Source organism: Streptomyces sp. NPDC049837, from assembly GCF_040674455.1.
Taxonomy (GTDB): domain Bacteria; phylum Actinomycetota; class Actinomycetes; order Streptomycetales; family Streptomycetaceae; genus Streptomyces.
Genome location: NZ_JBFAMP010000006.1, coordinates 1 through 113,779, shown reverse-complemented (window position 1 = coordinate 113,779; position 113,779 = coordinate 1). Strand labels below are relative to the sequence as shown.

Annotated in this window: 102 protein-coding genes, 2 pseudogenes and 2 riboswitches (1 of these 106 cut by a window edge); of the genes and pseudogenes, 58 read left to right on the top strand and 46 right to left on the bottom strand. The window is 71.7% G+C overall.

The features are described 5' to 3' along the window. The 5 genes from aceE to AB0J57_RS18190 all read right to left on the bottom strand — a co-directional run. Positions 1–2,567: the 5' portion of a pyruvate dehydrogenase (acetyl-transferring), homodimeric type gene (gene aceE, locus AB0J57_RS18210; RefSeq protein WP_366129211.1), read on the bottom strand. It extends 124 nt beyond the left edge of the window; only the first 2,567 of its 2,691 coding nucleotides appear in the window; its start codon is at positions 2,565–2,567; its stop codon lies beyond the left edge, outside the window. 277 nt (positions 2,568–2,844) lie between these two features. Next, positions 2,845–3,468 carry a GntR family transcriptional regulator gene (locus AB0J57_RS18205; protein WP_073752070.1) on the bottom strand — a complete coding sequence of 208 codons (624 nt, stop codon included), beginning with the start codon at positions 3,466–3,468 and terminating at the stop codon, positions 2,845–2,847. 169 nt (positions 3,469–3,637) lie between these two features. After that, complete coding sequence (gene sucB / locus AB0J57_RS18200) at positions 3,638–5,482, bottom strand: 2-oxoglutarate dehydrogenase, E2 component, dihydrolipoamide succinyltransferase (protein WP_366129210.1); 1,845 nt, start codon at positions 5,480–5,482, stop codon at positions 3,638–3,640. 59 nt (positions 5,483–5,541) lie between these two features. Continuing rightward, positions 5,542–6,930: a dihydrolipoyl dehydrogenase gene (gene lpdA / locus AB0J57_RS18195; protein WP_366129209.1), complete on the bottom strand. Its 1,389-nt coding sequence runs from the start codon at positions 6,928–6,930 to the stop codon at positions 5,542–5,544. 309 nt (positions 6,931–7,239) lie between these two features. After that, entirely contained in the window at positions 7,240–8,760 is a 1,521-nt protein-coding gene (locus AB0J57_RS18190; RefSeq protein ID WP_366129208.1) for a leucyl aminopeptidase, read from the bottom strand. Between the two features lie 305 nt (positions 8,761–9,065). Between AB0J57_RS18190 and AB0J57_RS18185 the strand changes: the two genes are divergently transcribed. From AB0J57_RS18185 to AB0J57_RS18165, 5 genes are read left to right on the top strand one after another with little or no spacing between them, the layout of a single operon-like run. Continuing rightward, on the top strand, positions 9,066–11,120 hold the full coding sequence (locus tag AB0J57_RS18185; protein WP_366129207.1) for a hypothetical protein: 2,055 nt from the start codon (positions 9,066–9,068) through the stop codon (positions 11,118–11,120). Between the two features lie 32 nt (positions 11,121–11,152). Next, entirely contained in the window at positions 11,153–12,691 is a 1,539-nt protein-coding gene (gene pelF, locus AB0J57_RS18180; RefSeq protein WP_366129206.1) for a GT4 family glycosyltransferase PelF, read from the top strand. After that, complete coding sequence (locus tag AB0J57_RS18175) at positions 12,691–14,166, top strand: hypothetical protein (protein ID WP_366129205.1); 1,476 nt, start codon at positions 12,691–12,693, stop codon at positions 14,164–14,166. The genes pelF (AB0J57_RS18180) and AB0J57_RS18175 overlap by 1 nt, the downstream gene beginning before the upstream one ends. Positions 14,167–14,200: 34 nt before the next feature. After that, a complete protein-coding gene (locus AB0J57_RS18170) occupies positions 14,201–14,809 on the top strand; it encodes a spherulation-specific family 4 protein (protein ID WP_366129203.1) in 609 nt (202 codons plus the stop codon). Then, entirely contained in the window at positions 14,806–15,600 is a 795-nt protein-coding gene (locus AB0J57_RS18165; protein WP_366129201.1) for an endo alpha-1,4 polygalactosaminidase, read from the top strand. The genes AB0J57_RS18170 and AB0J57_RS18165 overlap by 4 nt, the downstream gene beginning before the upstream one ends. A gap of 13 nt (positions 15,601–15,613) precedes the next feature. Here AB0J57_RS18165 and AB0J57_RS18160 read toward each other — a convergent pair whose 3' ends face one another. Beyond that, the gene (locus AB0J57_RS18160) at positions 15,614–15,817 is read right to left on the bottom strand and encodes a cold-shock protein (RefSeq protein WP_366129200.1); all 204 of its coding nucleotides are present in this window, start codon (positions 15,815–15,817) and stop codon (positions 15,614–15,616) included. 87 nt (positions 15,818–15,904) lie between these two features. Next, positions 15,905–16,714: an adenosylcobinamide-GDP ribazoletransferase gene (locus tag AB0J57_RS18155; protein ID WP_366129198.1), complete on the bottom strand. Its 810-nt coding sequence runs from the start codon at positions 16,712–16,714 to the stop codon at positions 15,905–15,907. A 46-nt stretch (positions 16,715–16,760) separates the two neighbouring features. Between AB0J57_RS18155 and AB0J57_RS18150 the strand changes: the two genes are divergently transcribed. Further along, on the top strand, positions 16,761–17,573 hold the full coding sequence (locus tag AB0J57_RS18150; RefSeq protein ID WP_366129197.1) for a hypothetical protein: 813 nt from the start codon (positions 16,761–16,763) through the stop codon (positions 17,571–17,573). Here the strand turns inward: AB0J57_RS18150 and AB0J57_RS18145 are convergent. The 4 genes from AB0J57_RS18145 to AB0J57_RS18130 all read right to left on the bottom strand — a co-directional run bounded on the left by AB0J57_RS18145 (position 17,465) and on the right by AB0J57_RS18130 (position 22,396). Continuing rightward, entirely contained in the window at positions 17,465–18,208 is a 744-nt protein-coding gene (locus AB0J57_RS18145) for a hypothetical protein (protein WP_366129196.1), read from the bottom strand. The two genes, AB0J57_RS18150 and AB0J57_RS18145, sit on opposite strands and share 109 nt — an antisense overlap. Continuing rightward, a complete protein-coding gene (locus AB0J57_RS18140; protein ID WP_366129194.1) occupies positions 18,205–19,980 on the bottom strand; it encodes a phosphatidylglycerol lysyltransferase domain-containing protein in 1,776 nt (591 codons plus the stop codon). The genes AB0J57_RS18145 and AB0J57_RS18140 overlap by 4 nt, the downstream gene beginning before the upstream one ends. Before the next feature lie 91 nt (positions 19,981–20,071). Continuing rightward, positions 20,072–21,145: a nicotinate-nucleotide--dimethylbenzimidazole phosphoribosyltransferase gene (cobT, locus tag AB0J57_RS18135; protein WP_366129193.1), complete on the bottom strand. Its 1,074-nt coding sequence runs from the start codon at positions 21,143–21,145 to the stop codon at positions 20,072–20,074. A 51-nt stretch (positions 21,146–21,196) separates the two neighbouring features. Next, positions 21,197–22,396 carry a bifunctional adenosylcobinamide kinase/adenosylcobinamide-phosphate guanylyltransferase gene (locus AB0J57_RS18130; protein ID WP_366129192.1) on the bottom strand — a complete coding sequence of 400 codons (1,200 nt, stop codon included), beginning with the start codon at positions 22,394–22,396 and terminating at the stop codon, positions 21,197–21,199. Between the two features lie 80 nt (positions 22,397–22,476). Between AB0J57_RS18130 and AB0J57_RS18125 the strand changes: the two genes are divergently transcribed. Beyond that, the gene (locus AB0J57_RS18125) at positions 22,477–22,686 is read left to right on the top strand and encodes a hypothetical protein (protein WP_366129191.1); all 210 of its coding nucleotides are present in this window, start codon (positions 22,477–22,479) and stop codon (positions 22,684–22,686) included. Between the two features lie 172 nt (positions 22,687–22,858). Here AB0J57_RS18125 and AB0J57_RS18120 read toward each other — a convergent pair whose 3' ends face one another. The 4 genes from AB0J57_RS18120 to AB0J57_RS18105 are packed head-to-tail and all read right to left on the bottom strand — an operon-like array spanning position 22,859 to position 27,219. Continuing rightward, complete coding sequence (locus AB0J57_RS18120; RefSeq protein WP_366129190.1) at positions 22,859–23,914, bottom strand: trypsin-like peptidase domain-containing protein; 1,056 nt, start codon at positions 23,912–23,914, stop codon at positions 22,859–22,861. 59 nt (positions 23,915–23,973) lie between these two features. Then, positions 23,974–25,740, bottom strand: a complete 1,767-nt coding sequence (locus tag AB0J57_RS18115; protein WP_366129189.1) for an ABC transporter ATP-binding protein — start codon at positions 25,738–25,740, stop codon at positions 23,974–23,976. 55 nt (positions 25,741–25,795) lie between these two features. Further along, positions 25,796–26,563: a methyltransferase domain-containing protein gene (locus tag AB0J57_RS18110; RefSeq protein WP_366129583.1), complete on the bottom strand. Its 768-nt coding sequence runs from the start codon at positions 26,561–26,563 to the stop codon at positions 25,796–25,798. Between the two features lie 59 nt (positions 26,564–26,622). Beyond that, positions 26,623–27,219, bottom strand: a complete 597-nt coding sequence (locus tag AB0J57_RS18105; RefSeq protein WP_366129188.1) for a DUF3043 domain-containing protein — start codon at positions 27,217–27,219, stop codon at positions 26,623–26,625. Between the two features lie 262 nt (positions 27,220–27,481). On the opposite strand from AB0J57_RS18105, the gene AB0J57_RS18100 reads away from it, so the two are divergent. The 5 genes from AB0J57_RS18100 to AB0J57_RS18080 all read left to right on the top strand — a co-directional run bounded on the left by AB0J57_RS18100 (position 27,482) and on the right by AB0J57_RS18080 (position 33,823). Further along, positions 27,482–28,276: a PspA/IM30 family protein gene (locus tag AB0J57_RS18100; protein WP_366129187.1), complete on the top strand. Its 795-nt coding sequence runs from the start codon at positions 27,482–27,484 to the stop codon at positions 28,274–28,276. A gap of 12 nt (positions 28,277–28,288) precedes the next feature. After that, on the top strand, positions 28,289–28,567 hold the full coding sequence (locus AB0J57_RS18095) for a hypothetical protein (protein WP_366129186.1): 279 nt from the start codon (positions 28,289–28,291) through the stop codon (positions 28,565–28,567). Positions 28,568–28,664: 97 nt separating this feature from the next. Next, the gene (locus tag AB0J57_RS18090) at positions 28,665–29,894 is read left to right on the top strand and encodes a histidine kinase (RefSeq protein WP_366129185.1); all 1,230 of its coding nucleotides are present in this window, start codon (positions 28,665–28,667) and stop codon (positions 29,892–29,894) included. After that, positions 29,891–30,580: a response regulator transcription factor gene (locus AB0J57_RS18085; protein ID WP_366129184.1), complete on the top strand. Its 690-nt coding sequence runs from the start codon at positions 29,891–29,893 to the stop codon at positions 30,578–30,580. Before AB0J57_RS18090 ends, AB0J57_RS18085 begins: the two co-directional genes overlap by 4 nt. Positions 30,581–30,709: 129 nt before the next feature. After that, the gene (locus AB0J57_RS18080) at positions 30,710–33,823 is read left to right on the top strand and encodes an efflux RND transporter permease subunit (protein ID WP_366129183.1); all 3,114 of its coding nucleotides are present in this window, start codon (positions 30,710–30,712) and stop codon (positions 33,821–33,823) included. Positions 33,824–33,950: 127 nt separating this feature from the next. Here AB0J57_RS18080 and nadA read toward each other — a convergent pair whose 3' ends face one another. Beyond that, a complete protein-coding gene (gene nadA / locus AB0J57_RS18075) occupies positions 33,951–35,138 on the bottom strand; it encodes a quinolinate synthase NadA (RefSeq protein ID WP_366129182.1) in 1,188 nt (395 codons plus the stop codon). A 257-nt stretch (positions 35,139–35,395) separates the two neighbouring features. On the opposite strand from nadA, the gene erpA reads away from it, so the two are divergent. Beyond that, positions 35,396–35,752, top strand: coding sequence for an iron-sulfur cluster insertion protein ErpA (gene erpA / locus AB0J57_RS18070; protein WP_064071056.1), 357 nt, complete (start codon positions 35,396–35,398; stop codon positions 35,750–35,752). 111 nt (positions 35,753–35,863) lie between these two features. Here erpA and AB0J57_RS18065 read toward each other — a convergent pair whose 3' ends face one another. Continuing rightward, on the bottom strand, positions 35,864–37,324 hold the full coding sequence (locus tag AB0J57_RS18065; RefSeq protein WP_366129181.1) for a hypothetical protein: 1,461 nt from the start codon (positions 37,322–37,324) through the stop codon (positions 35,864–35,866). Between the two features lie 76 nt (positions 37,325–37,400). Then, the gene (locus tag AB0J57_RS18060) at positions 37,401–37,610 is read right to left on the bottom strand and encodes a hypothetical protein (RefSeq protein ID WP_366129180.1); all 210 of its coding nucleotides are present in this window, start codon (positions 37,608–37,610) and stop codon (positions 37,401–37,403) included. A gap of 127 nt (positions 37,611–37,737) precedes the next feature. Between AB0J57_RS18060 and AB0J57_RS18055 the strand changes: the two genes are divergently transcribed. Then, the gene (locus AB0J57_RS18055) at positions 37,738–38,712 is read left to right on the top strand and encodes a carbohydrate kinase family protein (protein WP_366129179.1); all 975 of its coding nucleotides are present in this window, start codon (positions 37,738–37,740) and stop codon (positions 38,710–38,712) included. A 69-nt stretch (positions 38,713–38,781) separates the two neighbouring features. On the opposite strand, the gene AB0J57_RS18050 is transcribed toward AB0J57_RS18055, so the two are convergent. Continuing rightward, positions 38,782–40,161 (bottom strand): aminotransferase class V-fold PLP-dependent enzyme, encoded by a 1,380-nt coding sequence (locus tag AB0J57_RS18050; RefSeq protein WP_366129178.1) that lies wholly within the window; start codon positions 40,159–40,161, stop codon positions 38,782–38,784. A 225-nt stretch (positions 40,162–40,386) separates the two neighbouring features. Between AB0J57_RS18050 and coxB the strand changes: the two genes are divergently transcribed. The 4 genes from coxB to AB0J57_RS18030 all read left to right on the top strand — a co-directional run bounded on the left by coxB (position 40,387) and on the right by AB0J57_RS18030 (position 44,841). After that, positions 40,387–41,349: a cytochrome c oxidase subunit II gene (gene coxB, locus AB0J57_RS18045; RefSeq protein WP_366129177.1), complete on the top strand. Its 963-nt coding sequence runs from the start codon at positions 40,387–40,389 to the stop codon at positions 41,347–41,349. Further along, a complete protein-coding gene (ctaD, locus tag AB0J57_RS18040) occupies positions 41,346–43,094 on the top strand; it encodes a cytochrome c oxidase subunit I (RefSeq protein ID WP_366129176.1) in 1,749 nt (582 codons plus the stop codon). Before coxB ends, ctaD begins: the two co-directional genes overlap by 4 nt. After that, positions 43,091–43,489 (top strand): cytochrome c oxidase subunit 4, encoded by a 399-nt coding sequence (locus AB0J57_RS18035; protein WP_366129175.1) that lies wholly within the window; start codon positions 43,091–43,093, stop codon positions 43,487–43,489. Before ctaD ends, AB0J57_RS18035 begins: the two co-directional genes overlap by 4 nt. A 110-nt stretch (positions 43,490–43,599) precedes the next feature. Further along, a complete protein-coding gene (locus AB0J57_RS18030; RefSeq protein ID WP_366129174.1) occupies positions 43,600–44,841 on the top strand; it encodes an Ig-like domain-containing protein in 1,242 nt (413 codons plus the stop codon). Between the two features lie 19 nt (positions 44,842–44,860). On the opposite strand, the gene AB0J57_RS18025 is transcribed toward AB0J57_RS18030, so the two are convergent. Further along, entirely contained in the window at positions 44,861–45,262 is a 402-nt protein-coding gene (locus AB0J57_RS18025) for a hypothetical protein (protein WP_366129173.1), read from the bottom strand. Between the two features lie 198 nt (positions 45,263–45,460). Here AB0J57_RS18025 and AB0J57_RS18020 point away from each other — a divergent pair, with 198 nt between their 5' ends. From AB0J57_RS18020 to trpD, 5 genes are all read left to right on the top strand, one after another. Further along, positions 45,461–46,081: a heme-copper oxidase subunit III gene (locus tag AB0J57_RS18020; RefSeq protein WP_290112606.1), complete on the top strand. Its 621-nt coding sequence runs from the start codon at positions 45,461–45,463 to the stop codon at positions 46,079–46,081. Between the two features lie 77 nt (positions 46,082–46,158). Continuing rightward, the gene (locus AB0J57_RS18015; protein WP_366129172.1) at positions 46,159–46,968 is read left to right on the top strand and encodes a c-type cytochrome; all 810 of its coding nucleotides are present in this window, start codon (positions 46,159–46,161) and stop codon (positions 46,966–46,968) included. After that, entirely contained in the window at positions 46,965–48,017 is a 1,053-nt protein-coding gene (locus AB0J57_RS18010; protein WP_366129171.1) for a Rieske 2Fe-2S domain-containing protein, read from the top strand. Before AB0J57_RS18015 ends, AB0J57_RS18010 begins: the two co-directional genes overlap by 4 nt. Next, on the top strand, positions 48,014–49,645 hold the full coding sequence (locus AB0J57_RS18005; RefSeq protein ID WP_366129170.1) for a cytochrome bc complex cytochrome b subunit: 1,632 nt from the start codon (positions 48,014–48,016) through the stop codon (positions 49,643–49,645). The genes AB0J57_RS18010 and AB0J57_RS18005 overlap by 4 nt, the downstream gene beginning before the upstream one ends. A gap of 151 nt (positions 49,646–49,796) precedes the next feature. After that, positions 49,797–50,861 carry an anthranilate phosphoribosyltransferase gene (trpD, locus tag AB0J57_RS18000; protein WP_366129169.1) on the top strand — a complete coding sequence of 355 codons (1,065 nt, stop codon included), beginning with the start codon at positions 49,797–49,799 and terminating at the stop codon, positions 50,859–50,861. 75 nt (positions 50,862–50,936) lie between these two features. Here trpD and AB0J57_RS17995 read toward each other — a convergent pair whose 3' ends face one another. Then, positions 50,937–51,182 (bottom strand): hypothetical protein, encoded by a 246-nt coding sequence (locus AB0J57_RS17995; RefSeq protein WP_366129168.1) that lies wholly within the window; start codon positions 51,180–51,182, stop codon positions 50,937–50,939. A 1,137-nt stretch (positions 51,183–52,319) separates the two neighbouring features. Here AB0J57_RS17995 and AB0J57_RS17990 point away from each other — a divergent pair. From AB0J57_RS17990 to AB0J57_RS17970, 5 genes are all read left to right on the top strand, one after another. Further along, positions 52,320–54,194 (top strand): hypothetical protein, encoded by a 1,875-nt coding sequence (locus tag AB0J57_RS17990; RefSeq protein ID WP_366129167.1) that lies wholly within the window; start codon positions 52,320–52,322, stop codon positions 54,192–54,194. A 70-nt stretch (positions 54,195–54,264) separates the two neighbouring features. Beyond that, entirely contained in the window at positions 54,265–55,755 is a 1,491-nt protein-coding gene (pelF, locus tag AB0J57_RS17985) for a GT4 family glycosyltransferase PelF (protein WP_366129166.1), read from the top strand. Next, positions 55,752–57,317, top strand: coding sequence for a hypothetical protein (locus AB0J57_RS17980; protein ID WP_366129165.1), 1,566 nt, complete (start codon positions 55,752–55,754; stop codon positions 57,315–57,317). Before pelF (AB0J57_RS17985) ends, AB0J57_RS17980 begins: the two co-directional genes overlap by 4 nt. Continuing rightward, positions 57,314–58,030 (top strand): spherulation-specific family 4 protein, encoded by a 717-nt coding sequence (locus tag AB0J57_RS17975; protein ID WP_366129164.1) that lies wholly within the window; start codon positions 57,314–57,316, stop codon positions 58,028–58,030. The genes AB0J57_RS17980 and AB0J57_RS17975 overlap by 4 nt, the downstream gene beginning before the upstream one ends. Before the next feature lie 41 nt (positions 58,031–58,071). Further along, the gene (locus tag AB0J57_RS17970) at positions 58,072–58,908 is read left to right on the top strand and encodes an endo alpha-1,4 polygalactosaminidase (RefSeq protein ID WP_366129163.1); all 837 of its coding nucleotides are present in this window, start codon (positions 58,072–58,074) and stop codon (positions 58,906–58,908) included. Positions 58,909–59,141: 233 nt separating this feature from the next. Here the strand turns inward: AB0J57_RS17970 and AB0J57_RS17965 are convergent. Further along, positions 59,142–59,318: pseudogene (locus tag AB0J57_RS17965) on the bottom strand (transposase); the annotation flags it as partial. Between the two features lie 104 nt (positions 59,319–59,422). Next, positions 59,423–59,540, top strand: a riboswitch (SAM riboswitch). A 173-nt stretch (positions 59,541–59,713) separates the two neighbouring features. Here AB0J57_RS17965 and AB0J57_RS17960 point away from each other — a divergent pair. Beyond that, on the top strand, positions 59,714–61,078 hold the full coding sequence (locus AB0J57_RS17960; protein ID WP_366129162.1) for an aminotransferase class V-fold PLP-dependent enzyme: 1,365 nt from the start codon (positions 59,714–59,716) through the stop codon (positions 61,076–61,078). 76 nt (positions 61,079–61,154) lie between these two features. Here the strand turns inward: AB0J57_RS17960 and AB0J57_RS17955 are convergent. The 7 genes and pseudogenes from AB0J57_RS17955 to AB0J57_RS17925 all read right to left on the bottom strand — a co-directional run. Beyond that, a pseudogene (locus tag AB0J57_RS17955) lies at positions 61,155–62,219 on the bottom strand (glycerate kinase); the annotation flags it as partial. After that, the gene (locus AB0J57_RS17950; protein WP_366129161.1) at positions 62,216–63,646 is read right to left on the bottom strand and encodes an SLC13 family permease; all 1,431 of its coding nucleotides are present in this window, start codon (positions 63,644–63,646) and stop codon (positions 62,216–62,218) included. The pseudogene AB0J57_RS17955 and the gene AB0J57_RS17950, both read right to left, overlap by 4 nt. A 61-nt stretch (positions 63,647–63,707) precedes the next feature. Beyond that, entirely contained in the window at positions 63,708–64,367 is a 660-nt protein-coding gene (locus tag AB0J57_RS17945; protein WP_366129160.1) for a response regulator transcription factor, read from the bottom strand. After that, positions 64,364–65,812, bottom strand: coding sequence for an ATP-binding protein (locus tag AB0J57_RS17940; protein WP_366129159.1), 1,449 nt, complete (start codon positions 65,810–65,812; stop codon positions 64,364–64,366). Before AB0J57_RS17940 ends, AB0J57_RS17945 begins: the two co-directional genes overlap by 4 nt. Next, complete coding sequence (locus AB0J57_RS17935) at positions 65,775–66,140, bottom strand: small hydrophilic protein (protein ID WP_366129158.1); 366 nt, start codon at positions 66,138–66,140, stop codon at positions 65,775–65,777. The genes AB0J57_RS17940 and AB0J57_RS17935 overlap by 38 nt, the downstream gene beginning before the upstream one ends. A 293-nt stretch (positions 66,141–66,433) precedes the next feature. After that, the gene (locus tag AB0J57_RS17930) at positions 66,434–66,715 is read right to left on the bottom strand and encodes an Lrp/AsnC ligand binding domain-containing protein (RefSeq protein ID WP_073752170.1); all 282 of its coding nucleotides are present in this window, start codon (positions 66,713–66,715) and stop codon (positions 66,434–66,436) included. Beyond that, positions 66,712–67,410, bottom strand: coding sequence for a rhomboid family intramembrane serine protease (locus tag AB0J57_RS17925; RefSeq protein ID WP_366129157.1), 699 nt, complete (start codon positions 67,408–67,410; stop codon positions 66,712–66,714). Before AB0J57_RS17925 ends, AB0J57_RS17930 begins: the two co-directional genes overlap by 4 nt. Before the next feature lie 151 nt (positions 67,411–67,561). Here AB0J57_RS17925 and AB0J57_RS17920 point away from each other — a divergent pair, with 151 nt between their 5' ends. The 5 genes from AB0J57_RS17920 to AB0J57_RS17900 all read left to right on the top strand — a co-directional run bounded on the left by AB0J57_RS17920 (position 67,562) and on the right by AB0J57_RS17900 (position 72,982). Next, a complete protein-coding gene (locus AB0J57_RS17920; protein ID WP_126882978.1) occupies positions 67,562–67,804 on the top strand; it encodes a hypothetical protein in 243 nt (80 codons plus the stop codon). Between the two features lie 52 nt (positions 67,805–67,856). Beyond that, positions 67,857–69,221 carry an NYN domain-containing protein gene (locus AB0J57_RS17915; protein WP_366129156.1) on the top strand — a complete coding sequence of 455 codons (1,365 nt, stop codon included), beginning with the start codon at positions 67,857–67,859 and terminating at the stop codon, positions 69,219–69,221. 321 nt (positions 69,222–69,542) lie between these two features. Next, positions 69,543–70,568 (top strand): NlpC/P60 family protein, encoded by a 1,026-nt coding sequence (locus tag AB0J57_RS17910; RefSeq protein ID WP_366129582.1) that lies wholly within the window; start codon positions 69,543–69,545, stop codon positions 70,566–70,568. Between the two features lie 226 nt (positions 70,569–70,794). After that, positions 70,795–71,826, top strand: coding sequence for an NlpC/P60 family protein (locus AB0J57_RS17905; protein ID WP_366129155.1), 1,032 nt, complete (start codon positions 70,795–70,797; stop codon positions 71,824–71,826). A 34-nt stretch (positions 71,827–71,860) separates the two neighbouring features. Then, a complete protein-coding gene (locus AB0J57_RS17900; RefSeq protein ID WP_366129154.1) occupies positions 71,861–72,982 on the top strand; it encodes a hypothetical protein in 1,122 nt (373 codons plus the stop codon). Here AB0J57_RS17900 and AB0J57_RS17895 read toward each other — a convergent pair. Beyond that, the gene (locus tag AB0J57_RS17895; protein WP_366129153.1) at positions 72,939–74,234 is read right to left on the bottom strand and encodes a glycosyltransferase family 87 protein; all 1,296 of its coding nucleotides are present in this window, start codon (positions 74,232–74,234) and stop codon (positions 72,939–72,941) included. The two genes, AB0J57_RS17900 and AB0J57_RS17895, sit on opposite strands and share 44 nt — an antisense overlap. Before the next feature lie 89 nt (positions 74,235–74,323). Here AB0J57_RS17895 and AB0J57_RS17890 point away from each other — a divergent pair, with 89 nt between their 5' ends. Together AB0J57_RS17890 and AB0J57_RS17885 are read left to right on the top strand one after the other, a co-directional pair. Further along, the gene (locus tag AB0J57_RS17890) at positions 74,324–75,466 is read left to right on the top strand and encodes a glycosyltransferase family 4 protein (RefSeq protein WP_366129152.1); all 1,143 of its coding nucleotides are present in this window, start codon (positions 74,324–74,326) and stop codon (positions 75,464–75,466) included. Positions 75,467–75,942: 476 nt separating this feature from the next. Continuing rightward, positions 75,943–77,538: a GMC oxidoreductase gene (locus tag AB0J57_RS17885; RefSeq protein WP_366129151.1), complete on the top strand. Its 1,596-nt coding sequence runs from the start codon at positions 75,943–75,945 to the stop codon at positions 77,536–77,538. Here AB0J57_RS17885 and AB0J57_RS17880 read toward each other — a convergent pair. Continuing rightward, positions 77,526–79,322 carry an AMP-dependent synthetase/ligase gene (locus AB0J57_RS17880; protein WP_366129150.1) on the bottom strand — a complete coding sequence of 599 codons (1,797 nt, stop codon included), beginning with the start codon at positions 79,320–79,322 and terminating at the stop codon, positions 77,526–77,528. The two genes, AB0J57_RS17885 and AB0J57_RS17880, sit on opposite strands and share 13 nt — an antisense overlap. A 257-nt stretch (positions 79,323–79,579) precedes the next feature. Here AB0J57_RS17880 and AB0J57_RS17875 point away from each other — a divergent pair, with 257 nt between their 5' ends. The 6 genes from AB0J57_RS17875 to AB0J57_RS17850 all read left to right on the top strand — a co-directional run bounded on the left by AB0J57_RS17875 (position 79,580) and on the right by AB0J57_RS17850 (position 84,367). Then, entirely contained in the window at positions 79,580–80,347 is a 768-nt protein-coding gene (locus AB0J57_RS17875; RefSeq protein WP_366129149.1) for a metallophosphoesterase, read from the top strand. Between the two features lie 64 nt (positions 80,348–80,411). After that, positions 80,412–80,864: an SRPBCC family protein gene (locus AB0J57_RS17870; protein WP_366129147.1), complete on the top strand. Its 453-nt coding sequence runs from the start codon at positions 80,412–80,414 to the stop codon at positions 80,862–80,864. 29 nt (positions 80,865–80,893) lie between these two features. Further along, on the top strand, positions 80,894–82,042 hold the full coding sequence (locus AB0J57_RS17865; protein WP_366129146.1) for an ArsA-related P-loop ATPase: 1,149 nt from the start codon (positions 80,894–80,896) through the stop codon (positions 82,040–82,042). A gap of 49 nt (positions 82,043–82,091) precedes the next feature. Further along, positions 82,092–82,541, top strand: coding sequence for a DUF5304 domain-containing protein (locus tag AB0J57_RS17860; RefSeq protein WP_366129145.1), 450 nt, complete (start codon positions 82,092–82,094; stop codon positions 82,539–82,541). 50 nt (positions 82,542–82,591) lie between these two features. Continuing rightward, the gene (locus AB0J57_RS17855) at positions 82,592–83,533 is read left to right on the top strand and encodes an ROK family glucokinase (protein WP_366129144.1); all 942 of its coding nucleotides are present in this window, start codon (positions 82,592–82,594) and stop codon (positions 83,531–83,533) included. 75 nt (positions 83,534–83,608) lie between these two features. Beyond that, positions 83,609–84,367, top strand: coding sequence for an endonuclease/exonuclease/phosphatase family protein (locus AB0J57_RS17850; RefSeq protein WP_366129143.1), 759 nt, complete (start codon positions 83,609–83,611; stop codon positions 84,365–84,367). Positions 84,368–84,395: 28 nt separating this feature from the next. On the opposite strand, the gene AB0J57_RS17845 is transcribed toward AB0J57_RS17850, so the two are convergent. Then, positions 84,396–84,959, bottom strand: coding sequence for a hypothetical protein (locus AB0J57_RS17845; RefSeq protein WP_366129142.1), 564 nt, complete (start codon positions 84,957–84,959; stop codon positions 84,396–84,398). After that, the gene (locus tag AB0J57_RS17840) at positions 84,952–85,758 is read right to left on the bottom strand and encodes an alpha/beta fold hydrolase (RefSeq protein ID WP_366129141.1); all 807 of its coding nucleotides are present in this window, start codon (positions 85,756–85,758) and stop codon (positions 84,952–84,954) included. The genes AB0J57_RS17845 and AB0J57_RS17840 overlap by 8 nt, the downstream gene beginning before the upstream one ends. Positions 85,759–85,962: 204 nt before the next feature. Here AB0J57_RS17840 and AB0J57_RS17835 point away from each other — a divergent pair, with 204 nt between their 5' ends. The 4 genes from AB0J57_RS17835 (at position 85,963) to AB0J57_RS17820 (ending at position 89,797) form a co-directional block, all read left to right on the top strand. Beyond that, positions 85,963–86,709: a lysophospholipid acyltransferase family protein gene (locus AB0J57_RS17835; RefSeq protein WP_366129581.1), complete on the top strand. Its 747-nt coding sequence runs from the start codon at positions 85,963–85,965 to the stop codon at positions 86,707–86,709. A gap of 46 nt (positions 86,710–86,755) precedes the next feature. Then, positions 86,756–87,976, top strand: coding sequence for a DUF5931 domain-containing protein (locus AB0J57_RS17830; RefSeq protein WP_366129140.1), 1,221 nt, complete (start codon positions 86,756–86,758; stop codon positions 87,974–87,976). Then, positions 87,973–88,647 carry a response regulator transcription factor gene (locus tag AB0J57_RS17825; RefSeq protein ID WP_366129139.1) on the top strand — a complete coding sequence of 225 codons (675 nt, stop codon included), beginning with the start codon at positions 87,973–87,975 and terminating at the stop codon, positions 88,645–88,647. The genes AB0J57_RS17830 and AB0J57_RS17825 overlap by 4 nt, the downstream gene beginning before the upstream one ends. A gap of 121 nt (positions 88,648–88,768) precedes the next feature. Continuing rightward, the gene (locus AB0J57_RS17820; protein WP_366129138.1) at positions 88,769–89,797 is read left to right on the top strand and encodes a 6-phosphofructokinase; all 1,029 of its coding nucleotides are present in this window, start codon (positions 88,769–88,771) and stop codon (positions 89,795–89,797) included. Between the two features lie 55 nt (positions 89,798–89,852). On the opposite strand, the gene AB0J57_RS17815 is transcribed toward AB0J57_RS17820, so the two are convergent. Both AB0J57_RS17815 and AB0J57_RS17810 read right to left on the bottom strand, forming a co-directional pair. Further along, positions 89,853–91,724: an anthranilate synthase family protein gene (locus AB0J57_RS17815; RefSeq protein ID WP_366129137.1), complete on the bottom strand. Its 1,872-nt coding sequence runs from the start codon at positions 91,722–91,724 to the stop codon at positions 89,853–89,855. A gap of 94 nt (positions 91,725–91,818) precedes the next feature. Then, positions 91,819–91,875, bottom strand: coding sequence for a trp operon leader peptide (locus tag AB0J57_RS17810; protein WP_078912442.1), 57 nt, complete (start codon positions 91,873–91,875; stop codon positions 91,819–91,821). A gap of 110 nt (positions 91,876–91,985) precedes the next feature. Between AB0J57_RS17810 and AB0J57_RS17805 the strand changes: the two genes are divergently transcribed. Then, entirely contained in the window at positions 91,986–93,332 is a 1,347-nt protein-coding gene (locus AB0J57_RS17805; protein ID WP_366129580.1) for a class II 3-deoxy-7-phosphoheptulonate synthase, read from the top strand. Positions 93,333–93,503: 171 nt separating this feature from the next. Continuing rightward, a complete protein-coding gene (locus tag AB0J57_RS17800) occupies positions 93,504–93,764 on the top strand; it encodes a (2Fe-2S)-binding protein (RefSeq protein ID WP_366129136.1) in 261 nt (86 codons plus the stop codon). Positions 93,765–93,795: 31 nt separating this feature from the next. Here the strand turns inward: AB0J57_RS17800 and bfr are convergent, their stop codons facing one another. Continuing rightward, positions 93,796–94,275: a bacterioferritin gene (bfr, locus tag AB0J57_RS17795; RefSeq protein WP_366129135.1), complete on the bottom strand. Its 480-nt coding sequence runs from the start codon at positions 94,273–94,275 to the stop codon at positions 93,796–93,798. Between the two features lie 157 nt (positions 94,276–94,432). Here bfr and AB0J57_RS17790 point away from each other — a divergent pair, with 157 nt between their 5' ends. Beyond that, a complete protein-coding gene (locus AB0J57_RS17790; RefSeq protein ID WP_366129134.1) occupies positions 94,433–95,065 on the top strand; it encodes a sulfite oxidase-like oxidoreductase in 633 nt (210 codons plus the stop codon). A 25-nt stretch (positions 95,066–95,090) separates the two neighbouring features. On the opposite strand, the gene AB0J57_RS17785 is transcribed toward AB0J57_RS17790, so the two are convergent. From AB0J57_RS17785 to thiO, 6 genes are all read right to left on the bottom strand, one after another. Further along, a complete protein-coding gene (locus AB0J57_RS17785) occupies positions 95,091–95,672 on the bottom strand; it encodes a DUF4396 domain-containing protein (protein WP_366129133.1) in 582 nt (193 codons plus the stop codon). 74 nt (positions 95,673–95,746) lie between these two features. Continuing rightward, positions 95,747–96,601 (bottom strand): deoxyribonuclease IV, encoded by an 855-nt coding sequence (locus tag AB0J57_RS17780; RefSeq protein ID WP_366129132.1) that lies wholly within the window; start codon positions 96,599–96,601, stop codon positions 95,747–95,749. Positions 96,602–96,607: 6 nt separating this feature from the next. Next, positions 96,608–98,548, bottom strand: coding sequence for a Stk1 family PASTA domain-containing Ser/Thr kinase (gene pknB / locus AB0J57_RS17775; RefSeq protein WP_366129131.1), 1,941 nt, complete (start codon positions 98,546–98,548; stop codon positions 96,608–96,610). A 143-nt stretch (positions 98,549–98,691) separates the two neighbouring features. After that, the gene (locus AB0J57_RS17770; RefSeq protein ID WP_366129130.1) at positions 98,692–99,486 is read right to left on the bottom strand and encodes a thiazole synthase; all 795 of its coding nucleotides are present in this window, start codon (positions 99,484–99,486) and stop codon (positions 98,692–98,694) included. Between the two features lie 3 nt (positions 99,487–99,489). Then, positions 99,490–99,690: a sulfur carrier protein ThiS gene (gene thiS, locus AB0J57_RS17765; protein WP_366129129.1), complete on the bottom strand. Its 201-nt coding sequence runs from the start codon at positions 99,688–99,690 to the stop codon at positions 99,490–99,492. Then, complete coding sequence (thiO, locus tag AB0J57_RS17760) at positions 99,687–100,895, bottom strand: glycine oxidase ThiO (RefSeq protein ID WP_366129128.1); 1,209 nt, start codon at positions 100,893–100,895, stop codon at positions 99,687–99,689. The genes thiS and thiO overlap by 4 nt, the downstream gene beginning before the upstream one ends. Then, a riboswitch (TPP riboswitch) is annotated at positions 100,893–101,006 on the bottom strand. It overlaps the preceding gene by 3 nt. Positions 101,007–101,056: 50 nt before the next feature. Between thiO and AB0J57_RS17755 the strand changes: the two genes are divergently transcribed. The 6 genes from AB0J57_RS17755 to AB0J57_RS17730 all read left to right on the top strand — a co-directional run bounded on the left by AB0J57_RS17755 (position 101,057) and on the right by AB0J57_RS17730 (position 105,835). After that, positions 101,057–101,443, top strand: a complete 387-nt coding sequence (locus AB0J57_RS17755) for a hypothetical protein (protein WP_366129127.1) — start codon at positions 101,057–101,059, stop codon at positions 101,441–101,443. A 21-nt stretch (positions 101,444–101,464) separates the two neighbouring features. Beyond that, positions 101,465–102,670, top strand: a complete 1,206-nt coding sequence (locus AB0J57_RS17750) for an FAD-dependent oxidoreductase (RefSeq protein WP_366129579.1) — start codon at positions 101,465–101,467, stop codon at positions 102,668–102,670. 61 nt (positions 102,671–102,731) lie between these two features. After that, on the top strand, positions 102,732–103,097 hold the full coding sequence (locus tag AB0J57_RS17745) for an Rv2175c family DNA-binding protein (RefSeq protein WP_366129126.1): 366 nt from the start codon (positions 102,732–102,734) through the stop codon (positions 103,095–103,097). A 155-nt stretch (positions 103,098–103,252) separates the two neighbouring features. After that, positions 103,253–103,906 carry a thiamine phosphate synthase gene (gene thiE, locus AB0J57_RS17740; protein WP_366129125.1) on the top strand — a complete coding sequence of 218 codons (654 nt, stop codon included), beginning with the start codon at positions 103,253–103,255 and terminating at the stop codon, positions 103,904–103,906. Positions 103,907–104,040: 134 nt separating this feature from the next. Continuing rightward, positions 104,041–104,958, top strand: a complete 918-nt coding sequence (metF, locus tag AB0J57_RS17735; protein WP_366129124.1) for a methylenetetrahydrofolate reductase [NAD(P)H] — start codon at positions 104,041–104,043, stop codon at positions 104,956–104,958. Between the two features lie 52 nt (positions 104,959–105,010). Further along, the gene (locus AB0J57_RS17730; RefSeq protein WP_366129123.1) at positions 105,011–105,835 is read left to right on the top strand and encodes a hypothetical protein; all 825 of its coding nucleotides are present in this window, start codon (positions 105,011–105,013) and stop codon (positions 105,833–105,835) included. Positions 105,836–105,862: 27 nt separating this feature from the next. Here AB0J57_RS17730 and AB0J57_RS17725 read toward each other — a convergent pair whose 3' ends face one another. From AB0J57_RS17725 to AB0J57_RS17710, 4 genes are all read right to left on the bottom strand, one after another. Continuing rightward, positions 105,863–107,389, bottom strand: a complete 1,527-nt coding sequence (locus AB0J57_RS17725) for an NAD(P)/FAD-dependent oxidoreductase (RefSeq protein ID WP_366129122.1) — start codon at positions 107,387–107,389, stop codon at positions 105,863–105,865. Positions 107,390–107,771: 382 nt separating this feature from the next. After that, the gene (locus AB0J57_RS17720) at positions 107,772–108,380 is read right to left on the bottom strand and encodes a TetR/AcrR family transcriptional regulator (RefSeq protein ID WP_366129121.1); all 609 of its coding nucleotides are present in this window, start codon (positions 108,378–108,380) and stop codon (positions 107,772–107,774) included. A 26-nt stretch (positions 108,381–108,406) separates the two neighbouring features. Beyond that, positions 108,407–110,500 carry a YhgE/Pip domain-containing protein gene (locus tag AB0J57_RS17715; protein WP_366129120.1) on the bottom strand — a complete coding sequence of 698 codons (2,094 nt, stop codon included), beginning with the start codon at positions 110,498–110,500 and terminating at the stop codon, positions 108,407–108,409. After that, positions 110,472–111,188 carry an ATP-binding cassette domain-containing protein gene (locus tag AB0J57_RS17710; RefSeq protein WP_366129578.1) on the bottom strand — a complete coding sequence of 239 codons (717 nt, stop codon included), beginning with the start codon at positions 111,186–111,188 and terminating at the stop codon, positions 110,472–110,474. The genes AB0J57_RS17715 and AB0J57_RS17710 overlap by 29 nt, the downstream gene beginning before the upstream one ends. Positions 111,189–111,567: 379 nt before the next feature. Here AB0J57_RS17710 and AB0J57_RS17705 point away from each other — a divergent pair, with 379 nt between their 5' ends. The 3 genes from AB0J57_RS17705 (at position 111,568) to AB0J57_RS17695 (ending at position 113,545) form a co-directional block, all read left to right on the top strand. Then, positions 111,568–112,053 (top strand): SAV_6107 family HEPN domain-containing protein, encoded by a 486-nt coding sequence (locus tag AB0J57_RS17705; protein WP_366129119.1) that lies wholly within the window; start codon positions 111,568–111,570, stop codon positions 112,051–112,053. Positions 112,054–112,124: 71 nt separating this feature from the next. Beyond that, the gene (locus tag AB0J57_RS17700) at positions 112,125–112,883 is read left to right on the top strand and encodes a methyltransferase (protein WP_366129118.1); all 759 of its coding nucleotides are present in this window, start codon (positions 112,125–112,127) and stop codon (positions 112,881–112,883) included. A gap of 266 nt (positions 112,884–113,149) precedes the next feature. Continuing rightward, complete coding sequence (locus tag AB0J57_RS17695; RefSeq protein WP_366129116.1) at positions 113,150–113,545, top strand: DUF3040 domain-containing protein; 396 nt, start codon at positions 113,150–113,152, stop codon at positions 113,543–113,545. Positions 113,546–113,779 lie beyond the last annotated feature (234 nt).

Here is a 113,779-nt window from a genome sequence, read left to right as displayed (position 1 = left end):
GCCTCCCGCGTGTCCGACAGGCCGAAGCCGTCCGCGCCGAGCGAGCTGTAGTCCTGCTCGACCCACTGCGCGATCTGGTCCGGAACCTGGCGCATGTAGTCGGTGACCGCCAGCACCGGGCCGGGAGCGTCCGCGAGCACCTGGCGCACGTACGGCACCCGCTCCTCGCCGCGCAGCAGCGCCGCGTCGGCCTCCAGGGCGTCGCGCCGCAGCTCCGACCACGAGGTCGCGGACCACACGTCGGCGGTCACGCCCCACTCGGCGGCCAGCATCTCCTGGGCCTTCAGGGCCCAGTGGATCGCCGTACCGGAGGACAGGAGCTGGAGGCGCGGGGCGTCGGCCGTGACCGGCGTGCCCTCCTTGAACCGGTACAGGCCCTTGATGATGCCCTCGTCCACGCCCTCGGGCTTGGCCGGCTGCGGCATCGGCTCGTTGTAGACGGTCAGGTAGTAGAAGACGTTCGGGTCCTCGCCCGGGGCCGTCTCGCCGTACATCCGGCGCAGACCGTCCTTGACGATCGCCGCGACCTCGTAGGCGAACGCCGGGTCGTACGTCAGCGCCGCCGGGTTGGTCGCCGCGATGACGGGGGAGTGGCCGTCGGCGTGCTGGAGGCCCTCACCGGTGAGCGTGGTGCGCCCGGCGGTGGCGCCGACGAGGAAGCCACGGCCGAGCTGGTCGCCGAGCTGCCACATCTGGTCGGCCGTCCGCTGCCAGCCGAACATCGAGTAGAAGATGTAGAAGGGGATCATCTGCTCGCCGTGCGTCGAGTACGCGGTCGACGCGGCGATGAAGTCGGCCATCGAGCCGGCCTCGGTGATGCCCTCGTTGAGGATCTGGCCGTCCTTGGCCTCGCGGTAGTACATGAGCTGGTCGCGGTCGACCGGCTCGTACGTCTGGCCCTTCGGCGAGTAGATGCCGAGCGACGGGAACAGCGACTCCATACCGAAGGTACGGGCCTCGTCCGGGACGATCGGCACCCAGCGCTTGCCGGTCTGCTTGTCGCGGATCAGGTCCTTCATCAGGCGGACGAACGCCATGGTCGTCGCGACCGACTGCTGGCCGGAGCCCTTGTCGAACGCGGCGAACGTCTTGTCGGCGGGCGCCGGCAGCGGCTCCAGGGCGTGCATGCGGCGCGCCGGGGCGGGGCCGCCGAGGGCCGCGCGGCGCTCCTGGAGGTAGCGGACCTCGGGGGAGTCGGCGCCGGGGTGGCCGTAGGGCACCTGGCCGTCGACGAACTGACTGTCGGAGATCGGCAGGCCCAGCAGGTCCCGCATGTCCTTGAACTCCTCCACCGACAGCTTCTTCATCTGGTGGTTGGCGTTCTTGGACTCGAAGCCCTTGCCGAGCGTGAAGCCCTTGACCGTCTGGGCGAGGATCACGGTCGGCGCGCCCTTGTGCTGGAGGGCGGCCTTGTACGCGGCGAAGACCTTGCGCGGCTCGTGGCCGCCGCGCGAGTACTGGAAGCACTCGATGATCTTGTCGTCGGAGAGGAGCTTGCCCATCTCGACGAGCGCCGGGTCCTTGCCGAAGAAGTCCTCGCGGATGTAGGCCGCGTCGCGGGTCTGGTACGTCTGGATCTGCGCGTCCGGTACCTCGCGCAGCCGGCGTACCAGCGCGCCGGTGGTGTCGAGCTGGAACAGCTCGTCCCAGGCGGTGCCCCACAGCGACTTCACGACGTTCCAGCCGGCGCCCCGGAACTGGGCCTCCAGCTCCTGAACGATCTTGAAGTTGGCGCGGACCGGGCCGTCGAGGCGCTGGAGGTTGCAGTTGATGACGAAGGTGAGGTTGTCGAGCTCCTCACGGGCGGCGAGCGCGAGGGCCGCCGTCGACTCGGGCTCGTCCATCTCGCCGTCGCCGAGGAACGCCCACACGTGGGAGTTCGAGACGTCCTTGATGCCCCGGTTGGTCAGGTAGCGGTTGAACCGCGCCTGGTAGATCGCGGAGAGCGGGCCGAGGCCCATCGACACGGTCGGGAACTCCCACAGCCAGGGCAGGCGGCGCGGGTGCGGGTAGGACGGCAGACCGTTGCCACCCGCCTCCTGGCGGAAGTTGTCCAGGTGCTGTTCGCTGAGCCGCCCGTCGAGGAAGGCGCGGGCGTAGATGCCGGGGGAGGCGTGGCCCTGGATGTAGAGCTGGTCGCCGGAGCCGTCCTGCTCCTTGCCCCGGAAGAAGTGGTTGAAGCCCGTCTCGTACAGCCACGCGGCGGAGGCGAAGGTGGCGATGTGGCCGCCGACGCCGTACTTGGAGCCACGGGAGACCATGGCGGCCGCGTTCCAGCGGTTCCAGGCGGTGATCTTCGCTTCCATCTCCTCGTCGCCGTCGAAGCCGTAGCCGGCCTCGGCGGCGGTGGGGATGGTGTTGACGTAGTCGGTTTCGAGCAGCTTGGGCAGCGCGAGACCGGCGCCCTCGGCGCGCTCCAGGGTGCGACGCATCAGGTACGCGGCGCGGTGCGGCCCGGCGGCCTTGGCGACGGCGTCGAGGGACGCCTGCCACTCGGCGGTCTCCTCGGGGTCGCGGTCCGGCAACTGGTCGAGCTCGCTCGGCTGGATGCGGGTGGGGTCGGTCATAGTCGCCGCCTTCCGGAGTCGAAGGGGTGTGGAGCCCTTGGTCTTGGCAGGACAGGGCGAGGGAACCTCTGTTGAAGTCCGCCGACGACTGTACGACCGTGATCGATGATCGATCAAAGTGTTGAGCCAAAAATCTTCGCCTCAGAGCCAAAGTCGGCATTCGGTGCCACAAAAAAGGGCACCCGGTGCCTTGTTTTCGCAGGTGAGGGCAGCGAATGAGCGCCCGCGCCACCCGATGAGCGTGAGGCGTACGCCACCGGCGCGCGAGGGGCGCGTACTAGGCGCGCGGGGCGCACCCGAGGACGTGTTCCTTCACCAGGACGCCGATCCGGGGGTCGCGGCGGCGGAAGGCCTGGACGAGCTCCTCGTGCTCCTCCGCGTACGACTTCTGTACGGTGCCGAGCCAGCGGATCGACAGTGCCGTGAAGACCTCGATGCCGAGCCCCTCCCAGGTGTGCAGCAGCACGCTGTTGTGCGCGGCCCGCACCAGCTCGCGGTGGAAGCCCACCGTGTGCCGCACCTGGGCGGTGCCGTCGGCCCGCGCGTCCGCCTCGTACAGGGCCGCCACGTGCGGCTCCAGGGCCGAGCAGTCCTCGCCCAGCCGGTCGGCCGCCAGCTCGGCGGCGATCTGCTCCAGGCCGGCCCGGACGGGGTAGCTCTCCTCCAGGTCCGCCGCGGTGAGGTTGCGCACCCGTACGCCCTTGTTGGGCGCCGACTCGATGAGCCGCAGGCTCTCCAGCTCCCGCAGCGCCTCGCGCACGGGCGTCTGGCTGACCGCCAGCTCGGTGGCGATGCGCCGCTCGACGATCCGCTCACCCGGCTTCCAGCGGCCGCTGACGATGCCCTCCACGATGTGCTCGCGGATCTGCTCGCGCAGCGAGTGGACGACGGGCGGGGTCATGGGGGCTCCTTCGCTGCTGCGGCGGTTGCTGGCCATTATTCCGCTCGGTAACCCCGTACGGCTGCCCCCTGTGCGAGACACCTGTCACTCTTCGTCACGAGTGGCGGCGTGACATGCGACGGCGCCCCGCCCCCGGGACCGGGGACGGGGCGCCGTACGCGAGAGGGGACTACAGGCCGAGGTCGACCTCGAACTCGCCCGCCTCCAGGATCGCCTTGACGGCCGTCAGGTAGCGGGCCGCGTCGGCACCGTCCACCAGGCGGTGGTCGTAGGAGAGCGACAGGTAGGTCATGTCGCGCACCGCGATGGTCTCGCCCAGGTCCGGGTGGTTGATGACCACCGGGCGCTTGACGGTGGCGCCGATGCCCAGGATGGCGACCTGGTTCGGCGGCACGATGACCGTGTCGAACAGCGCACCGCGCGAGCCGGTGTTGCTGATCGTGAAGGTGGCGCCGGACAGCTCGTCCGGGGTGATCTTGTTGCCGCGGACCTTGCCCGCGAGCTCCGCGGTGGCCTTGGAGATGCCCGCGATGTTGAGGTCACCCGCGTTCTTGATGACCGGGGTCATCAGGCCCTTCTCGGAGTCCACGGCGATGCCGATGTTCTCCGAGTCGAAGTACGTGATCGTGCCCTCGTCCTCGTTGATCCGGGCGTTGATGACCGGGTGGGCCTTCAGCGCCTGGGCCGCCGCCTTCACGAAGAACGGCATCGGGGAGAGCTTGACGCCCTCACGGGCGGCGAACGCGTCCTTCGCACGGGCGCGCAGCTTCATCAGCTTGGTGATGTCGACCTCGACGACCGAGGTGAGCTGGGCCTGCGAGTGCAGGGCCTTCATCATGTTGTCGCCGATGACCTTGCGCATCCGGGTCATCTTGACCGTCTGGCCGCGCAGCGGGGACACCTCCAGCGCCGGGGCCTTGGCGGCGGCGGCCGGGGCGGCCGCGGCGGGAGCCGGGGCAGCGGCGGCGGCCTTCGCGGCCTCGGCGGCGGCGATGACGTCCTGCTTGCGGATACGGCCACCGACGCCGGTGCCCTTGACGGTCGCCAGGTCGACACCGTTCTCGGCGGCGAGCTTGCGGACCAGCGGGGTCACGTACGCGCCGTCCTCCGCCGGCTGTGCGGCGGCGGGGGCGGGCGTGACGGGAGCGGCGGCCGGTGCAGCCGGGGCGGCGGCCGGAGCCGGGGTGACCGGAGCCGGAGCGGGCGCCGGAGCGGCGGGCGCGGCCGGGGCCGGAGCGGGCGCCGGAGCGGCGGGCGCGGCCGGGGCCGGAGCGGGCGCCGGGGCGGCCGGAGCAGCCGGGGCCGGGGCGGCGGGAGCCGGGGCCTCGGCGGCGGGAGCCGGGGCCGGGGCGGCGGGGGCCGGGGCGGCGGCGGGGGCCGCGCCCGGGGCGCCGATGACGGCCAGCTTGGCGCCGACCTCGGCGGTCTCGTCCTCGCCGACCACGATCTCCAGCAGCACACCGGAAGCCGGGGCCGGGATCTCGGTGTCGACCTTGTCCGTGGAGACCTCGAGCAGCGGCTCGTCCTCCGCGACCTCCTCGCCGACCTCCTTCAGCCAGCGGGTGACGGTGCCCTCGGTGACCGACTCGCCCAGCGCGGGCAGGACGACGTCGGTGCCCTGGGCGCCACCGGCCGGGGCGGCGGCCGGAGCCGGGGCCTCGGCGGCGGGCGCCGGAGCGGGGGCCGGGGCCTCCTGCGCCGGGGCCTCAGCGGCGGCGGGGGCCGGGGCGGCGGCCTCGGCGGCGGCCGGAGCCGGGGCGGCGGCGGGCGCGCCCGTGCCGTCGTCGATGACGGCCAGCTCGGCGCCGACCTCGACGGTCTCGTCCTCGGCGACCTTGATGGAGGCGAGAACACCGGAAGCGGGAGCCGGGATCTCGGTGTCGACCTTGTCCGTCGACACCTCCAGCAGCGGCTCGTCGGCCTCGACGCGCTCGCCCTCGGCCTTGAGCCAGCGGGTGACAGTGCCCTCGGTAACGCTCTCGCCGAGCGCCGGCAGGGTTACGGAAACCGACATGGTTTCAGTTGCTCCTAACGAATTGCGGTAAGTGGTCGTCGCGCCCGGGACTGAGGGCGTCAGTCGTGGGAGTGGAGGGGCTTGCCGGCCAGCGCCAGGTGGGCCTCGCCGAGCGCCTCGTTCTGCGTCGGGTGGGCGTGGATGAGCTGCGCGACCTCGGCCGGCAGCGCCTCCCAGTTGTAGATGAGCTGCGCTTCGCCGACCTGCTCGCCCATGCGGTCACCGACCATGTGGACGCCGACCACGGCACCGTCCTTGACCTGGACGAGCTTGATCTCGCCCGCGGTCTTGAGGATCTTGCTCTTGCCGTTGCCCGCGAGGTTGTACTTCAGGGCGACGACCTTGTCCGCGCCGTAGATCTCCTTGGCCTTGGCCTCGGTGATGCCGACGGAGGCGACCTCGGGGTGGCAGTACGTCACCCGGGGCACGCCGTCGTAGTCGATCGGAACGGTCTTCAGACCGGCCAGACGCTCTGCCACCAGGATGCCCTCGGCGAAGCCGACGTGCGCGAGCTGGAGCGTCGGGACCAGGTCACCGACGGCCGAGATGGTCGGCACGTTCGTGCGCATGTACTCGTCGACGAGGACGTAGCCGCGGTCCATCGCGACGCCCTGCTCCTCGTACCCGAGACCGGCGGAGACCGGGCCGCGGCCGATGGCGACGAGCAGCACCTCGGCCTCGAAGGTCTTGCCGTCCGCGAGGGTGACCTTGACGCCGTTGTCGGTGTACTCGGCGCTCTGGAAGAACGTACCGAGGTTGAACTTGATGCCGCGCTTGCGGAAGGCGCGCTCAAGAAGCTTCGAGCTGTTCTCGTCCTCGACCGGGACGAGGTGCTTCAGGCCCTCGATGATCGTGACGTCCGTGCCGAAGGACTTCCACGCGGAGGCGAACTCGACGCCGATGACGCCGCCGCCCAGGATGATCGCGGACTCGGGGACCCGGTCCAGGGTCAGCGCGTGGTCCGAGGAGATGATGCGGTTGCCGTCGATCTCCAGGCCCGGGAGGGACTTCGGTACGGAACCGGTGGCGAGGAGGACGTGGCGGCCCTCGACCCGCTGGCCGTTCACGTCGACGGAGGTGGGGGAGGACAGCCGGCCCTCACCCTCGATGTAGGTCACCTTGCGGGAGGCGACCAGACCCTGGAGGCCCTTGTACAGGCCCGCGATCACGTCGTCCTTGTACTTGTGGACGGCCTTGATGTCGATGCCCTCGAAGGAGGCGAGCACACCGAACTGGTCCGCCTCACGGGCCTGGTCCGCGATCTCACCGGCGTGGAGCAGGGCCTTGGTGGGAATGCAGCCGTTGTGCAGGCAGGTGCCGCCGAGCTTGTTCTTCTCGATCAGTGCGACGTCCAGGCCAAGCTGAGCACCCCGCAGGGCCGCGGCGTACCCGCCACTGCCACCGCCGAGGATCACTAGGTCGAAAACGGTGCTGGCGTCGTTCGCCACGTCACGTCCTCCATGCATGTGCGCCGGTCGCCGGTCCTCGATGACCGGGCGGCGGCTGGTGTTCGGCCGCTGTTTCTTCGGCCCTGTGGTGGGGGCCCTGTCCTGCCGAGAACCCATCTTCGCACTTGTTGCCGGGAGGCGGGACGCGGGGCCGGGGTGTGAGACGGCCGATCGTCCGTCCCGGCGGCCCCCCGAGGCGTACGAAGGTACGGATTCCGTTGCGGTTCCCGTGCGGTTTCGGGGAAAGGACACGGCCCCGGACCGTCCGTCCGGGGCCGTGCAGATCACACCGATGTCACACGGGAGGCGTCAGCCGAGGTCGCCCGCCGCCGTGCGCTCCGCGAGCTTCACCAGGGTGCGGACCGCCGAGCCGGTGCCGCCCTTCGGGGTGTAGCCGAAGGGGCCGCCCTCGTTGTAGGCCGGGCCCGCGATGTCCAGGTGGGCCCAGGTGATGCCCTCGCCGACGAACTCCTTCAGGAACAGGCCGGCCACCAGGCCGCCGCCCATCCGCTCGCCCATGTTGGCGATGTCGGCGGTCGGCGAGTCCATGCCCTTGCGCAGGTCGGCCGGGAGCGGCATCGGCCAGGACTGCTCGCCGACCTCCTCCGCGATCTCGTGGATCGAGGTACGGAAGGCGTCGTCGTTCGCCATGATGCCGAAGGTGCGGTTGCCCAGCGCCAGCACCATCGCGCCGGTCAGCGTCGCCACGTCGACGATCGCGTCCGGGTTCTCCTCCGAGGCGCGGGTCAGGGCGTCGGCCAGGACCAGGCGGCCCTCGGCGTCGGTGTTCAGCACCTCGACGGTCTTGCCGCTGTACATGCGCAGCACGTCACCGGGGCGGACGGCGGAACCGGACGGCATGTTCTCGGCGAGCGCCAGCCACCCGGTGACGTTCACCTCCAGGCCGAGGCGGGCGGCGGTGACGACGGCGGCGAACACCGCGGCCGCGCCGCTCATGTCGCACTTCATCGTCTCGTTGTGACCGGCCGGCTTCAGGGAGATGCCGCCCGAGTCGTAGGTGATGCCCTTGCCGACCAGGGCGAGGGTCTTCTCCGCCTTCGGGTGCGTGTAGCTGAGCTTCACCAGGCGCGGGGCGTGCTCCGAGCCCTGGCCGACGCCGAGGATGCCGCCGTAGCCGCCCTTGACGAGCGCCTTCTCGTCCAGCACCTGCACCTTGATGCCGTGCTCCTTGCCGGCCGCGGTGGCGATGGCGGCGAAGGACTCGGGGTAGAGGTCGTTCGGCGGGGTGTTGATCAGGTCGCGGGCGCGGTTGATCTCCTCGGCCAGCGCGACGGCGCGCTCGGCCGCGGCCTTGTACGCCTTGTCGCGCGGCTTGCCGCCCAGCAGCGCCACCTCGGCCAGCGGGCCCTTGGCGTCCTTGCCCTTCTCCTGGTACGCGGTGAAGGCGTACGCGCCCAGCAGCGCGCCCTCCGCGATCGCCTCGGCGTCCTCGACCGCCTCGACCGGCAGGGCGAACGCGGCCTTCTTCACGCCGCTCAGCGCCCGGGCGGCGCAGCCGGCGGCGCGGCGCAGCGCCTCGGCGTCGTACGCCTCGTCCTTCTCCGGAGCCGAGCCGAGTCCCACCGCGAGCACGACCGGGGCCTTCAGACCGGACGGCGAGGGCACCTTGGTCACCTCACCCTCGGAGCCGGAGGCGCCGAGGGTCTCCAGGACGGTGGCGAGCTTTCCGTCGAACGCCTTGTCCACGGCCTCGGCGCCCGGTGCGACAACGAGTCCCTTGCCGCCCTTCGGGCTCTTGGCGACGCCGACGACGAGAGCGTCGGCGCGCAGTGTCGCCGCGCCGGCGGTGCTGAGAGTGAGAGCAGTCACGGTGGTGAATTCTCGCTTCCATTGAGTTCTGAGGCGGTCGAGGGGTGGGACGACCGGGTCCTGCCGCATCGTAAGTCGGGCCCGGGAAAGACCGGGAACGAGCCTACGCGTGCCGTCCCGTTCCGCTCACGGCGGCGGCGATTCACTCATCCGTGGCGTCTCCGCCACGTTCGCCGCGTCAACAGGTGAGAGCTGCGTCACACTCCCTGCAATCCTGCAAGGGAGCAACGTACCCCTTTGCATCATCTCCACAGATCCTCCCGGTGCCCGTACGCGCGCGGAGGACACACCAGGGGGGAAGTCATATGCGCACATTGGGAGTCCGGGGCCCGAGAGCGGCCGGACGGCTGCCGGCCGCGACACTGCTGGCCACGGCCCTGCTCGCCACGGTGGTCCCGGCCGGCCCGGCGGCGGCGGCCGAACTCGCGCCGCGCGTCGACCTGACCGTGCTGGTCGTGGACGACGGCGGCGGCGCGGTCGGGGCGATCACATCCGAACTGAAAGGTTCCGGCGTCCCCTACCGCACCGTGCGCCTCGCCGACCCCGCACGTCCGGTCATCGACGCCGCGTTCCTCGCCGACACGGTCGACGGGCGGCCGCGCGCCAAGTACCAGGGCGTGGTGCTGCCGGACGAGGCGCCGCAGGGGCTGGCGGCGGCGGAGCGGACCGCCCTCACCGCGTACGAGCAGCGGTACGCCATTCCCCAGGTCGACGCGTACACCTGGGCCCACCCGGGCGTGGGCCTCGACTACACCAGCGAGGGCGGGCGCTCCGGCGTGATGGACGGGGTCCGCACCGACCTCACCGCCGCCGGGAAGGCCGGCCCCTTCCGGTACCTCGACGGGCCGCTCACCTTCGAGGACAACGACCCGGACATCTCCGAGAGTTACGGGTACGCCGGCCGGCCACGCGAGGGCTACACCAGTTTCCTCGACGTCCCCACCGGCGACGGCGGACGCGCCAGCCTCATCGGGCAGTACGCCCACGACGGCCGGCGTGAACTGGTCGTCACCTTCGCCTACAACCGGCACCAGCGGCAGTTCCGGGCGCTGGCCCGGGGCATCGTGGAATGGCTGACGCAGGGCGTACACCTCGGACGGAACCGCAACTACCTTTCCGTCCATGTCGACGACGTCTTCGCCCCCGACGCCCGCTGGGACACCGAACGCAACTGCACGCCCGGCGACTTCGACTGCCCGGGCGGTGACGGTGAGGGGACCGAGCCGATCCGGATGACGGCGGCCGACGCCGAGTACGCCGCCCAGTGGCAGCGCTCCGCCGGTCTCACCCTCGACATGGTCTACAACGCGGGCTCCGGCGAGGAATGGAAGGCCGAGCACGGCGGCAGCGACCCGCTCACCGCCCGGCTGCTCGCCGACCGCGCCCAGTACCGCTGGATCAACCACACCTACACGCACCCGTTCCTGGGCTGCGTCCAGGACACCTCGACCGTCCCGTGGAGCTGCGCCAAGGACGCGTACGGCAACACCCGCTGGATGAGCCGCGCCGAGATCGCCGCCCAGATCCGCGACAACCACACCTGGGCCGTGAACAAGGGCATCGCCGTCGACCGCACCGAACTGGTCACCGGCGAGCACTCCGGACTCAAGACCCTCCCGCAGCAGCCGGCCGACAACCCCAACCTGGCAGGCGCCCTCGCCGACACCGGCGTCCGCTGGATCGCCAGCGACAACTCGCGCGAGCCCCAGCAGCGCCCCGTCGGCGCCGCGCGGACCGTCCCGCGCCACCCGATGAACGTGTACTACAACGTCGGTACGGCCCAGGAGATGGCCGACGAGTACAACTGGATCTACACGTCCAAGGAGGACGGCGGCAGCGGTGTCTGCGAGACCGACCCCGCCTCCACCTGCCTCGACGAGCCGCTCGACGTGAACACCGGGTACGCCACCCACATCGTGCCGCAGGAGGCCCGCATCGCCCTGGGCCACGTCATGGGCAACGACCCGCGCCCGCACTACGTCCACCAGTCCAACCTCGCCGAGGACCGCCTCCTCTACCCCGTCCTGGACAAGCTCCTCGCCGACTACCGCGCCCTGTTCGCCGACAACACCCCGCTCGTCACGCCCCGCCACCGCGACGCCGGTACGGAACTGGCCCGGCGCGCCGCCTGGGACAAGGCCCTCGCGGACGGCAAGGTCACCGCGTACCGCATCGGGAACACCGTCACCGTCAAGGCGCCGGCCGGAGTGACCGCCCCCGTCACCGCGCCCGAAGGGACCCGTAAACAGCAGTTGTTCGGTACGACGGCGTTCGGCACCCCGTACGCCGGTGCCCGCTCGGCCTGGACGGCTCCCGACACGCTCCAGTCCGCGACCACGCTCACGCTGCCGACCACCTGACGCCCGACAACATCACCTCCGGGGGGACACCGATGCCGAGCAGTGGCCGCCATGTCACCATGCTCACCGAGGGCACCTATCCGCACGTTCACGGGGGCGTCAGCACCTGGTGCGACCAGCTCGTCCGGGGCATGCCCGAGGTCGACTTCCAGGTCCTGGCGCTGACCGGCAGCGGCCGCGAGCCGGTCACCTGGGAGCTGCCGACCAACCTCTACCGCCACACCTCGTTCCCGCTGTGGGGCCCGGCCCAGGGGCGCTCCCGGCCCCTCATCGGCCGGGAGCGGCGCCGCTTCACCGACACCTACGAGCGCTTCCTGCTGTCGATACTCGACCCGTCCGCCGGCTGCGACTTCGCCACGAGCCTGTACGACCTCGCCTTACTGGCCCGGCGCGGCAGGCTCTCGGCCGCTCTCCGCTCCGAGTCCGTCCTCCGCTCGCTGATGTGGATATGGACCATGCCGCACCTGAAGACGGCGGCCGCCCGCCCCACCGTCCACGACGCCCTGACCGCGACCGACCTCCTGGAACACGCGCTGCGCCCGCTCGCCGCCCGCATACCCGACGACTGCGTTGCCCACGCCGTCTCCAGCGGACTGGCCACCCTCCCCGCGCTCGCCGCCCAGCACTTCGACGGCGTACCGTTCCTGCTCACCGAACACGGCATCTACCTGCGCGAGCGCTACCTCGGCTACCGCAGCGCCGCCCAGCGCTGGCCCGTCAAGGCCCTGATGCTCGGCTTCTACCGCGAGCTCAACACCCTCGGCTATCGGAAGGCCGACCTCATCACCCCCTGCAACCAGTACAACCGGCGCTGGGAGGAGCGCGGCGGCGCCCCCGCCGACCGCATCCGCACCGTCTACAACGGCGTCGACCCGCACGCCTTCCCCCTCGCCGGTCCCGAACCCGCCGTGCCCACGCTGAGCTGGTGCGGCCGCATCGACCCCATCAAGGACCTGGAGACGCTCATCAGGGCGTACGCCATCGCCCGCGCCGAAGTCCCGGAGCTGCGGCTGCGGTTGTTCGGCCCCGTCCCGGCCGGCAACGAGGACTACCGCACCAAGCTGGAGAAGCTCGCCGCCGACCTGGGCGTCACCGACGGCATCGCTTACGAGGGGCGCATCTCCGACGTGGCGAGCGCCTACGCGGCCGGCCACCTGGTGATGCTCTCCTCCATCAGCGAAGGGTTCCCCTTCTCGCTGATCGAGGCCATGTCGTGCGGCCGGGCCACCGTCTCCACCGACGTCGGCGGGGTACGGGAGGCGGTCGGCGACACGGGGCTGGTGGTGCCGCCCCGCGAACCGGCCGTCATGGCGGAGGCCGTGCTGACCCTGCTGCGCGACGACGCTCGCCGCGCCGAACTGGGCCGCCGGGCCCGGCAGCGGGTCGTCGACCAGTTCACCCTGCGCCGCTCCGTGGACGGCTTCCGCCGCATCTACCTGGAGCTGGCCGGACACCCGCAGCCGGAGCCGGAAGCCGAGGAGACCCGGGACTGGACCCTCCAGCTCCGCATCGCCGACCCTTGGCGCCCCCTGGTCACCGAGGACGACCTCGTCAGCGGGGAGGCGGCCTGATGAGCGGCTCCCTGTGGCTGACGGCGGAGTCGGCCGGCCGCGACACGCTGCCCGCGATCCCCCGTCCCCGGCCGAGCTGGGCCGCCCCCGACCCCATCGACGAACTGACCACCCGGCTGGAGGACGTGATAGCGGCCGCCGTCCACCCCGACGAGATAGCCGCCATCCTCGAATCCGACGGCATGACGGACGACCACATACGCCTCACCTACGGCCGGGAGAACTCCTTCGCCCTCGCCGAGGACCTGTACGCGCGCGTGGAGCGGAGTTTCCCCGAACCGGACGGCCCGCCCACCGACCCGTGGCACACCGGCATCGGCGGCTGCCTGCTGCGCGGCCTCGTCTTCGCCCTGCCGGGCCTCGCCTATGTGCTCGGCGCCCCGCTCCTGGCCGGGCCGCCCGGCGCGCTCGGCCTGCCCGCCGGCACGGTCCCGCTGCTCGCCGGCGCGGTCACCGGCTGGGTGTGGAACCAGGCCCTGTCCCACCGCGCCTACTCCTGGCTGGGCCTCGGGGACCGCCGGGCCGCCACCCGCACCCTGCTGCGCGGTGCCCCGGCGGGCGCCCTGCTCGGCGCGCTGGTGGCGGCCGGGGCGGGCGGGCCGGGGGAGTGGGGCGGCGCCGTGTTCGCGGCGGGCCAGGCGGTGTACCTGGCGGCCGCGACCGTGCTGCTGGTCCTGGACCGGGAGAAGGCGCTGCTGGGCGCGCTGGCCCCGCTGGTCGCCGGCACGCCCGCCGCCTTCTGGCTCGGCCTGCCCGACCCGGCGCGGGCGGCGCTGCTCGGCACCTCCCTGGCCCTGGCGGTCGCGCTGGCGGGGCGTGAGCTGCTGCCCGGGGGGACGGAGCCGCCGGGCGAGCGGGGGAAGGCCACCGAGCGGGGGAAGGCCGCGCCCCGGCTCGCCGCGTCCGTGCCGTACGGGCTGTTCGGGCTCGGCACCGGCGGGCTCGTCCTGTACGCCGCGATCGGCGACGTCGTGGCCGGGGGCACCGGGGCGTCGGTCGCCGGGCCGACCGCCGTGGCGCTCACCCTGTCCATGGGGCCCGCCGAGTGGCTGCTGCACCGGTTCCGCAGCGAGAGCCTCGCGGGCCTGCGGGCCTCCACCAGCTCCCGCGCCTTCCGCCGCGCCACGGCCACCACCCTGGCGCTGTGCCTGACCGTCTACCTGGCGGTGCTGCTGGCCCTCGCGGTGACCGGCACGCTGCTGTGGCCGGGTGCGCCGGACATCGGCGGAATCCGGCTCGCGGCACTGCTCCTGATCGGTACGGTGCTGTGGGCGGCCCTGCTGTTGCAGTCGTTCGGGGCGGTGCTCAGCGCTGCGGTGGTGTGCGGGGCGGCGGCCGGGGCGCAGACGGTGGCACTGGCGACGGGGGCGGGCGACCCGGGGCTGGTCGGCGCGGGCGTCGCCGGAGCGGCCGCCGTGGTGCTGGCCGTGCTGGGCGGCGTGCTGCTCGGGCGGGCGACCGCGCACCGTACGTGAGGACACGTACGTAAGACACACGGAGGAAGCGCACGTGGACCTGCTGGTGCCCTACTACGAGCACCCCGCCGAACGCCCCGACGAGTGGGACGCGATCATCGCCTCCGCGCCGCTGCTGTACGGGGTCGTGCTCAATCCCGCGAGCGGCGCCGGCCGCGCGCCCGACCCGGCGTTCGTGACCGTGGCGGACCGGCTGAGGGCGGCCGGGGTGTGCGTCCTCGGCTACACCGACACCGACTACGGCCGCCGCCCGCACGCCGACGTCCTCACCGACCTGGTCCGCCACCGCGACTGGTACGGCGCCGACGGCGCGTTCCTCGACCAGGTGCCCACCCAGCGCGAGGCCGTCGAGCACTACCGGCGCCTCGGCGTCGCCGCCCGCGCGGCCGGCGCGGCCACGGTCGTCCTCAACCACGGGGCGCAGCCACACCCCTCGTACGCCGAACTGGCCGAGCTGCTGGTCACGTTCGAGGGGCCCTGGGACACCTACCGCGACATGGACCTCCCGCTCGCCGACCACTACTGCCACCTCGTCTACGCGGCGCCGCCCGACGCCCGCGTCTCCACCCGCGTCCGGTGCGCGGTCCCCGGCGCCGGGGCGCACCCCTGGGGCACCCTCCCGCACGCGCTGGAGTGCCGGTGACGCGCCGCCGCGCACCGCTCCTCCTCGCCGTCCTGGTGCTGCTCCTGGCAGGCTGCACCAGCACGTCCGACGACGATCCCAGGCCGAAGCGGAGCCGCTGGCAGCCCAGGCCCGGCCAGGCGTGGCAGTGGCAGCTCAGCGGGCGCCTCGACCCGACCGTGGACGTGCCGGTGTACGACATCGACGGCTTCGACCACCCGGCGTCGACGGTGGCCGACCTGCACCGGCGCGGCCGGAAGGTCATCTGCTACCTGTCCACCGGGGCGTGGGAGGACTGGCGCCCGGACGCAGGGAAGTTCCCCAAGTCCGTGATCGGGAAGGGCAACGGCTGGAAGGGCGAGCGGTGGCTCGACATCCGCCGCACCGACGTCCTCGCACCGCTGATGGCCGCCCGCCTGGACATGTGCCGGAAGAAGGGCTTCGACGCGGTGGAGCCCGACAACATGGACGGCTACGCCAACCGCACCGGCTTCCCCCTGACGGCGGCCGACCAGCTCCGCTACAACCGCCTCATCGCCCGCCTGGCGCACGAGCGGGGCCTGGCCGTGGGCCTCAAGAACGACCTGGACCAGATCCCGCAGTTGCTGGACGACTTCGACTTCGCGGTCAACGAACAGTGCGCCGAGCACGACGAGTGCGCCGCCCTGCTCCCGTTCATCGACGCGGGCAAGGCGGTCTTCCACGTGGAGTACGAGCTCGCGACGCGGGAGTTCTGCCCGGAGGCGAAGCAGCTTCGGATGAGCTCGATACTGAAGCGGTACGAGCTGGGGGCCTGGCGCGCCCCCTGCTGATTCCTACGAGTTCCTACGAGGGGGTCACGTTCTCGGCCTGCGGGCCCTTCGGACCCTGGGTGACGTCGAACTGGACCTTCTGGCCCTCATGCAGCTCCCGGTATCCGGTGGCGGCGATGGCCGAGTAGTGGACGAACACGTCGGGGCCGCCCCCGTCCTGCTCGATGAAACCGAAGCCCTTTTCCGGGTTGAACCACTTCACAGTGCCAGTAGCCATACTGATCGATCTCCTTCTTTCCTTCACCCGCCGACTACCGGGCCCGGGGCTCCTCAAACGCCGATCAGTCGAAGGCGCGGGACGAGGTCAGGACAAGGTCAGGACGACGAGCGCCGCCGTGGCCGCCGTTTCCGCCACCGCCCCGAAGACGTCGCCCGTCACCCCGCCGAAACGGCGCACGCAGCGGCCCAGCAGCCACTGAGCCGCCCCGAGGGCCACCACCGCCGCCAGGACGTGACGCAGCGCCCCGTACGGGCCGCCCAGCGCGCAGCCCGCCCCGGCCGCGCCCACCAGGACCAGTACGGTCACCGCCAGCGCCCACCGCACCGGGACCGTGCCCGCCACCACCGCGCCCAGCCCCTCGGGGCGGGCCGCCGGGACGGCGGTGCGGGAGGCGAGGGTGAGTGCCAGGCGGGCGACCGTGCCGGCGAGGGCGGCGCCGGCCACCCCGTACGGCCAGCCCCCGGCCGCGTACAGCTCGTGCAGCGCCGCGACCTGGGCGAGCAGCACGAACAGCAGCGTGATGACCCCGAACGGTCCGATGTCCGACTGCTTCATGATCCGCAGCGCGTCCTCGGCGGGCTTGCCGCTGCCCAGCCCGTCCGCGGTGTCCGCGAGCCCGTCCAGGTGCAGGCCCCGGGTCAGTACGGCGGGCACGGCGGCCGAGGCCACGGCGGCGAGCAGCGGTCCGGCGCCGAGCAGCCAGGCGAGGCCGCCGGCGGCCGCCGCGGCGAGGCCCACCACCAGGCCGGCGAGCGGCGCCCACAGCATGCCGGCGCGGGCCGCCTCCCGGTCCCAGCGGGTCACCCGCACGGGCAGCACGGTGAGGGTGCCGAAGGCGAAACGTATGCCGTCGACGCTCGTACGGGCGCCGGTACGGGTGCGGGAAATGGTCACCGCGCGCAGGGTAGTCGGTAGAACGCACGATCCTGGAGCGGGTGGCATGGGGCACTGGTTCTACCGCAACATCGTCGAGCCGGGGAAGCTCCCGCTGCTCGTCGCCCTCGCCTCCTTCGTGCTGACCTTCCTGGTCACCCGCACGGTCACCCGGCTGATCCGGGCGGGCAAGGGGCCCTTTCGCAACGTCCGGCCCGGCGGGCTGCACATCCACCATGTGGTGCCCGGTGTCGTCCTCACCCTGATCGGTGGTTTCGGCTCCGTCGCGGTGGGACGGCACGAGGCCGGGGCCATCCTCTGCGCGGTGATCCTGGGGATGGGCGCGGGGCTGGTGCTCGACGAGTTCGCGCTGATCCTCCACCTCGACGACGTCTACTGGACGGAGCAGGGCCGCAAGAGCGTGGAGGTGGTGGTCCTCACCACCGCGCTGCTCCTGCTGGTCCTCGGCGGCTTCTCGCCGCTGGGCGTCGACGAGGTCACCCCGGAGGAGCGGCAGGGCCGGGGCAGCCTCATTCTCACCATCACCCTGAATTTCGTCTTCGTGCTCGTCGCACTGTTCAAGGGCAAGTTCCGGATGGCGATCCTCGGCCTGTTCGTGTGGCCCGTCGCCGTCTTCGGAGCGCTGCGCCTGGCCCGCCCCGGCTCCCTGTGGGCGCGCCGGCTCTACCGCAACCGGCCCAGGGCCCGCGCCAAGGCGGGGCTGCGGGCGTTCCACCACGACCGGCGCTGGGACCGGGTCAGGCGCCGCTTTCAGGACCTGATCGCCGGCGCCCCCGACCGCGTACTGCCCTTGCGCCACCCGCCCGACGACCGCCCGCCGGAGGACCGCCCACCCGAGGACGGGCCCGACCGGCGCTGACGCCACGAGAGCACCGCGCACACCACCAGCACGGCCGCGATCGCCGCCAGGTGCTCCTTGCCCGCGAGGTTGCACTTCACCAGCACCTCGACCACCATCGCCACGACCACCAGGCCGCCCGTCACCCACGCCCGGTGGCGCCAGCAGACGAACACCGCGAGCCCCACGACCGCCGCCGACGGGCCGGTGTCCACGACCCGGGCGTCGGACGCGGGCAGCCCCAGCCCCAGCGGGGCGTCCGGGCCGAGCGCGATGCCGAGCCGGGCGTACATCGTCCCGGCCAGCGTCGCCGCGTACGCGACCAGCAGCGTCAGCGGCCGGCCCAGGCAGATCTCCGCGATGCCGAACACCAGCAGGATCTGCGCCAGCGCGCCCCACACCGGCAGGTCGAGCGCCGGGACGAACAGCGACAGCGGTGTGCGCAGCAGCGCCAGCCACAGCGGGTCCTCCGCCCGCACCGAGCCGATGCTCTGGACCAGCCCGTACCCCCAGGGCTGGTTCTGTACGACCTGGAAGACCCCCGTCAGGCAGACCGCGCCGAGCGTCATGGCGACCGCACGCCACTTGCGGGTCACCAGAGCCGTCCGTACGGCCGCGTACAGCGTCCCCCACTCGCGGCGCGCGAACCGCCTCAACGGCGTCTGCCTTCCAGGTGCCGGTGCATCCACTTGGGCAGGCCGGGCGCCTCCAGGAATCCTTCCGCGCGGCCCGCGGCCAGGCCGATGCGCAGCAGGTCGGAACTCTTCTCGAAGAGCATGAATCGCGGCTCCCAGATCGGTCGGTACTTGGCGTTGGCGCGGTACAGCGACTCGATCTGCCACCAGCGGGAGAAGAAGCTCAGCAGGGAGCGCCACAGTCGCAGCACGGGACCCGCCCCGAGCTTCGCGCCACGTTCGAAGACCGACCTGAACATCGCGAAGTTCAGTGAGACCTGCGTGATCCCGATCTCTCCGGCGCGCTGGAGGAGCTCGATGACCATGAACTCCACCAGGCCGTTCTCGGAGTTCCGGTCGCGGCGCATCAGGTCGAGCGACAGGCCCCGGGGCCCCCACGGCACGAACGACAGCAGGGCGCGCGGTACGCCGTCGGCGTCGGCGCACTCCAGCATCACGCACCGCCCGTCGGCCGGGTCGCCCAGCCGCCCCAGCGCCATCGAGAAGCCCCGCTCGGTGGCGCCGTCGCGCCAGTCGTCGGCCAGCCGCAGCAGTTCGGCCATCTCGTCGGGCGGGATGTCCTCGTGGCGGCGGATGCGCACCTGGTACCCGGCGCGCTTGACCCGGTTGTACGCCTGGCGCACGGTGCGCATCGCCCGCCCGTCGAGGGTGAACTCGCCGGTGTCCACGATCGCCTCGTCGCCCAGCTCCAGGGCGTCCATGCCGTGCCGGGCGTAGACGGTGCCCGCCTCCTCGCTCGCGCCCATCACGGCCGGGATCCAGCCGTGCTCACGCGCCTCCGCCAGCCACGGCTCGATCGCGCCCGGCCACGCCTCCGGGTCACCGATGGGGTCGCCGGAGGCGAGCGAGACGCCGCCGACGACGCGGTAGGCGACCGCCGCCTTGCGGCTGGGCGACCAGACGACGCTCTTCTCACGGCGCAGCGCGAAGTAGCCGAGCGAGTCGCGGTCACCGTGCCGGTCCAGCAGCGCCCGCAGCTCCTCCTCGTCCCGCTCGCTCAGCGGGTCGACGGCCCGGCGGGAGCGGAACGCGGCGTACAGGACGGCGATCAGCAGGAGCGTCGACATGATGTTGATGACGACGTCCACCCAGCCGGGCGTACGGATCTCGGGGGAGGTGTCGGTGGCGAGCGTGACCAGGCGCAGCACGCCGTAGCGCCAGCGCTCGGGGAAGGTGGCGCGGGCGGTGTCGGTCGCGGTGACGAGCAGGGCGGCGATCAGCGACGTGACCAGCAGCCCGCCGACGGCCACGGCCGTGGCCAGCGCCGGGTTGGAGCGGTCGCCCTTCGCGTAGAACTCCCGGCGGCCGAGCAGCAGCGCCAGCACGAAGCCGGCGGTCAGGAAGAGGGAGACCCAGTTCTGCGCGTGCTGCCGGATCTCGGGGAAGGCCATGGCGACGGCGAACAGCAGCAGGAACAGCCCGGCGAGGACGAGGTTGAGGATCCACGCGGCGCGCTTGCGGCGGCGCATGGTGATCGCCAGGAAGAGCGCGAAAGCGCCGGAGGCGAAGCCGGCGGTGAGCAGGTACGGCGTGAAGTAGTCGTCCGTGTTGTGCCGCCGCAGGTCCTGGCCGAAGGACACCCACACGGCGCCGAGGAGGTTCAGGAACGCGACGGCCCGCAGGTACCAGACGGCGAACGCGGCGCCGCGCCGCGAGCGGGCGGTGCCGCCGGGTGCTTCGGCGGCGGTGTCGGCGGGGCTCTTGGTGGACGCGGACAACCGGACATCTCCCATGAAACGCGATCATATGGGGCATCGCCTGACATGGCCGGTCCAGCGGGTACGGCCACCGCCGGGCGGGGGCGGCGGCCGTACCGGGCGCGCCTCAGTCCTCTTGCGGCTGCTCCTCCGGCAGCGGCTTCTCCGGCAGCTCGGCCGCGAACGCCGCCGCTGCCTGAACGAGGGGGAGTGCCAGCAATGCCCCGGTTCCTTCCCCCACGGTGACGCCATGGTCGAGCAGCGGGTTGAGCGCCATCCGGTCCAGCGCCTTGGACTGGGCCGGCTCGCCGCTCACCTGACCCGCCAGCCACCAGTCCGGCGCCCGGAACGCGGCCCGCTGCGCCACCAGCGCGCACGCCGCCGACACCACGCCGTCCAGGATCACCGGCACGCGCCGCACCGCGCTCTGCAACAGGAACCCGGTCGTCGCCGCCAGGTCCGCCCCGCCGACCGCCGCCAGCAGCTCCAACTGGTCGCCCAGGACCGGCCGGGCCCGGCGCAGCGCGTCGCGGATCGCCGCGCACTTGCGCATCCACGCCAGGTCGTCGATGCCCGCGCCGCCCCGGCCGGTCACCACCGAGGCGTCAGTACCGCACAGGGCGGCGATCAGCGCGGAGGCGGGCGTGGTGCCGCCGACGCTCAGGTCGCCCAGCACGACCAGGTCGGTGCCCGAGTCGGCCTCCTCGTCGGCGATGGCCATCCCGAGGCGTACCGCCCGCTCGGCCTCCTCCGGGGTCAGGGCGTCCTCGATGTCGATACGGCCGCTGCCGCGCCGCACCCGGTGGCGTACGACATCGGCGGGCAGCAGCTCCGGGTCGCAGTCCACCCCGGCGTCGACGACGCGCACCGGAACGTTCATCCGCCGCGCCAGCACCGCGACCGGGCTCGCCCCGTCCAGCACGGCACGCACCAGCTCGTGCGTGCCGCCGGCGGGCCGGCCCGACACGTCCAGCTTTGCCACCCCGTGGTCACCGGCGAACAGCACCACGCGCGGCCGCTCGATGGGCCGCACCGGGACGGTCCCCTGGGCGGCCGCCAGCCACTCGCCCAGCTCGTCGAGACGGCCCAGCGCCCCGGGCGGCACGGTGAGGCGCTCCCGGCGTTCCTCGGCGTCTCGCCGCGTACCGCTGTCGGGGCGCTCGATCAGATCGGAGAAGTCGTCGAGATTCAGCCTGCTCATTCGACGAACAGTACAGGCGCCGTCACGGTGTTCGCCGGGGTGCCGGGCCGGTCATCCGCGCAGCACGAGGGCCTGTCCGGCGACCACCAGCAACACGTGCTCGCACTCGTCGGCGAACGCCGCGTTCAGCCTCCCCAGCTCGTCGCGGAACCGCCTGCTCCCCGCGTCGCCCGGCACGATGCCGGCCCCCACCTCGTTCGTCACCGCGACGACCGTCCGCGTGGTCGCCCGGACCGCCGCGACCAGCTCCGCCACCCGCTCGCGCAGTTCCCGCTCACCGGTCTTGGCCCAGGTGTCGTCGTCCCAGGCGCCGACCCGGTCCATCGCGTCGGTCAGCCACAGCGACAGACAGTCGATCAGCAGCGGCGGCCCGTCCTCCCGCAGCAGCGGGACGAGCTCGCACGTCTCCTCCGTACGCCACGACCCCGGCCGCCGGTCGCGGTGTGCGGTCACCCGGGCCGCCCACTCGGCGTCGCCGTCCCGCGTGCCGCCCGTCGCGACGTACACCACGTCGGGGAACGCCTCCAGGCGCCGCTCGGCCTCCAGGGACTTCCCCGACCGCGCCCCGCCCGTGACCAGCGTGCGCCGGGGGACATCGGGCACGTCGTGGTACTCGCCCACGATCAGCGTCGCCCCGTCCGGCACGGCCCGCGCCCCGGCGGCCGCCAGGCGCCGGTCCAGTTCGAGGCAGGACGGCACGTCATGGTCCAGGTGCACCGCCACCACGTCCGTGGCGGGCCCGATGCCCCCGGCGGCGCGCAGCCGGGCCGGCCCGTCCGGCCGGGCGACCACATCGGCGACCACCATGTCGTACGGCCGCCGCACCTCCATGACCCCGGCGGGGGCGCCGCCCGGCGGCAGGTACAGCAGGCGCAGCCCCTCCGGCGACGTCACCTCGTATCCGGTGCCGGGCGCGTCCATCGGCACGGCCCTCACCCGGTGCCCGCTGATCAGGGTCAGCTCCCGCCCGTCCGGCACCCGCCCGGCCGCGGGCAGCCCGGCCGGCAGTTCCAGGGCCGGGCCGTCGTGCGGATGGGTCAGCAGCACCTGCCGTACGCCCGTCAGCGAGTGCCCCGCCCGGGCGGCGGCCAGCGCGGCTCCCGGCGTCAGGTCGAGCAGCAGCGCCCCGTCCACGAGCAGCGCGGTCGCGGCGCGCGCCCGGTTCCCGCGGGCGGTGGCGCACGCGGCGCAGGGGCAGTCGGGGCGGGGCAGCCCCTCGGGGGCGCCGGTACCGAGCAGAGTCACTTCCACGGGACGATCCTCCCGCGTCCCCGCGCGGGCTGCGCGCCCGGCTACGCTGCGGGCAGGAAACCGATCATCTGGAGGCCCACATGGCATGGACGTGGCGGTTCGAGGGGTCCGACGGCTCGGAGGTCGCCCCGGCGGTGGAGCCGGAGGAGTTCACGACCCAGGGAGACGCGGAGTCCTGGATCGGCGAGACCTGGAAGGACCTCCTGGAGGGCGGTGCCGAAAAGGTGACGCTCTTCGAGGACGGTACGGAGATCTACGGCATGAGCCTCCGCGCCGCGCAGGACGCGTAACCGAGCCCGACGGAGCCGTGCCGGCGGGGCTGCCCGCCCGGCCGTCACGGCTCCGTCGCCGGGCGCCGGCCTCCACCGGCGCGCCGCCGTGCGCCCGGCCCCGGCGGCTTCCGGCGCCCCGCGGTGCGCCCGGCCCGGCGGCCGGTCCGGACAGGCCCGCCGCAGGGGTCCCTCACATCTCGCCCAGCGTGACCCGGGCCGTCGCCGAGCGGCCGCCGCGGGTGTACGTCACGGTCACCTCGTCGCCCGGTTTCGCCGAGGCCAGCGCCTCCAGCAGGGACGTGATCGTGGTGATCGGGTCGTCGTCCAGCTTGGTGATGATGTCGCCGGGCCGCAGGCCCGCGTCCGCCGCCGCCCCGCCCCGGGAGGCCTCGACGATGGCGACGCCGCCCGGCCGGTAGTCGTCGGTCAGGACGGTACGGCCGGTGATGTTCAGGGCCGCCCGGCCGGAGTCGGTGACCCGGCCCGTGCGGACGATCTGGTCGGCGACCGTCCGCACCATCGAGGCGGGGATCGCGAACCCGATGCCCGGCGCCGCGCTGCCGCCCAGCTCCGGGTCCGCCGCCGCCAGCGTCGGGATCCCGATGACCTCGCTGTCCAGGTTGACCAGCGCGCCGCCGCTGTTGCCCGGGTTGATCGCCGCGGACGTCTGGACCATGTTGCCGATCGTCGCGCCCGTTCCGCCGCCCGACCGGCTCTCGCTGACGGTGCGTCCGGTCGCGGAGACGATGCCCTGGGTGACGCTGCCGGACAGGCCGAGCGGTGAGCCCATGGCCAGCACGATCTGGCCGACCTCCACCTTGGAGGAGTCGCCGAACGTGGCCGGCTTCAGCCCGTCGGGGCGGCGGTCCAGCTTGATGACGGCCAGGTCCTGCTCCGGATAGCTGGAGACCAGCCGCGCCGCCAGGGGCTCCTCGCCCGTCGCCACGGTGACCCTGAAGGTCCGCTCCCTGCCGATGACGTGGGCGTTGGTGACGATGTGGCCCTGACCGTCGTAGACGACCCCGGACCCCAGGCCCGCCCGGGCCTCGATCTGCACGACCGACGGCAGGACGTTCCGGATGACGTTGCGGTAGTCGTCCTCCAGTTCGGCCGCCCGCGCGGCCCCGGCCACCCGGGGCTCCGCCGCCGGTCTGCCGGCCGGCGATGGACCGGCCGAGCAGCCGCCCACCAGGGCGGCCGCGCAGACCACGGAGGTCAGGGGCGCGAGCACACGAAGGGCTTCCATGACCGGAGTATCCCTTTCACCCCATAGGTCCGGCGCCCGCTGCGCACCCGATCAGGGGGTCAGGCGCCGGTGGAGGTCAGGAACTGGGTCGCCGCCAGCTCCCCGTACAGGGGATCGGCCGCCACCAGCTCCGCATGGGTGCCCACCGCCCGTACCCTGCCCGCCTCCATGACGACGATCCGGTCCGCGAGCGTCACCGTCGACAGCCGGTGCGCCACCACCAGGACCGTCACCTCCCGCGCGACCTCCGCCACCACGTCCCGCAGCGCCAGCTCGTTGACGGCGTCCAACTGCGAGGTCGCCTCGTCGAGCAGCAGCAGCCGGGGCTTGCGCAGCAGGGCCCGCGCGATCGCCACCCGCTGCCGCTCACCGCCCGACAGCTTGGAGCCGCGGTGCCCCACGAGCGTCTCCAGCCCCTCCGGCAGCCGGTCCACCAGCGCGTCCAGCCTGGCCCGCACCAGCACCTCCCGGATCTCCTCCTCCGTGGCGTCCGGCGCCGCGAAGACCAGGTTCTCGCGCAGCGTCCCGGCCAGTACCGGGGCGTCCTGCTCCACATAGCCGATGGCCGCGCGCAGTTCGGCCAGCGGCCAGTCCCGTACGTCCCTGCCGTCGACCAGGACCCGGCCGCCGGTCGCCTCGTAGAACCGCTCGACCAGCCCGAACACCGTCGTCTTGCCCGCGCCCGACGGCCCGACGAACGCCGTCATCCCGGCGCCCGGCACCTCGAACGAGACGCCGTGGTGGACGTACGGGAGGTCGTCTCGGTAGCGGAAGGTGACGTCCTCGAACGCGACGGACGCGGGCCGGCCGCTCCGGGACGCGGCGGCCGGGCCGGGGCTCTCCGTCGCCAGCCGCTCCGCCTCCTCGATCCGGGCCACGGCCGCCGAGCCCACCTGGTACTCGGTCGCCGCCGTCACCAGCTTGGAGATCGGCTCGGTCAGGTAGAAGAGGTAGAGCAGGAAGGCGACCAGGTCCGCCACCGAGATGGCACCCGACGCCACCCGTGCCCCGCCGATGCCCAGAACCGCCAGGAACGACACCTGGACGGCCAGCCCCACCGACGAGCCCGACACCGCCTGCCACTTCGCCGACCTCAGCCCCTGCCGCCAGGCCTCCCGCGCGGCCGTCTCCACGACCGCCGCCTCGCGCTCCTCCGCGCCCGACGCCTTCACCGTGCGGAACGCGCCGAACACCCGCTCCAGCCGCGTGGAGATCTCCGCGACCGCCTCCTGGGAGCGCTTGGTCGCCCGTGAGATCTGCGGCATCACCAGCGCCATGGCGCCGCCGATCAGCACGATCACGCCCAGCGTCACACCGAGCAGCACCACGTCCATCACGGCCATCATCACGAGGGTGGCCAGGAACGCGAGGCCGCCGGTCACGGCCGAGACGATCGAGTCGGTCGTCACCGCGCGCAGCAGGGTCGTGTCCGAGGTGATGCGGGACATCAGGTCGCCCGGCTGGGTCCGCTCCACCTCGGGCAGGCGCAGCCGCAGCAGCCTGCCGATCAGGGTGCGGCGGGCGGCGAGCACGACGGACTCGGCGGTGCGCTCCAGCACGTACGCGCCGACCGACTCGATCGCCGTACCGATCACCACCAGCGCGGTGAGCACCAGCAGGATGCGGCCGATCGGCTCGTCCTGGCCGAGGCGCTCCACCAGCGCCCTGGCCGCGAGGGGCTGGAGGATGCCGGTGCCCGCGCCGATCAGGGCCAGGAGGGTGCCGAACGCGACGGTCCAGCGGTGCGGCCGGAAATGCCGGTACAGGGCCCGCCAGGTCTCACGGGCGGGCAGTTTGGCTGTGTTGTCCGTTTCCGTAATGCTCACGTCAGTGAAAGACGCGGAAACCGCGCGCTCACCTGACCGCCGGCCGCCGCGGGTGTCAGCCCCGGACCCCGCACAGGTGCAGCAGCGCCGCCACCCTGCGGTACGGCTCGGTGCGCCCTGCCCGGTCCTCCGCCGCCAGCAGTTGCTCCAGCTCCGCGGCGGCGGGCAGCCCCTCCTCGTTCGGTACGTTGTCGGTGAAGACCCGCACCCCGTACCAGGCCTGGAGCGGCGCCGCGATGCCCGCGAGCGTCGCCGTCAGCGTCTCCAGCCGGTCCGCCCGTACCGGCAGGCCGAGTCGGGGTCCCCCCTGCTCGAGCGAAGCCGAGAGCTTGGGGGAGTAGGTGTCCGACTCGAACGCCGCCAGCGCCCCCGGCCAGTCCCCGGCCAGGCCCGGCCGCATGGCCAGCGCGTCCGCGTTCCGTACGAGCAGGGACAGCAGACCGCCCGGCGCCAGCATCCGGGCGAGCCCCGCCAGCATGGCGTCGGGCTCCTCCACGTACATCAGCACGCCGTGGCACAGCACCACGTCGAAGCTGCCTGGCAGGAAGTGCACACCGGTCTCCCGGCCGTCCCCCTCGATCAGGCGTACCCGCTCGCGGATGCCGGCGGGCTCGGAGGCCAGTGCCTCGCGGGCCACCTTCAGCATCTCGGGGTCGGATTCCAGGCCCGTGATGGTGTGCCCGGCACGGGCCAGGCGCAGCGCCTGCGTGCCCTGCCCCATGCCGACGTCGAGTATCCGCAGCCGCTGCCCCACGGGGTAGCGGGCGGCTATCTGCTCGTCGAGCTGGCGTGCGACGAGCTCCTGGCGGACCGTGCTGCGCAGTCCGCCGAGCCCGTCGAGCCAGTCACCCGATGCGCCTCCGAAACCGGAGACCAGGGTGCTCAGGGCCGCTCTCCACGCTTCACCTGCGGCTTGGGCAGCCGCAGCCGGCGGAGCTGGAGCGAGCGCATCAGGCCGTACGCCACGGCGCCACGCTTCGGCTCGTTCGGGAAGCGCGCGTTGAGCTGCTTCTTCAGCCGGAGCCAGATGCCGACCGAGTCCACGATGATCAGGGCGATCACGGCCAGCCACAGCAGCAGGGCGATGTTCTTGAGCTGCGTGTTCGGGAGGCTGGACAGGACGAGGATCACCACCGCGAGCGGCAGGAAGAACTCGGCGACGCAGAAGCGGGAGTCGATGAAGTCGCGCACGAACCGGCGGACCGGACCCTTGTCACGGGCCGGCAGATAACGCTCGTCACCGCTGGCGAGCGCCTGGCGCTGCCTGGCCAGGTCCGCGCGGCGGGCCTCGCGCTGGCGGCGCATGGCCTCCTTGCGGTCGGTCGGCACGGTCTGCGCACGGCGGCGCTGGGTCTGGGCCTCACTCCGCTTCGGGGTCGGGCGGCCCTTGGGGGCCTCGGGGTCGCGGGGCTGCTTGGAGAGGTCCGCCGTCACCTTGTCGGTGGGGGCCTTCTCATCCTTCGAACGGCTACGGAACACAAAGCCCAAGGGTACGGGGTGCGCCGCATGGACCCCACCCCCGTGGGGAACGATCCGGCAACAGCCTGCGTCAACCTCGTGGAAGGGCTCCGGGGCCCCTGAAGGGTCCCTACTCCCTGCGCCGGATCAAAGCCGCGCGCAGTCGTCCTTGGGGATGAGCGCATCCGCGCCCGAACAGTGCGGTAATGGAGGCAGGGCCCGTACTGTGGGTTCTGTTGGAGTGCTGGAGCCGAAGTCCGTCAGAAGGGGGCGCGCGAAGCCCATGAGCGGTGTCATGAAGCGTATGGGGATGATCTTCCGCGCGAAGGCAAACAAGGCCCTTGACCGGGCCGAGGATCCGCGCGAGACCCTCGATTACTCGTACCAGAAGCAGCTCGAACTGCTCCAGAAGGTGCGCCGCGGCGTCGCCGACGTGGCGACCTCCCGCAAGCGCCTGGAGTTGCAGCTCAACCAGCTCCAGGGCCAGTCCGCCAAGCTGGAGGACCAGGGCCGCAAGGCGCTCGCGCTGGGCCGCGAGGACCTGGCGCGCGAGGCGCTGTCCCGCCGCGCCGCGCTCCAGCAGCAGGTCACCGACCTGGAGACGCAGCACCAGACCCTCCAGGGCGAGGAGGAGAAGCTCACGCTCGCCGCGCAGCGCCTCCAGGCCAAGGTCGACGCCTTCCGTACCAAGAAGGAGACGATCAAGGCCACGTACACCGCCGCCCAGGCACAGACCCGGATCGCCGAGTCGTTCTCGGGCATCTCGGAGGAGATGAGCGACGTCGGCGTCGCCATCCAGCGCGCCGAGGACAAGACCGCGCAGCTCCAGGCGCGGGCCGGCGCGATCGACGAGCTGCTCGCCTCCGGGGCGCTGGACGACCAGTCCGGCCTCCAGAAGGACGACATCCAGGCCGAGCTGGACCGCCTGTCGGGCGGTACGGACGTGGAGCTGGAGCTCCAGCGCATGAAGGCCGAGCTGGCCGGAGGGACCGGCCCGCAGCAGGCCATCGAGGGCGGTGCCCCGCAGGACCAGGCGCAGCAGCGGCAGTCCTCCCAGCCGAAGTTCGACAAGCAGTAAGGACGGCACGTCATGATCGTCAGGATCATGGGGGAGGGCCAGGTGAAGCTGGCGGACAGCCACTTCGCCGAGCTCAACAAACTGGACGACGAACTGCTCGAAGAGATGGAGGGCGGTGACGAGGAAGGCTTCCGCCGCACCCTCCACGCCCTGCTGGAGACGGTGCGCCAACTCGGCGAGCCGCTGCCGGACGACGCGCTGGAACCCTCCGAACTGATCCTGCCGGCGCCGGACGCCACGCTCGACGAGGTGCGCCAGATGCTCTCCGACGACGGCCTCATCCCGGGCTGACCGGTACCTCCAACACCGCGCCCGTGCCCCGCCCCGCAGCCCGGGGCCGGGGCACAGGTGCGTCCCGGCACCGTGCCAGGCCGTACCGTTTCCTTCCGTGACCACCCTCGGAGAACGCCTCCTGCGCGGGCGGGGCTGGCTGCGCGAGCACCCCCTCGCGTTCGACGCCGCCCTGGCCCTGGCGGTGCTGGTGTGCATGGTCGCCGGTTCGTTCGTCGACCGGCACGGCGGGCCGCACGGCGGGCCCGACTTCGGCGGCCGCACCCCCGGCGCGGGCAGCGTGCTGCTCATGCTGATCGGCGCCGCCGCCCTCGTCCTCCGGCGCCGCAACCCGCTGGGCGTCCTGCTGTTCACCGGCGCGGTCACGCTCGTGGAGCACGTCGCCGAGGACCCGCCCGCCCCCGTCGCGATGAGCGCCGTGGTGGCCCTCTACACCGTCGCCTCGCGCACCGACCGCCCCACCACCTGGCGGGTCGGACTGCTGACGATGACGGTCCTGACCGGCGCCGCGATGCTGTTCGGCTCCGCGCCCTGGTACAGCCAGGAGAACCTGGGCGTCTTCGCGTGGACCGGCATGGCCGCGGCCGCCGGCGACGCGGTCCGCAGCCGCCGCGCCTTCGTCGACGCCATCCGCGAGCGCGCCGAGCGCGCCGAACGCACCCGCGAGGAGGAGGCCCGCCGCCGGGTCGCCGAGGAGCGGCTGCGCATCGCCCGCGACCTCCACGACGTCGTGGCCCACCACATCGCGCTGGTCAACGTCCAGGCCGGGGTCGCCGCCCACGTCATGGACAAGCGCCCCGACCAGGCCAAGGAAGCCCTCGCACACGTCCGCGAGGCCAGCCGCTCCGCGCTCAACGAGCTGCGCGCCACCGTCGGCCTGCTCCGCCAGTCCGGCGACCCCGAGGCGCCCACCGAGCCGGCGCCGGGCCTCGCCGTCCTCGACGAGCTGCTCGCCACCTTCCGCAACGCCGGCCTCCCGGTCGAGCTGGCCCGCACCGACCAGGGCACCGGACTTCCCGCGGCCGTCGACCTCGCCGCGTACCGGATCATCCAGGAGGCGCTCACCAATGTGCGCAAGCACGCCGGCCCGGACGCCAGGGCCGAGGTGAGCGTGGTCCGGGTGGGCCGGACGCTGGAGGTGACGGTCCTCGACGACGGCGTACCGACGGCCGAGCAGGAGAGCGGCGGCGGCGGTCACGGCCTGATCGGGATGCGGGAACGCGTCACCGCCCTCGGCGGCGCCCTCACCGCGGGGCCCCGCTACGGAGGGGGTTTCCGCGTGCAGGCGATACTTCCCGTCACGGCACGTACAGGGGAGGCCACATGACCATCAGGGTGCTGCTCGCCGACGACCAGGCGCTGCTGCGCAGCGCGTTCAAGGTGCTCGTCGACTCCGAGCCGGACATGGAGGTCGTGGGGGAGGCGGCGGACGGCGCCGAGGCCGTCGCGCTCGCCCGCTCGCGGCGGGCCGACGTGGTGCTCATGGACATCCGCATGCCGGGTACGGACGGCCTCGCCGCCACCCGCATGATCAGCGCGGACCCCGACCTGGCCGGCGTACGGGTCGTCATGCTGACCACGTTCGAGGTGGACGAGTACGTGGTGCAGTCGCTGCGCGCCGGGGCGTCCGGCTTCCTCGGCAAGGGCGCGGAACCGGACGAGCTGCTCAACGCGATCCGTATCGCCGCGGCCGGCGAGGCGCTGCTGTCGCCCGTCGCCACCAAGGGGCTGATCGCCAAGTTCCTCGCGCAGGGCGGCGGTTCGGACGCGGCCGTGGGCGACGGGCAGGGGTATTCGGAGCGGCTCGCGGCGCTGACCGTACGCGAACGGGAGGTCCTCGTCCTGGTCGCCGGCGGCCACTCCAACGACGAGATCGCCGAGCGGCTGGAGGTCAGTCCGCTCACCATCAAGACCCACGTCAACCGGGCCATGGCCAAGCTCGGCGCCCGCGACCGGGCCCAGCTCGTCGTCACGGCCTACGAGTCGGGCCTGGTACGCCCCAGGGTGGAGTGACCGCGTACGCGGGAGTACTCCGTTCGGTGTAGGCCCCGCGTAAGCAAACGGGACCTGGGGGCGACGGAACCCCCTCCTCCGTGGCTGATCGTATGAATACCTGCCGATCCGCCACAGAAGAGAGACCCCATGTCCTGGCTGTCGAAATTCAGCCTCGCGCAACGGGCCCTGATAGGGCTGATGTCCATCGTGGCGATCGTCTTCGGGGCGATCGCCATCCCGCAGCTCAAGCAACAGTTGCTGCCTTCGATCGAACTGCCGATGGTGTCGGTCCTCGCCCCCTACCAGGGCGCCTCCCCCGACGTGGTCGAGAAGCAGGTGGTCGAACCGCTCGAAAGCAGCATCAAGGCCGTCGACGGCATCAAGGGCGTCACCTCCACGGCCAGCGAGGGCAACGCCCTGATCATGGCCACCTTCGACTACGGGGACGAGTCCACCAAGCAGCTCGTCGCCGACGTCCAGCAGGCCGTCAACCGCGCCCGCGTCCAACTGCCCGACGAGGTGGACCCGCAGGTGGTGGCCGGTTCGACCGACGACATCCCGACCGTCGTGCTCGCGGTCACCTCGGGCAGGGACCAGCAGGCCCTGGCCGACCAGTTGGAGCGGACGGTCGTCCCCGCCCTGGAGGACATCGACGGGGTCGGCCAGGTCTCCATCGACGGCGTCCAGGACCTCCAGGTCTCCGTCACGCCCGATGACAGGAAGCTCGCCGCGGCCGGGCTGAACCCCATGGCCCTGTCCGAGGCGCTGAAGGCGGGCGGCGCCACCGTCCCGGCCGGCTCCTTCTCCGAGGCCGGCAAGAGCCGCACGGTCCAGGTCGGCGGCGGCTTCACCTCGCTGAAGCAGATCGAGGACCTGACGATCAAGCCCGAGAAGGGCGACGCGGTACGCCTCGGTGACATCGCCACCGTCAAGCAGGAGGAGTCCCGCCGGGCCTCCCTCACCCGGACGAACGGCAAGCCGAGCCTCGCCGTCATGGCCACCATGGACAACGACGGCAGCGCCGTCGCCATCTCCGAGGCGGTCAAGGACAAACTGCCCGAGCTGCGGAAGGACCTGGGCGCGGGCGCCGAGCTGACGGTCGTCTCCGACCAGGGCCCGGCGGTCTCCAAGTCGATCTCCGGCCTGACCACCGAGGGCGCCCTCGGCCTCGTCTTCGCCGTCCTCGTCATCCTGGTCTTCCTGGCCTCCCTCCGCTCCACCCTGGTCACCGCGGTCTCCATCCCGCTCTCGGTCGTGCTCGCCCTGATCGTGCTGTGGACGAGGGACCTGTCCCTCAACATGCTCACGCTGGGCGCGCTGACCATCGCCATCGGCCGGGTCGTCGACGACTCGATCGTGGTCCTGGAGAACATCAAGCGGCACCTCGGCTACGGCGAGGAGCGCCAGGCCGCCATCCTCACGGCGGTACGCGAGGTGGCGGGCGCCGTCACCTCCTCCACCCTCACCACCGTCGCCGTCTTCCTCCCGATCGGCCTGGTCGGCGGCATGGTCGGCGAGCTGTTCGGCTCGTTCTCCCTCACCGTCACCGCCGCCCTCCTCGCCTCCCTCCTCGTCTCGCTGACGGTCGTCCCGGTCCTCTCGTACTGGTTCCTGCGCGCCCCCAAGGGCACGTCCACCGACCCCGACGAGGCCCGCCGCCAGGCAGAGGCCAAGGAGTCCCGCAGCCGCCTCCAGCGCCTGTACGTCCCCGTCCTCCGCTTCGCGACCCGCCGCCGCCTCACCAGCGTGGCCATCGCGATCGTCGTCCTCGTGGGCACCTTCGGCATGGCCCCGCTCCTCAAGACCAACTTCTTCGACCAGGGCGAGCAGGAAGTGCTCTCCATCAAGCAGGAGCTGCCGGCCGGCACCAGCCTGGAGGCGGCCGACGCCGCCGCGAAGAAGGTCGAGAAGGTCCTCGCCTCGGTGGACCAGGTGAAGGACTACCAGGTCACCGTCGGCTCGTCCGGCTTCATGGCGGCCTTCGGCGGCGGTACGGGCGCCAACCAGGCCTCGTACCAGGTCACCCTCGCGGACTCCGCCTCCTACGAGAAGGCCCGCGACCGCATCGACGCCGAGCTGGGCAAGCTCGACGGCATCGGCGACACGACCATCGCCGCCGGTGACGGATTCGGCAACCAGGACCTGAGCGTCGTGGTCAAGGCGGCCGACACCGCCACTCTGAAGAAGGCCTCCGAGCAGGTACGCGCCGAGGTCGCCGAGCTCAAGGACGTCACCGACGTCCAGAGCGACCTGTCCCAGTCCGTCCCGCGCATCTCGGTCAAGGCCACCGCCAAGGCGGCCGAAGCCGGCTTCAACGACGCCACGCTCGGCATGGCGGTCGCCCAGGCCGTACGCGGCACCCCGGCCGGCAAGGCGATCCTGAACGACACCGAGCGCGACGTCGTCGTCACCTCGGCCACGCCCGCCAAGACGCTGACCGACCTCAAGGCACTCCCCCTCGGACCGGTGAAGCTCGGCGACATCGCCGACGTACGACTGGTCCCCGGCCCGGTCTCGATGACCCGCATCGACGGCTCGCGCGCCGCCACCATCACGGCGAAGCCGACCGGCGACAACACCGGCGCGGTGAGCGCCGCGCTCCAGTCGAAGATCAACGCGCTGGACCTCCCCGATGGAGCGACCGCCACCATCGGCGGCGTCTCCGAGGACCAGGAGGAAGCGTTCGGCAACCTGGGCCTGGCCATGCTGGCGGCCATCGCGATCGTCTTCATGCTGCTGGTGGCGACCTTCAAGTCGCTGGTTCAGCCGCTGATCCTGCTGGTCTCCATCCCGTTCGCGGCCACCGGCGCCATCGGCCTGCTGGTCGCCACGGGCACGGCGATGGGCGTCCCGGCGATGATCGGCATGCTGATGCTGATCGGCATCGTGGTCACCAACGCGATCGTGCTGATCGACCTGATCAACCAGTACCGGGCACAGGGCCTCGGAGTCATCGAGTCGGTCATCGAGGGCGGCCGCCACCGGCTGCGCCCGATCCTCATGACCGCCCTGGCGACGATCTTCGCCCTGCTCCCGATGGCGCTCGGCATCACGGGCGAGGGCGGCTTCATCGCCCAGCCGCTCGCGGTGGTCGTCATCGGCGGCCTGGTGACCTCCACCCTGCTCACCCTGCTGCTGGTCCCGACGCTGTACGCGATGGTGGAGCTGCGCAAGGAGCGCCGCCGTAAGAAGCGCGCGGCCAAGCGCGCGGCGAAGCCGGCGCCGGCGGAGGAGAGGACTCCGGCCCCCGCCAACGCCTAGCCGCTGGCCGCCCACGGCGAGGTGAGCCCGGAGGGGCCCCGCCCCCACCCACGGGCCGGACCCGCACGCAACGCCCGAGGGGCGCCCCGCAACACGCGGGGCGCCCCTCGTCGACGTACCGGAAGCGCTACGGCAGCGCGAGCATGCGCTCCAGGGCCAGCTTGGCGAAGCTCTCCGTCTCGCGGTCGACCTGGATCTGGTTGACCAGGTTGCCCTCGGCCAGCGACTCCAGCGCCCACACCAGGTGCGGCAGGTCGATGCGGTTCATGGTCGAGCAGAAGCAGACCGTCTTGTCGAGGAAGACGATTTCCTTGCCCTCGCCGGCGAATCGGTTCGCCAGGCGACGGACCAGGTTCAGCTCCGTGCCGATCGCCCACTTCGAGCCGGCCGGTGCCGCCTCCAGGGTCTTGATGATGTACTCCGTCGAGCCGACGTAGTCCGCCGCCGCCACGACCTCGTGCTTGCACTCGGGGTGCACGAGCACGTTCACGCCCGGGATGAGCTCGCGCACGTCGTTGACCGAGTCCAGCGAGAAGCGCCCGTGCACGGAGCAGTGGCCCCGCCACAGGATCATCTTGGCGCCGCGCAGCTCCTCCGCCGTCAGGCCGCCGTTCGGCTTGTGCGGGTTGTAGACGACGCAGTCGTCCAGGGACATGCCCATGTCGCGGACGGCGGTGTTGCGGCCCAGGTGCTGGTCCGGCAGGAAGAGGACCTTCTCGCCCTGCTCGAAGGCCCAGTCGAGGGCGCGCTTGGCATTGGAGGACGTACAGATCGTCCCCCCGTGCTTCCCGGTGAAGGCCTTGATGTCGGCGGAGGAGTTCATGTACGAGACCGGGACGGTCACGTCCGCGACGCCCGCCTCCGTCAGCACGTCCCAGCACTCCGCGACCTGCTCGGCCGTCGCCATGTCGGCCATCGAGCAGCCGGCCGCGAGGTCGGGCAGCACGACCTTCTGGTCGTCCGTGGTCAGGATGTCGGCCGACTCGGCCATGAAGTGCACGCCGCAGAAGACGATGTACTCGGCCTCCGGCCGCGCCGCCGCGTCCCGGGCGAGCTTGAAGGAGTCGCCGGTGACGTCCGCGAACTGGATGACCTCGTCGCGCTGGTAGTGGTGCCCGAGGACGAAGACCTTGCTCCCGAGCTTCTCCTTGGCCGCGCGGGCGCGCTCGACCAGGTCAGGGTCGGAGGGCGAGGGGAGGTCGCCGGGGCACTCCACTCCCCGCTCGCTCTTGGGGTCGGCCTCGCGGCCGAGGAGCAGCAGGGCCAGGGGCGACGGCTGGACGTCCAGGGGCTGGGCGGTGGTCACGTCACGCACCCTTTCTGTTCTGCGGAGAACTTCTGCGGAGAGCCTTTTCGTCTAAATGACGCTATCTATCATAACCGCTTCACGTCACTTTGACGATGGCCATAGTGTCGATGTGACACATCCCCTCTCCACGGGCCGGTGCTTGTCCGGAGCCCGGTGTGCGAGCATGAAAGGGAAAGACAAGCGCTGTGCCCGGAATGAATCCGCGGCCCCGCCGGTTGCAACCGGTCGGCAAGCAGTCTCCGTACAACCCGGGAGAGAAGCAGATGTCCGTATCGGACGAGAAGACCACTGTCAGCGACGGCATCCTCCTGTCGGACGCCGCCGCGGCCAAGGTCAAGGCCCTGCTCGACCAGGAAGGCCGCGACGACCTGGCACTGCGCGTCGCCGTTCAGCCCGGTGGCTGCTCCGGCCTGCGTTACCAGCTCTTCTTCGACGAGCGCTCCCTCGACGGGGACGTCGTCAAGGACTTCAACGGCGTCAAGGTCGTCACCGACCGCATGAGCGCCCCCTACCTGGGCGGCGCCTCCATCGACTTCGTCGACACCATCGAGAAGCAGGGCTTCACGATCGACAACCCCAACGCCACCGGCTCCTGCGCCTGCGGCGACTCCTTCAGCTAAGCCTGTCGAGCAGCCAAGCCTGCTGAGCCTGCTGGAAACGCGAGGCGGCGGCCCCGGACCATCCCCGGGGCCGCCGCCTTTTCCGCGTCTGCGTCCGCGTCCGCTCGCGGCCTACCGCCGCGGCACCCGCTCACCGCTCGCCGCGTCCACGACGTGCCGGTCGCCCAGCGGCTGGTCCAGCGTCGCCGTCGCGGTCAGCTCCTTGGCGATCAGGATGCAGACCCGCCCGGGCTCGATCGGCGTCTCGATCACACTCAGCTTCACCTGCGTACCGCTCTCCTCGGCCTTCACGGTGTACTTGCTGCACACCCCGCCCCAGAAGCGCGCCGTCAGGATCTTGCCGTCCAGGCTGTACGACTCGACCTGCCGCGGCGCCTTCCCGGTCCCGGGCGTCGGCTCGGGCAGCGGGGTCGACGGCGGCTGGGTCGCAGGCGGCGGCGCGGGCGCCAGGTGCTTCGGGTCCACCGCCGGGTACGTGACCGTGAACGGCCGCGCGTCGCCCTTCGGCGCCACCTCGAACAGCCACGACGGTACGAGCGCCGGGCGCCCGGCCGTGTAGTGCGCCGCCAGCCCGAAGGCCGCCTTGGAGACGGTCACCGTCTCCTTGGCCGGCTTCGCGGCCGGCTTGCACGGGGCGACGGGCTTCGTCCCGGAGTCCTCCAGCGGCGCGGGCGTGGCGCACCCGCCGATGCCGACCCGGCCGTCGCCGGACCCCGCGTTCAGCAGCTTCAGCGCCTCCGCCGCGCCGATCACCGGATACTCGTGGCTCTTCGCCGGCGCCTTCAGCCGCCCGCTGCCACCGCTGAGCGAGCCGTCCGCGCCCACCTGAATGCCGGTCGACCAGCCGTACGTCGGCAGCCCGCCCACCACCGGGTCCGCGTTCACCACCCGCACCGCGCCCATCACCTGCGTGGCGTCCAGCCCGGCGTCCTCCTGGCCCAGCGCCTCCAGGACCGGGGCCGCCGCCTTCTTCGCGGCCGCCTCGCTCACGGGCCGCCCCCCGCCCTGCGGCTGACCGCCCGTGGGGCAGTCCTTGCCCTTCAGGCAGTTGTCGCCGACCGGTGCCGTCCCGAACGTCCACACGCCCGGGGCCTGCCGCTCCACGTGCAGCGTGGCGCCCGAGCCGTCCTTGTCGGGCCCCACCTTCCACGCCGAACCGGCCGCCTTGGGCGTACCGGCCACGCCCAGCGCCCTGGCCAGCCGCGCCACCTCGTCCGCGCCCACGGTGCCCTCCGGCCGGTACACGTGCGCCGATCCGGGGCCCTTGGGCAGCGTGCCGGCCGCCCGGTAGACCACCCCGCCCGGGTCCGGCTCACCGGGTGCGATGCCCGGCCCGGTGCCCGGCCCGCGCTCGGTGTGGCCGTCCAGGGCGAGCGGCGGCGGCTGCTTGCCGTCCGCCGCCGGAACACCGCCGCGGTCGTCACCGTCCGACGCCACCGTGGCGAAGTACGCGCCACCGCCCCCGGCGAGCAGCACCGCTGCCGCCACCGAGGCGACGGCGAGCGGCGAACGCCTCCGGCGGGGGCTGTCCTGTGTCGGCTCCGTGGCCGGCTCCGGCTCCGTACTGCTCACCGCAATGCTCCTTCGTACGCCGTGGTCCCTTTACGGGAGACACCCGTGGGACGGAGCGGGGGAGCCGGCGGTTCCCTCAGACGCCGTACTCCGGCGTGGCGTCGATCAGCCTGGCGGACGCGGGCGGGACGACCACGCCGTGGATCAGGGACGGCGACACGGGAGCGGGTGCGGCCTCCGCCGGTACCACCCAGTGCGGAACCATGCGCGCGCTGTCCCCCCGCAGCTCGGCCAGGCTCAACTCGGACTCGTGCTGCTGCTCACGCGGAACGCTGTACTTGGTCATAAGCGCACCGTACGCACGGGTGAGCCGACCGAAAAAGACCTACTATCGGGTAGTTTCCGCATGTGGGGACGCCGCCGACCCGGTAGCGTGAACTGTCAACTCCACCTTCCCGCAGGAGCGCCCAGCCGTGCGTATCGCAGTCACCGGCTCCATCGCCACCGACCACCTCATGACCTTCCCCGGCCGATTCTCCGATCAGTTGGTCGCGGATCAGTTGCACACGGTCTCCCTCTCCTTCCTGGTCGACAACCTCGACGTCCGCAGGGGAGGGGTGGCGGCCAACATCTGCTTCGGCATGGGCCAGCTCGGCACCCGTCCGATCCTGGTCGGCGCGGCGGGCTCCGACTTCGACGAGTACCGGGCCTGGCTCGACCGCCACGGCGTGGACACTGCCTCCGTACGGATCTCCGAGGTCCTGCACACCGCGCGCTTCGTGTGCACCACGGACGCCGACCACAACCAGATCGGCTCCTTCTACACCGGCGCGATGAGCGAGGCCCGGCTGATCGAGCTGAAGGCCGTCGCCGACCGGGTCGGCGGCCTGGACCTGGTGTCGATCGGCGCGGACGACCCCGAGGCGATGCTCCGCCACACGGAGGAGTGCCGCGCCCGGAACATCCCGTTCGCCGCCGACTTCTCGCAGCAGATCGCCCGCATGGACGGCGACGAGATCCGCACGCTCCTCGAAGGCGCGACGTACCTCTTCTCCAACGAGTACGAGAAGGGGCTCATCGAGTCCAAGACCGGCTGGACCGACGCGGAGATCCTCGCCAGGGTCGGCCACCGGGTGACCACCCTCGGCTCGCGCGGCGTGCGCATCGAGAGCGTCGGCGGACCGGTCATCGAGGTCGGCTGCCCGGAGGAGGAGGCCAAGGTCGACCCGACCGGTGTCGGCGACGCCTTCCGGGCCGGCTTCCTGTCCGGCCTGTCCTGGGGCGTCGGCCTGGAGCGCGCGGCCCAGGTCGGCTGCATGCTGGCCACGCTGGTCATCGAGACGCTCGGCACCCAGGAGTACACCCTCAGCCGCGCCCACTTCATGGACCGCTTCACCAAGGCCTACGGCCACGAAGCCGCCACCGAAGTCCAGTCCCACCTCCCGTAACGCCCACCTGGAGGGGTGCTTCGCACCCCTCCACACCCCGCCCCGGCCGGATGCCGGGTGCGGGTCGTGTCAGGACACGCGACGCACCACGTACGCCGTGCCCCGTTCCGCCGGGCGCTCGCCCACGTATTCCTGGCCGCGCATGTCGCACCACGCCGGGATGTCCAGGCGGGCCGCCTCGTCGTCGGCCAGGACCGTCACGGTGCCGCCGACGGGGACGTCGCCGAACACCTTCGCGAGCTCGACCACCGGGATCGGGCACCGCCGGCCCAGGGCGTCCACCACCAGGGATTCCTCGCCCCCGGTGGCCGGCGTGGCGGCCGGCGCGCCGAACCGCTCGCGGATGCCCGCCACCGTGCCCGGCAGCACCTCCAGGAACCGCTCCACGTCCTCCTCCGCCGTACCGAACGGCAGCGACACGCGGACGTTGCCCTCCGACAGCACGCCCATGGCGCGCAGGACATGGCTGGGCGTCAGCGTCGAACTCGTACACGACGAACCGGAGGAAACGGAGAAACCGGCCCGGTCCAGCTCGTGCAGCAGCGCCTCCCCGTCGACATAGAGACACGAGAAGGTGACCACGTGGGGCAGGCGCCGCACCGGGTCGCCGACGACCTCCACGTCCGGCACCGTCCCCGGCACCCGGGCCCGGATCCGGTCCACCAGCCCGCGCAGCCGCGCCCCCTCCGCCGCCGCCTCGGCCCGTACGGCGCGCAGCGAGGCCGCCGCCGCCACGATGCCCGGGATGTTCTCGAACCCGGCCGCCCGCCCCGACTCGCGCTCGTCCGCCGGGCCTTGGGGCGCGAACCGCACACCCTTGCGAACCGCGAGCAGCCCGACCCCCGCAGGGCCGCCCCATTTATGGGCACTTGCCGTGAGCAGTGACCAATCGCCCGCCACCGGGCCCCACGCCAGCGACTGGGCGGCGTCCACCAGCAGTGGCACCCCCGCCTCCCGGCACGCCCCGGCCACCTCGGCCACCGGCTGCTCGGTGCCCACCTCGTGGTTGGCCGACTGGAGGCAGGCGAGGGCGGTGTCGTCCCGCACGGCGGCGGCGTACCCGGCCGGGTCGACGCGTCCCGCCCGGTCCACCGGCACCTCGGTCACCGTCCCGCCGTCCGCCTCGTGAGCGGCGGCCGAATGGAGCACCGAGGAGTGCTCCACGGCCGAGACGACCAGGTGCCGCCCGACCCGCCGGCGCCCGGCGAGGGCCCCGGCAATTCCGGAGTGCACCGCCTGTGTCCCCGAAGGAGTGAAGACCAGTTCGTCGGGGCGGCACCCCACCGCCTCCGCGGCCGCCTCCCGCGCCGCGTCCAGCAGCATCCGGGCGCGCCGCCCCTCCCGGTACAGCCGGGCGGGATCGGCCCACCCCTCGTCCAGTGCCGCCTGGAGGGCCTGCCGGGCCACGGGGTGGAGGGGAGCGGAGGAAGCGGAATCGAAGTAGGGCACACAGCCACGCTAACTCCGGTGGCCCCGCCCCCGGAAAATCGGCCCTCAACACCCCTTCGGGGTGCCCTGCGGCGCGTTGGGCACCCTCCCCGCGCGACCCCAAATAGCGTCCAGTAGGGTTTGGTCCGCATAAACATCCAAACCCCTGCCCGCGTCAGGGCCGGCGACCGACCAGCGTGACGGCCGCAGCCGACCGCGCGGGCGAGACTCTCGGGAAGGCGCTACGTGAGTCCCAACGGCTCCGACCGCTCGTCGCGGCGCCCGATGCGGCGGAAGCTGCCGCAGGTGCTGACTGCGGGCCTGATCCTCGCGACCGCCACCGGTTGCACATACAAGGACTTCCCCCGCCTTGGAATGCCCACCCCGGTGACGGAGGAGGCTCCGCGGATCCTCTCCCTGTGGCAGGGCTCGTGGGCGGCTGCGCTCGCCACGGGCGTCCTCGTCTGGGGCCTGATCCTGTGGAGCGTCATCTTCCACCGGCGCAGCCGCACCAAGGTCGAGGTTCCTCCGCAGACCCGGTACAACATGCCCATCGAGGCGCTGTACACGGTGACCCCGCTCATCATCGTCTCGGTGCTCTTCTACTTCACCGCGCGTGATGAGTCGAAGCTCCTCGCTCTCTCCGAAAAGCCGGCCCACACCATCAACGTGGTCGGCTACCAGTGGAGCTGGGGCTTCAACTACATCGAGAACGTCGACGGCAAGCCGGAGACGGCCGCCGAGACCGACAAGTCCCTCGCCGCCATTCCGGACAAGTACCAGAAGGAATTCCCCCAGGGGGCCGACGGCGTCTACGACTACGGCATCCCCGGCACGCGGAACCCGCAGAACGGCAACCCGGGTCCGACCCTGTGGCTGCCGAAGGGCGAGAAGGTCCGGTTCATCCTGACCTCGCGTGACGTCATCCACTCCTTCTGGGTGCTGCCCTTCCTCTTCAAGCAGGACGTCATCCCGGGCCACACCAACGTGTTCGAGGTGACGGCCACCGAGGAGGGCACCTTCAGGGGCAAGTGCGCCGAGCTCTGCGGCGTCGACCACTCCCGCATGCTGTTCAACGTCAAGGTGGTCTCACCCGAGCGTTACCAGCAGCACCTGAAGGAGCTGGCCGAGAAGGGGCAGACCGGCTTCATCCCGTCGGGCATTCAGCAGACGGACCCGGCCAGGAATGCGGAGAAGAACCAACTGTGAGCATCCTCAACGAACCTCAGGGTGCCGCCGAGGCAGCCGACGGCTCGCGTGAGCCGTACGCCAACGAGCAGCCCGTCCGGCGCAGGCACCCCGGCGGTGTGGTCGTGAAGTGGCTGACCACCACCGACCACAAGACCATCGGCACGCTCTACCTGGTCACGTCGTTCGCCTTCTTCTGCATCGGCGGTCTGCTGGCGCTCTTCATGCGCGCCGAGCTCGCCCGCCCGGGTACGCAGATCATGTCGAACGAGCAGTTCAACCAGGCGTTCACGATGCACGGCACGATCATGCTGCTGATGTTCGCGACGCCGCTGTTCGCCGGGTTCGCCAACTGGATCATGCCGCTGCAGATCGGCGCGCCCGACGTGGCGTTCCCGCGGCTGAACATGTTCGCGTACTGGCTGTACCTCTTCGGCTCGGTCATCGCGGTGGCCGGCTTCCTCACCCCGCAGGGTGCGGCCGACTTCGGCTGGTTCGCCTACACGCCGCTGTCGGACGCGGTCCGTTCGCCGGGTGTCGGCGCCGACATGTGGATCATGGGTCTGGCCTTCTCCGGCTTCGGCACGATCCTCGGCTCGGTCAACTTCATCACCACGATCATCTGCATGCGCGCTCCGGGCATGACGATGTTCCGCATGCCGATCTTCACCTGGAACGTGCTGCTGACCGGTGTGCTGGTCCTGCTCGCCTTCCCGGTGCTCGCGGCCGCGCTCTTCGCGCTGGAGGCCGACCGGAAGTTCGGCGCCCACATCTTCGACCCCGCCAACGGCGGTGCGTTGCTGTGGCAGCACCTCTTCTGGTTCTTCGGTCACCCAGAGGTGTACATCATCGCCCTGCCGTTCTTCGGCATCGTCTCGGAGATCATCCCGGTCTTCAGCCGCAAGCCGATGTTCGGTTACATCGGTCTGATCGCCGCGACCATCGCGATCGCCGGTCTGTCCGTGACGGTGTGGGCGCACCACATGTACGTCACCGGCGGTGTGCTGCTGCCGTTCTTCTCCTTCATGACCTTCCTGATCGCGGTACCGACCGGTGTGAAGTTCTTCAACTGGATCGGCACCATGTGGAAGGGCTCGTTGTCCTTCGAGACCCCGATGCTCTGGACGATCGGCTTCCTGATCACCTTCACCTTCGGTGGTCTGACCGGTGTGATCCTGGCCTCGCCCCCGATGGACTTCCACGTCTCCGACTCGTACTTCGTCGTCGCGCACTTCCACTACGTCGTCTTCGGCACCGTGGTCTTCGCGATGTTCGCCGGATTCCACTTCTGGTGGCCGAAGTTCACCGGCAAGATGCTGGACGAGCGCCTCGGCAAGATCACGTTCTGGACGCTGTTCATCGGCTTCCACGGCACGTTCCTGGTGCAGCACTGGCTCGGTGCCGAGGGCATGCCGCGCCGTTACGCGGACTACCTCGCCGCCGACGGCTTCACCCTGCTGAACACGATCTCCACGATCGCCTCGTTCCTGCTGGGCCTGTCGATCCTGCCGTTCTTCTACAACGTCTGGAAGACCGCCAAGTACGGCAAGAAGATCGAGGTCGACGACCCGTGGGGCTACGGCCGCTCGCTGGAGTGGGCGACCTCCTGCCCGCCGCCGCGGCACAACTTCATCACGCTGCCGCGCATCCGCTCGGAATCCCCGGCGTTCGACCTGCACCACCCTGAGATCGCCGCCGTCGGGCAGCTCGAGAACCACGGGCAGAAGGACACCGCGCTGCTCGGTGGCAAGGAGGTCGGCAAGTGAAAATCCAGGGCAAGATTTTCATCTGGCTGAGCATCTTCATCCTCGCCATGGCCATCCTCTATGGCGTGTGGTCGAAGGAGCCGGCCGGTACGACGGCGCTCTTCCTGGCCTTCGGCCTGGCGATCATGATCGGCTACTACCTGGCCTTCACGGCCCGGCGAGTGGACGCCATGGCCCAGGACGACAAGGAGGCCGACGTCGCGGACGAGGCCGGTGAGGTCGGCTTCTTCTCGCCGCACAGTTGGCAGCCGCTCTCCCTGGCCATCGGTGGCGCGTTCGCCTTCCTGGGCATCGCGCTCGGCTGGTGGCTGCTGTACTTCTCCGCCCCGCTGATCCTGATCGGCCTCTGGGGCTGGGTCTTCGAGTACTACCGGGGCGAGAACCAGAACCAGTAGGCGGTCGCGCTTCGGCAAGGGGCCCGGCAACCTCCGTACGGAGGTTGCCGGGCCCCTCGTTTGGAGTCATCCCGCGTGCCGCTGTGGCCATACCTTCCTACGGTGTGCTTATGAGCAACACGCCCCGCATGCGCACCGCCATAAGCTGCACCCTGCTGGTCGCCGTCACCGGTGCGAGCGCGACCGCGTGCGGTGGCCCGGACGGCCACCCCCTCTCCGCGAAGCCGTACGACGCGGCCCGCCAGGTCGCGTTCAACGCCCCGTCCGGCACCGCCAAGGCGGCCCTCGACAAGCCCCTGGAAGTCACCGCCACGGGCAAGGACGGCCGCATCACGGACGTCACGGCCGTCGACACGGCCGGGCACTACCTCGCGGGCGAGCTGTCCGCGGACGGCAGCCGCTGGCGCTCGACGGCCCCCCTGGTGGCCGGCACCCGCTACACCGTCAGGGTCGCCACGGAGGACCGCAAGGGCGCTCCTGGCGCCCGTACGCTGACCTTCGAGACCGCGCCCGCCAAAAGGCTCCTGAACGTGAAATTCGGCCCGGAGGCGGGCAAGTACGGCGTCGGGCAGCCCATCACGGCGGAGCTCAGTGCCCCGGTCACCACCAAGGAGGGCAGGGCCGCCGTCGAACGCTCCCTCAAGGTGCGTTCCAGGCCCGCTGTCACGGGCTCCTGGTACTGGGTCGACGACAAGAAGCTGCACTATCGCCCGAAGGAGTTCTGGCCCGTCGGCGCGTCCGTCACCGTGACGGGGAATCTCGCCGGGGTGAAGGTCGCGGGCCACCTCTACGGCGGTTCCGCCAAGTCCCTGAACCTCACCATCGGCGACCGCGTCGAGGCCATCACCGACGCGGCCACCCACCACATGACGGTCAAGCGCAACGGAAAGGTGATCAACACCATTCCGGTGACCACCGGAAAACCGGGCTTCTCCACCCGTAACGGCATCAAAGTGGTGCTCGGCAAGGAGTACTTCGTCCGGATGCGCTCCACCACCGTGGGCATCGCGGCCGGCAGCAGCGAGTCGTACGACCTGCCCGTCTACTACGCCACCCGGGTCACCTGGAGCGGCGAGTACGTCCACGCCGCCCCCTGGTCCGTCGGCTCACAGGGGTACGCCAACGTCAGCCACGGCTGCACCGGCATGTCCACCAGCAACGCCGCCTGGTTCTACGAGAACGTCCGCCCCGGCGACATCGTCACCGTCATCAACAGCGCGGGCAAGGAGATGGACCACTTCGGCAACGGCTTCGGCGACTGGAACCTGCCCTGGGACAAGTGGCAGACGGGCAGCGCCGCCCGCGCCGACGCGCCCCGCACCGAGCAGGTCCGTCTCCGGCCGGGACTCTAGGCCCCGGAGGGCCCCGGCCTCACGCCTCCACGGACAGGCGGTTGCGCAGCAGGGCCGCCAGGGAGTCCGCCAGCTCGACCGGGTCGACCGGGAGGGTCACCGCGGCGTCCGCGCGGCTCCAGGTGGCCAGCCAGGCGTCCTGGGGGCGGCCGATGAGCAGCAGCACGGGCGGGCAGCGGAACACCTCGTCCTTGATCTGCCGGCACACCCCCATGCCGCCCGCCGGCACCGCCTCGCCGTCCAGGACGCAGACGTCGATGCCGCCCTTGTCGAGCTGGTCCAGCACGGCCGGGAGCGTCGCGCACTCGATGTACTCGACCGGCGGAACGTCGGCCGCGGGCCTGCGCCCGGCCGCCAGCCGCACCTGCGCGCGGGTGTTGGCGTCGTCGCTGTAGACCAGGACGGTGGCGCTCGACTGCATTGTTCCTCCGAGTACGTCGGCGGCATGGGCAGGAAGGCTGGTACCGATGCGCCGGATGCTACTCCTGTCCACCGCCCCCCAACACCGGTTCGGACATCCCTTCGATCCCCGCCGTGATGGGCCGTTCGGGCTGGACAGAGCGCACCAACACACCGAACGGCACCCCCCGGAGTGAGGGCGGGATAAGCGACCGACATAATGTCGGTCGTGGCGACAGCAACGACAGTAGAAACCGGGCACGCGCACCCGTCGGTCAATCGGCCGAACCTCACCAGCGTCGGAACCATCATCTGGCTGAGTTCCGAGCTGATGTTCTTCGCGGCCCTCTTCGCGATGTACTTCACCCTGCGATCGGTGACGGGTGCCGAGTTCTGGGCAGAGAAAGCCGATGCGCTGAACTTCCCGTTCTCGGCTACCAACACCACGATCCTGGTGCTCTCCTCGCTCACCTGCCAGCTCGGCGTGTTCGCCGCCGAGCGGGGCGATGTGAAGAAGCTCCGCGCGTGGTTCATCATCACGTTCGTGATGGGTGCGATCTTCATCGGAGGCCAGGTCTTCGAGTACACCGAGCTGGTCAAGCACGAGGGCCTCTCGCTCTCGTCCGACCCGTACGGCTCCGTGTTCTACCTGACGACCGGCTTCCACGGCCTGCACGTGACGGGCGGTCTCATCGCCTTCCTGCTGGTCCTCGGCCGTACGTACGCGGCCAGGAGATTCACTCACGAGCAGGCAACCGCCGCCATCGTCGTGTCCTACTACTGGCACTTCGTCGATGTCGTCTGGATCGGCCTCTTCGCCACGATCTACATGATCAAGTAATCGGGCCGTACCGGACCAGGTACACCCGACACATCCAGCAAGCATCGACGCAGAAGATCCTGACACCGGGGTAATCCGTGAAAAAGCTCTCCGCACGACGACGCCATCCGCTGGCGGCGGTCGTCGTCCTACTCCTCGCGCTGGCGGCCACTGGGGGGCTGTACGCCGCGTTCGCGCCCGCGGGCAAGGCGCAGGCAGACGAAACCGCCCAGTCCCTCGCCATCGAGGAGGGCAAGAAGCTCTACACCGTCGGCTGCGCTAGCTGCCACGGAACCGGCGGTCAGGGAACCACTGACGGCCCGAGCCTGGTCGGCGTCGGCTCCGCAGCCGTGGACTTCCAGGTCGGCACCGGCCGCATGCCGGCGCAGCAGCCCGGCGCCCAGGTGCCGAAGAAGAGGAACATCTACTCGCAGGCCGAGATCGACCAGCTCGCCGCGTACGTCGCGTCCCTCGGCGCCGGTCCGATCACGCCGACCGAGAAGCAGTACAGCCCGGAAGGCGCGGACATCGCCCGGGGTGGCGACCTGTTCCGCACCAACTGCGCCCAGTGCCACAACTTCACCGGCGAGGGCGGTGCCCTGACGCACGGCAAGTTCGCCCCCAGCCTCGACGGCGTGAGCAACAAGCACATCTACGAGGCCATGCAGACCGGCCCGCAGAACATGCCGTCCTTCCCCGACACCACGATGCCGGAGAAGGAGAAGAAGGACATCATCGCGTACATCAACAGCGTGAACGGTGACGAGACGCCGACCCCCGGCGGCTTCGCACTGGGCGGGCTGGGCCCGGTCAGCGAGGGCCTGTTCGGATGGATCTTCGGTCTGGGTTCCCTGATCGCTGTCGCCGTCTGGGTCGCGGCCCACACCGCTAAGGCCAAGAAGTCATGAGTAGCCAAGAGATTTCAGAAGCAGAGAGCCTGCCGAACGCGCAGGACACCACGCACGGCACGGCGGTCGCGGAGAACCCGTTCGCCGACCCGGGGCTGCCGCCCCACAAGCCGCGCATCCAGGACATCGACGAGCGGGCCGCCAAGCGCTCCGAGCGCACGGTCGCCCTGCTGTTCACCCTGTCGATGCTGGCCACGATCGGCTTCATCGCCTCCTTCGTGATCTTCCCGGTCGACAAGATCGTCTATGTCTGGCCGCTGGGTCACGTCAGCGCGACCAACCTGTCGCTGGGTATGACCCTGGGCCTCGCCCTCTTCTGCATCGGCGCGGGCGCGGTCCACTGGGCCCGCACCCTGATGTCCGACGAGGAGATGGCCGACGACCGGCACGCCATCGAGGCGACGCCCGAGGTCAAGGCCAAGGTCATGGCGGACTTCGCGGACGGTGCGCGGGAGTCCGCGATCGGCCGCCGCCCGCTGATCCGCAACACCATGCTCGGCGCGCTGGCCATGGTGCCGCTCTCCGGCCTGGTGCTGCTGCGCGAGCTGGGCCCGCTGCCCGAGAAGAAGCTGTTCCACACGTCGTGGGCCAAGGGCAAGCAGCTCATCAACATGAACACCAACGAGCCGCTGCGTCCCGAGGACGTCCAGGTCGGCTCGCTGACCTTCGCCAAGCCCGAGGGCCTGGAGGAGAGCGACCACGAGTTCAACAACAAGATCGCCAAGGATGCCTTGATGATCGTCCGGATCCAGCCGGAGGACATCAAGGACCGGCGCGAGCTGGAGTGGTCGCACGAGGGCATCGTCGCCTTCTCCAAGATCTGCACCCACGTGGGCTGCCCGATCTCCCTGTACGAGCAGCAGACGCACCACGTCCTCTGCCCGTGCCACCAGTCCACCTTCGACCTCTCCGACGGCGCCCGCGTCATCTTCGGCCCGGCCGGTCACCCGCTCCCGCAGCTCCGGATCGGCGTGAACGACGAGGGCTTCCTCGAAGCGCTCGGTGACTTCTCCGAGCCCGTCGGCCCTGCATTCTGGGAGCGCGGATGAGCACCACGACCGCAAGCGACGCCAAGCGCAAGGCGCCCGCCGGCGAGCGGGTCGCCGACTGGGCCGACGGCCGGCTGGGGATCTACGGCCTCGCCAAGGCCAACATGCGCAAGATCTTCCCGGACCACTGGTCCTTCATGCTGGGTGAGATCTGCCTCTACAGCTTCCTGATCATCATCCTCACGGGTGTGTATCTGACGCTGTTCTTCCACCCGAGCATGAACGAGATCGAGTACCACGGCTCGTACGTGCCGATGCAGGGCATCCGCATGACCGAGGCGTACGCCTCGACCCTGGACATCAGCTTCGACGTCCGCGGTGGTCTGCTCATCCGGCAGATCCACCACTGGGCCGCGCTGATCTTCCTCGCGGGCATGTTCGTGCACATGATGCGCGTCTTCTTCACCGGCGCGTTCCGCAAGCCGCGTGAGATCAACTGGCTGTTCGGCTTCCTGCTGTTCGTCCTGGGCATGTTCACCGGCTTCACCGGTTACTCGCTCCCGGACGACCTGCTCTCCGGCACCGGTGTCCGCTTCACCCAGGGCGCGATCCTGTCCATGCCGATCGTCGGCACGTACATCTCGATGTTCCTGTTCGGCGGCGAGTTCCCCGGCCACGACATGGTGGCCCGGTTCTACTCGATCCACATCCTGCTGCTGCCGGGCATCATGCTCGGCCTCGTGGTGGCGCACCTGATCCTGGTCTTCTACCACAAGCACACGCAGTTCCCCGGCCCCGGCCGGACGAACAAGAACGTCGTCGGCATGCCGCTGCTGCCGGTGTACATGGCCAAGGCCGGAGGCTTCTTCTTCCTGGTCTTCGGCGTCATCGCGATGATCGCCGCACTGTTCACGATCAACCCGATCTGGGCCATGGGCCCCTACCGCCCGGACCAGGTGTCCACCGGCGCCCAGCCCGACTGGTACATGGGCTTCGCCGAGGGTCTGATCCGTGTCATGCCGGGGTGGGAGATCAACCTCTGGGGCCACACGCTGGTCCTGGGCGTGTTCATCCCGCTGATGCTCTTCGGCGTGATGCTCGTGGCGATCGCCGTCTACCCGTTCATCGAGTCGTGGATCACCGGCGACAAGCGCGAACACCACCTGCTGGACCGGCCGCGCAACGCGCCGACCCGGACCGCGCTCGGTGTCGCCTGGGTCACCGGCTACATGGTCATGCTGATCGGTGGTGGCAACGACATCTTCGCCACCCACTTCCACATGTCGATCAACTCGATCACCTGGTTCGTCCGGATCTTCTTCTTCCTGGGCCCGGTCATCGCGTTCATCGTCACCAAGCGGATCTGCCTGGGTCTCCAGCGGCGCGACCGCGACAAGGTGCTGCACGGGCGTGAGTCCGGCATCATCAAGCGCCTGCCGCACGGAGAGTTCGTCGAGATCCACGAGCCGCTCAGCCAGGCCCAGCTCCACTCGCTCACCACGCACGAGCAGTACGCGCCGGTCGAGATCGGCCCGACGGTCGACGAGAACGGTGTGGAGCGCAAGCCGTCGCGCATGCAGCGGCTGCGCGCCAAGCTCAGCAAGGGCTACTTCGCCGAGGGGAACCAGATCCCCAAGGCCACCGTCGAGGAGTACAAGGAGATCACCAGCGGCCACGGCCACCACTGATCACCTTCCCCCCTCAGGGCGAAGCCCTGAGGGGACCCCCAAAGGTCGCCACAGCATCGAGCCCCGTCCATTCGCTGGACGGGGCTCTTTGCCGTGCCCGGCGCTCGATAGGCTGTGGTCATCCCTGTACGTACGGACACCAGGAGCGACCATGAGCGCTGTGCAACCCGCTGGAGGACCGAGCTCGGCGGGTCGTTCCTGGCCCGAGGTGCTGAACGGCCTGCTGGAGGGACGCGACCAGAGCGCCGACGACACGGCGTGGGCCATGGACCGCATCATGCGCGGCGAGGCCACCGACGCCCAGATCGCCGGCTTCGCGGTCGCGCTGCGCGCCAAGGGCGAGACGGTCGAGGAGATCACGGGTCTCGTACGCACCATGTACGAGCACGCCAACGTCATCGACGTGCCCGGCCCGTCCGTCGACCTCGTCGGCACGGGCGGCGACGGCGCCAAGACCGTCAACATCTCCACCATGTCGGCGATCGTCGTCGCCGGAACCGGCGCCAAGGTCGTCAAGCACGGCAACCGTGCCGCGTCCTCCGCCTCCGGCTCCTCCGACGTGCTGGAGAAGCTCGGCGTCAACCTGGACCTGTCGCCCCGGCGGGTCGCGGAGGTCGCCGAGGAGGCCGGCATCACCTTCTGCTTCGCGGTGAAGTTCCACCCGGCGCTGCGCCACGTGGCGGCGGCCCGCAAGGAGCTGGGCATCCGCACCACGTTCAACTTCCTCGGGCCGCTCACCAACCCGGCACGGGTGAAGGCCCAGGCGACCGGCGTCGCCGACGCCCGGATGGCCCCCATCATGGCCGGGGTCCTCGCCGAGCGCGGCTCCTCCGCGCTCGTTTTCCGGGGCGACGACGGGCTGGACGAGCTGACCACCACGGCCACCTCGAAGGTGTGGGTCGTCCGGGACGGCGCGGTGCGCGAGGAGACGTTCGACCCGAGGGACGTGGGCATCGACCTGGTGCCGGTGGAGGCGCTGCGCGGCGCGGACGCCTCGTACAACGCGGACGTGGCGCGCCGGCTGCTGGCCGGCGAGACCGGGCCCGTACGGGACGCGGTGCTGCTGAACGCGGCGGCGGCCCTGGTCGCCCTGGAGCCGTCGGACGCGCCGCTGGCCGAGCAGATCCGGGCGGGCATCGCGAAGGCCGCCGAGTCGGTCGACTCCGGCGCGGCGCGGGCGGCGCTGGAACGGTGGGTGGCGGCGAGCCACGCGTAGCGTGTGCGGTTTCCTGGGGCCCGGCCACCGGACGCTGCTGGTCAATGCCTGGCCCCTCCGTGAGGCCCGTCGCCGTCAGGCGGCGGGCCTCAGCGCTTCGAAGCGGGAGATGCGGGCGTCGATTCGCGGTGTGCTGCAGTCCAGCGAGGTGTGTCTTGGGCCGGCCGCGGTATCGGTCCGGCGCAGGCCGTAGGCGCGGACTCCTCGGGAGACGGTGGCATCGATGCCGTTGCGCCACTGGTAGCGGTCGCGCCATTCGCGGGTTTGCCGGGCGGCGCGGTCCTGCTGGATCGCTTGGTGTTCGTCGTGGTGTCGCAGCATGTTCTCGCGGCGCCGGCCGGTGGCCGATCCGAGGCATGAACACGGGTCAGCGGCATGAAGTCCGTGACGTTCACCCGCCGCTGACGGTGTCTCAGATGCGTCCAGCACGAGCGTGTCGCCCCGGTACGACCCGCGGTTGACTCGGTCCGGCCCAGGGGGGCCAATGCCCAGCGGCCTCCCTCCCCGGTCCCGGGGAAGGGAAACAGGCGGGGGAGTCGAAGCGGGGCATGAGGGTGTAGTCCCTGATGCGCTCGGACGCCGACGACCCGCCAGTGCTCGGCTACGGGCAGTGACGACGTTTTGAGCTGGTCTTTCATCTCCGGTCCACCGGATACAGGCAAAGACCCTACAAAATCAATTGACTCTCAGCAGATGCTGACATAACCGTGGAATACGAAGCAAAACGGACCCGCGAGCGGTCACGGCGGAATAGGATCTTCTCTTGTCCTCCATCGGAACCAGCCGGGCGACAGAGTCCACACCGCACCCGGTGCGGCGGGCCACGGACTGGCCGCACGCCGATAAGCGGCAGGGCCGGGGCGATGCTGCGCGGGGGCCTGTCGCGCACCCCGCCCGCCGGGCATCCGACCGACTGACCGCCCACACCGCGCCGGTACGCACAGTTGCCGTGCGCCGGCACGCCGCCCCGCGGGGCAGGCGAGCCCGTTCCACGTCGGTGCGTTCCGCCGCCGGACGTCGAACAGCGGACTCCGAAGGCTGCCCAAGCGGCGATGATCCACGGTCGGACGCGGCCGCATCCGGCTCCATCTCATGCCCTGCCCGGCCCCAGCACCTGGGGTGGGGCCGGGCATTCTGTGTATTCGCCGACTCCTCCCGGCCGCTGGGCCCGGCTCGTCGTCCAGGCCGCCGGAATAGACCTGGCCCTCGCTTGCCTTCCCTACGCCATTCGGTCGGCATTTCCTTTACGCGGCATGCCAGCCGCGCCCCCGATCCGGTGCGCACCTCATCCACCGCATACCGGAGCGCGAGCACACCATGACGAGCGGACACCGTGCCTCAGAAGCGCCGCGCCGTAAGCCCTTGTTCGCGTGCCTGATATTGTGCTTTCTGGTAATTTTGCCATTTTCCATGGCGAACCGCACTTCGGCGGCACCCAGTCCTCGGATTGATCTGCGTGTGCTCGTCGTGACCGACGGCCAGCCCCCGGTCGAGGCCGTGCGCACGGCGTTGATGCGGATGAACGTGCCAGTCGTCGGCGTCGATGTGCGGGATGGCAGCCGCCCTCTGATAGATGACCGGTTCCTCTCCGACACCGTGGCAGGGGTGCCGCGCGCGAAGTTCCAGGCGGTCGTGCTGCCCGACGAAAATCCCTTCGGCGCCGGTTCGGCCGAGATGGCCTCCCTGGAGCGGTTCGAGAGACGGTTCGACATCCGCCAGCTCGACGCTTCCGTCCGGCCCAAGCCAGAGGTCGGTCTGGTCGGCATGCACAGCGACTCGTTCGACGGCACGGCCCGGTTGACCGCGGGCGCCCTGGCTGCGGACTTCGCCTACGCCCGCGGCCCGGTGCCCTTCGAGGAGGATGACCCCAACGCCACGGAGAGCCGGGCCGAGATCGCACGACCGCTGGCTGGCTTCCGCCCACTGGTGACCGCCCAGGCCCGTGGCGGCGGCACGGGGGCCCTGGCCGGGGTGTTCACCCACGACGGCCGCGAGGAACTTGTGCTGACCTTCGACTACAACGAGCATCAGCCCCAGTTCCAGGTGCTCATCCCCGGTCTGGTCCGCTGGCTCACCAAGGGCGTGCACCTCGGCTACGAGCGCAGCTACTTCGCCGTGCATATCGACGATGTCTTCCTGCCCAACGCGCGATGGATGGTCGGTCAGCATTGCACCCAGCCGGTGGACTGTCCTGTGCCGGCCCGCACCCCACTCATCCGCATGACCGCGGAGGACGTCACCTACGCGGTGGCCTGGCAGCGCGAGAACCGCTTCCGCCTCGACTTCGCATTCAACGGCCTTGGCAGCACGCAGGCCCGCATTCGGAATGACGGCACCGACCCGCTCACCGACGCGCTCCTCGCGCACAAGGGCTCCTTCGGCTGGATCAACCACACCTGGTCCCACCGGTATCTGGGATGTGTCCAAGACCGATCGGTTACCCCATGGCGCTGCGCCAAGATCCCTGTCCTCGGTGATGTCCGCTACGTCAGCCAGAAGTTGCTGGAGGCCGAGATCGAGAAGAACATCGACTTTGCCGACCGGTACGACCTGCCGATCAACCCGGCCGAGCTGGTGACCGGCGAGCACTCCGGTCTGCGCGCGAAGCCGCAGATGCCCGAGGACAACCCCAACCTCGCCGCGGCGCTGACCGAGACCGGCGTGCGCACTATCGCCTCCGACGCGTCCCTGGAAAAAGACCAGCGGGACATCGGCGGCACCCGGACGCTACCGCGCTACCCCATCGACCTCGGCTACGACACGGCGACCGTGGCAGAGGCCGTCGACCAGTACAGCTGGCTGCACACCGCGAAAGCCGATGGGGGCAGCGGCGAGTGCGAGCGGACCGACAGTTGCATCGCCCCGCTTGATCGAAAGACCGGGTTCACGGACTACATCGTGCCCTCGGAGGCACGTCGCGCTCTGGGGCACATGCTCTCCAATGATCCGCGCCCGCACTACCTGCACCAGTCGAACCTGGCCGAGGACCGCACCGCCTACCCCATCATCGAACGGGCGCTTGCCCGCTACCGCCACGAGCTGATCAGAGAGAACCGGCCGGTGCTCGTCCCCTCGATGACGGAGGCCGACAACATCCTGGCCCGGCAGAAAACCTTCCATGCACTGGCTGCCGGAGAAGTGACGGCCTGGATCCAGGGCGGCGTGGTCACGGTGCAGACCGACCGAAAGATGGCGGTCCCGCTCACCGCTCCCGAAGGAACCCGAACCGGAAGCGGGACCGGACCTCTCTTCGGCCAGCAGTACGGCGGCGAGCGTTCCGCATGGACCAGCGTCTCCGGTGAGGGGCGCTACACACTGCCACCGCGGAGGTGATCCCGCTGTCGCCCGTCCTGTATCCGTCCGTTCGCTCCACTCCTCAGAAGGACCGGTCTTGAGAATTGTCATGGTGGCGGAGGGCTCCTATCCCATCCAACCCGGTGGGGTGAGCGTCTGGTGCGACCAGCTCATCCGTGGGCTGCCCGAGCACGAGTTCGATGTCGTGGCACTCACCGGTTCCGGCATGGAGGGTGTCACCTGCGAACTGCCGCCCAATGTGGCAGGCCTGCGGCGCATCGGCCTGTGGGCCCCGACCCGTCATCCGTGGCGGGTGCCGCGGACGGTCCGTTCCTGCTTCATCACCGCCTACACGGACCTGCTCACAGCGATCCTGGGCGACGATCCCGGCGCACTCCCGACGTTCGAGCACGCACTGCGGGTGTTGCATCGCCTGGCGCGTCGAGGCCTGCTCGCCGAGCTGCTGCGCAGCGAGGACTCGGTCGATGTGTTCCAGGCGGTGTGGAACCATCGTCCACCCGGGGCACGGCAAGCCTTCGGCCAGGCGCCGCTCACCCTCGCTGACGTGCTCACCGCCACCGATCTGGTCGAGCACTTCCTGCGCCCGCTCGCGGACGCTCCCCTGCGGGTCGACGTCGTGCACGCGGTCGCCAACGGCCCGTGCATCCTGGTAGGTCTGGTCGCCAAGTGGGCCTATGGCACTCCCCTGCTGCTGTCCGAACACGGGGTCTACCTGCGTGAGCGGATCCTGGCGATGCGCTCCATGGGCCTCACCCCGCCGGCCAAGACGTTCATGATCCGTTTCTTCGTCCGGCTGACCGAACTGGGCTACCGCGCCGCAGACATCATCGCCCCGGTCAACCAGTTCAACCAGCGCTGGGAGTTGCGCAACGGCGCCCGGGCCGAGGCGATCCGGACCGTCTACAACGGCGTCGATCCGGCGAAGTTCCCCGCCGCCCGACAGGAGCCCGCCGTGCCCACGCTCGCCTTCGTCGGGCGCATCGACCCGCTCAAGGACCTGGAAACCCTCATCCGTGCCTTCGCGCTGGTCCGGAAGGAGGTCCCCGAGGCCAAGTTGCGCCTGTTCGGCCCGGTGCCCCCGGACAACGAGGCGTACGCGGCGAGATGCGCAAACTTGGTGGCCATGCTCGGGCTCGTCCAGGCCGTCACGTTCGAGGGGCCGATCTCACCCGTGAGCCACGGGTATCAGGCGGGCCACCTCGTGGTGCTCTCCAGCATCTCCGAAGGCTTGCCGTACAGCGTCATCGAGGCGATGACCACCGGCCGTACCACGGTCTCCACCGACGTCGGCGGGGTCGCCGAGGCAGTCGGGGAGACCGGGCTGCTGGTACCGCCACGCGATCCCCAGGCCTTCGGGGCGGCCTGCGTGCGCCTGCTGCGAGACCATGCCCTGCGCCGGCGGTTGGCGGCGGCCGCGCACCACCGGGCGCTGGAGCTGTTCACGATCGACCGGTTCGTGGAGACGTTCCGTGACCTCTACCGCGAGACGGCTCGCCTACGCAGCACGCCGAGCCATGTGCTGCACGAATTCATCGACACCCCGGCGACGCGTCCCCTGCGGGAGAGCGAGGCAGTATGAGCAACACGTTTCCCATGGACCCTGTCCCGGATCCGGTGTCAGAGCTGTCCCAGAGATACCAGCAACTGGTCGCCACGGCGACCGATCCGCTCGAGATCACGGCGGTGCTGGAGAGCGCGGGGTTCAACGACCGCATCGCACAGGAACAGTACCGCGCCGAGGACGTGTTCACGCTGGGCAAGCTCCTGTCCCTCCGTAAGCTCGGCGCCGAAAATGAGACCAGGGTGATGCCGGGCGGCTCAGGTGCGGAAGACGACAGCACCCGCGAGAAGAACGAGCCCGACAGTACGGGCACCATATCCGGGCGTGGGCTGGTCCTGCGCTGTCTGCGCGGACTGCTCTATGCCTTGCCCGCCTTCGTCTCCGTGACCTTGCTTCAGGCGGTCGACCGAACGGTGATCGTCCTCCTGCTCGGCGGACTCGCCCTCAGTTGGGTCTGGGGATCCGGTATGGCCTACCTGGGCTGGGTCCGACTCGGGCACCTCGCCCCTGACAGCGCCCGATGGGAGCTGCGACGGGCTATGTTGACCGGGATCGCGCTCATGAGCGTGCTGTCGGTCATCGCGGCCTACATCGCCCTGGTGATCACCCCGTCCATGGACGTGACCTGGGGAACGCTGGCGATCCTCATCGGTCAGTCGGTCTATTTGATCTCGGCCATGGCCCTGCTCGTGTTCGACCGTGACCTGCGACTGATGCTCGCCTTGCTTCCGGCGACGGCGGCAGGCGCGTTCGTGGTGGCGACCCGGGGCGTCGGACCGCCCAGGGCCGATGCCTACGCGGCGGTGTCCGGAGCCCAGACCGTTGTCGCCGTACCCGAAGCCGCTGTCGGCGTAGGTGCGGTAGCCCCTGCTGCGATGACGGCAACAGCCGTGCTGGCACTCGTCTTCGCCCTCCGGGCGACCCGCGACAGAACGCCTCCAGCGCAACGCATGTCCCCGGCCATGTTGCGCGGCGCGCTCCTGAACAGCGCTTTCGGGCTGCTGGCCACCGTGCTGCTCGTGTACCCCGTTGTCGACTTCCTGCTCCGCGAAGGTGATGAGGCCCAGCCGCTGGCGTTGCCGGTGGCCCTCGCCGCATTGCCGCTGGTGTTGAGCATGGGAGTGGTGGAGGTATTGATGTACCGCCGTCGTCGGATCTCGGCTCGGCTGCTGGCATCGACCGCATCACCCGTGGTCTTCGCTCGTACGGCGTGTCATGCCTTCTCGAGGTTGACGCTGTACTACCTCGTCGTGCTCGCCGCGCTCTCCGGAGCGCTGTACCTCACCACGATGACATTCGCCCCCCACTACACGCCGCCGGTATCGCTGTCCCTCGTCTATCTACTGCTCGGCGCAGCGACCTTTGTCGGGATGGTGGTCAACCAAATGGGTCAGACGCGGGTTGTCCTCATCACGACCTCCGTAGCCGTCGCCGCGTTGTTCGCCAACACCCTGCTCCTCGACGATCCGTTCGCGAATGACACAGGGATGGTCTGGTACGGAATCGTCGCCATAGCGCTGGCGGCGGCACATGGCACGATCCTCTACCGGCTTTGCCGCAGGGCGGTGAACCACCGGTGAGACTCGCGACCCGAGCGGCGCCGGCGTCGCGCGTCGCCGTCCCTGCCTATTTCGACCCGTGCTGTTGCGCCGCGGACTGGGCACAGCTCTGCGCCGCCAGTGCCACCCACCCCGGCCGGGTCGATCTGGTGATCCTCAACCCCGACTCGGGCGTCGGTCGCGACACCGATGATGGCCACCGTACGGTGTGCCGGCAGATGCGCCGGGCCGGGATCAGTGTCGCCGGATACATCAGCACTGGTTACGCCACGCGCCGGGCAAGCGAGGTGCTCGCCGAGGCCACGGCCTACCGAAACTGGTACGGCCTGACCGCGATCTTCATTGACGAGGTCACCGAGGACCGGTCGGGTTGGCCCTACTACCGTGAGCTGGTCACCGCATTGCGGTCCAGCGGAATCCGGCAGGTGGTGATCAATCCTGGGACGCCACCCGACCCCTGCTACGTCGAGCTGGCTGATCTGGTGGTGACCTTCGAGGGACCCTGGTCGGAATACCGGGGCTGGCGACCTCCGAAGTGGAGCCGGCAGTGGCCTTCGTCGCGTGTCTGTCATCTGGTCTTCGACACGCCGGTCTCCGTGTTGGGCCGCGCGGTCGACCTCACTAGAACACGCGGGGCCGGGTACGTGTACGTGACCGACCGCACGCTGCCCAACCCTTGGGAAGCGTTGCCCACCTACTGGCCGGCACTCGTCGGTGTAGCTTCGAGGGTGTGAGACGGATGAGGCGCCCGCGGCGGGCCCGTCTGCTGTGCCGCGTGCCGGCGAGAGCGGTCACGGCGGTGCTTTGCCTGCTTGCCGTGGCGGGATGCACCGTGCAGGAGAGGACGAAGCCGGTCACACCCGACTCGCCCCCACCGGTCGTCGAATCCAGCTCACGCCCGGAAGGCTCCTGGTGGCGGCCCCGGGTCGGGGTGAGCTGGCAGGTGCAGCTTCAGGGCAGGATCGACACTTCGGTCCGGGCCGAGGTCTACGACGTGGACTTGTTCGACGTGCCCGAGGAGACCATCCAGGAGTTGCACCGCCAAGGCCGCAAGGTGATCTGCTACGTCAACGTCGGCGCCCACGAGACGTGGCGACCGGATGCCGACAGGTTCCCGGAGGAGGGGATCGGCAAGCCCCTGGAGGACTGGCCAGGGGAGCGCTGGCTGGACATCCGCCGCCTCGACGTCCTGGAGCCGATCATGGCGGCCCGTATGGACCTGTGCAAGCGAAAGGGGTTCGACGCGGTCGACCCGGACAATGTGAACGGGTACAGGAATGACTCCGGTTTCCCGCTGACCGCCGACGACCAGCTTCGGTACAACCGGATGGTCGCGAGGCTCGCCCATGAGCGTCGGCTCGGCGTGGCGCTCAAGAACGACCTGGCTCAGGTGCCCGATCTGGTCAGGGACTTCGACTTCGCCATCAACGAGGAGTGTGTGGCGAAGAAGGAGTGCGAAGCGCTGGAGCCATTCATCGAAGCCGGCAAGGCTGTCCTGCATGTGGAGTACAACGTCTCTACGGAAGAGTTCTGCCCGCTGACCAAGGCGCTTCACTTCAGCTCGATCCGTAAGCCGAAAGATCTCTCCGCAGGACGGGAGCCGTGTCCATAAGGGAAAGCAACATCTGTCAGCCGTCGGCGATCTTCGGCGTGGTCGGATCACTGCCGGATTGATGATCTGGGGTGCGGGGTGGCGCGGCCGCAGCCGTGGGAGGCCGGCGACGACTGTGGGCGGTGATCGAGTCGCTGCTGCCGAAGGTCGAGCATCGAACACGGCATTCCGGGCGCAGGCGGCATCCGGGTCGACGCGAATAGCCGGCGTTCCCTGGCCGGCCTCAGGACGAGGTCGAAGATCTCGCCGACATTCCGACCTGCCAGCAGCCGGGACCGGAACTGGCTGAGCACCGATTGGTCGAACCCGGTGTCCATCAGCTCCAGACCAAGCGCGTACTTCCAGTCGATCCGCGTGCGCACGGCGTCCGCCACCTGCCGGTCAGACAGCCCCTCGGCGAACTGCGACAGGCCGGCGAACGCCTCCCCCGGTCCACAGGGCGGGGCCCCTTCCCGTGTCCCGGTATCCGGACACGAGTTGCGGAGAGCGACCGCGTGTCATAGCTTCTCGATCAGGTCATGAGTGACAGCGACTACGGCCCCGGCCCGCTGTCCGGCAACCCTCCGTCCGTGGCGGGGTGCCCCGGGTGAAGACCAGGTCGCAGGCAGCGAGGTCTGCGGCAAGCGCGGACCCCTGCACACCCTGGGGTCCTGGTCCTCAAGGGAGCAGTCTCGTGAGCAAGCGAATGCGATAGGGCGTATCGCCCCCTCTTCGGTACCCCCTTTCACCTTTTCCCTGCGCCGCGTCGTGCCGCCTTTCCGACGTGTGGACGCACGGATTCGCCTGCCTTGTACGGGAGTTCGCCATGTCTGTCATCGCCGTTGCCGCCGACCAGTCCGTTTGTTCCCCCCTGCCCGTTCTGGGGCGGGATGTCACCGTGCCGCTCGTCACCGGTGGCGAGGTCACGTACGCCGCCCTCGACTACGCCGCCAGCGCGCCCGCCCTCCAGCGGGTGTGGGACGACGTGGCCGCCTACGCGCCGTACTACGGCAGCGTGCACCGGGGGGCCGGGTACCTGTCGCAGTTGTCGACCGACCTGTTCGAGAACAGCCGCGCCGCGGTCGCGGAGTTCCTGGACTGCCGCGAGGGCGACCAGGTCGTCTTCACCCGGTCGACGACCGACTCGCTGAACCTGCTGGCCGCCGCGCTGCCCGCCGGCTGCCAGGTCTTCGTCTTCGAGACCGAGCACCACGCCTCGCTGCTGCCCTGGAGGGACGCCCAGGTCACCTACCTCAACGCGCCCCGGACCCCGGGCCAGGCCGTCGAGTCGCTGGAGCGGGCGCTCGCCGACCGGGACCCGTATGGTCCGGCGTTGGTGTGCGTCACCGGCGCGTCCAACGTGACCGGCGAGCTGTGGCCCGTGCGTGAACTGGCCGCCGCCGCCCACGCCCACGGCGCCCGCATCGTCCTGGACGCCGCGCAGCTCGCGCCCCACCACCCGGTCTCGGTGCGCGACCTGGACGTCGACTGGGTGGCGTTCTCCGGGCACAAGCTGTACGCCCCGTTCGGCTCCGGCGTCCTCGCCGGGCGCGCTGACTGGCTGCGGGAGGCCGAGCCGTACCTGGCCGGCGGCGGCGCGTCCCGGAAGGTCGCCCGGCGCGCCGACGGCGGGGTGGACGTCGAGTGGCACACCACCGCCGCCCGCCACGAGGCCGGATCGCCCAACGTCATCGGCGTGTACGCCATCGCCTCCGCCTGCAAGGCGCTCACCGAGGCCGGGTTCGATGACCTGGTCGCCCGTGAGCGGTACCTGATCGGCAAGGTCCGCGAAGGGCTCGCCGAGGTGCCCGAGGTGAAGGTGCTGTCGCTCTTCGGCGACGACGCTCCCCGCGTCGGTGTCATCTCGTTCGTGGTCGAGGGCTGGAACAGCTCGCACTTCGCGGCGGCGCTGTCCGCCGAGTACGGGATCGGCGTCCGTGACGGCCTGTTCTGCGCCCACCCGCTGGTGCGCACCCTGCTCGGCAGCGACCCGCAGGACGTCGGCGAGTGCGGCGCGCCCGAGGCGGCGCCGGGTGAGAAGTCGCTCAACGCCATCCGGGTCAGCTTCGGGGCGGGGACGCCGGACGAGCACGTCGAGCGGTTCGTTCGGGCCGTGAAGGAGCTCGTACGGGACGGGGCGAAGTGGAACTACCGTACGGAGGACGGGCGCTGTGTGCCCGACCGCGGCTGACCAGCCGGGTGCCCACCAGGACCGTGCGCAGCGCCCGCTCGGCGGCGTCCGCCAGCAGCTCGGCCGCGCGGTCCAGGGCGTCCGGCAGCGGTAGGGGGCCGGGCGCGATCGACTCGTAGGCGTCCAGCCCCGCCTCCCGGGCGCCCTCGCCCAGCGTGCCGGCCAGCGCGAGCACCGGCACGCCCGCCTCCCGCGCCCGGCGCGCCACCTCGCCCGGCACCTTGCCGCGCACGGTCTGGGCGTCCAGGGCGCCCTCGCCGGTGATCACCAGGTCGGCGTGGCCCAGCCGGGCGCCCAGGTCCAGCCCGTCGAGGAGCACCTCGAAGCGCGGGAGCAGTCGGGCGCCCACCGCCGCGAGCCCGGCGCCCAGCCCGCCCGACGCCCCCGTGCCGGGCGCGTACCGCAGGTCCACCTCCGGGGCGAACGCCGACGCCAGCGCGGCCGACCAGTGCTCCAGCGCCGCCGACAGCTCCTCGCACTGCGCCGGGGTGGCGCCCTTCTGGGGGCCGAAGACCCGGGCCACGCCCCGCTCGCCGCACAGCACGTTGTACGGGTTGCACGCCACCAGCAACTCGGCGCCCGCCAGCCTCGGATCGAGCCTTCCCGTGTCGATGGCCGCCAGGTGGGCCAAAGCGGAACCGCCGTACGGAAGTTCGTCACCGCTCGCGTCCAGGAGCCGCACGCCCAGCGCCTGGAGCGCGCCCGCGCCCCCGTCCGACGTACCCGAGTCGCCGCAGCCGACCAGGACCCGCCGGGCGCCCGCGTCCAGGGCGGCCCGGATCAGCTCGCCCACCCCGTACGTCGTCGTGGCGCCCGGGTCGCGGCGGCCCGGCGGCACGAGGGCCAGCCCCGCGACGGCGGCCATCTCCACGACCGCCGAGCCGTCCCCGAGGAGCGCGAAGTGGCTGTCGACCGGGTCGCCCAGCGGCCCGGTGGCCGGCCGGGACACCAGGTGCCCGCCCGTCGCGGCGGCCAGCGCCTCCGCCGTGCCCTCCCCGCCGTCGACCAGCGGGATCAGGTCCAGCTCGGCGTCCGGCAGGACCCGCGCCACCCCCTCGGCGATGGCCTCGGCGGCCTGCCGGGCGGACAGGGACTCCTTGAAGCCGCTGGGCGCGACGGCGATGCGGTACGGAACGTTCACGGCTGGGTCTCCAGGAGGACGGGCACGCCGAGCAGCGGCCAGACGGTCAGGGCGAACAGCAGGACCAGGCCCGCCGTGAGCGGGGCGAGCACCGCCGACAGCCGCAGCAGGTCACGCGGCGTGTAGGTGGGCACGCCGTCGGGGACGTCGGAGAACAGCGCCACCGGCTTCGCGGAGGCGGGCAGCGTGTGGCAGAACCCGGCCGCCGCCGTCGAGGCGAGCGCGGCGGCCACCGGGTTGACCCCCGCCGCGGTCGCCGCCACGACCACCAGCGGGACGAGCACCGAGGAGCGGGCCGAGCGGGACTGGAGCACCAGGTGCGCCGCCGTGCTGACGACCACCACGACGGTGAGGAACAGCCATGGCGGCGCGTGCACCGGCACCCCGGCCACCAGCCACTTCGCCGCGCCCGAATCGGCGAGCGCCACGCCCATCGCCATCGTCGCCGCCATGAACAGCAGCAGCGGCCAGGGCACGGTCGTCAGGCCGTCCTTGAGCCGTACCGTCCCCAGCGCAGGCGACGCGGCCACCACCGCGCCGATCAGCGCGACCACCGCCGGTGACACCCGGTGCACCGGCTCGCTGCACCACAGCACCACCACCGTGGCCAGCAGCAGCGCGCAGCGCGCCTCGGCGGTGGACAGCGGGCCCGTGACGGGCGTGGGGGAGTGCGCCTCGATGTCGGCCGGGGTGATGTGCACCGGTTCGCTCCGGTCGGCCCGCGAAGTGGTCGTCAGCAGTACGGCCTCGGCGGCCAGATGGGACGACACGATCGCCAGCGGCAGCCCCAGCAGCAGCCACTGGACGAACCCCAGCCGCTGCCCGGTCTGCTCCCACAGCACATTGACGGTGATCAGATGCGCCCCGGCGCCGATCAGCGTGGCGACGGCCGACAGCAGCACCACCGTCGGGAACAGCAGCGCCAGCATCACCACCAGCCGCTTGCGCTCCGCCAGGACTTCGGCCAGCGCCAGGAACACGGGCAGGGCCAGCGCGGCCCGCCCCGAGGTCGCCGGGACGGCGAACGACGTCACGACCAGCGCGGCGGTCGTCAGGTGGACGAGCTGGCGCACCGTGCGGGCGCCGCTCACCAGGAACGCGGCCGCCCGCCCGGCGAGCCCCGTCCGGGTGACCGCGGCCGCCAGCACGAACGCGCAGATCAGCAGCCAGATCGTCTCGTCGCCGAGCGTGGCGAAGAGGGTCTCGCTGCTGATCACCCCGGTCGCGGTGAGCGTCAGGCCCGCGCCCAGCGCGATGTACGTGTCGTCGACGGGGGTGGCGATCCAGGCGATGGTGGCGAGCACGAAGACGGCCAGGGTCAGGCGCGCCTCGCCGCCGAGTCCGGGGAACCGGTTCGGCAGGGCCAGCAGCGCGCACACACCGAGCGCGCCGCCCAGCCAGGCCGCCCGGCTGAGGGAGTGGGTCACGGTGATCAGTCTGGATACGCGCCGTGAGTCCTCAATGAGCCCTTTGTTAAGGAAAGTTCATCTACGGCAGGCGATAGCCCATGCCGCGCACCGTCTCCAGCCGTTGCGCGCCCAGCTTCTTGCGCAGGTTCCGTACGTACACGTCCACGATGTTCGAGCCGGGGTCGAAGTCGTACCCCCAGACGTGGGACAGGATCTGCTCCCGCGACAGCACCTGGCCGGGATGGCGCAGGAACAGCTCCAGCAGCACGAATTCACGCGCCGTCAGGTCGACGGTCCGGTCCCCCGCGCGGGCCCGGCGGGTGCGCAGGTCCAGCCCGAGGTCGCCGCTGCGCAGCACCGTCACCTCCGGCGCGCGGGCGGCGGTGCGCAGCCGGAGCCGTACCCGTGCCAGCAGCTCCTCGAACCGGAACGGCTTGGTCATCCAGTCGTCCGCCCCGCCCTCCAGGCCGGCCACCGTGTCCCGTACCGAATCCCGTGCGGTCAGCACGATGACCGGCAGCGTGACGCGGGCCTCGCGCAGCTCCCGCAGCACGGTGAAGCCGTCCCGGCCCGGCAGCCCGATGTCCAGCACCATCAGGTCGAACCCGCCGGTGACGGCGTAGTCGAGAGCGGTGTCGCCGTCGGCGGCGACGGTCGTGGTGAACGCGTTGGCGCGCAGCCCCTTCTCGACGAAGGAGGCGATCCGCTCCTCGTCCTCGGCGATCAGAATGCGGTTCACTCGTCCTCCTCCAGTACGAGTACGAAGGTGGCGCCGCCGCCCTCGGTACGGCGCAGCTCCACCCGGCCCCGGTGGCCCTCGGCGATGGCCTTCACGATGGACAGCCCCAGCCCCGCGCCGCCGCCCGCGCGGGTGCCGCGCCGGGCCGTGCCCCGCCGGAACCGCTCGAAGATCACGGCGGCGTCCTCGGCCCGCACACCGGGCCCGGTGTCGGCGACGTACAGCTCGATCCGGCCCTCGGCCTCGCGCGAGCCGATCCCTATGCGCTGCCCGGGGACGGTGTGCTGGACGGCGTTCTGCGCGAGCTGCACCATCGCCTGGGTGATGCGCTGCGGGTCCAGCTCGGCCTCCCGGTCGGCGACCCCTTCCAGCACCCACTCGCGCTCGCCCAGCGCCCGCGCCTTCACGAACACGTCGGCGGTCAGCTCGCCGAGCTGGACCGGCTCGGGCGTGACGAAGTCGGGGCGCTCCGCCTTGGCGAGGAGCAGCAGGTCCTCCACGATCCGGCTCATCCGGTCCAGCTCGTCGGTGACCAGCCGGATCGTCTCCGCCTGTTCGGCCGGGTCGTCGCCCATCAGCTCCAGGTGCCCGCGCACGATCGTGATGGGCGTGCGCAGCTCGTGGCCGGCGTCGTCGACGAACTGGCGCTGCGCCGCGAACGCCGCCTCCAGCCGGTCCAGCATGGCGTTGAACGTCTCGGCGAGCAGCGCGATGTCGTCGCGGCCCTGCACGGGGATGCGGCGGGTCAGGTCCTGCTCGGTGAGCTGCGCGGCGGCCCGGCGGACCAGGCGCACGGGGGCGAGGATGCGGCCGGCGACGGCCCAGCCGATACCGGTCGTCATCAGCAGGGCCATGCCCGAGATGGCGAGCTGGGTGCGGAACGCCTCGGCGGCGATGGCCTGCTCGTTGTCGGCGTGGAACGCGACGACGAACGCGCCGGGTGCGGCGTGCCCCGCCGGCTGGATGGGCACCTTGGCCCACCGCACCTCGCCCTGCGGGCGGTGCAGGGTGCCGGAGCGGTCGGGGGAGTCGAGGATCCGGGCGAGCGCGTCCCGGTCGTGGTGCAGGGCGTCGCCGCTGGTGTCCCGGGGCTGGCGCAGCACGGCCGGGACGCCCCCCGCCCCCCGGGTCAGGCCCAGCAGCTCCTCGTCGGGGTCGGAGTACTGGCGCTGGAGGAACACCTCCAGCAGGCGGCGCGGCTCCGTGAACTCGGCGCCGGTGTCGGGGTCCACGCCCTGGTCGACGAAGTTGGCGAACTCGCGGGTCTCCTGGGTGAGGAGCTGGCTGATCCGGTGGTCGACGTCGCGCAGCAGGATGGACCGGGTCGTCATGGCGACGGCGACCAGCGCCACGCCCATCACCAGCAGCAGCCAGAGCAGGATCCGCACCCGGGCGGAGACGCGGCGGTCAGTTCTCGTCACCGATGTCGTCACCCAGGTCGTCATCGTCGTCGTCCCCCGCGGTGGCCGGCGGCCCCGGCACCACGGTGTCGGTGGGCAGGGTCCGGGCGGGCGGCGTGTCCTTCGGCGCGGGGGGCCGCGTCGTGCTCGGTACGGGAACGCCGGTGGGCGTGGCACTCGCCGTCCTGCCGGGCCCCGGCGTCGTCCGGCTCGGCTCCGGACTCCCGCTGGGCCGGGGCGAGGTGCCCAGCTCCACCTCGGGCGGCACCTTGGGCGCCTCGGGCGTGTCGGTCAGCGTGTAGCTGGTCGCGGCGATGCCGAGCGGGATGGCGACGACCGCGGCGAGCGTCACCATGCGATGGGTGAAGGCCATGCCCCCATCCTGGGCGCGGGTCGGCCACGCGTGAATGAGCGCCGGATGAAGGCTCCTTCATAAACCGCACGGGTTCGTCGGGGGCCGGCACCCGAAGGGGGACGCGCAGCGGGTCGTGTTCCGGGCGGAAAACGACCGAGCTTGCGAGGGAGAGCCCGGGACATGATCCCCGGAGCGGCCCCAACGGCACGCTCCGGCGGCGGGCCGCCCCCGACGGGCCCCGGGACGTCACCCGTCCGGGTGATGAGTGACCCGGCCGCACGCCACGGCTGCGTGGCCCCCGCCGGGAGGCGTTACGCGTCGAGGCCGATCGCGAACGCGGCCTCCAGGTCGTGCTGGGAGTACGTGCGGAACGCCACGTGCGTGTCCGTCGCCTCGACGCCCGGGATCTTGCTGATCCGGCCGGGGATGACGTCCGCCAGGTCGTCGTGCCTGGCCACGCGGACCATGGCGATCAGGTCGTACGTACCCGTGACGGAGAAGACCTCGCTGACGTTCTCCAGCGCGGCGATCGACTCGGCGATCTCCGGGATGCGGTCCACGCTGGTCTTGATGAGCACGATCGCGGTGATCACGGCTGTCCTTCTCCCTCGGTGGCCGCTGGGTGGGCCTTCACTCTAGCCCCACCCCGGAACCGCCCCCACGCGTACAGGAAGCCCAGGCAGAACCCCACCACGTGCGCCAGGTACGCCACGCCCGGGCCGGTGCCGGCGTCCCGGGCGGCGAGCCATTGCAGGACGAACCAGAAGAGCAGCACGATCCACGCGGGGAAGCGCAGCGGCAGGAAGAAGAGGAACGGGAAGAGGCTGGTGACCCGCGCCCTCGGGAAGAGGTAGAGGAACGCGCCGAGCACCCCCGAGATCGCCCCCGACGCGCCCACCAGGGTCTGGTCCGAGTGCGCGTGCGCCACCGAGTACGCGAAGAGGGCGAGGCAGCCCGAGCCCACGTAGAAGAGGCCGAACTCCAGGTGGCCCATCCGTTCCTCGGCCATCGCGCCGAACACGTACAGGAAGAGCATGTTGCCGAGCAGGTGCAGCCAACTGCCGCTGACGAACAGGGCGGTCAGCGGGGTGAGCAGCGCGCGCGGGGAGCCGCTCAGCAGCTCGGTGGGGACGATGCCCCAGCGGTGGAAGTACGTGCTCTGGGCGGCCAGGAGCGCGTCGCCGGTGCCGTACGAGGTGTTCAGCCCGGACACCGGGCTGATCAGGAAGATCAGGAAGCAGGCGCCGATCACGGCGTACGTCACGGTCGGTCCGCGCCAAGCGATCATGGACAGATCATGACGTAAACGGAGGGAGCGGGACAGGGTGCCTCGCCGCGCACAGGGGTACCCGCGAGGCCGTAGGGTTACGGGCAGTACACCCGCAGTTCGACGGCGCACCGCGGCTCCCGCACCCGGCACCATGGAAGAGGACGGCACGATGACGACGGTTCCCCTGCCGACCGCGACGACCCGCTGGCGCTGCACGCTCTGCGGCAATCTGACGCGCTTCGACGTCACGCGGTCGTCGAAGGTCGTGGAGTACGTCCATCTGGACCTCGCGGGCGAGCCCACGGTGGAGGAGCGCGAGGTGGTCAGTGAGACCATCGAGTCGGTCCGCTGCCGTTGGTGCAACGCGGTGGACCAGATCGAGCTGGTGGACAGGCCGGGCGCGGCTTCCTGAGGAGCGGGAGCGGCCCGGGGGCCAAGACGGACGGGTAGTGGGGTGACGAACAGTGGAGCAGCCCGCCAGCGGCGCTGAGCCGGCCGGTGCGGCCGGTGGCGCCGCCGAGGCGCTCGACCGCCCGCTGCCCGAGGGAGTGCGGCGCCGCGTCGTCGCGCTCGTCTCGGACGCCTTCGGCGGCCTGACGGTCACGGAACTGCCCGCTCAGTTGCGCCAGTACGCCCGGTTCACCCCGTCCCGCCGGGCCAAGTTCGCGGGCAACGCGATGGCGGCCGCGCTGGAGGCCGACCCGCTGTTCCGGCAGCGGATCGGCGAGCGGCTCAAGGAGGGGCAGCCGGAGCTGGCCGGCGCGGTCGAGGCCGGCTCGCCCCCGGCCGCCGCCGACCCGGTGGACGTGGCCGCGGCCGCCTATGTGCTGCGCCCCGCCGGCTGGGTCAAGCTGATCGCCGCCGCCGGCGAGGAGGCCCAGCGGGCCGACGCCGAGCGCGCCGACGAGGCCGGCCGGCGGGAGCTGGAGCGGCTGCGCGCCGAACTGGCCGAGGCCCGCGCGCAGACCAGGGCCGAGACCGAGCGGCTGCGCGCGGAACTGGACGCCGCGCGCAAGGAAGCCGAATCGCTTCAGCGCAAGCTGCGCAGCGCCCAGAGCGACGTCAAGCGCGGCGAGGCGGCCCTGCGCCGCAGCCAGGCCGACATCGACGGGGTACGCGCCGAGGCGGCCGCCCAGGTCTCCGCCGCGGAGAGCGAGACGCGCCGCCTCAAGGCCCGCCTCGGCGAGGCGGAGGCCGCGCTGGAGGCGAGCCGCCGGGCCGCCCGCGAGGGGCGCTCGGTGGAGGACATGCGGCTGCGGCTGCTGCTGGACACCGTCCTGGAGTCGGCCCAGGGGCTGCGCCGCGAGCTGGCCCTGCCGCCCGTCTCGGTCCACCCGGCGGACACCGTCGACGCGGTCGAGCCGGGCCGGATGTCGCCCAAGGACATCGCGGCCCGCGCCCTGTCGGAGACCGACCCGGCGCTGCTCGACCAACTGCTGGCGCTGCCGCAGGCCCATCTGGTGGTGGACGGCTACAACGTCACCAAGACCGGCTATCCGACCATGCCGCTGGAGAAGCAGCGGCTGCGGCTGCTCGGCGGGCTTTCGGCGCTGGCCGCCCGCACGGGCGCCGAGGTCACCTGTGTCTTCGACGGCGCCGAGCTGGCCGCTCCGGTGCTGCTCGCGCCGCCGCGCGGGGTGCGGGTGCTGTTCTCCAAGCCGGGGGTGACGGCGGACGAGCTGATCCGCCAGCTCGTCCGGGCGGAACCGCCGGGCCGGCCGGTCGTCGTGGTCTCCACCGACCGGGAAGTCGCCGACGGCGTCGCGAAGTCGGGCGCGAGGCCCGTCGCGTCCGCCTTGCTGCTGAAGCGCCTTTCGCGCGTCTCGTGACGCTTGTAACTCATAGGCGCAATGCCCGGTTTCGGGAAACGTACCGTCAAGTGCCCATGACGCACCGTGGGCTGTGTGTAAAGAATGTGGCCCCTGAGCGAGATTTTTCGCATGAGGATTTGAACTGATCACAAGATGGTCACTAGGGTCTGGCCTCGAACCTCCGCGCAGGTGATCACTCATCGGGAGTGACAGCGGAGGAACCGCCTAAATCCGTGCAGTTCGGCCTGTTTCGCGGGGGAGCCGGACACGATGCGTGGAGCCGGGGCCCCGACCCCATGCCCGGCAGGCGGCAGCATGAGGAAGAAGGAGCTCGCCTCCGTGGCGTCCCACCGTCGTCCCAAGCAGCCGAGCCGCGCCCGCGTGACCGTGCTCACCGCGACCGCCGCCGCTGCCGTCGCCCTGTCCTCCCAGGCCGCTCAGGCAGATCCCAAGCCGAGCAAGAGCGAGGTCAAGGCCAAGGTCGACAAGCTCCACCACGAGGCCGAGGAAGCCACCGAGCAGTACAACCTCGCCGACGAGCAGCGCGGCAAGCTCCAGAAGGAGGTCGACGCCCTCCAGGACAAGGTCGCGCGCGGCCAGCAGGAGCTCAACGAGCTGCGTGACAGCCTCGGGTCGGTGGCCACCGCCCAGTACCGCTCCGGCGGCATGGACCCCGCGCTCCAGCTCCTGCTCTCCTCCGACCCGGACAGCTACCTCGACAAGGCGTCCGCCGTCGACGCCATCAGCGCCAAGCAGGCCGAGGCACTGGAGACCATCCAGGCCAAACAGCGCACCCTGGCCCAGCAGCGGGCCGAGGCGACCGCGAAGCTCGCCGGCCTCGAAGACGTGCGCAAGACCCTCGCCGAGAAGAAGAAGTCCTACCAGGGCAAACTCGCCGAGGCGCAGCAACTGCTCAACACCCTGACCGCCGAAGAGCGGGCGAAGATGCAGGAGGAGGAGCAGCGCGCCAGCCGCGAGGCCGGCGACCGCGTCGACCTCGGCAACGAGGTGCCCGCCTCGCAGCGCGGCGCCGCCGCCCTCGCCGCCGCCGACACCCAGGTCGGCAAGCCGTACATCTCCGGCGCCGAGGGCCCCAACGCCTACGACTGCTCGGGCCTGACCCAGTGGGCGTACCGCCAGGCCGGTGTGAGCCTCACCCGCACCACCTACACCCAGCAGAACGACGGCGTGAAGATCGGCCGCAGCCAGCTCAAGCCCGGCGACCTGGTCTTCTTCAACGGCCTTTCGCACGTGGGCCTGTACGCGGGCAACAACACGGTGCTGCACGCCCCGAAGCCCGGCGCCTTCGTCCGCTACGAGTCGATGGACTGGCTCGGCGACTTCCAGTTCGGCGTACGCATCTGACGCTTCCGGTACGCCCGGCACGTCTGACGCGCCCGAACCGCGCGCCCGATCGGGTGGTTTACCGCCCTCCAAGCTGACGCTCCGCCCCGCCGGTGACCTTGTGGTCTCGGGCGGGGCGCCGTTGTTCGACGCCCGTACGGTCGCTGGCCGGTGCGTAGTCGCCCGGCTACTGTCTGGCGCGCAACAGCCCGCACAGACTGCACAGCAGCGGAAGGGAGCGCGGTACGTGGCGTCCCATCGCCGGTCCTCGTCATCCTCGTCGCCGGGGCTCTCCCGGAGCGCGAAGGTCACTGTCCTCTCCGCCGCGGCGGCCACCGCCGCCGCGTTCGGCGCCGCCCCCGCGAGCGCGGAGCCCGGCACCCCGGTGGAGGTCACCCGGGCCAAGGTGGACCGGCTCTACGAGGAGGCCGAGAAGGCCACCGAGGGGTTCAACAAGGCGGACGAGCGCACGGACGTGCTGCGCGAGCAGGTGGGCCGGATGCAGGACAGCGTGGCGCGCGGCCAGGAGCGGATCAACCGGATGCGCGGCGCGCTCGGCCTGGTGGCGGGTGCCCAGTACCGGTCGGGCGGCATGGACCCCGCGCTGGCACTGCTGCTCTCGGAGGACCCGGACGGCTACCTCGACAAGGCCGCCGCCCTCGACCGCGTCAGCGAGCGGCAGGCGAGCGCCCTCGCCGAACTCCGGCGCGCCCAGCGGGGCCTGGCCCAGCAGCGCGCCGAGGCCACCCGGATGCTCGCCGAGCTGGAGCGCAGCCGGGCCGCCGTGGCGCTCCACAAGCGCACGGTCGAGCGCAAGCTCGCCGAGGCACGGGCGCTGCTCAACTCCCTCCCCTCCGACGAGCGCGACGCCTACGGCCGCGCCTCCCGCTCCGGCCGCGACGACCTCCCGCCACTCGGCGGCGAGGCCGTGTCGGGCCGGGCGGCCGCCGCCGTCGCCGCGGCCCGCTCGGCCGTCGGCAAGCCGTACGTGTGGGGCGCCAACGGCCCCTCCGGCTTCGACTGTTCCGGGCTGATGCAGTGGTCCTACGCGCAGGCGGGCGTCGGTCTCCCGCGCACCTCGCAGGCCCAGCGCAACGCCGGACGGCACGTCCCGCTGTCCGAGGCCCGCCCCGGCGACCTGGTGACCTACCGGGACGACGCCAGCCACGTCGGGATGTACATGGGCAACGGCCAGGTCGTGCACGCCCCCTACCCGGGCGCGCCGGTGCGCTACGACCCGGTGGGCATGATGCCGGTCTCGGCCGTCACCCGGGTCTGACGCCGGCCGGGCCGTGCCCCGTACGATGCGGAGGATGCGGATCCGGAGACGTGCGGCGGGGGCGGTGCTCGGCCTGCTCCTGCTCATCGGGTGCACGGCACCCCGGTCGGCGCCCGCGCCCGACACGGCCGGCGTCCGGGCGGCGGTGGACCGGCGGGCCGCCGAGGTGCGTGCCGCCGAGCTGGCGGACGTGCCGCTGCGGGCCTGGTCCTACCGGGTCACGGACGTGCGGCGGCACGGCGAGGACCGGGCGAGCGCGCGGGCGGAGCTGCGCTACCGCATCGCCGGGTACGACAGCGGCACCGTGACCGGTGAGCGGGCGCTGGAGCTCGCGCGGCGGGACGGCCGCTGGTACGTGACGTCCGACCGGCCCGCGAAGGGCGCCGCCCCGCAGCTCTGGGAGCAGGGCGACATCGACGTCGTACGGGGCAAGCACAGCCTGGTCCTGGGCGTCGGGCAGGACGCGGCACGGCTGCGGGCCGTCGCGGCGGCCGCCGACCGGGCGGTGCCCGCGGTGTCGGCCGCCTGGCCGGAGGGGCTCTGGGCGCGGCGCGTGGTGGTGCTGGTGCCGGGCTCGCTGGAGCGGATGGGCGCGCTGCTGGGGGAGCCGGCGGCGGGGTACCGGGGCATCGCGGCGGTCACGACCGGCCGGGTGGGCGGTGCGCCCGACGGGCCGGCGGACCGGGTGATCGTCAATCCGGAGGCGTACGCGAAGCTCGGCGAGTTCGGGCAGGGCTTCGTGCTCACCCACGAGACCACGCACGTCGCCACCCGGGCGCACACCTCCGCGGCCACCGGGCTGTGGCTCTCGGAGGGCTTCGCCGACTGGGTGGCCTACCGCGGCACGTCCCGCACCCCCGCCCAGGCCGCGCCCGAGCTGCGGGACGCCGTCCGCGCGGGCGACACCCCGGCCGCCCTGCCGACGGACGGCGACTTCTCCTTCGCCACCGACGCGGCGGCCCTGGCCCGCGCGTACGAGGGCGGCTGGCTGGCGTGCGAGCTGATCGCCGACCGGTGGGGCGAGGTGAAGCTGCGGGCCTTCTACCGGGCGGCGGGGGCCCGGGGCTGGGAGCGGGCCCTGCCCGAGGTGCTCGGGACCACCCCGGAGGCCTTCACCGCGCAGTGGCGGGACTACCTGCGGAACCGGTTGGGGTGACCCCCCGGTGGTGCGGCTCGGCGGCCTGCGCCGGGACCGGGGCGTGCTCGCGCTCGCGCAGGCGCGGCTCCGTGACCGTCTGCCGCCACAGCTCACGGCACGCGGCGATCGTGGCGGCGACGAGCAGTCCGTTGCGTACGCCCAGCAGCACCAGGCCCCACAGGTCGCTGTGCACGATGTGCGTGAACCAGATCGGGAACTCCAGCATCGTCACACCCGTCGCGATCAGCACCATCTTCGCGGGACGGGCCATCCGGCTGGCGCGGAAGACCAGGCACACGGCCGCCAGCCCGACCAGCCAGATCATGTACTGCGGGCTGATCACCCGGCTCGTGGTGGTGAACAGCAGCACGGCCGCGAACGCCGCGTCGGCCGGCGTCGTCGTACCGAACTCGCGCGCCCGCACCCGCCACACCAGCAGCCAGCCGAACGCCGCCACCGTCAGCGCGAGCGCGGCCTTCGAGACGACCGGCACGTACGGGCCGAGGAACTCGACCGAGCCGTAGTTCAGCAGCACCTGCCCCTCCCAGCCGAAGTTCCGCGCCACGTGGAAGACCAGCGAGCCCAGCGACTCCACCTCCGTGCCCCGGTCCCGCTGGAACGTGAGGAACGCCAGCGCCCCCGGCATCGCCGCCACGCAGGCCAGCAGCACCGCGGTCCCCGTGACCGCCGCGGCCGTCCATGAGCGCCGGGTGACGCGGCCGCGCCAGGTGCCGGCCAGCAGCAGCACGGGCCAGACCTTCAGCAGCGCGCCGAACCCGGCCAGCGCGCCCAGCACGCGCGGGTGACGGACCCCGGCCAGCAGCGCGGCGACGGCCACGGCGGTGACCATCAGGTCGTAGCGCGCGTACGCGGTCGGGCCGAGCAGCGGCACGCCCGCGACCCACACCCAGGCACCCGACATGCACTTGCCGGGGCGCCGCGCCGCGTACAGGAGCAGCCCGAAGACCAGCGCGTCACAGACGAGGGCGAGGAGGAAGAAGGCGGAGGCGTAGTCCAGGAAGGGCAGCAGGCCGGGGGAGAGGATCGCGAGCGCGGCGGCCGGCGGGTACTGCCAGGTCACGTCATTGAGGGGGTACGTGCCAGTGCGCAGCACGTCGTACCAGCCCTGGTAGATCACCGAGACGTCGGTGGTGATGTCGGGCCCCGGCAGGACGAACACCTTGAAGACGAGCAGTAGCAGGAGAGTCCTGGTCAGGAGCCATATGCCGACGACTTTGAGCGGGAGCCGGGTGCCGCTGGGGCCCTTCATGCATACCTCTTCGGTCTCGGTGCCGGGGATTGCCCGGGCGGGACTGTGCTGAGCGGTGGAGCGGCGCCGTTCGGTACTGTCGGCATGCGATGCACAAGACCTTGATCGTAACCAACGACTTTCCGCCCAGACCCGGCGGGATTCAGGCGTTTCTGCACAACATGGCGCTCAGACTCGATCCGGAACGGATCGTCGTCTACGCCTCCACGTGGAAGCGCGGCCGGGAGGGCGCCGAGGCGACCGCCCTGTTCGACGCCGAACAGCCGTTCAAGGTTGTCCGGGACCGTACGACGATGCTGTTGCCCACACCACGTGTCACCGCGCGGGCGGTCGCACTGCTGCGCGAGCACGGCTGCGAGTCGGTGTGGTTCGGGGCCGCGGCCCCGCTGGGGCTCATGGCGCCCGCGCTGCGGCGGGCCGGCGCGCGGCGGATCGTCGCGACCACGCACGGCCACGAGGCGGGGTGGGCGCAGTTGCCGGGCTCGCGGCAACTGCTGCGGCGGATCGGCGAGGGCACGGACACGATCACGTACCTCGGCGAGTACACGCGCTCGCGCATCGCGGCGGCGCTGACGCCGGGGGCGGCCGGGCGGATGGTCCAGCTTCCGCCCGGGGTGGACGAGAAGACGTTCCACCCCGGGTCGGGCGGGGACGCGGTCCGGGAGCGGCTGGGCCTGGCGGAGCGGCCGGTGGTGGTGTGCGTCTCGCGGCTGGTCCCTCGCAAGGGCCAGGACACGCTGATCAGGGCGATGCCCGCGGTGCTTTCGCGGGTGCCGGACGCGGTCCTGCTGATCGTCGGCGGCGGGCCGTACGAGAAGGACCTGCGCCGCCTCGCCGCCGAGACGGGCGTGGCGGAATCGGTGCGCTTCACGGGCGCGGTGCCGTGGGAGGAGCTCCCTGCCCACTACGGCGCCGGTGACGTGTTCGCCATGCCCTGCCGGACCCGGCGCGGCGGCCTCGACGTCGAGGGCCTCGGCATCGTGTACCTGGAGGCCTCGGCGACCGGCCTCCCGGTCCTCGCGGGCGACTCCGGCGGCGCGCCGGACGCCGTGCTCGACGGCGAGACGGGCTGGGTCGTCCGGGGCGAGTCCCCGACGGAGTCCGCCGACCGCCTCGTGACCCTCCTGGAAGACCCCGAGCTGCGCCGGCGCATGGGCGAGCGGGGCCGGGAGTGGGTCGAGGAGCGGTGGCGCTGGGACCTGCTGGCGGAGCGGCTGAAGCTGCTGCTCTGACGGCGAGCCCGGCTCGGGGCTCCCCCGTTGTGGGCAGTCGTTCCGCAGGGCGATGGGGGTTCCCCCTGCTCGAGCGAAGCCGAGAGCTTGGGAGAGGGTGGGCACAACGGGACTGGGGCGGTGCCCGGCCCGGTGGCCCCCGGTGCGGCGCCTGTCCGGTGGGTGGGGCGGGGCCCCTCCGGGCTCACCTCCTCGAGGCCGGCGGCCTTGGGCGCCGGTCAAGGGAGCCCAACAGTCGCCGCCAACCTCTGCGGGGGCGACCCTGCACGGCCCCGCCCGGCCGTCGCCCGTCTGCGGGCCGTGGAGGCCAGGAGGCGAGGTCCGTCCCGGCGGCGCGAAGCTGCCGCCGCGGGGGGTGTGGGGGCGTCAGCCCCCACGACAACGCTCCCCCGTCAGGGGCCCGGGGGCGGAGCCCCCGGGAATTGGGGCCCGCGCCGCCTATGGGCGGAACGCCAAGTTCCGCACATGCTCCGCCCATGACACCAAAACTGACGCGCCGTCACCTCCTCGGCCTCGGCGCCCTCCAGACCGCCGCCGCGCTCGGCCTCACCCGGATCGGCCGGGCGACGGCCGCGCAGGGGGCGTACAGCCCCGCCCTGGTCATCGGATCCGGCTACGGAGGCGCCGTCGCGGCACTGCGCCTCGGTGAGGCGGGAATCCGGACCACCGTCCTCGAAATGGGCGCCCTGTGGAAGAACGCCGGCTCCGACGGGCGGGTCTTCTGCTCCACCGGCGCGCCCGACCACCGGTCCATGTGGTTCCGCGCCCGTACCGAGGCGCCGCTCGCCACGTTCCTGTGGCTGGACGTCGTCAACAAGGACATCAGCCCGTACCCGGGGGTGCTCGACCGGGTGCGGTACGCCGACATGTCGGTGTACGTGGGGCGAGGGGTGGGCGGTGGCTCCCTCGTCAACGGCGGCATGGCCGTTACCCCGGACCGGGGGTACTTCTCCGAGGTGTTCCCGGGCGTCGACGCGGGCGAGATGTACGGCACGTACTTCCCGCGCGCCAACGCCATGCTCGGCGTCAACACGATCGACCCCGCCTGGTTCGAGGCCACCGAGTGGTACCGCTTCAGCCGGGTGTCGCGGAAGCACGCGGTGAACGCGGGGCTGAGGACCACGTTCGTGCCGAGCGTGTACGACTTCGGGTACATGGCGCGCGAGGCGGCCGGTGCCGTACCCAGGTCGGCGCTCGCCGGCGAGGTCATCTACGGCAACAACCACGGCAAGCGCAGCCTCGACCGGACGTACCTGGCCGCCGCCCTGGGCACCGGCAACGTCGCCATCGAGACGCTCCACCGCGCCAGGGCCGTACGGAGGGAGCCGGACGGGACGTACGTGGTGACCGCGGATCGGATCGACGTCGGCGGGAAGGTCGTCGAGACTCGGGAGTTCGGCTGCCGGTGGCTCTTTCTCGGGGCTGGGAGCCTCGGGACGACCGAGTTGCTGCTGCGTGCCCGCGAGACGGGCGCCCTGCCGGGCCTGAGCGCCGAGGTGGGTAAGGGCTGGGGACCCAACGGCAACGTCATGACGGGACGGGCCAACCACGTCTGGGACACCGTCGGGGCCGACCAGTCGACCATGCCGGTGATGGGCATCGACGACCCGGCGAACGCGGTGTTCGCCGAGATCGCCCCGCTGCCGACCGGGCTGGAGCACTGGGTGAGCCTCTACCTGGCGATCACCAGGAACCCGGAGCGGGGAACGTTCCGGTACGACCCGGTGACGGATTCGGTGCGGCTGGACTGGAGACGGGAGCAGAGCCAGGTGTCGGTCGCGTCGGCGAAGAAGCTGTTCGACCGCATCAACGTCAGGAACGCGACGATTTATCGGTACGACCTCTTCGGCGGCAACAAGACCTTCGCCGACGACTTCACGTACCACCCGCTGGGCGGGTGTGTGCTGGGGAGAGCGACCGATGACTACGGGCGGGTGCGGGGGGCTCCCGGTGTGTATGTGACCGATGGAGCCCTGGTGCCGGGCTCCATCGGTGTCAATCCGTTCGTGACGATCACGGCCCTGGCCGAAAGGACGATGAGCCGGGTGATCGGGGAGGATTACGCCCGGTAGATCGCTTCGATCTCGTCCGCGAAGTCCTTGGCCACCACATTGCGCTTCAGCTTCAGCGACGGCGTGATGTGCCCGGCCTCCTCCGTGAACTGGGAGGTGAGAATGCGGAATTTCCGCACCGATTCCGCCTTGGAGACCGCCGCGTTGCCGTCGTCCACGGCCCGCTGCACCTCGGCCAGCAGGTCCGGGTCCTCGCGCAGCGACGCCGCCGTCGAACCGGCCGGCTTGCCGTGCTCGGCGGCCCAACGGCCCAGGAACTCCTCGTCGATGGTGACCAGCGCGCCCACGAACGGGCGGCCGTCGCCGACCACCATGCACTCCGCGACCAGCGCGTGGCCGCGGATGCGGTCCTCGATCACCGCGGGGGCGACGTTCTTGCCGCCCGCGGTGACCAGGATCTCCTTCTTGCGGCCCGTGATGGCCAGGTAGCCGTCCTCGTCCAGGGTGCCGATGTCACCGGTGTGGAACCAGCCGTCGGCCAGCGCCTCGGCGGTCGCCGACTCGTTCTGCCAGTAGCCCGAGAAGACGTGCTCGCCGTGGATGAGCACTTCACCGTCGTCGGCGATGCGGACCACCGAGCCCGGCAGCGGCTGCCCGACCGTGCCGATCTTGGGGCGGTCGTACGGGTTGAACGCCGTCGCCGCGCACGTCTCCGTCAGGCCGTAGCCCTCCAGGACCGTCAGCCCGATGCCCCGGTAGAAGTGGCCCAGCCGCTCGCCCAGCGGCGCGCCGCCCGAGACGGCCGCCTGGCAGCGCCCGCCCAGGACCGTGCGGAGCTTGCTGTAGACGAGCTTGTCGAAGACGAAGTGCTTCAGCTTCAGGCCCAGCGACGGGCCCTCGGGGGTGGAGGTGGCGCGGCTGTACTCGATGGCCGTCTGCGCGGCCTTGTCGAAGATCTTGCCCTTGCCCTCCGCCTGCGCCTTGGCGCGCGCCGAGTTGTACACCTTCTCGAAGACGCGCGGGACGCCCAGGATCAGCGTCGGCTTGAAGGTGGCGAGCTCGTCGGTGAGTTCCTTGATGTCCGGTACGCAGCCGAGCCGGATCGGCGCCAGGACGGAGCCCACCTCGATGAGCCGCCCGAAGACGTGCGCGGCCGGGAGGAACAGCAGCGCCGAGCACTCGCCGGTACGGAACAGCGGCTTGAGCCGCTCCACGACGTTGCCGCACTCGGCGAAGAAGTTGCGGTGCGTCAGCACACAGCCCTTGGGGCGGCCCGTGGTGCCCGAGGTGTAGACGATCGTCGCGATGTCGTCCGCCTTGGCGGTGGACGTGGCCTCGTCGACGGCCTCCTCCGAGACGTCGGCGCCGAGGCTGTTCAGCTCCTCGACGGCGCCCTTGTCCAGGCGCCAGACGTGCCGCAGCGCCGGCAGGTTCTCGCGTACGGACTCCACGGCCGCCGCGTGCGACTCGCTCTCCACGATCACCGCGACCGCGCCCGAGTCGCCCAGGATCCACTGGACCTGCTCGGGGGAGCTGGTCTCGTAGACCGGCACCGTCACCGCGCCCGCGCTCCAGATCGCGAAGTCGAGCTGCACCCACTCGTAGCGGGTGCGGGAGATCAGGCCGACCCGGTCACCCGGGCGTACGCCCTGGGCGATCAGACCCTTGGCGGCGGCGCGGACCTCGGCGAGGAACTGGGTCGCCGTGACGTCCGTCCAGACGCCGGCCACCTTGCGGCCCATCACGGCGACATCTGGGTGCTGAGCGGCATTGCGGCGGATGAGATCCGTCAGGTTGCCGTCCGTGGGGACCTCGTACAGGGCCGGAAGGCTGAACTCGCGCAAAACTGCTGCTCCTCATCGGGCGCCGGCGCCACGGCTCTGTGTGATGCACCGGTTGCGGTCCAAGATCGGGCAGGTGCTCGGTGGGGGTGAGCACGACTGGACTGCCCGGACGTTACCCACCAGTACTCGGTTCCGGATAGGGGCGCTGGCCAGATGTTCGCTGCGTCACATGTAATTGGCGGTGCTTCGCGCACAGTAGTCCACACCTGTGACGACTCGGAAGTAACCCCAGGTCCGACCGCCTAAGGTTGGTTCTCATGCGAGTCCATGTGGTCAGTGACGTGCACGGGAACGCCGAGGGCCTGGCCGCGGCGGGGGAGGGCGCCGACGCCCTGATATGCCTCGGTGACCTGGTGCTCTTCCTGGACTACCACGACCACGCGCGGGGGATCTTCCCGGACCTCTTCGGCGTCGAGAACGCGCACCGGATCGTGGAGCTGCGGACCGCCCGCCGCTTCGACGAGGCCCGGGAGTTCGGCCGCGGGCTGTGGGCGGAGCTGAACGTGGACCGCGAGACGGCCATCGAATCGGCGGTGCGCCGCCAGTACGCCGCGATGTTCGCGGCCTTCCCGACGCCGACGTACGCCACGTACGGAAATGTCGACATCCCCGGCCTCTGGCACGAGTACGCCGGCCCCGGCACCACCGTCCTGGACGGGCAGCGCGTCGAGCTCGGCGGCCGTGTCTTCGGCTTCGTGGGCGGCGGGCTGCGCACCCCGATGCGGACCCCGTACGAGATCTCCGACGAGGAGTACGCGGCCAAGGTCGAGGCCCTGGGCGAGGTCGACGTGCTGTGCTCGCACATCCCGCCGGAGGTGCCGGAACTGACGTACGACACGGTGGCCCGGCGCTTCGAGCGCGGCAGCACGGCCCTGCTCGCGGCGATCTGGCGGACGAAGCCGCGGTACGCCCTGTTCGGGCACGTCCACCAGCCGCTGGTGCGGCGGATGAGGGTGGGCGCGACCGAGTGCGTGAACGTGGGACATTTCGCGGCGACCGGGAGGCCATGGGCCCTGGAATGGTGACGGCCGCCCACGCGATAGCCTTCACCCCACAGGAACCCGGTACCGCACTGGAGGAGCCACGGCGATGGCGGAACACACCAGCTCGAGCATTGAGATCGAGGCGGCACCGGCCGACGTCATGGGAGTGATCGCCGACTTCGCCCGCTACCCGGAGTGGACGGGCGAGGTGAAGGAGACGGAGGTCCTGGAGAAGGACGCCGCCGGCCGCGCCGCCAAGGTCCGCCTGGTACTGGACGCCGGCGCGATCAAGGACGACCACACCCTGGCGTACACCTGGACCGGCGAGAACGAGGTGAGCTGGACGCTGGTCAAGTCCCAGATGCTCCGCGCCCTGGACGGCTCCTACCGCCTCACCCCGCTCGCCGGCGGCACCCGCACCGAGGTGACGTACCGGCTCACGGTCGACGTCAAGATCCCCATGCTGGGCATGATCAAGCGGAAGGCCGAGAAGGTCATCATCGACCGCGCCCTGGCCGGCCTGAAGAAGCGCGTGGAGTCCACCCCCGCCGCCTCCTGACTCCGGTACGTCCCGGTAGCGTCTCGGGCATGCGAACCATCCTGGTCACCGGCCCCGGCGGCGCCGGGCGTACGACCGTCGCCGCCGCGACCGCCCTCGGCGGGGCCCGGCGCGGGCAGCGGGTCCTGTTCCTCACCGGTGACCCGGCGGTGCCCGACGGCTGGTTCGACGACTCGTCCGGCGACGGTGACGGTGGGCGGCCGGTCGTGCGCCGTATCGACTCCGGCGCCCACTTCCGCGCCGAGATCCTCGCCTTCCAGGAGCGCGCCGCCACCGCCCTCGGGCTGCTCGGCGCCACTCCGCTCGCCGACGAGGAGCTCACCGAACTGCCCGGCAGCGACCGGTTCGCCCTGCTGCGCGCCCTCCGGGACGCCGCCGCCGGCGACTGGGACCTCGTGGTGGCCGACCTGCCGCCCGTCCCCGACGCCGTCGCCGTGCTCGCCCTGCCCGAGCAGCTCCGCCGCTACCTGCGCCGCCTGCTGCCGCCCGAGCGGCAGGCCGCCCGCGCGCTGCGCCCGATGCTGGCCCAGCTCGCCGGCGTACCGATGCCCGCCGAGTGGCTGTACGAGACCGCCGCCCGCTGGGACACCGAACTCGCCGCCGTCCAGGCCATGATCGACGACCCGGAGACCACCGTCCGGCTGGTCGCCGAGCCCGGCCCGGCCGCCGCCGGCGCCCTGCGCACCGCCCGCGCGGGCCTTGCCCTGCACCGCATCGCCCTGGACCCGGTCGCCGCCAACCGGACGCTGCCCACCGAGTCCCCCGACCCCTGGCTCTCCGGCCTGGCCGCCCAGCAGCAGACGCACGTCAAGGCCCTGGGCGACCAGGTGCACGAGCTGCCGCACCTCGGCCGCGACCCCCGCACCGCCGACGACCTCGCCCTGCTGGAGCCGCCCGCCGCCCCGGCCGCGGCCCCCGCACCGGAGTGGACCGTCGAGGACCGGCGCGACCCCGACGGCGTCCTGGTCTGGCGCATCCCGCTGCCCGGCGCGGCCAAGCCCGACCTCGGCCTCGTCCGGCGCGGCGACGAACTGGTGCTCACGGTCGGGCCGTTCCGCCGAGTCGTTCCCCTGCCGTCCGTGCTGCGCCGCTGCACCGTCTCCGGGGCGGGCCTCGCGGACGGGGTGCTGAGCGTCCGCTTCACACCCGACCCGGACTTGTGGCCCCGCACGCGGTAACGTCGGGAGTATTCGGGAGTTTCACGCCACGCTGCCGCAGGAGTACGCCATGAGCGATGCCACCCAGCATCCCGACGCCGACGCGTGGGACGCCGACGCCTGGGCCAAGGCCTGCGCCGAGGACCTGGCGGCCGAGAGGGCGCGCCGCCGCGGCACCGAGAGCCCGCCGCCCGGCGCCGCCGCCGAGGAGCTGCGCAAGCTCGTCGACGCGGTCGCCGACAAGGTCGCCTCACTGCGCACCCCGCTGCTCGGCACGGGTGCCCAGAGCGCCGTACAGCAGTTCGTCAGCCAGGCGAAGGCCGCCGTCGAGCCGGTGATCGAGCGCAACCCGCAGGTCTTCGACCACCTCGCGGCCGCCGGCCACGAACTGCTGGCCGCCTACCGCTCCGCCGTCGAGGGCCAGGAGCGCCGCTGGACCCGCGGGCCGGACACCCCGCCCACGGGCCGGAAGGAGGACGACGGCGGCCCCGGCCCGACCGAGCACATCGACCTGGACTGACACCGGGTACGGTTGGCCGTAGCGGGGCTCGACCGAAAACTGAGGGACACATGGGACTCACCATCGGCGTCGACATCGGCGGCACGAAGATCGCGGCCGGAGTGGTCGACGAAGAGGGCACGATCCTCGACACCCACAAGGTGCCCACCCCGCCGACCGCCGAAGGCATCGTCGACGCGATCTGCGCCGCCGTCTCCGAGGCCGGCAAGGGCCATGACATCGAGGCGGTCGGCATCGGTGCCGCCGGGTACGTCGACGACAAGCGCGCCACGGTCCTCTTCGCGCCGAACATCCACTGGCGGCACGAGCCGCTGAAGGACAAGGTCGAACAGCGCGTGGGCCTGCCGGTGGTCGTGGAGAACGACGCCAACGCCGCGGCCTGGGGCGAGTACAAGTTCGGTGCGGGCAAGGGCCACGAGGACGTCATCTGCATCACCCTCGGCACCGGCCTCGGCGGCGGCATCATCATCGGCAACAAGCTGCGCCGCGGCCGCTTCGGCGTGGCCGCCGAGTTCGGCCACATCCGGGTCGTCCCGGACGGTCTGCTGTGCGGCTGCGGCAGCCAGGGCTGCTGGGAGCAGTACGCGTCGGGGCGCGCCCTCGTGCGGTACGCCAGGCAGCGCGCCGCCGCCACCCCGGAGAACGCCACGATCCTGCTGGGCCTCGGGGACGGCACCCCCGAGGGCATCCAGGGCAAGCACATCAGCGACGCCGCCCGCCAGGGCTGCCCGGTCGCCGTGGACTCCTTCCGGGAGCTGGCCCGCTGGGCCGGCGCGGGCCTGGCCGACCTGGCCTCGCTGTTCGACCCCTCGGCGTTCATCGTGGGCGGTGGCGTCTCGGACGAGGGCGAGCTGGTCCTGGAGCCGATCCGCAAGTCGTTCCGCCGCTGGCTGGTGGGCGGCCAGTACCGCCCGCACGCCCAGGTCCTCGCGGCCCGGCTCGGCGGCAAGGCCGGCCTGGTCGGCGCGGCGGACCTGGCCCGACAGGGCTGAGGGCTCCCTTTTCCGTACGACGGTGCCCGCCGCGTCCTCGCCCGGATGCGGCGGGCACCGTCATATCGTGCTCGTATGCCGATCACCGAACTGCCCAACTCGCGCACCGAGCCGGACGGTTCGGCCGTGATCCGGGTGCTCAGCTACAACATCCGCTCCATGCGGGACGACGAGGACGCGCTGGCGCGTGTGATCCGGGCCTGCGCGCCGGATCTCGTCTTCGTCCAGGAGGCGCCCCGCTTCTTCCGCTGGCGCAAGCACGCCGCCCGGCTCGCCGCGAAGAGCGAGCTGCTGGTGCTGAGCGGGGGCGCGACCGCGGCCGGGCCGCTGCTGCTGTGCTCGCTGCGGGCGACCGTCGAGCGCACGGACGACGTGCTGCTGCCGCTCACGCCCGGCCTGCACCGGCGGGGCTTCGCGACGGCGGTCGTACGCATCGGAGGCGCCCGCCTCGGCCTGCTGAGCTGCCACCTGAGCCTCCAGGCCCGGGAGCGGTACGCCCAGGCGGGCATGCTCCTGGACCGGCTGGCCGCCCTCGACGTACCGCACGCCATCGCGGCCGGCGACATCAACGAGCGGCCCGGCGGGTGCTCGTTCCGGCGCCTGGCGGGCGAACTCCAGGACTGCTGGGCCGTACGGCCCTGGGGCGGCGAGTACACCTCGACCCCCGGTGACCCGCACCAGCGGATCGACGCGATCTTCGCCACCAAGGGGATCGAGGTGCTCGGCTGCGGCGTCCCGCGCCCCCAGGACCTGCCGGGCCTCACGGACGCCGATCTCCGGGCGGCCACGGACCACCTCCCGGTACTGGCGGCGCTGCGGGTCCCGGCGGTCTAGACGACGCCGGGACATGCCGCCGACGGGCTCAGACGACCGCGCCGCGGCCCGGGTCGTCGTCGTCCTCGTCGTCGCCGCTGCGCATCCGGGCCACCAGGGTGGCGAAGCCGCCCAGGAAGCCGCCGATGCACAGGGTCGTGAGCCACCAGGTCATGTCCCAGCGGAGTATCACGGCGAGCAGCATCAGCACCGGGCCGCCGACGACACCCAGCCAGGCGAACTTGGCGGTCGCGTCGGCCTCCGGCAGCGGCGGCGGCTCCGGCGGGACGAAGTGGCCCTCGTCGGTCTCGTCGAGGTCGTCGTCCTTCGCCTCGGCCACCTCGTAGTCGCGCGGGCCGCCCGTGCCGACGCCCGGGGCGAACACCACCGAGCTGCCGAGCGGCTTGTCCGGCTTGCCGGGCTCCGCCGACCGGCCCTCGGGTACGTCGTTGACGTCGTCCTCCAGCAGGGCCAGGTCCTCGATCGACTTGAACGGCTTGGCGCCCGGGGGATCCGCCGGCTCCTCGCCGTACCCGGCGACGATCGCCGCCCAGGCCGCCTCCTCGTCGAATGGCTGCTCGTCCCGCTTGTCCGAGTCGTGCTGTTCAGCCACCGGTCGTGCTCCCTCCCCGGGCCTCCGGCATGGGGGACCCCATCGTGCCCGCAGTCGGAGCGAGCCGGCCGACGAACGCGTAACTCTCCTCGAAGATCCGCTCCGCGTCGTGGTCCAACGTCGCCACGTGGTAGCTCTGTTCCAGCAGGATCTCCTTGACGTCGGTGGAGGAGATCCGGCTGAGGATCCGCGCCGAGTCGGCGGGCGGCACGACATGGTCCTGGGGGCTGTGCAGCAGCAGCACCGGCTGGGTGACCTGGGGCAGCTCGCGGTCCACGATCCGGAAGAACTGCCGCACCGAGTGCGCGGCGTGCAGCGGCACCCGGTCGTAGCCGAGCTCCGCCACGCCCTCCTTGGCGATGTCGCTCGCGATGCCGGGCTGCGACGGGATGAGGTGGCGCACGATGGGCAGCGCGTGGGCGGCGAGCCCATGGACCTTGTTCGCCGGGTTCACAAGAACGATGCCCGCCACCGCGTCGCCGTGCTTGGCGGCGAGCCGCAGCGTCAGGGCGCCGCCCATGGAGAGGCCGAAGACGAAGACCTGCCGGCACCGCTCCAGCAGCGTGCGCAGCTCGCGGTCCACCTCGGCGTACCAGTCCTGCCAGCCGGTGACCTGCATGTCCTGCCAGCGCGTGCCGTGGCCGGGCAGCAGCGGCAGCGACACGGTCAGGCCGCGCTCGGCCAGATATTCGGCCCAGGGACGCAGCGACTGCGGCGAACCGGTGAAGCCGTGACAGAGCAGCACGCCGACCTCTCCGCCCTCGTGGCGGTACGGCTCGGCTCCAGGGAGGACCGGCACCGGGGTCTCCTGTTCGGGGGTTCGATGGGTCTCGGGAAGGTGTACTTCACCGTACGCGACCGGGCTGACACCGACCAGATCCGTCACCGCCCCCGCATGGGCGCGAGGGAGCCCGCGCGCGGGCGTGGGCGGGAGCGGGGGCCCCACTCGGGTTAAGGTCTGATCGACGGAACACAGGAGGCACTCGAGTTGATCTACGGCGCAATGAAGTTCTCCATCGGGGGGTCGCTGAAGCTTGCTTTCAGGCCCTGGGTGGAGGGCCTCGAGAACATTCCCGCCGAGGGGCCGGCGATCCTCGCGAGCAACCACCTGTCCTTCTCGGACTCCTTCTTCCTGCCGGCGGTCCTGGACCGCAAGGTGACCTTCATCGCCAAGGCGGAGTACTTCACCTCGCCCGGTGTGAAGGGCAAGCTCACCGCCGCGTTCTTCAAGGGCGTCGGCCAGTTGCCCGTGGACCGCTCGGGCGCGCGCGGCGCGGGCGAGGCCGCGATCAGGAGCGGTATCGAGGTCATCGAGCGCGGTGAGCTGTTCGGCATCTACCCGGAGGGCACCCGTTCGCCGGACGGCCGGCTCTACCGGGGCAAGCCGGGTGGCCTCGCGCGCGTGGCGCTGGCCACCGGCGCGCCGGTCATCCCGGTCGCCATGATCGACACCGAGAAGATCCAGCCGCCCGGCAAGGTCATCCCCAAGCTGATGCGGCCGGGCATCCGGATCGGCAAGCCCCTGGACTTCAGCCGCTACAAGGGCATGGACGGCGACCGCTTCATCCTGCGCTCGGTCACCGACGAGGTGATGTACGAGATCATGAAGCTCTCCGGCCAGGAGTACGTCGACATCTACGCGACGGCGGCCAAGCGGCAGATCGCCGATGCGGAGAAGGCCGCCAAGGAGGCGGCGAAGGAAGCCGCCAAGGAAGCGGCGAAGGCCGAGCGCGAGCAGTCGGGCGCGTAACCGCGGTCCGGCGCGTGCCCGCGCCGTCCGTCCAGGGGTGGGGAAGTTGGCCAAACGCGAGCGCGTCGTCCGCATGTCCGTCGAGCAGCCGCTGTGGCGGGCGCTGACCGCCTACCGCGTCCTGACCATGGCGTACGCGGTGCTCCTGTTCGTCTTCACCCGGGACAAGTTCGAGCGCCCCTGGGTGGCCGTGGCCTTCCTCGCCGTGATGTGCCTCTGGACGCTGGCCACGCTCCCCAAGGTGGCCGGTGCGACGAGCTGCACCAAGCGCTTCCTGGTCGCCGACCTGACCATCGCCCTCACCGGCATCCTGCTCACCCCACTGGCCGACGCGCACGCCCAGTCGGTCGACGGCCCGACGCTGCCGAGCATCTGGACGGCCGGCTCGGTCCTCGCGTACGCCATCAAGGGCGGCTGGCGCTGGGCGGGGTTCGCCTCCTCCCTGGTCGCCGTCGCCAACATCGTCGAACGCGGCCACCCCAGCCGGGACACCCTGCACAACGTGCTGCTGGTGTGGGTGGCCTCCATAGCGATCGGTTACGTCGTCGAGGTCGCCCGCGCCTCCGAGCGGACCCTCGCGCGGGCCCTGGAGATCGAGGCCGCCACCCGCGAGCGGGAGCGGCTGGCCCGCGACATCCACGACTCGGTCCTCCAGGTCCTCGCCATGGTCCAGCGCCGGGGCACGGCCCTGGGCGGCGAGGCCGCCGAGCTGGGCCGGATGGCGGGCGAGCAGGAGGTCGCGCTGCGCACCCTGGTCGCGGGCGGCCTGACCCGTACCTCGCACGTCTCGGAGGACGAGTCCCTGGGCGCCGTGGTGCGCGAGGTGGACGAGCCCGACGAGACCGACGACGGGCCGTCCGACCTGCGCACCCTGCTGGCGCCGCACGCCGGAGCCCGGGTCACCTTCTCGGAACCGGGCGCTCCGGTGCTGCTGCCGCCCGCCGCGGCGAAGGAGCTCGCGGCCGCTGTCAGTGCCGCCCTGGACAATGTCCACAGACACGCGGGTGAGGGCGCCCGCGCCTGGATCCTGGTCGAGGACTGGCCGGACGAGGTGATCGTGACGGTACGGGACGACGGCCCGGGCATCCCGGAGGGGCGGCTCGCGCAGGCGGAGGGCGAGGGGCGGCTCGGCGTCGCGCAGTCCATCCAGGGCAGGCTCCGGGACCTGGGCGGCACCGCCGAGCTGGTCTCGGTGCCGGGGCAGGGCACAGAAGTCGAATTGAAGGTTCCGAAGGCAAGGGCCTCGCGGGGGAAGGCAGGACGATGAGCGAGCAGCAGCAGATCAAGGTGATGGTGGTCGACGACCACCCGATGTGGCGGGACGCCGTCGCCCGGGACCTGGCGGAGGCCGGGTTCGACGTGGTGGCCACGGCCGGCGACGGCGAGCAGGCGGTGCGCCGCGCCCTGGCCACCAGCCCCGACGTGCTGGTCCTCGACCTGAACCTGCCCGCCAAGCCGGGCGTCCAGGTCTGCAAGGAACTGGTCGGGGCCAATCCCGCGCTGCGGGTGCTGGTGCTCTCCGCGAGCGGCGAGCACGCCGACGTCCTGGAGGCGGTGAAGTCCGGCGCGACCGGGTACCTGCTGAAGTCGGCCAGCACGGCCGAGCTGCTCGACGCCGTGCGCCGCACGGCCGTCGGCGACCCGGTCTTCACGCCGGGCCTGGCCGGCCTGGTTCTCGGCGAGTACCGCCGCCTGGCCTCGGAGCCGATGCCCGCCGCCGGCGCGGACGAGCCGAAGGCCCCCCAGCTCACCGACCGCGAGACCGAGGTGCTGCGGCTGGTCGCCAAGGGCCTGAGCTACAAGCAGATCGCCGAGCGCCTGGTCATCTCCCACCGCACCGTCCAGAACCACGTCCAGAACACGCTCGGCAAGCTCCAGCTCCACAACAGGGTCGAGCTGGTGCGGTACGCGATAGAACGCGGCCTCGACGACGCGTAGCGCGTAACTCTCCTACGCCCGCCCGGAATTCACCGTTCGTACCGTCCCGGAGTGACGTACGTCACCACTAGCGTGACCCGCGTACGTCTCCATCGTCCCCGTGACGGCGAAGGGAAGATCCATGCGGGTCGGAGTACTGACCGGAGGCGGCGACTGCCCCGGTCTCAACGCGGTCATCCGCGCCATCGTCCGCAAGGGCGTCCAGGAGTACGGCTACGCCTTCACCGGCTTCCGCGACGGCTGGCGCGGGCCCCTGGAGGGCGACACCGTACGCCTCGACATCCAGGCCGTGCGCGGCATCCTGCCGCGCGGCGGCACCATCCTCGGCTCCTCGCGCACCAACCCCCTCACGGCGGCGGACGGTGTCCGCCGCATCAAGGACACCCTCGCCAAGCACGACGTGGCAGCGCTGATCACGATCGGCGGCGAGGACACGCTGGGCGTCGCCGCCCGCCTGAGCGGCGAGTACGGCATCCCCTGCGTCGGCGTACCGAAGACCATCGACAACGACCTGTCCGCCACCGACTACACCTTCGGCTTCGACACGGCCGTCGGGATCGCGACGGAGGCCATCGACCGTCTCCACACCACCGCCGAGTCCCACATGCGCGTGCTGGTGGTGGAGGTGATGGGCCGTCACGCCGGCTGGATCGCCCTGCACTCAGGCCTGGCCGGCGGCGCCAACGTGATCCTCATCCCCGAGCAGCGCTTCGACGTGGAGCAGGTCTGCTCCTGGGTCACCTCCCGCTTCCGGGCGTCGTACGCGCCGATCGTCGTCGTCGCCGAGGGCGCCATGCCCAAGGACGGCGACATGGTCCTCAAGGACCGGACGCTGGACTCCTTCGGCCACGTCCGGCTCTCGGGGGTCGGCGAGTGGCTCGCCAAGGAGATCGAGAAACGGACCGGGAAGGAGGCCCGCACCACCGTCCTCGGCCACGTCCAGCGAGGCGGCACACCGAGCGCCTTCGACCGCTGGCTGGCCACCCGGTTCGGGCTGCACGCCATCGACGCCGTCCGGGACGGCGACTTCGGCACCATGGTCGCCCTGCGCGGCACGGACATCGTCCGCGTACCGATCGGCGAGGCGACCGCGAAGCTGAAGACGGTGAACCCCGAGCTGTACGCCGAGGTCGGCGTCTTCTTCGGCTGACGGGCCCGGCGCGGGGGCGGACCTCGGACGATGTGATGCCGCCCGGCAGCGGCCCTCACCTCCGGCTGACGTCCAGCGCCCGCACGAGGTCCCGCACGACCGACGCGCCCCGCAGCGTCAGCACCGACTCCGGATGGAACTGGACGCCCGCGAAGCCCGGCCCGCGCAGCGCGTGCACCTCGTCGGTCACCGGGTCACGGCTCACCTCCACGCCGTGCGCCGCCAGCTCGGCCGCCGCCTCCCGGTCGCACCGGGCGGTGAAGCTGTTGTAGAACCCGACCGTCTCCTCCGTACCGAACAGGTCGATCCGCACCTGGGCGCCCTGGAAGGGCACCGCCTTGCGCACGATGTCCAGGCCCAGCTCGGCGGCGATCAGCTCATGGCCGAGGCACACGCCCAGCAGCCCGTGCCGATGGCCGCGCACGAGTTCGGCGGCCAGCGCCCGCAGGGAGCGCATCTTCGGGTCGGCCAGGTCGCCGGGGTCGCCCGGCCCGGGCCCCAGCACCACCGGGCCCTCGTGCGCGAGCGCCGCCTCCCGCAGACCCGGCTCGTCGAACCGGCGGACCGTGACCTCCAGGCCCGAGGAGCGCAGCAGGTGCGCGAGCATCGCGGTGAACGTGTCCTCCCCGTCCACCACCAGGGCGTGCCCGGCCGGCTCGGCGCTCAGCTCCTGCATCCGCAGCCAGAACGGCGCCAGGTCCGCCCGCCGCGCGTCCAGGGCCGCCCGGACACGCGGATCATCCGCGAGCCGGGGCCGTACGGACTCCTCGCGCGGCCGCCCGGGGCGCACCCCCAGCGCCGCCAGCACGCCCGCCGCCTTGGCGTGCGTCTCGGCGACCTCGCCCGCCGGGTCCGAGTGCCGCACCAGCGTGGCGCCGACCGCCACGCGCAGCTCGCCGTCGGCCGCGATGTCGGCGGTACGGATCAGGATCGGCGAGTCCAGGGTCTGCGCCCCGCCCGCGTCCGTACCGAGCAGCGCCAGCGCCCCCGCGTAGTAGCCGCGCCCGCCCGCCTCATGGCGCTCGATGACCCGGCAGGCGTTCTGCACCGGCGACCCGGTGACCGTCGCCGCGAACATCGTCTCGCGCAGCACGTCCCGCACGTCCAGCGACGAGCGGCCGCGCAGCTCGTACTCGGTGTGCGCGAGGTGCGCCATCTCCTTCAGCCGCGGCCCGATCACCACGCCGCCCATGTCGCCGACCGTGCACATCATCTTCAGCTCCTCGTCCACGACCATGGAGAGCTCCTCGGTCTCCTTGCGGTCGGCGAGGAAGGAGAGCAGGTCGTCGGCGGTGGGCCCGGCGGCCGGGTAGCGGTACGTCCCGCTGATCGGGTTCATGACGACCGTGCCGCCCGACATCCGCACGTGCACCTCGGGGCTGGCCCCGACCAGGGTGCGCTCCCCGGTGTGTACGACGAAGGTCCAGTACGCGCCCCGCTCGCCGGCCAGCAGCCGCCGGAACAGCGCCAGCGCGTCCCGCCGCCCGAACCCGGGGATACGGCCCCGGTACGTGCGGCGGATGACGAAGTTCGCCCCCTCGCCTCGCCCGATCTCGTCCTCGATCACCCGGCGGACCGTCCGCGCGTACTCCTCGTCGGACACGTCGAAGGCACCCGCCTCGACGTTCACGTCGTGCGCGGGCAACTGCTCCAGGGCGGTGGCGAGCGGAAGCTCGTACGCCTCGTCGGCGACCAGCACGGACAGCGGCGTGCCGTCGTCCCGCACGTCGAAGCCCCGCTCCCGCAGTTGCCGGAACGGCACCAGGGCGAGGGCGGGCCGGTCCCCGACGGGGATGTCCGCGAGGTGCTCCGCCTCGTGCACGGCACCGATCAGCACCTCGACGGTGTCGTGATCACGGCCCGGGGTGCGGCGCCGCAGCAGGGCGAAGGGCGGGCAGGAGCCGTCGAGCAGCCGGCTGAGATCCATGTGATGCGTTCCTTCCGGGTGGAGAGGAACGGCCCGCCGAAACGGAAGAAGGCCGCCCCTCGGGCGGCCTTCGCGTGTGTCGGTGTACGCGCAGTCAGTGGGCCGCCGGATGAGCGGTCCACCACCAGTTCTGGGTCGAAAGCGCGAACATGGGCCGCACCCTACCGCACGGAGCCGGGAGAGCCTTCAAGATTCGTTGTCTCATCAGGTGAGCGCCTAAATGGACGAATGGGAAGACCCCGTAAGGTTGTGCACGTGACCGTGAACGCTAAGTCCACCGCAACCGGTGGCAACACCTGGCGAGACCTTCCCGCGGCGCAGCAGCCCGAGTACCCCGATGCCGAGGCTCTGCGCGATGTGATCGCGGACCTCGAGTCGTATCCGCCGCTCGTCTTCGCGGGCGAGTGCGATCTGCTGCGCGCCCGGATGGGAGCCGTCGCCAGGGGCGAGGCGTTCCTGCTCCAGGGCGGCGACTGCGCCGAGGCCTTCGACGCCGTGTCGGCCGACCACATCCGTAACAAGCTCAAGACCCTGCTCCAGATGGGCGCCGTGCTGACGTACGCCGCCTCCGTGCCCGTCGTGAAGGTGGGCCGGATCGCGGGTCAGTACTCCAAGCCGCGCTCCAAGCCGACCGAGACCCGCGACGGGGTGACGCTGCCGACGTACCGGGGCGACTCCGTCAACGGCTTCGAGTTCACCGAGGAGGCCCGGGTCCCGGACCCGGAGCGGCTGAAGCGCATGTACCAGGCGTCCGCCTCGACGCTGAACCTGGTGCGCGCGTTCACCACCGGTGGTTACGCCGACCTGCGCCAGGTGCACGCCTGGAACCAGGACTTCGTGAAGTCCTCGCCGTCGGGCCAGCGCTACGAGCAGCTCGCGCGCGAGATCGACAACGCGCTGAACTTCATGAAGGCCTGTGGCACCGACCCGGCCGAGTTCCGCACGGTGGAGTTCTACGCCTCCCACGAGGCGCTGCTGCTGGACTACGAGTCGGCGCTGACCCGCGTCGACTCCCGGACCGGGCAGCTCTACGACACCTCGGGCCACATGGTGTGGATCGGCGAGCGCACCCGCCAGCTCGACGGGGCGCACATCGAGTTCGCGTCGAAGATCCGTAACCCGATCGGCATCAAGCTGGGCCCGACGACCACGGTCGACGAGGCGCTGACGTACATCGACCGTCTCGACCCGGAGCGGGAGCCGGGCCGGCTGACCTTCATCGTCCGCATGGGCGCCGACAAGGTCCGCGACAAGCTCCCCGAACTGGTCGAGAAGGTCACCGCGTCCGGTGCCACCGTGGCCTGGGTGACCGACCCGATGCACGGCAACACCTTCGAGGCGGCCTCCGGCCACAAGACGCGCCGTTTCGACGACGTGCTCGACGAGGTCAAGGGCTTCTTCGAGGTCCACAAGGAGCTGGGTACGCACCCGGGCGGCATCCACGTGGAGCTGACCGGTGACGACGTCACCGAGTGCGTGGGCGGCGGCGACGAGATCTTCGTCGACGACCTGCACCAGCGCTACGAGACGGCCTGCGACCCGCGGCTCAACCGCAGCCAGTCGCTGGACCTGGCGTTCCTGGTCGCGGAGATGTACCGCGACCAGTGATCTTGGCCGAAAGTGGCCTTGACGTGCCGATGGGGCGCGGATCCATGTGATCCGCGCCCCATCGCCGTTTGCCGGACTTTTGCACGCCGTGGGCTGCGGGTAAGGTTAGGTTAGCCTCACCGATCAAGGGCGGGGTCTCCAGCCACAGATCCCGTCGAGCCCCGCAGGGAGGTGAACCGCGTGTACGTCTGCTCGTGCTTCGGTGTCACCGAGAAGCAGGTCAAGGAACACGCGGACGCCGGTGCCTGCACCCCTCGCCAGATAGCGTCGGCCTGCAAGGCCGGCACGGACTGCGGCTCCTGCGTACGCCGCATACAGGCGATCCTCGGCCGGGGGAACTGCCCCCGGCGCGAGCTGGTGGACCAGGGGAAGCCCGCGCTCGTGGCCGACGGAGCCGTGGACGCCGTCGTCGAGCTCCCCGAAGCCGCTTAGGCTCCGCGGGACGCCGTCGGGCCCGCGCGGCCTAGCTGTCCGGCTGCTCGATGAGCTGGGCGAGGTAGAGCGCCTCACCGAGCTTGTTGACGAGGTCGAGCTGTGTGTCGAGGTAGTCGATGTGGTGCTCCTCGTCCGCCAGGATCGACTCGAAGATGTTCGCCGACGTGATGTCGCCCTTGCTGCGCATGACCTCGATGCCCCGCCTGAGCCGGTCGATCGCCTCGACCTCGACCTGCCGGTCCGCCTGGAACATCTCCGTCACGGTCTGGCCGATGCGGACGTGGAAGAGCCGCTGGTAGTTCGGCAGGCCTTCGAGGAAGAGGATCCGGTCGGTCAGCACCTCGGCGTGCTTCATCTCGTCGAACGACTCCGCACGGGTGTATTTGGCGAGCTTCGTCCACCCGAAGTTCTCCTGCATCTTCGCGTGCAGGAAGTACTGGTTGATCGCCGTGAGCTCGGCGGTGAGCTGCTCGTTGAGGAACTCGATGACCTCGGGGTCGCCCTGCATCGCAGAGGCTCCTTCCGCGCGTGTGAACGGGTCAGATGCCGCGCATCCTCGCACCGCTGATCCAGGGCCGTCCAGTAAGTGCACGCTTAGTAGGAGTTGCCCGAATCGGCCTCGTCGCTGGTCATGACCACCCCTCCCGGTCTGTCACCATTGAGACATGGGTCAGCCAGGGAGCGGGGAACACCGGGCAGCAGGGGAGTCCGAGCTTCCACCGGGACAGCGGCTTCAGCGCGGCTGGCCGGTCACCCACTACGGGCCGGTCCCCAAGTTCAAGCCGGACCGCTGGGAGTTCAGGGTCTTCGGCGCCACGGCGGGCGGCGACAAGCGCACCTGGAACCACGAGGAGTTCTCGGCGCTGCCCTTCTCGACGGTGGTGGCCGACCTGCACTGCGTCACGAAGTACAGCATGCTGGGGGCCGAATGGGGTGGGGTCCCCGCCCGTACGATCCTCGAACTCGCGCCGCCGGCCGCCGCTGTCACGCATGTGATGGTGTGGGCGGAGTACGGATTCAGCGCGAACATGCGGCTCTCCGACTTCGCTTCGGACCGAACGATTTTCGCCACCCACAAGGACGGTGAGCTGCTCACCGCCGAGCACGGGTTCCCGCTGCGGCTCATCGTGCCGCACCTGTACGCCTGGAAGGGGCCCAAGTGGGTCCGGGGCGTGGAGTACATGACCGCCGATCGCCGCGGCTTCTGGGAGGAGCGCGGCTATCACAACATCGGCGACCCGTGGACGGAGCAGCGGTACTCGTACCAGGAGGAGCCGGGGGACGGCCCGGAGCTCTGATATACCCCCTGGCGGTACTGGGTGCTCAGTGGTATTGGTGCACCACCGCGTGGCCCTTGCCACGGCCGATCATCCACTTGTTGACGGGCGTGGTGACGACGAAGGCGGCGAAGAGGGCGAAGGCGAGGACGCCCCAGAAGAACCCGTCGGTGAGGTGCGCGTCCATCGCGCCGGGCCACAGGGCCAGTACGCCGTTGTCGATCAGCTCCATGACGGCGATGGACAGCGTGTCGGCGGCCAGGGCCACCCGGAAGGCGGTCCTGAAGTCCACGCCGGCCTTCAGGATGCCGCGCAGGGTGAGCGCGTAACCGAAGAAGAAGGCCAGGGCGATGGCGAGGGCCATCGTGGGCACGGTGCTCCAGCCCAGGGCCGTGCCGATGACCATGCCCAGGACCTCGCCGATGGCGCAGCCGGTGAGGCAGTGGAGGGTGGCCTGGGCGGCCATGGACCAGCTCACCCTGCCGGTGCCGTGCTGGTGCTCATGGTGCCGGTGGTCGTGGTGCTGATGCTGCCGCTCGTGCTGCTCGTGCCGCTCGTGCTGCTCGTGCTGCTCGTGGTGCCTGTGGTGCTCGTGCTCGCCGTGCTGGGTGTGAGTTCCGTGCTGCATGAGAGCCCCCAGGGTCATGTGGCGGTAGCGGTTCCTGCCGACAGCAAGAACCGTATACCCCCCGGGGGTATTCCTCAACCGTCCCGCAGCTTCTTCAGGCGCTCGATGTCCGCGGCGTGTCCCTCCTTGCCGCCGGGAGTCTCGATGACCAGCGGAACGCCGTCGGTGGCCGGGTGGCGCATCAGCTCACGGAACGGGTCCTCACCGATGTGACCCGCGCCGATGTTCGCGTGACGGTCCTTGTGCGCGCCCACCACGTCCTTGGAGTCGTTGGCGTGGATCAGCTTCAGCCGGCCCTCGCCGACCGTGTCGACCAGCAGGTCCAGGGTCTGGCGTACGCCGTGCTCGCCGGTCAGGTCGTGCCCGGCCGCGAAGATGTGGCAGGTGTCCAGGCAGATGCCCAGTCTGGGGTGGGCATCGAGCGCCTCGAAGTACGGGCCGAAGTCCCAGGTGCGGGAGCAGAGCGAGGCGCCCTGACCGGCCGTCGACTCCAGCAGCAGGAACGGGTCGTCGTCGTGGTCGAGCTCGTCCAGCAGCGGCAGCATGTGCGTGCGTACCTGCGCCAGGGCCTCCTGCCGGGGGCGGCCGCCGGTCGCCGAACCGGTGTGCACGACCACGCCGAGCGCGCCGATGTCCCGGGCGCGGCGCAGCGAGTGGCGGAGGGAGGCCACGGAGAACTCGACGGTCGCCTCGGTGTGGGAGCCGAAGTTGATCAGGTAGGGGGCGTGGACGTACGCGGGTATGCCGCCGGCGGCGCACTCCTCGCGGAACAGCTCGTCCTGGACCGGATTTCCGGCGGGCGTGGCCCAGCCGCGCGGGTTGGCGACGAAGACCTGGACGGTCTCGGCGCCGATCTCGCGGGCGTAGGTGAGTCCGGTCTTCGCGAGGCCGCCGGCCACGGGAACATGGCCGCCGACGGGGTTCCTCATGTGCTTCTACAGTCCCTTGGTCTTGATGGTGATGGTGCTGCCCTCGGGCGCCTGCTCGCCGCCGCTGACGGACTGGCTGTCGACGGTGTCCCCGAGGAAGGGGAAGCTCTTCTCGACCTTCACCGTGAAGCCGGCGCCTTCCAGCTCCCGCTTGGCGTCGTCGACGCTCTTCCCGGTGACGTCGGGGACGTCGGCCATGCGCGGGCCCTTGGAGACGGTGAGGGTGATCGTGTCGCCCTTGGCCGCCTGCTTGCCCTGGGCGAGGGACTGGGCGGCCACGCTGCCCGCCGCCTCGGTGGAGTGGACGCGCGCGGGGGCGACCTTCACGGTGAGCCCGGCATCCTCCAGCGTCCGGGTGGCGTCCTCCACGGTCTCCCCGGTGACGTCCGGGACGTCGACGGGGGCACCCTTGCTGACGACCAGGGCGACCGCCGAGTCGGGATTGCGCTCGGCGCCGGCCTCCGGGTCGGAGCTGATCACCGTCCCCTGCTCGAACTCCTGGCTGAACGCCCGGGTGATGACGCCCGGTGCCAGACCGGCCTTGGTGAGCTCCCGCTTGGCGTCGGCGACCGCCAGGCCCTTGAGGTTCGGCACCTTCACGATCCTGGGGCCGCGCGAGACGGTGAGGGTCACCGAGCCATTGCCGCGGATGCGCTCGCCCGGTGCGGGGTCGGCGGCCATGACGGTGCCCCGCTTGTAGGCGTTGCTGTAGTCCCGCTTGACGTCCTTGACGTCCAGTCCGGCGTCGGCGAGCCGCTTCTCGGCCTCCGCCTGGGTCTGGCCGAGCACGGTGGGGACCCGGGTGAACTGCCCCGAGTTGATGTACCAGACACCCGCGCCCACACCGAGGACCAGCAGGACGGCGACGACGGCGGCGAGCACGCCACGACGGGCGTTGCCGAAGGGGGCGCGGGCGGGGTGGTGGCGCTCCGGCTCGGGCCCTGGCTGCGGGGGCATGGCGAGCCGGCTGGTGCGCTGGACGCCGTCCTGCTCGCCGGGCAGGGCCCGCGCGATCACGCTGGTGGGGTCCTCGGAGCCGCCGGCCTCACCGTCGCCGTCGCCCTCGGTACGGGCCTGGGGCGGGATCAGGTCGAGCTGGTCGTCGCCGAGCGCGGCGCGGGCCTCGCGGGTCTGCGCGAGGAGCGCCACCGCGTCGTGCGGGCGCACCTCGGGGTTGCGGGCGGTGGCGCTCGCCACCAGCTCGTCCAGCTCGACCGAGAGGCCGGGCACGGCGGCGGAGGGCGGCGGGACGTCCGCGTTCAGATGCTGGTAGAGGACCTGGGCGGGCGTGTCGCCCGCGTGCGGCTTGGCACCGGTCAGCATCTCGTAGAGGACGACACCGCACGCGTACACGTCCGCGCGCGTGTCGGCGGTGCCGTGCTCGATCTGCTCGGGCGCCAGGTACGACACGGTGCCGAGGACGGAGCCGGTGGTGTTGGTGGCGGCGCCGACGGCCCGGACGAGCCCGAAGTCGGCGACCTTGACCCGGCCGTCGTCCCCTATCAGGACGTTCTCGGGCTTCATGTCCCGGTGGACGAACCCGGCCCGGTGCGCGGCCCCCAGCGCGGCGAGCACCGGCTCCAGGATGTCGAGCGCCGCCCGGGGCTGGAGCGCGCCGCGCTCGCGCAGCACGTCGCGGAGGGTGCACCCGGCGACGTACTCCATCGCCAGGTAGACGTACGCCCCGTCGGCGCCCTGGTCGAAGACGCCGACCACATTGGGGTGCGAGAGGCGCGCCACGGACTTGGCCTCGCGGATGAACCGCTCCACGAACGTCGCGTCGGTCGCGAGGGCGGGATGCATCACCTTGAGGGCGAGCACCCGGTCGAGCCGGGTGTCGACGGCCCGGTAGACGGTGGCCATGCCACCGACGGCGATGCGCGCGTCGACCCGGTAGCGGCCGTCGAGGAGCTGGCCGACGAGGGGGTCGTGCAGGGTCGTATCCACCCGCCCGAGTCTACGAGCCCCCACCGACACCCCCACCGCCCCGTACCTGCAACGGCCTGGACTGAAGCCGACCTGTGACACCCACCGCCGCCGGGCGCGGCCGCGGCTCCCGCGACACCGGCCGCGCCCGGCCCGGTGCGGCCCTAGAACGCAGGCCGCTCCGGGTCCAGGGCCGCGCGGCCCTCGACCGGTGATGAGGCCTCGGCGAAGTGCCGGCGGGGGATGCGCCCGGCTCGGTGGGCCAGGCGGCCCGCCTCGACGGCGTGCCGCATCGCCTCCGCCATGAGGACCGGCTCCTGGGCCCGGGTCACCGCCGACGCGAGCATCACGGCCGCGCAGCCCAGCTCCATGGCCAGCGCCGCGTCGGACGCCGTACCGGCGCCGGCGTCGAGGATCACCGGCACGCGCGCGTGCTCCACGATGAGCTGGAAGTTGTGCGGGTTGCGGATGCCGAGCCCCGACCCGATGGGCGAGCCCAGCGGCATGATGGCCGCGCAGCCCACGTCCTCCAGCTTGCGCGCCAGCACCGGGTCGTCGTTCGTGTACGGCAGGACCGTGAAGCCGTCGTCGACCAGCGTCTCGGCCGCGTCGAGCAGCTCGATCGGGTCGGGCAGCAGGGTCCGCTCGTCCGCGACGACCTCCAGCTTGATCCACTCCGTACCGAGCGCCTCCCGCGCGAGGCGGGCCGTCAGCACGGCCTCGCCCGCCGTGAAGCAGCCCGCCGTGTTCGGCAGGACGCGGATGCCGAGCTTGTCGAGGACGGACAGGACCGAGCCCTGCACGGTCGGGTCGAGGCGGCGCATCGCCACGGTCGTCAGCTCCGTGCCGCTGGCCGCCAGGGAGCGTTCCAGTACGTCGAGGCTGGGCGCCCCGCCCGTACCCATGATCAGCCGGGAGTCGAACGTGGTCCCGGCGATGGTCAGACGGTCGTCGGCCATGGGTCAGCCCCCCTGGACCGCGGTGAGGACCTCGACCCGGTCACCGTCGCCGAGCAGCGTCCCCGGCCACTGGCTGCGCGGTACGACGGTCTCGTTGACGGCGGCGGCGACCCCGGACGGCGCGGTGGTGAGGGTGGCGACCAGGGCGTCGAGGGTGGTGGGGCCGGCGAGCTGTCGCGCCTCGCCGTTCACGGAGACGTTCATGACACTCCTACGGTGATGGTGGAGGTGGCGGGGGAGGCCGCGGGGAAGGTGGCGGGCGAGGCGGCGGGGGAGAAGCGGGCCGGGGCGAAGGCGCGGGCCTCCTCCGGGAGCTCCCCGGTGGTCAGCACGGTGGCCATCACGTCCCCGGTGACGGGGGTCAGCAGCACCCCGTTGCGGTAGTGCCCCGTCGCCAGGTGCAGACCGGGCAGTGCGGTCGGCCCCAGCAGCGGCGCGTTGTCCGGGGAGCCGGGCCGCAGGCCCGCGCGGGTCTCGGTCAGGGGCAGCTCCGTGATGCCGGGCACCAGCTCGTGCGCGTCGCGCAGCAGCTCGTACACCCCGCCCGCCGTGACCGTGGTGTCCCAGCCGAGCTCCTCGCTCGTCGCGCCGACCACGAGCTCGCCGTTCTCGCGCGGCACCAGGTACACATGGCTGCCGCGCACGGCCGCCCGGACCGTACGGCTCAGGAACGGCGCGTACGCGGAAGGCACGGACAGCCGCAGTACCTGCCCCTTGACGGGCCGTACCGGCGGCAGCACCTCGTCCGGTACGCCGCCGAGCCGGCCGCTCAGGCTGCCGGCGGCCAGCACCACCTGGTCGGCGGCCCGCTCGGTGCCGTCGCTCAGCAGCACCCCCGCCGCCCGGTCCCGCAGGACCACCAGCCGCTCCGCCCAGGCGCGGTGGACCACCACGCCCGCCCGCTCGCAGGCGGCCAGCAGGGCGGCGGCCAGTCGTCGCGGGTCGACCTGGTGGTCGCCGTCCACCCGCAGTCCGCCGCGCACACCGGGCGCCAGCATGGGCTCCAGGCGGCGGCATTCGCGGCCGGTCAGCCACTCCGAGTCCAGGCCCGAGCGCTGCTGGAGCGCGTGCAGCTCCCGCAGGTGGGCACGGTCGTCGGCGTCCAGCGCGACGGCGAGCGTGCCGCACGCGCGGTAGCCGACGTCCACGCCGCCGGCGGCCTGCCGGAGTTCGGTGACGAAGTCGGGGTAGCGGCGCGCCGACTCCAGATTGAGCCCGAGGAGCGTCTCCTCGCCGTAGTGGAGCTCGGTGACCGCGGCGAGCATGCCCGCCGCGACCTGCGCGGCCCCGCCGCCCGGCCCCGGGTCGACCACGGCGACCCGCAGGCCGCGCTGCGCCGCCCGCCAGGCCGTGACCAGGCCGATGATTCCGCCCCCGATGACGAGGACGTCTGACGTACGTGGATGCATGGGCGTCCAGCCCCTCCCTTCGCCGGCATGACCCGGATCAGGTTCGTACGGTCGGAGGCCGTCCCAGCCTCCCTCTCAGCCCGGTACGTCCGGGCTCCCGCGAGTGCTCTACGGTGGCCAGACTAACCCCACCCCGCAACTGGCTGTAAGGGAGCTTCACCGTGGCGCGGTCGCTCGACGGGCTCGTCCTCTCCCCGGTGGTGGACCAGGCTCCCGGTCAGGTCGGTACGGCGACCCGGTTCACGTACCACGAGGACGACGGGTGCGTCTGGGCCGAGTACGCGGGCGGGGACGTGGTGCGCGGCCACCTCGTCGGGACGCGTGAGGGAGATCGTCTCGACTTTCGGTATGTCCAGCTCAAGCGCGACGGCCGGACGGCGTCGGGTCACTGCGTCTCCACGGTCGTGGAACTGGACGACGGGCGCGTTCGGCTGGAGGAGAGCTGGGAATGGGAGTCCCAGGAGGGCAGCGGTACCAGCGTGGTGGAGGAGCTTCCGTCTTCCGTCCTTTCCTCCCGGTCTCTTCTTGACGATGTGTCAGGTGCATAAGGTGGACGGGTGAACGAGCGGATGGAAGCAGAGCGGCGCGTCGTCATCGTCGGCGCCGGGATGGCGGGTGTGCAGACGGCCGTGGCGCTGCGCGAGCAGGGCTTCACCGGGCCCGTGCTGCTGATCGGCGCGGAGCCCCACCAGCCTTACGACCGGCCCCCGTTGTCCAAGGCGGTGCTCCTGGGCACGGCGGAGGGATCGGCCTTCGACGTGGACTTCGAGTCGCTCGGCATCGAACTGCGCCTGGGCGTCGAGGTCACCGCCCTGCGCCCGGACGCGCACGAGGTGGACACCGAGGCCGGGCCGGTCCCGTACGACGTCCTCGTCGTCGCCACCGGCGCCCAGCCCATCGCGCTGCCCGGCTCCGAGGGCGTCCGCGGGGTCCACCTGCTGCGCACCCTGGACGACGCCGAGCGGCTGCGCCCGGTCCTGACCGAGAAGCACGACGTGGTGGTCGTCGGCGCCGGCTGGATCGGCGCCGAGTTCACGACGGCCGCCCGGGAGGCGGGCTGCGCGGTCACCGTCGTCGAGGCCGCCGACCGGCCGCTCGCCGGCTCGCTGCCCGCCGAGGTCGCCGCCCCGATGGCCGAGTGGTACGAGGAGAGCGGCGCCAAACTCCTGACGCACGCGCGCGTGGCGCACCTCGAACCGGGCGAGGTCGCCCTGGAGGACGGGCGTCTGCTGCCCGCCGGGGCCGTGGTCGTCGGCATCGGCGCCCGGCCCGCCACCGGGTGGCTGGCCGGCTCGGGCATCGCGCTCGGTCCCGAGGGCGCGATCACCGCCGACGACCACCTGCGCACGGCCGCGCCCGACGTGTACGCCGTGGGCGACTGCGCGTCCTTCCCCTCCGCCCGCTACGGCGAGCGGCTGATGGTGCACCACTGGGACAACGCCCTCCAGGGCCCGCGCACGGTGGCCGCCGACATCGTCGGCGAGGCCCCGCGGGCGTACGACCCGGTGCCGTACTTCTGGTCCGAGCAGTTCGGGCGGTTCGTGCAGTACGCCGGTCATCACCCGGCCGCCGACACGATGGTGTGGCGGGGCGACCCGGCCGGTGCCGCCTGGTCGGTGGCGTGGCTGCGCCAGGACGTCCTGGTCGCGCTGCTGGCCGTCGGCCGCCCCCGCGACCTGGCCCAGGGGCGCAAGCTCATCGAGGCCGGCACGCCGCTCGACCCGGGGCTCGTCGCCGATCCCTCCGTACCGCTGAAGTCGGCCGCTCGGGCGTAGCGGGGGCCGGTCCGGCGTAGCCCGGCTACCGACTGTCAGTGCGGGATGGCACGCTAGTGCCGTGACCGAGATTGACGCAAAGATCGATGCTCTCGTCCCCGCCTGGCTCCACCTGCCCGACATCGCGGAAATGCTCGATGTCGAGGTGACGCGCGTGCGGCAGTTGGTCAAGGAGGGCCAGCTCATCGCCGTGCGCCGGGGTGAGAACCGGACGCTCCAGGTCCCTGCCGCCTTCATCAAGGACGGCAAGGTGGTCAAGGGTCTCGCCGGGACCCTGACGCTCCTGAAGGACGACGGCTTCACCGACGAAGAGATGCTCGAGTGGCTCTTCACCCCCGACCCGAGCCTGCCGGGCACGCCCGCGCAGGCGCTCAGCGAGAATCGCGGCACGGAGGTGAAGCGCCGCGCCCAGGCGCTCGCCGTCTGACGTCCTGGTAAGCACCGCGACGTCCTGGCAAGCGCCCGGCGACGTCCTGGTAGGCGCCCGGCGGCCGACGCCGGGCGGAACACCGACACCAGGCGGTGTACGGGCCGGGAAGCCCCTGGCCCGTACACCGCCGCACCAACCGGGGGGAACACCTCATGTCCACCGCACGCGCCGCCCAGCTCGCCGACGCCCGGCTCTACCTCTGCACGGACGCCCGCAAGCGCCAGGGCGACCTGCCCGAGTTCCTCGACGCCGTGCTGGCCTCGGGTGTGGACATCGTGCAGTTGCGTGACAAGGGCATGGAGGCGGGCGAGGAGCTGGAGCACCTGGCCGTGTTCGCCGACGCCTGCCGCCGGCACGGCAAGCTGCTGGCGGTGAACGACCGGGCGGACGTCGCGCACGCCATCGGCGCCGACGTGCTGCACCTGGGCCAGGGCGACCTGCCCGTTCCGGCCGCCCGCGCCATCCTGGGCGACGAGGTGCTGGTGGGCCGCTCCACGCACGCGGAGGCCGAGGTGGACGCGGCGGTCGCCGAGCCGGGCGTCGACTACTTCTGCACGGGCCCGTGCTGGCCGACGCCCACCAAGCCGGGGCGGTACGCGCCGGGGCTCGGCCTCGTGCGGTACGCGGCGTCGCTGGACCAGGACCGCCCGTGGTTCGCGATCGGCGGCATCGACGCGGGCAACCTGGACGAGGTGCTGGACGCCGGCGCCCGCCGGATCGTCGTCGTCCGGGCGATCACCGAGGCGGACGACCCGGCGGCGGCCACGGCGGCGCTGGCCAAGCGGGTCCGCGAGCGCACGGCGTAGCGGGCGCTCCGCGCGGGTGCCCCGCCCCGGTCACCCTGTCCACGATTGTCCAAGGGGTGGACAACAACCCGGCAAAAGCGACAAATTACCCTGCTCTGGTTGGGTGACGCCCGACCCGTGGCTAACCTGCCCGTATGGCCCTTGGCACACCTTCCACCAGGACAGATCGCGCGCGAACGGTGCGCGATCTGCTCGCGACCGGCAAAACGTCGTACTCCTTCGAGTTCTGGGCGCCCAAGACGGAGAAGGGCGAACGGAACCTCTGGAACGCGCTGCGCCGCGTCGAAGCCGTGGCTCCGAGCTTCGTCTCCGTGACGTACGGAGCCGGCGGCTCCACCAGGGCAGGGACGGTCAAGGCCACCCAGGAGATCGCCGCCGACACCACGCTCACCCCCGTCGCGCACCTCACCGCCGTCAACCACACGATCGCCGAGCTGCGCAACATGATCGGCCAGTACGCCGACGCCGACATCCGCAACATCCTCGCCGTCCGGGGCGACCCGCCCGGCGACCCGATGGGCGAGTGGGTCCCGCACCCCCAGGGCGTGCGGTACGCCGCCGACCTCGTCCGGCTGATCAAGGAGTCCGGCGACTTCTGCGTCGGCGTCGCGGCCTTCCCCGAGATGCACCCGCGCTCCGCCGACTGGGACAGCGACATCCGGCACTTCGTGGACAAGTGCCGTGCGGGCGCGGACTACGCGATCACCCAGATGTTCTTCTTCCCCGAGGACTATCTGCGGCTGCGCGACCGGGTCGCGGCCAAGGGCTGCGAGACCCCGATCATCCCCGAGATCATGCCCGTCACCAGCGTCAAGCAGATCGAACGGTTCGCTCAGCTCAGCAACGCCCACTTCCCGCCCGAGCTGAAAGAGCGGATCCTCGCCGTCAAGGACGATCCGGCCGCTGTACGCTCCATTGGCATCGAGTTCGCGACGGAGTTCTGCGCACGGCTGCTCTCCGAGGGTGTCCCCGGATTGCACTTCATCACGCTCAACAACTCCACGGCGACGCTCGAGATCTACGAGAATCTCGGACTGCACGAGCAGTCCTGACCGGCCGTACCCGCCACGTCCCGGGGCGGGGGGCCGTACGAGAGGGGCGGGCATGGGCTGGACGGTCCTCTACATCGCGTTCGGCGTCGTCGCGTTGTGGCTGCTCGGTGAAGTGCTCCTGCAGTACAAGGCCCGGCTGCGCTGGCGGCTGCTCGCCTTCGCCGGGTTCCTGGGCGTGGTCCTCGGCGTGCTGCTGCCCTCCGTCCCCGTGATCGCCGCGGGCGCCATCGCCTTCGCGATCGGCCAGACGTACGTGACGCTCTCCTTCCGGCGCGGCTTCTCGACCGGGTGGGCGCTCGGGGGCCGCCCCGGGGCCAGCCGCCGCCGCAAGTCCGGGGCCACGGGCGGCGCCGCCGCCGGTCCGACCCTGGAGGTCTCGAACCTGGCATACGAGCAGCAGGAGCAGGACCTGGAGCAGGACCAGTACCGGGATCAGGAGCCGACGGCCGCCGAGACCACGGCGGTCTACGCACCGGAGCCGCTGCCGGACGAGACCGGCCAGTACGGGGTCTACGGCGCCGTGCCCGGCTACGCCCCCGCCGACCAGACCGCCTCGTACGACCAGGGTTACGGCACCTACGCTGCCCCGGCGTACGACCAGCAGGGCGGCTACGCCACGGCCACCTACGACTACGGAACCACGGACCAGCAGGGGTACGCCGCCTACTCCGACCCGTACGCCGGCACCACCCCGTACGACAACGGCTACGGCGGCCAGCAGCAGTACGCCGACCCCTACGCCCCCCAGTACGGCATGGAGACCCCGCCCGGCGGCGTCTGGGTGCCGCAGCAGCGCGACGGGGACCAGCAGCCCCCGGAGCAGCCGCCGTACGGCTACGACCCGGGCCAGGCCCAGGGCGACCCGTACCGCTACTGAAGCGTCCGTGGTTGAGCGCCCCGGAGGCTACTGAGAGCCCCGGAAGCCCGCACCCTCCACGATCAGCCCGGCCACCAGGGCGCCCGACATCCCGGCGTGGGCCAGCCCGCCGCCCGGGTGCGCCCACCCCCCGGCGAAGTACAGCCCGCCCAGCGGCGCCGGGTTCGCGGCGGGCAGCAGCGAACCGCGCGCGCCGGCCAGTGCCGGACCCGGCACCTGGTACGCGCCCGTCTCGTGGAACGTGTCGGCCGGGGTACGCACCACCCGCCACAGCAGCCGCTCCCGCAGGCCGGGCACGGCGGCCGCCGCGGCCTCGACCATCCGGTCGGCGAACGCCTCCACGGCAGACGCCTCGGCCGACCCCTCGGCCGTGCCCCAGAGGTTGTCCGACGCCCACACCCCGCCCGCCGGGACCGTCGCGGTGACCGTCACCGACTCGTGGTCCCCGTCCGGGCGCAGCCGTTCGTCGTCGGGGCGCAGCACCACGACCGTGGGCCGGTCGCACAGCCGCCCCCGTGCGAGGGCGTCCAGCTCGTCCTCCCGGTCGGCGGAGTGCACCACCGTCCGGTGGACGGCGTCCGCCTCCCGGGCGCCGCGCAGCGCCAGGCACACGGTGACCCGCCCCGTCCGCACCCCCTGCTGGTGGCGCGGCCACTCGTCCGTGCTCTCCCACTCCAGGACCTGGTCCCGGTAGAGCGCGAGCAGCGGCGCGCCCGCGACGAGGTGATCCGCCTCGACCACCTTCCGGTCGTCCAGCTCGACGCCGACGGCCCGGCCGTCCTTGACCAGGACGTCCGTCACCGACGTGCCGAAGACGAAGTCGACCTTCCGCTGCCGGCACCGCTCGTACACGGCGTCCGCCAGCGCCCGGATGCCGCCGCCGACGTACCAGCTTCCGAACGTCTGCTCCATGTACGGCAGCACGGCGGCGGCAGCGGGGGCGGTCGCCGGATCGAAGCCGTACGCCAGGGCGTGGCTCTCCAGCAGCGCCGCCAGCCGCGGGTCGCGCAGCTCGCGCCGGCCCACCTCGGCGAGCGTGGCCGCCGGGCGGCGCAGCAGACCGGTCCTCGGCGCCGGGTACGGGTCGCGCGCGAACGGCGTCACGTCGGCCGGCAGGGGCTCCTCCAGCAGCGGCCGCCGCGAGCGGTCCCAGGCGTCCCGGGCACGGTTCAGGAACTCGCCCCACCGTGCCCCCGCGCCCGCGCCGAGCGCCGCGTCCAGCGCGGAGACGATTCCGGCGCGCGAGGCGTTCGGCAGCGAGACCGCCGTACCGTCGGCGAAGACGTGCCGGCTCGCCGGGTCGACCTGGGTCAGCTCGACGCACCGCTCCAGCGGCTCCTTGCCGGTCTTCACGAACAGGTCCCGGTACACGGCGGGCAGGTGCAGCAGCCCCGGTCCGGTGTCGAAGGCGAAGCCGTCCCGCTCGTACCGGCCGACCGCGCCGCCGTACGTCTCCGTGCGCTCGTACACCGTCACCCGGTGGCCCGCCACGGCCAGCCGGGCCGCCGCCGCCATGGCGCCCATCCCCGCGCCGATCACCACAATCCGTGCCATGTCACGGACCCTATCCGGCGTCCGGCTGCGCATGAGCACGGACGTCTGAGTACCCGTACCTAGGGGGCGAGATGAGTAGGTACGCGGATGGGACCGGAGCGGCCCGGACGGAAGAGTGGAGACCACGGAAGGGGCGCGGAGCCGACACCGCCGACACGGGGCGGCGGTACCGGCACCGCGCACCTGACGGAACGGGGGTGCACAAAGGAGGGCCCGGGACCAACGGGGGAAACACGGTGGTCAGGGCTCTCCCACCAAGGGGGAACACGGGGGACGCACGGGGGATACGGGGGACACGGGGGAATGACGCCGGTCCGGTGAGGCTCGGGGGGATCGAGCCTCACCGGACCGGCTTTCGTCGCGTACGGGGGTCTTCCGCGTACTAGCGGCCGCTCACGCGCCCGTGCAGCAGCCGGGACAGGGCCGAGTGGACGTCGTCGATGGATCGCTCACGCTGGAACGCCTGCCAGTCCAGCGCCGCCACCAGCACCATCCCGACCAGCGCGGCGGCGGTCAGCGGGATGTCGATCTCGTCGCTCAGCTCGCCGCCGGCCACGGCTTCCCGCAGCACCGTCTCGACGACGGCGACCGCCTCCTGGCGCACCACCAGGAGGGTCGACTGCCAGGCGCGGTTGGTGCGCCACAGCTCGGCCACATAGAGCTGGGTGAAGGCCGGGTAGCGGTCGATGAACACCAGACCGGCCCGGATCATCGCGTCCAGCGCCTCGACCCTGGTCCCGCCGCGTGCCGCCGTCTCGTCGGCGGCGGCCCGCAGGGACTGGGTGAGCAGTCCGACCCCGTGCCGCAGCAGCTCTTCGAAGAGCTCGGTCTTGCTCTTGAAGTTGTAGTAGACCGTGCCCTTGGCCACCCCGGCGCGCTCCGCGATCTCGTCCACTGTCGTCGCCGAGAAGCCCTGCTCGGCGATGAGGGTCACAGCGGCCTCGTAGAGCTTGGTGCGGGTGGCCTGCCGTCTGCTGCTCTGGGTGTCCATGGCGTCGATTCTCACAGGCCCGGCGCTCACAGGCTCAGCTCCGGGTGCAGGCGGTCCAGGCTCCACACCTGCTTGCGGCGCGCGGAGAGGGCGGTCAGGGCGAGCGCCCCGGCGGTGAACGCGGCCAGCACGGCGCAGGCCTGCCAGACCGGTCCGATGCCGCCGCCCGTGATCAGCCGGCGCAGTGCCTCGACAACGTACGTCATCGGCAGGAAGGGGTGGATCGCGTTGAAGAAGCCGGGGCTGGTCTGCACCGGGTAGGTGCCGCCCGCCGACGTGAGCTGGAGCATCAGCAGGGCCAGGACGAGGATCCGTCCGGCGGCGCCGAAGCGGGCGTTCAGCCACTGGATGATCGCGGCGAAGCAGCAGGTGACCAGCAGCAGGAAGGCCACCGTCCCGGCGGGGCGGGCCATCTTCAGGCCCAGCCCGGGGGCCCAGTGCAGGACCGACATCAGGGCCGCCACCTGGAGCACGCCGATCGTGGCGACCGGGAGCCAGCCGGCCAGCGCGATGCGCCACGCGGAGGCACCGGCGGCGAGCGCGCGGCGGTTGAGCGGCTGGATCAGCATGTACGCCACCATGGCGCCCACCCACAGGGAGAGCGGGATGAAGTACGGGGCGAATCCGGTGCCGTAGTTGGGCGCCTTGTGCAGCGACTGGGAGGCGAGCTTGACCGGGTCGGCCATGACCTCGGTGCGGCGGTCGCGGGAGTCCTTGTCGTAGTCGGGGATCTTCTCGACGCCGTCGTTGAGGCCCGTGGCCAGCTCGGTGGAACCGTCGGCGAGCTTGTACAGGCCGCTGTCGAGCTCGCCGGCGCCCTTCTTGAGCCGGCCGACGCCGCTGTCGAGTTCGGTGGAGCCCGACTTGGCGGTGCTCAGGCCGGTGTGCAGGGTGTCGGCGCCCGTGGCGACCTTGTGGGCACCGGCGTTCAGCTCGTTGATCTTGCCGACGGCGTACGCGAGGTCCTCGTCGAGGTTCGGCGCCCGCTTGGCGAGGGCGTCGGCCTTCGTCTGGAGGTCCTTGAGCTGTGCGTCAAGCTTCTTCAGGTCACCGTTGCTGTCCTTGGCCAGTTCGTTGAGGTCGTCGGCGACCGTCGCCACGTCGGCGGAAGCCACCTTCGCCTTCTCCAGCTTGGGGCACGCCTTGGCGTCGGGCAGCGGGTTGTCCTCGCACTGCTCCTTGTGGATGGCGGCCAGTTCGTCGGCGGCGATGTGCGCGCCGGTCCGCAGGGTCGGCCCCCGCTTCACGATGAGGTCCAGGCTGTTGCGCATGCCCTTGGAGAGGTCGGAGACCAACCGGGCGGAGTCGCCGATCTGCTTGCCGTTGTCCTTCAGGTACGGGCGTACGTCGGCGGCCACACCGTTGACCCTGTCGGCGAGCACCTGGGTGCCGTTGGCGACCTGCCGGGCGCCGGTCTCCAGGTCGGACGCGCCCTTGTCGAGCTTCTTCAGACCGCCGGCCAGCTCGCCGCTGCCCTTCTTGGCGTCGGTGAGGCCGTCGGAGAGGTCCTTGGAGCCCTTCTTGGCCTTCGCGGCACCGTTCTTGAGCTCGTCGGCCCCCTTGGCCGCCTTCTCGGTGGCGTCGTGGAGGTCGGAGAACTTGATGAAGATCTTGTCCAGGAACGACCGGGACGACTTCGTCGACGCGGCGGTGCGGACCTCGGCGAACACGGTCCGCGAGATCTGTCCCACGATGTAGTTGTTGGCGTCGTTCGTGCGCACCTGGAGGGCGCCGGTCTCGGGCGCGGCGCCGGAGCTGGACGCGATGCGCTCGCTGAAGTCCCCGGGCATGGTGAGCGACAGGTAGTACGTGCCGTTCTCGACGCCCTCACGGGCCTCGGCGTCGCTCACCTCGTGCCACTCGAAGACCTTGCTCTCGCGCAGGTTCTTGGTGATGTCGTCGCCCGCGGTGATCTTCTTGCCGTCGGCGGTGGCGCCCCGGTCCTCGTTGACGAGCGCGACGGGCAGTTTCTCGAGCCTGCCGTACGGGTCCCAGAAGGACCACAGGTACAGCGCGCCGTACAGCAGCGGCAGCAGCAGGACCGCGACGAGCGCGGCGCGCGGCAGCTTCCCCCTGCCGAACCGCTTCAGCTCAAGCGCGGCCAGTTTCGGCGAGCGCATCGGCCGCCCCCTCCTCGGTGGTCCGAATGGTGATCGTGTCCCCGGGCGCCTCGCTGCACACGGCCAGGACGGTCGTGCCGCCGTCGGCGATGGACCGCAGCAGCGCCCAGGCCTCGGCGCGGTCGGCGTCGGAGAGCTTGAGGTCGATGTCGTCGACGGCCAGCAGACGCGGCTCGCCGATCAGGGCCAGGGCGATCGACAGGCGCAGCGCCTCCAGCCGCTCCAGGTCCCGCACGGACGTGCGGTCCTTCTTGGGCAGGGCGTCCAGGTCCAGGCCGGCGGCGTCCAGGGCGGCCCGCACGCGCGCGCGTGAGGCGGCGGCCCGCTCGGCGCGCGGGCGCAGCAGAGCGAACGGGGAGCCGTCGAACCGGCGCTGGAGCAGGGCCCGTTCGCGGAGGTGCTCGGCGACGGTCAGCGCCGGGTCGAGGTCGCTGACGCCGGGCACCGGGCCGAGGGCGCTGATCCGCCGTACGGCGGCCATCTTGCGCGGCAGTCGCAGCCCGCCGACCTCCGCGTGGCCCTCGGTCGGGCGCATCCGGCCGGTGAGGGCCAGCAGCAGGCAGGTGCGTCCGGAGCCGGACGGTCCCTCGATCGTCAGGAGCGCGCCGGGTGCGGCGTCCACGGTGACGCCGCGGAAGGCCCAGCCCCTGGGCCCCTTCAGCCCGAAGCCCTCCGCGACGACCGCCACACCGCGCGGCTGCGGGGCGTCGTCGGGGCGGGCTTCGGACTGCGGGCCGGCGTTGCCGGGCTCCGCCTTGTCGCCGGGCTCCGCCTTGTCGCCGGGCTCCGCCTCGTCGTCGTGGGGCGCGTCCTCGTTGTGGGCGGCCTCCTCGGTGTGGGCCGACTCCGTCTCTGCCCCCGCCACTGTGTCCCGCTTCTCCGGGCGTTCCAGGTCGTCGTCCTGGTGGTCCACGAGCCCCCATTTCTTTGAACTGACCAGTCAGTGCAAAAACTACTCCGAACCTTCGATCGAAGCAAAAGCCCAGGTCAGGGCCGATTGTCAGTGGTGGCCTGCACGATGGACACATACGGCCACAGCGCCGTCACACGACGACTGGAGGTTCGTCATGGCCGGTTCCCACGCGGCGGCGAGCGACGTCCACCCCGTGCTGCGTCGCGCCTCGGCGCCCCCCGCCGCCCTCGACCTGCTCGGCCAGGCCCGCGCGGGCCTGGAAGAGGCGAGCATCCTCGAAACCCCCAACGAGCGGTACGCCACCGCACACCTCGCCGCCCTCCGCACCGCGGCCGCCGTGCTCGCGGTCCGGGGCCGCCCCGAGACCACTCCGCGCAAACGCCGGCAGATACGCAGCGCCTGGGACGTGCTCCCGGAGATAGCGCCCGAGCTGACCGAGTGGAGCGCCCTGTTCGCCGCCGGGGCCTCCCGCCGGGCGCGCGCGGAGGCGGGCATACGGGGCGCGGCCAGCAGCCGCGACGCCGACGACCTGATCCGGGACGCGACCATGTTCCTGGGCCTGGTGGAGCGGCTGTTGGTGCCCGAGCCGGTACTGCCGCAGCCACGGGTCCGCAAGCGGTCGGCGGACCAGCCGGACTGAGGGACCGTGCACAGCCCGTCAGGCCATAGGGTGGGAAGCGTTCGTTAACCGTCACCTAGGAGTCAACTGCCGTGTCGGACCCGCAGCGCCCCCGCGCCTCCCTTCGTACCGCCGTGGTGTGGGACGTTCTCGAGGACGCCCTCGACCGCCGGGTCAAGGCGACCGGCAAGGACAGCCTGGACGTCCTCGACACCGGCGGCGGCAGCGGAAACTTCGCCGTGCCCGTCGCGCGGCTCGGGCACCGGGTCACCGTCGTCGACCCCAGCCCCAACGCGCTCTTCGCGCTGGAGCGCCGCGCCGCCGAGGCCGGCGTCGCCGACCGGGTACGCGGTGTCCAGGGTGACGTCCACGGCCTGTTCGACGTCGTCGAGCGCGGCGGCTACGACGTGGTGCTGTGCCACGGCGTCCTGGAGTACGTGGACGATCCCGCGGAGGGCGTGCGCAAGGCGGTGGAGGCGCTGCGGCCCTCCGGTGCGCTCAGTCTGCTGGCGGCCGGGCTCGGCGGTGCGGTCCTCGCCCGCGCGCTCGCCGGGCACTTCACCGAGGCGCGCCGCGCGCTCACCGACCCGGCCGGCCGCTGGGGCGAAGGCGACCCGGTGCCCCGGCGCTTCACGGCCGAGCAGCTCACCGAGGCCGTGGAGGCGGCCGGCGTGGAGGTCGGCGCCGTGCACGGCGTACGGGTCTTCGCCGACCTCGTGCCCGGCGTCCTCGTCGACACCGAGCCCGGCGCCCTGGACGCGCTCCTCAAGCTGGAGGCGGCCGCCGCCGAGCTGCCCGCGTTCCGGTCGGTCGCCACCCAACTGCACGTCCTGGGCGAAAAGCGCGGCTGAGCCGAGCAGTGGGCTGATCAGCGGCGCAGCAGCAGATGGAGTACGCCACAGGCCCCCCGCTCGCGTCCGTATCCCCGTATGATCGAGGGACACCATCCGGCATGACGGATCGGAGGACGGGGAATCAACGCCTCACCAGCCGAACCGGCATGGCGGCCCGATCGGTGAAATGGCACAGAGGGCGGGTTTCACGGGGGCGAATCCCTGCCTATCCTGAAAGGGCCGCATACCGGTCGCCCCCAGCGACCGACGACGAGGAGGACTCCGTGCCGCTCTCGGAGCACGAGCAGCGAATGCTCGAGCAGATGGAGCGAGCGCTGTACGCCGAAGATCCCAAGTTCGCGACAGCGCTCGAGGGAAGCGGGCTGCGTACATACACCCGGCGACGGGTCTACCAGGCTGTCGCAGGCTTCCTGGTGGGTATCGCGCTCCTCATGGCCGGAATGGTCGCGCAGCAGATCTGGATCAGCGTGGTGGGGTTCCTCGTCATGCTCGGCTGTGCGGTCCTCGCGGTCACCGGATGGCGCAAGGCGCCCAAGCCGGGCGAGCAGCAGGCCGAGGGAGGCACGGCCCACGGCCGGCACCATCCCCGGCAGCGCCGCTCGATGATGGACCGGATCGAGCAGCGGTGGCAGCGCCGCCGCGACGAGCAGGGCCACTGAACGCACCGTGACTTACGGGTGAGGGGCGACCGCTTCCAGGCGGTCGCCCCTCACCCATGTCCGCGCCACGTCGCACCCGACGACCTTCTCGGGCGTCCCGCCCCAGCCATGCCGCACGGGCAGCCGCCTACCGGCCCCGGCCTACCGGCCCCGGCCTACCGGCCCCGGCCTACCGGCCCCGGCCTACCGGCCCCGGCCTACCGGCCCCGGCCTACCGGCCCCGGCCTACCGGCC

Excerpts from the sequence above, each read along its gene's own strand:
- AB0J57_RS17720 (WP_366129121.1), bottom strand. The coding sequence starts at position 108,380 with ATGGACACCCAGAGCAGCAGACGGCAGGCCACCCGCACCAAGCTCTAC.
- AB0J57_RS18205 (WP_073752070.1), bottom strand. The coding sequence starts at position 3,468 with ATGACCCCGCCCGTCGTCCACTCGCTGCGCGAGCAGATCCGCGAGCAC.
- AB0J57_RS17865 (WP_366129146.1), top strand. The coding sequence starts at position 80,894 with ATGCGAACCATCCTGGTCACCGGCCCCGGCGGCGCCGGGCGTACGACC.
- AB0J57_RS17890 (WP_366129152.1), top strand. The coding sequence starts at position 74,324 with ATGCACAAGACCTTGATCGTAACCAACGACTTTCCGCCCAGACCCGGC.
- AB0J57_RS17885 (WP_366129151.1), top strand. The coding sequence starts at position 75,943 with ATGACACCAAAACTGACGCGCCGTCACCTCCTCGGCCTCGGCGCCCTC.
- sucB (WP_366129210.1), bottom strand. The coding sequence starts at position 5,482 with ATGTCGGTTTCCGTAACCCTGCCGGCGCTCGGCGAGAGCGTTACCGAG.
- AB0J57_RS17785 (WP_366129133.1), bottom strand. The coding sequence starts at position 95,672 with ATGCAGCACGGAACTCACACCCAGCACGGCGAGCACGAGCACCACAGG.
- AB0J57_RS18030 (WP_366129174.1), top strand. The coding sequence starts at position 43,600 with ATGAGCAACACGCCCCGCATGCGCACCGCCATAAGCTGCACCCTGCTG.
- metF (WP_366129124.1), top strand. The coding sequence starts at position 104,041 with ATGGCCCTTGGCACACCTTCCACCAGGACAGATCGCGCGCGAACGGTG.
- AB0J57_RS17895 (WP_366129153.1), bottom strand. The coding sequence starts at position 74,234 with ATGAAGGGCCCCAGCGGCACCCGGCTCCCGCTCAAAGTCGTCGGCATA.
- thiS (WP_366129129.1), bottom strand. The coding sequence starts at position 99,690 with ATGAACGTCTCCGTGAACGGCGAGGCGCGACAGCTCGCCGGCCCCACC.
- AB0J57_RS17705 (WP_366129119.1), top strand. The coding sequence starts at position 111,568 with ATGGCCGGTTCCCACGCGGCGGCGAGCGACGTCCACCCCGTGCTGCGT.
- AB0J57_RS18175 (WP_366129205.1), top strand. The coding sequence starts at position 12,691 with ATGAGCGGCTCCCTGTGGCTGACGGCGGAGTCGGCCGGCCGCGACACG.
- AB0J57_RS17750 (WP_366129579.1), top strand. The coding sequence starts at position 101,465 with ATGGAAGCAGAGCGGCGCGTCGTCATCGTCGGCGCCGGGATGGCGGGT.
- AB0J57_RS17815 (WP_366129137.1), bottom strand. The coding sequence starts at position 91,724 with ATGGATCTCAGCCGGCTGCTCGACGGCTCCTGCCCGCCCTTCGCCCTG.
- AB0J57_RS18010 (WP_366129171.1), top strand. The coding sequence starts at position 46,965 with ATGAGTAGCCAAGAGATTTCAGAAGCAGAGAGCCTGCCGAACGCGCAG.
- AB0J57_RS17725 (WP_366129122.1), bottom strand. The coding sequence starts at position 107,389 with ATGGCACGGATTGTGGTGATCGGCGCGGGGATGGGCGCCATGGCGGCG.
- AB0J57_RS17900 (WP_366129154.1), top strand. The coding sequence starts at position 71,861 with ATGCGGATCCGGAGACGTGCGGCGGGGGCGGTGCTCGGCCTGCTCCTG.
- pelF (WP_366129206.1), top strand. The coding sequence starts at position 11,153 with ATGCCGAGCAGTGGCCGCCATGTCACCATGCTCACCGAGGGCACCTAT.
- AB0J57_RS18060 (WP_366129180.1), bottom strand. The coding sequence starts at position 37,610 with ATGACCAAGTACAGCGTTCCGCGTGAGCAGCAGCACGAGTCCGAGTTG.
- AB0J57_RS17835 (WP_366129581.1), top strand. The coding sequence starts at position 85,963 with ATGAAGTTCTCCATCGGGGGGTCGCTGAAGCTTGCTTTCAGGCCCTGG.
- cobT (WP_366129193.1), bottom strand. The coding sequence starts at position 21,145 with ATGAGCAGGCTGAATCTCGACGACTTCTCCGATCTGATCGAGCGCCCC.
- thiE (WP_366129125.1), top strand. The coding sequence starts at position 103,253 with ATGTCCACCGCACGCGCCGCCCAGCTCGCCGACGCCCGGCTCTACCTC.
- AB0J57_RS17860 (WP_366129145.1), top strand. The coding sequence starts at position 82,092 with ATGAGCGATGCCACCCAGCATCCCGACGCCGACGCGTGGGACGCCGAC.
- thiO (WP_366129128.1), bottom strand. The coding sequence starts at position 100,895 with ATGCATCCACGTACGTCAGACGTCCTCGTCATCGGGGGCGGAATCATC.
- AB0J57_RS17730 (WP_366129123.1), top strand. The coding sequence starts at position 105,011 with ATGGGCTGGACGGTCCTCTACATCGCGTTCGGCGTCGTCGCGTTGTGG.
- pelF (WP_366129166.1), top strand. The coding sequence starts at position 54,265 with ATGGTGGCGGAGGGCTCCTATCCCATCCAACCCGGTGGGGTGAGCGTC.
- AB0J57_RS18095 (WP_366129186.1), top strand. The coding sequence starts at position 28,289 with ATGATCGTCAGGATCATGGGGGAGGGCCAGGTGAAGCTGGCGGACAGC.
- AB0J57_RS18120 (WP_366129190.1), bottom strand. The coding sequence starts at position 23,914 with ATGGAAGCCCTTCGTGTGCTCGCGCCCCTGACCTCCGTGGTCTGCGCG.
- AB0J57_RS18005 (WP_366129170.1), top strand. The coding sequence starts at position 48,014 with ATGAGCACCACGACCGCAAGCGACGCCAAGCGCAAGGCGCCCGCCGGC.
- AB0J57_RS18140 (WP_366129194.1), bottom strand. The coding sequence starts at position 19,980 with ATGGGAGATGTCCGGTTGTCCGCGTCCACCAAGAGCCCCGCCGACACC.
- AB0J57_RS17980 (WP_366129165.1), top strand. The coding sequence starts at position 55,752 with ATGAGCAACACGTTTCCCATGGACCCTGTCCCGGATCCGGTGTCAGAG.
- AB0J57_RS17935 (WP_366129158.1), bottom strand. The coding sequence starts at position 66,140 with ATGGCCTTCACCCATCGCATGGTGACGCTCGCCGCGGTCGTCGCCATC.
- AB0J57_RS18020 (WP_290112606.1), top strand. The coding sequence starts at position 45,461 with ATGTCGGTCGTGGCGACAGCAACGACAGTAGAAACCGGGCACGCGCAC.
- AB0J57_RS17925 (WP_366129157.1), bottom strand. The coding sequence starts at position 67,410 with ATGATCGCTTGGCGCGGACCGACCGTGACGTACGCCGTGATCGGCGCC.
- AB0J57_RS17855 (WP_366129144.1), top strand. The coding sequence starts at position 82,592 with ATGGGACTCACCATCGGCGTCGACATCGGCGGCACGAAGATCGCGGCC.
- AB0J57_RS17875 (WP_366129149.1), top strand. The coding sequence starts at position 79,580 with ATGCGAGTCCATGTGGTCAGTGACGTGCACGGGAACGCCGAGGGCCTG.
- trpD (WP_366129169.1), top strand. The coding sequence starts at position 49,797 with ATGAGCGCTGTGCAACCCGCTGGAGGACCGAGCTCGGCGGGTCGTTCC.
- AB0J57_RS17820 (WP_366129138.1), top strand. The coding sequence starts at position 88,769 with ATGCGGGTCGGAGTACTGACCGGAGGCGGCGACTGCCCCGGTCTCAAC.
- AB0J57_RS17995 (WP_366129168.1), bottom strand. The coding sequence starts at position 51,182 with ATGCTGCGACACCACGACGAACACCAAGCGATCCAGCAGGACCGCGCC.
- AB0J57_RS17825 (WP_366129139.1), top strand. The coding sequence starts at position 87,973 with ATGAGCGAGCAGCAGCAGATCAAGGTGATGGTGGTCGACGACCACCCG.
- AB0J57_RS17960 (WP_366129162.1), top strand. The coding sequence starts at position 59,714 with ATGTCTGTCATCGCCGTTGCCGCCGACCAGTCCGTTTGTTCCCCCCTG.
- AB0J57_RS17850 (WP_366129143.1), top strand. The coding sequence starts at position 83,609 with ATGCCGATCACCGAACTGCCCAACTCGCGCACCGAGCCGGACGGTTCG.
- AB0J57_RS17920 (WP_126882978.1), top strand. The coding sequence starts at position 67,562 with ATGACGACGGTTCCCCTGCCGACCGCGACGACCCGCTGGCGCTGCACG.
- AB0J57_RS17770 (WP_366129130.1), bottom strand. The coding sequence starts at position 99,486 with ATGGCCGACGACCGTCTGACCATCGCCGGGACCACGTTCGACTCCCGG.
- AB0J57_RS18150 (WP_366129197.1), top strand. The coding sequence starts at position 16,761 with ATGGGGCACTGGTTCTACCGCAACATCGTCGAGCCGGGGAAGCTCCCG.
- AB0J57_RS18085 (WP_366129184.1), top strand. The coding sequence starts at position 29,891 with ATGACCATCAGGGTGCTGCTCGCCGACGACCAGGCGCTGCTGCGCAGC.
- AB0J57_RS17870 (WP_366129147.1), top strand. The coding sequence starts at position 80,412 with ATGGCGGAACACACCAGCTCGAGCATTGAGATCGAGGCGGCACCGGCC.
- AB0J57_RS18100 (WP_366129187.1), top strand. The coding sequence starts at position 27,482 with ATGAGCGGTGTCATGAAGCGTATGGGGATGATCTTCCGCGCGAAGGCA.
- AB0J57_RS17940 (WP_366129159.1), bottom strand. The coding sequence starts at position 65,812 with ATGACGACCTGGGTGACGACATCGGTGACGAGAACTGACCGCCGCGTC.
- AB0J57_RS18185 (WP_366129207.1), top strand. The coding sequence starts at position 9,066 with ATGCGCACATTGGGAGTCCGGGGCCCGAGAGCGGCCGGACGGCTGCCG.
- AB0J57_RS18160 (WP_366129200.1), bottom strand. The coding sequence starts at position 15,817 with ATGGCTACTGGCACTGTGAAGTGGTTCAACCCGGAAAAGGGCTTCGGT.
- AB0J57_RS18080 (WP_366129183.1), top strand. The coding sequence starts at position 30,710 with ATGTCCTGGCTGTCGAAATTCAGCCTCGCGCAACGGGCCCTGATAGGG.
- AB0J57_RS17780 (WP_366129132.1), bottom strand. The coding sequence starts at position 96,601 with ATGAGGAACCCCGTCGGCGGCCATGTTCCCGTGGCCGGCGGCCTCGCG.
- AB0J57_RS17715 (WP_366129120.1), bottom strand. The coding sequence starts at position 110,500 with ATGCGCTCGCCGAAACTGGCCGCGCTTGAGCTGAAGCGGTTCGGCAGG.
- erpA (WP_064071056.1), top strand. The coding sequence starts at position 35,396 with ATGTCCGTATCGGACGAGAAGACCACTGTCAGCGACGGCATCCTCCTG.
- AB0J57_RS18025 (WP_366129173.1), bottom strand. The coding sequence starts at position 45,262 with ATGCAGTCGAGCGCCACCGTCCTGGTCTACAGCGACGACGCCAACACC.
- AB0J57_RS18125 (WP_366129191.1), top strand. The coding sequence starts at position 22,477 with ATGGCATGGACGTGGCGGTTCGAGGGGTCCGACGGCTCGGAGGTCGCC.
- AB0J57_RS17790 (WP_366129134.1), top strand. The coding sequence starts at position 94,433 with ATGGGTCAGCCAGGGAGCGGGGAACACCGGGCAGCAGGGGAGTCCGAG.
- bfr (WP_366129135.1), bottom strand. The coding sequence starts at position 94,275 with ATGCAGGGCGACCCCGAGGTCATCGAGTTCCTCAACGAGCAGCTCACC.